General features: G+C 71.8%; 107 protein-coding genes, 3 pseudogenes and 1 riboswitch (2 of these 111 only partly in view). Of the genes and pseudogenes, 52 read left to right on the top strand and 58 right to left on the bottom strand.

Annotated features, from left to right (window positions below; genetic code table 11):
• A protein-coding gene (locus HHX37_RS24360; protein ID WP_182876811.1) for an iron-containing alcohol dehydrogenase crosses the window boundary here: on the bottom strand, positions 1 to 1,031 show its 5' portion. It extends 205 nt beyond the left edge of the window; only the first 1,031 of its 1,236 coding nucleotides appear in the window; its start codon is at positions 1,029 to 1,031; its stop codon lies off the left edge, out of view.
• Between HHX37_RS24360 and HHX37_RS24355 the strand changes: the two genes are divergently transcribed.
• Complete coding sequence (locus HHX37_RS24355; RefSeq protein WP_182886900.1) at positions 1,030 to 1,194, top strand: hypothetical protein; 165 nt, start codon at positions 1,030 to 1,032, stop codon at positions 1,192 to 1,194. The two genes, HHX37_RS24360 and HHX37_RS24355, sit on opposite strands and share 2 nt — an antisense overlap.
• Here the strand turns inward: HHX37_RS24355 and HHX37_RS24350 are convergent.
• The 6 genes from HHX37_RS24350 to HHX37_RS24325 form a co-directional block, all read right to left on the bottom strand.
• On the bottom strand, positions 1,170 to 2,630 hold the full coding sequence (locus HHX37_RS24350) for an NAD-dependent succinate-semialdehyde dehydrogenase (protein ID WP_182886899.1): 1,461 nt from the start codon (positions 2,628 to 2,630) through the stop codon (positions 1,170 to 1,172). The genes HHX37_RS24355 and HHX37_RS24350 overlap by 25 nt on opposite strands.
• Before the next feature lie 301 nt (positions 2,631 to 2,931).
• Positions 2,932 to 4,008 (bottom strand): ABC transporter ATP-binding protein, encoded by a 1,077-nt coding sequence (locus HHX37_RS24345; RefSeq protein WP_182886898.1) that lies wholly within the window; start codon positions 4,006 to 4,008, stop codon positions 2,932 to 2,934.
• Positions 4,008 to 5,075, bottom strand: a complete 1,068-nt coding sequence (locus HHX37_RS24340; RefSeq protein ID WP_111697793.1) for an ABC transporter ATP-binding protein — start codon at positions 5,073 to 5,075, stop codon at positions 4,008 to 4,010. The genes HHX37_RS24345 and HHX37_RS24340 overlap by 1 nt, the downstream gene beginning before the upstream one ends.
• Entirely contained in the window at positions 5,075 to 5,986 is a 912-nt protein-coding gene (locus HHX37_RS24335; protein ID WP_182886897.1) for a carbohydrate ABC transporter permease, read from the bottom strand. The genes HHX37_RS24340 and HHX37_RS24335 overlap by 1 nt, the downstream gene beginning before the upstream one ends.
• Positions 5,986 to 6,936, bottom strand: a complete 951-nt coding sequence (locus HHX37_RS24330) for a carbohydrate ABC transporter permease (RefSeq protein ID WP_111697791.1) — start codon at positions 6,934 to 6,936, stop codon at positions 5,986 to 5,988. Before HHX37_RS24330 ends, HHX37_RS24335 begins: the two co-directional genes overlap by 1 nt.
• Positions 6,933 to 8,330 (bottom strand): sugar ABC transporter substrate-binding protein, encoded by a 1,398-nt coding sequence (locus tag HHX37_RS24325; protein WP_208758935.1) that lies wholly within the window; start codon positions 8,328 to 8,330, stop codon positions 6,933 to 6,935. Before HHX37_RS24325 ends, HHX37_RS24330 begins: the two co-directional genes overlap by 4 nt.
• A 425-nt stretch (positions 8,331 to 8,755) precedes the next feature.
• Here HHX37_RS24325 and HHX37_RS24320 point away from each other — a divergent pair, with 425 nt between their 5' ends.
• The 7 genes from HHX37_RS24320 to HHX37_RS24290 all read left to right on the top strand — a co-directional run bounded on the left by HHX37_RS24320 (position 8,756) and on the right by HHX37_RS24290 (position 14,718).
• On the top strand, positions 8,756 to 9,502 hold the full coding sequence (locus HHX37_RS24320) for a GntR family transcriptional regulator (protein WP_182886896.1): 747 nt from the start codon (positions 8,756 to 8,758) through the stop codon (positions 9,500 to 9,502).
• 88 nt (positions 9,503 to 9,590) lie between these two features.
• On the top strand, positions 9,591 to 10,160 hold the full coding sequence (locus HHX37_RS24315; RefSeq protein ID WP_138460690.1) for a DJ-1/PfpI family protein: 570 nt from the start codon (positions 9,591 to 9,593) through the stop codon (positions 10,158 to 10,160).
• 19 nt (positions 10,161 to 10,179) lie between these two features.
• Entirely contained in the window at positions 10,180 to 11,001 is an 822-nt protein-coding gene (locus HHX37_RS24310) for an alpha/beta fold hydrolase (RefSeq protein WP_182886895.1), read from the top strand.
• Positions 11,002 to 11,147: 146 nt separating this feature from the next.
• Positions 11,148 to 11,279, top strand: a complete 132-nt coding sequence (locus HHX37_RS37075) for a hypothetical protein (protein ID WP_259406721.1) — start codon at positions 11,148 to 11,150, stop codon at positions 11,277 to 11,279.
• Entirely contained in the window at positions 11,276 to 12,037 is a 762-nt protein-coding gene (locus HHX37_RS24300) for an ABC transporter ATP-binding protein (RefSeq protein ID WP_182886894.1), read from the top strand. The genes HHX37_RS37075 and HHX37_RS24300 overlap by 4 nt, the downstream gene beginning before the upstream one ends.
• Positions 12,038 to 12,042: 5 nt before the next feature.
• Positions 12,043 to 13,869 carry an ABC transporter permease gene (locus HHX37_RS24295; protein ID WP_182886893.1) on the top strand — a complete coding sequence of 609 codons (1,827 nt, stop codon included), beginning with the start codon at positions 12,043 to 12,045 and terminating at the stop codon, positions 13,867 to 13,869.
• 93 nt (positions 13,870 to 13,962) lie between these two features.
• Positions 13,963 to 14,718: a phytanoyl-CoA dioxygenase family protein gene (locus tag HHX37_RS24290; RefSeq protein ID WP_182886892.1), complete on the top strand. Its 756-nt coding sequence runs from the start codon at positions 13,963 to 13,965 to the stop codon at positions 14,716 to 14,718.
• A gap of 116 nt (positions 14,719 to 14,834) precedes the next feature.
• On the opposite strand, the gene HHX37_RS24285 is transcribed toward HHX37_RS24290, so the two are convergent.
• Positions 14,835 to 15,290, bottom strand: coding sequence for a helix-turn-helix domain-containing protein (locus HHX37_RS24285; protein ID WP_182873347.1), 456 nt, complete (start codon positions 15,288 to 15,290; stop codon positions 14,835 to 14,837).
• A gap of 124 nt (positions 15,291 to 15,414) precedes the next feature.
• On the opposite strand from HHX37_RS24285, the gene HHX37_RS24280 reads away from it, so the two are divergent.
• Complete coding sequence (locus tag HHX37_RS24280) at positions 15,415 to 15,594, top strand: hypothetical protein (protein ID WP_111697786.1); 180 nt, start codon at positions 15,415 to 15,417, stop codon at positions 15,592 to 15,594.
• Between the two features lie 17 nt (positions 15,595 to 15,611).
• Here HHX37_RS24280 and HHX37_RS24275 read toward each other — a convergent pair whose 3' ends face one another.
• Complete coding sequence (locus HHX37_RS24275) at positions 15,612 to 16,835, bottom strand: L,D-transpeptidase (RefSeq protein ID WP_310738095.1); 1,224 nt, start codon at positions 16,833 to 16,835, stop codon at positions 15,612 to 15,614.
• 541 nt (positions 16,836 to 17,376) lie between these two features.
• Between HHX37_RS24275 and HHX37_RS24270 the strand changes: the two genes are divergently transcribed.
• Entirely contained in the window at positions 17,377 to 18,471 is a 1,095-nt protein-coding gene (locus HHX37_RS24270; RefSeq protein ID WP_182886891.1) for a hypothetical protein, read from the top strand.
• Between the two features lie 16 nt (positions 18,472 to 18,487).
• On the opposite strand, the gene HHX37_RS24265 is transcribed toward HHX37_RS24270, so the two are convergent.
• On the bottom strand, positions 18,488 to 20,734 hold the full coding sequence (locus HHX37_RS24265; protein ID WP_182886890.1) for an ATP-dependent RecD-like DNA helicase: 2,247 nt from the start codon (positions 20,732 to 20,734) through the stop codon (positions 18,488 to 18,490).
• Between the two features lie 2 nt (positions 20,735 to 20,736).
• Here HHX37_RS24265 and HHX37_RS24260 point away from each other — a divergent pair, with 2 nt between their 5' ends.
• The 6 genes from HHX37_RS24260 to HHX37_RS24235 all read left to right on the top strand — a co-directional run bounded on the left by HHX37_RS24260 (position 20,737) and on the right by HHX37_RS24235 (position 26,367).
• Complete coding sequence (locus tag HHX37_RS24260) at positions 20,737 to 21,036, top strand: hypothetical protein (RefSeq protein WP_182886889.1); 300 nt, start codon at positions 20,737 to 20,739, stop codon at positions 21,034 to 21,036.
• Positions 21,020 to 21,886, top strand: a complete 867-nt coding sequence (locus tag HHX37_RS24255) for an MEDS domain-containing protein (RefSeq protein WP_182886888.1) — start codon at positions 21,020 to 21,022, stop codon at positions 21,884 to 21,886. The genes HHX37_RS24260 and HHX37_RS24255 overlap by 17 nt, the downstream gene beginning before the upstream one ends.
• A complete protein-coding gene (locus HHX37_RS24250; protein ID WP_182880963.1) occupies positions 21,879 to 22,682 on the top strand; it encodes an STAS domain-containing protein in 804 nt (267 codons plus the stop codon). Before HHX37_RS24255 ends, HHX37_RS24250 begins: the two co-directional genes overlap by 8 nt.
• Positions 22,683 to 22,899: 217 nt before the next feature.
• Positions 22,900 to 23,598, top strand: coding sequence for an ArsR/SmtB family transcription factor (locus HHX37_RS24245; protein WP_182886887.1), 699 nt, complete (start codon positions 22,900 to 22,902; stop codon positions 23,596 to 23,598).
• Positions 23,595 to 24,980: an MFS transporter gene (locus tag HHX37_RS24240; RefSeq protein WP_182886886.1), complete on the top strand. Its 1,386-nt coding sequence runs from the start codon at positions 23,595 to 23,597 to the stop codon at positions 24,978 to 24,980. The genes HHX37_RS24245 and HHX37_RS24240 overlap by 4 nt, the downstream gene beginning before the upstream one ends.
• 34 nt (positions 24,981 to 25,014) lie before the next feature.
• A complete protein-coding gene (locus HHX37_RS24235; RefSeq protein WP_182886885.1) occupies positions 25,015 to 26,367 on the top strand; it encodes a serine hydrolase domain-containing protein in 1,353 nt (450 codons plus the stop codon).
• A gap of 25 nt (positions 26,368 to 26,392) precedes the next feature.
• Here HHX37_RS24235 and HHX37_RS24230 read toward each other — a convergent pair whose 3' ends face one another.
• The 4 genes from HHX37_RS24230 to HHX37_RS24215 are packed head-to-tail and all read right to left on the bottom strand — an operon-like array spanning position 26,393 to position 29,983.
• Positions 26,393 to 27,613, bottom strand: coding sequence for an ABC transporter permease (locus tag HHX37_RS24230; protein WP_182886884.1), 1,221 nt, complete (start codon positions 27,611 to 27,613; stop codon positions 26,393 to 26,395).
• On the bottom strand, positions 27,610 to 28,374 hold the full coding sequence (locus tag HHX37_RS24225; protein ID WP_182886883.1) for an ABC transporter ATP-binding protein: 765 nt from the start codon (positions 28,372 to 28,374) through the stop codon (positions 27,610 to 27,612). Before HHX37_RS24225 ends, HHX37_RS24230 begins: the two co-directional genes overlap by 4 nt.
• Positions 28,371 to 29,459, bottom strand: a complete 1,089-nt coding sequence (locus tag HHX37_RS24220; RefSeq protein WP_310740501.1) for an efflux RND transporter periplasmic adaptor subunit — start codon at positions 29,457 to 29,459, stop codon at positions 28,371 to 28,373. The genes HHX37_RS24225 and HHX37_RS24220 overlap by 4 nt, the downstream gene beginning before the upstream one ends.
• On the bottom strand, positions 29,456 to 29,983 hold the full coding sequence (locus HHX37_RS24215; RefSeq protein ID WP_182886882.1) for a hypothetical protein: 528 nt from the start codon (positions 29,981 to 29,983) through the stop codon (positions 29,456 to 29,458). Before HHX37_RS24215 ends, HHX37_RS24220 begins: the two co-directional genes overlap by 4 nt.
• 163 nt (positions 29,984 to 30,146) lie before the next feature.
• Between HHX37_RS24215 and HHX37_RS24210 the strand changes: the two genes are divergently transcribed.
• From HHX37_RS24210 to HHX37_RS24180, 7 genes are all read left to right on the top strand, one after another.
• Positions 30,147 to 30,800, top strand: coding sequence for a response regulator transcription factor (locus tag HHX37_RS24210; protein WP_111697778.1), 654 nt, complete (start codon positions 30,147 to 30,149; stop codon positions 30,798 to 30,800).
• Positions 30,797 to 32,029 carry a HAMP domain-containing sensor histidine kinase gene (locus HHX37_RS24205; protein WP_310738099.1) on the top strand — a complete coding sequence of 411 codons (1,233 nt, stop codon included), beginning with the start codon at positions 30,797 to 30,799 and terminating at the stop codon, positions 32,027 to 32,029. The genes HHX37_RS24210 and HHX37_RS24205 overlap by 4 nt, the downstream gene beginning before the upstream one ends.
• Before the next feature lie 541 nt (positions 32,030 to 32,570).
• A complete protein-coding gene (locus tag HHX37_RS24200; protein ID WP_182886881.1) occupies positions 32,571 to 33,779 on the top strand; it encodes a hypothetical protein in 1,209 nt (402 codons plus the stop codon).
• Positions 33,780 to 34,355: 576 nt separating this feature from the next.
• Positions 34,356 to 34,490: riboswitch (cyclic di-AMP (ydaO/yuaA leader) on the top strand.
• A 13-nt stretch (positions 34,491 to 34,503) separates the two neighbouring features.
• On the top strand, positions 34,504 to 35,178 hold the full coding sequence (locus HHX37_RS24195; RefSeq protein ID WP_182880968.1) for a CHAP domain-containing protein: 675 nt from the start codon (positions 34,504 to 34,506) through the stop codon (positions 35,176 to 35,178).
• Positions 35,179 to 35,529: 351 nt separating this feature from the next.
• The gene (locus HHX37_RS37070) at positions 35,530 to 35,808 is read left to right on the top strand and encodes a hypothetical protein (RefSeq protein WP_259406720.1); all 279 of its coding nucleotides are present in this window, start codon (positions 35,530 to 35,532) and stop codon (positions 35,806 to 35,808) included.
• A gap of 85 nt (positions 35,809 to 35,893) precedes the next feature.
• On the top strand, positions 35,894 to 36,733 hold the full coding sequence (locus tag HHX37_RS37885) for a helix-turn-helix domain-containing protein (protein ID WP_220503098.1): 840 nt from the start codon (positions 35,894 to 35,896) through the stop codon (positions 36,731 to 36,733).
• Positions 36,734 to 36,798: 65 nt separating this feature from the next.
• Positions 36,799 to 37,380 carry a dihydrofolate reductase family protein gene (locus HHX37_RS24180; protein ID WP_182880970.1) on the top strand — a complete coding sequence of 194 codons (582 nt, stop codon included), beginning with the start codon at positions 36,799 to 36,801 and terminating at the stop codon, positions 37,378 to 37,380.
• A gap of 109 nt (positions 37,381 to 37,489) precedes the next feature.
• Here the strand turns inward: HHX37_RS24180 and HHX37_RS24175 are convergent, their stop codons facing one another.
• The 3 genes from HHX37_RS24175 to HHX37_RS24165 all read right to left on the bottom strand — a co-directional run bounded on the left by HHX37_RS24175 (position 37,490) and on the right by HHX37_RS24165 (position 40,509).
• Complete coding sequence (locus HHX37_RS24175; RefSeq protein ID WP_220503097.1) at positions 37,490 to 38,236, bottom strand: class I SAM-dependent methyltransferase; 747 nt, start codon at positions 38,234 to 38,236, stop codon at positions 37,490 to 37,492.
• 19 nt (positions 38,237 to 38,255) lie between these two features.
• A complete protein-coding gene (locus tag HHX37_RS24170) occupies positions 38,256 to 38,831 on the bottom strand; it encodes a TetR/AcrR family transcriptional regulator (protein ID WP_259403588.1) in 576 nt (191 codons plus the stop codon).
• A gap of 262 nt (positions 38,832 to 39,093) precedes the next feature.
• A complete protein-coding gene (locus HHX37_RS24165; protein ID WP_182886880.1) occupies positions 39,094 to 40,509 on the bottom strand; it encodes an FAD-binding oxidoreductase in 1,416 nt (471 codons plus the stop codon).
• A gap of 136 nt (positions 40,510 to 40,645) precedes the next feature.
• Between HHX37_RS24165 and HHX37_RS24160 the strand changes: the two genes are divergently transcribed.
• A complete protein-coding gene (locus HHX37_RS24160) occupies positions 40,646 to 41,107 on the top strand; it encodes a MarR family winged helix-turn-helix transcriptional regulator (protein WP_182886879.1) in 462 nt (153 codons plus the stop codon).
• 210 nt (positions 41,108 to 41,317) lie between these two features.
• A complete protein-coding gene (locus tag HHX37_RS24155; protein WP_182886878.1) occupies positions 41,318 to 41,464 on the top strand; it encodes a hypothetical protein in 147 nt (48 codons plus the stop codon).
• A 23-nt stretch (positions 41,465 to 41,487) separates the two neighbouring features.
• Here HHX37_RS24155 and HHX37_RS37060 read toward each other — a convergent pair whose 3' ends face one another.
• A complete protein-coding gene (locus HHX37_RS37060; protein ID WP_182880974.1) occupies positions 41,488 to 42,585 on the bottom strand; it encodes an SRPBCC domain-containing protein in 1,098 nt (365 codons plus the stop codon).
• Positions 42,582 to 42,926, bottom strand: coding sequence for an ArsR/SmtB family transcription factor (locus tag HHX37_RS24145; protein WP_182886877.1), 345 nt, complete (start codon positions 42,924 to 42,926; stop codon positions 42,582 to 42,584). The genes HHX37_RS37060 and HHX37_RS24145 overlap by 4 nt, the downstream gene beginning before the upstream one ends.
• Before the next feature lie 187 nt (positions 42,927 to 43,113).
• On the opposite strand from HHX37_RS24145, the gene HHX37_RS24140 reads away from it, so the two are divergent.
• Positions 43,114 to 45,219, top strand: coding sequence for a HelD family protein (locus HHX37_RS24140; RefSeq protein ID WP_259406719.1), 2,106 nt, complete (start codon positions 43,114 to 43,116; stop codon positions 45,217 to 45,219).
• A gap of 1 nt (position 45,220) precedes the next feature.
• Here the strand turns inward: HHX37_RS24140 and helR are convergent, their stop codons facing one another.
• Together helR and HHX37_RS24130 are read right to left on the bottom strand one after the other, a co-directional pair.
• Positions 45,221 to 47,368, bottom strand: coding sequence for an RNA polymerase recycling motor ATPase HelR (gene helR / locus HHX37_RS24135; protein WP_182886876.1), 2,148 nt, complete (start codon positions 47,366 to 47,368; stop codon positions 45,221 to 45,223).
• A 231-nt stretch (positions 47,369 to 47,599) separates the two neighbouring features.
• On the bottom strand, positions 47,600 to 48,250 hold the full coding sequence (locus HHX37_RS24130) for a TetR/AcrR family transcriptional regulator (protein ID WP_310740500.1): 651 nt from the start codon (positions 48,248 to 48,250) through the stop codon (positions 47,600 to 47,602).
• Between the two features lie 210 nt (positions 48,251 to 48,460).
• Here HHX37_RS24130 and HHX37_RS24125 point away from each other — a divergent pair, with 210 nt between their 5' ends.
• Positions 48,461 to 50,140, top strand: coding sequence for an ABC-F family ATP-binding cassette domain-containing protein (locus HHX37_RS24125; protein ID WP_182886875.1), 1,680 nt, complete (start codon positions 48,461 to 48,463; stop codon positions 50,138 to 50,140).
• Positions 50,141 to 50,150: 10 nt separating this feature from the next.
• On the opposite strand, the gene HHX37_RS24120 is transcribed toward HHX37_RS24125, so the two are convergent.
• Together HHX37_RS24120 and HHX37_RS24115 are read right to left on the bottom strand one after the other, a co-directional pair.
• A complete protein-coding gene (locus HHX37_RS24120) occupies positions 50,151 to 51,350 on the bottom strand; it encodes a hypothetical protein (protein WP_182886874.1) in 1,200 nt (399 codons plus the stop codon).
• A 150-nt stretch (positions 51,351 to 51,500) separates the two neighbouring features.
• Positions 51,501 to 52,646: an FAD-dependent monooxygenase gene (locus tag HHX37_RS24115; protein ID WP_182886873.1), complete on the bottom strand. Its 1,146-nt coding sequence runs from the start codon at positions 52,644 to 52,646 to the stop codon at positions 51,501 to 51,503.
• An 86-nt stretch (positions 52,647 to 52,732) separates the two neighbouring features.
• Here HHX37_RS24115 and HHX37_RS24110 point away from each other — a divergent pair, with 86 nt between their 5' ends.
• From HHX37_RS24110 to HHX37_RS24105, 3 genes and pseudogenes are all read left to right on the top strand, one after another.
• Entirely contained in the window at positions 52,733 to 53,269 is a 537-nt protein-coding gene (locus HHX37_RS24110; protein WP_182886872.1) for a TetR family transcriptional regulator, read from the top strand.
• A 55-nt stretch (positions 53,270 to 53,324) separates the two neighbouring features.
• Positions 53,325 to 53,438: pseudogene (locus HHX37_RS37055) on the top strand (VOC family protein); the annotation flags it as partial.
• Positions 53,439 to 53,731: 293 nt separating this feature from the next.
• A complete protein-coding gene (locus HHX37_RS24105) occupies positions 53,732 to 54,271 on the top strand; it encodes a DUF1062 domain-containing protein (RefSeq protein ID WP_310738101.1) in 540 nt (179 codons plus the stop codon).
• Positions 54,272 to 54,310: 39 nt separating this feature from the next.
• On the opposite strand, the gene HHX37_RS24100 is transcribed toward HHX37_RS24105, so the two are convergent.
• Entirely contained in the window at positions 54,311 to 54,871 is a 561-nt protein-coding gene (locus tag HHX37_RS24100; protein ID WP_182886871.1) for a hypothetical protein, read from the bottom strand.
• Positions 54,872 to 55,048: 177 nt separating this feature from the next.
• Between HHX37_RS24100 and HHX37_RS24095 the strand changes: the two genes are divergently transcribed.
• Positions 55,049 to 55,657 (top strand): TetR/AcrR family transcriptional regulator, encoded by a 609-nt coding sequence (locus tag HHX37_RS24095; RefSeq protein ID WP_182886870.1) that lies wholly within the window; start codon positions 55,049 to 55,051, stop codon positions 55,655 to 55,657.
• A 315-nt stretch (positions 55,658 to 55,972) separates the two neighbouring features.
• On the top strand, positions 55,973 to 57,397 hold the full coding sequence (gene rox, locus HHX37_RS24090) for a rifampin monooxygenase (protein WP_220503126.1): 1,425 nt from the start codon (positions 55,973 to 55,975) through the stop codon (positions 57,395 to 57,397).
• Positions 57,398 to 57,443: 46 nt separating this feature from the next.
• On the opposite strand, the gene HHX37_RS37050 is transcribed toward rox, so the two are convergent.
• Positions 57,444 to 57,566, bottom strand: a complete 123-nt coding sequence (locus tag HHX37_RS37050; protein ID WP_259403591.1) for a hypothetical protein — start codon at positions 57,564 to 57,566, stop codon at positions 57,444 to 57,446.
• Between the two features lie 19 nt (positions 57,567 to 57,585).
• A complete protein-coding gene (locus HHX37_RS24080) occupies positions 57,586 to 58,008 on the bottom strand; it encodes a VOC family protein (RefSeq protein ID WP_182880983.1) in 423 nt (140 codons plus the stop codon).
• A gap of 102 nt (positions 58,009 to 58,110) precedes the next feature.
• On the opposite strand from HHX37_RS24080, the gene HHX37_RS24075 reads away from it, so the two are divergent.
• Complete coding sequence (locus HHX37_RS24075; RefSeq protein WP_182886868.1) at positions 58,111 to 59,064, top strand: helix-turn-helix transcriptional regulator; 954 nt, start codon at positions 58,111 to 58,113, stop codon at positions 59,062 to 59,064.
• Positions 59,065 to 59,115: 51 nt separating this feature from the next.
• Here the strand turns inward: HHX37_RS24075 and HHX37_RS24070 are convergent, their stop codons facing one another.
• Positions 59,116 to 60,042, bottom strand: a complete 927-nt coding sequence (locus HHX37_RS24070) for a quinone oxidoreductase family protein (protein ID WP_182886867.1) — start codon at positions 60,040 to 60,042, stop codon at positions 59,116 to 59,118.
• 165 nt (positions 60,043 to 60,207) lie between these two features.
• Between HHX37_RS24070 and HHX37_RS24065 the strand changes: the two genes are divergently transcribed.
• Positions 60,208 to 60,621, top strand: coding sequence for a MarR family winged helix-turn-helix transcriptional regulator (locus HHX37_RS24065; RefSeq protein WP_111699630.1), 414 nt, complete (start codon positions 60,208 to 60,210; stop codon positions 60,619 to 60,621).
• Between the two features lie 238 nt (positions 60,622 to 60,859).
• Complete coding sequence (locus tag HHX37_RS24060; protein ID WP_182886866.1) at positions 60,860 to 61,243, top strand: TIGR03618 family F420-dependent PPOX class oxidoreductase; 384 nt, start codon at positions 60,860 to 60,862, stop codon at positions 61,241 to 61,243.
• Here the strand turns inward: HHX37_RS24060 and HHX37_RS24055 are convergent.
• Positions 61,236 to 62,006 carry an alpha/beta fold hydrolase gene (locus HHX37_RS24055; RefSeq protein ID WP_182886865.1) on the bottom strand — a complete coding sequence of 257 codons (771 nt, stop codon included), beginning with the start codon at positions 62,004 to 62,006 and terminating at the stop codon, positions 61,236 to 61,238. The genes HHX37_RS24060 and HHX37_RS24055 overlap by 8 nt on opposite strands.
• A gap of 50 nt (positions 62,007 to 62,056) precedes the next feature.
• Between HHX37_RS24055 and HHX37_RS24050 the strand changes: the two genes are divergently transcribed.
• From HHX37_RS24050 to HHX37_RS24035, 4 genes are all read left to right on the top strand, one after another.
• Complete coding sequence (locus HHX37_RS24050; protein ID WP_182886864.1) at positions 62,057 to 62,434, top strand: winged helix-turn-helix transcriptional regulator; 378 nt, start codon at positions 62,057 to 62,059, stop codon at positions 62,432 to 62,434.
• Positions 62,435 to 62,659: 225 nt separating this feature from the next.
• Positions 62,660 to 63,865 carry a tryptophan synthase subunit beta gene (gene trpB / locus HHX37_RS24045; RefSeq protein ID WP_208758942.1) on the top strand — a complete coding sequence of 402 codons (1,206 nt, stop codon included), beginning with the start codon at positions 62,660 to 62,662 and terminating at the stop codon, positions 63,863 to 63,865.
• Positions 63,862 to 64,689, top strand: a complete 828-nt coding sequence (trpA, locus tag HHX37_RS24040; RefSeq protein ID WP_182886863.1) for a tryptophan synthase subunit alpha — start codon at positions 63,862 to 63,864, stop codon at positions 64,687 to 64,689. Before trpB ends, trpA begins: the two co-directional genes overlap by 4 nt.
• On the top strand, positions 64,686 to 65,453 hold the full coding sequence (locus HHX37_RS24035) for a GntR family transcriptional regulator (RefSeq protein ID WP_182886862.1): 768 nt from the start codon (positions 64,686 to 64,688) through the stop codon (positions 65,451 to 65,453). Before trpA ends, HHX37_RS24035 begins: the two co-directional genes overlap by 4 nt.
• A gap of 40 nt (positions 65,454 to 65,493) precedes the next feature.
• Here HHX37_RS24035 and HHX37_RS24030 read toward each other — a convergent pair whose 3' ends face one another.
• From HHX37_RS24030 to HHX37_RS24020, 3 genes and pseudogenes are all read right to left on the bottom strand, one after another.
• On the bottom strand, positions 65,494 to 66,579 hold the full coding sequence (locus tag HHX37_RS24030) for a hypothetical protein (RefSeq protein WP_182886861.1): 1,086 nt from the start codon (positions 66,577 to 66,579) through the stop codon (positions 65,494 to 65,496).
• Between the two features lie 64 nt (positions 66,580 to 66,643).
• Positions 66,644 to 66,787, bottom strand: a pseudogene (locus tag HHX37_RS24025) (LuxR C-terminal-related transcriptional regulator); the annotation flags it as partial.
• A gap of 1 nt (position 66,788) precedes the next feature.
• A pseudogene (locus HHX37_RS24020) lies at positions 66,789 to 67,016 on the bottom strand (histidine kinase); the annotation flags it as partial.
• 216 nt (positions 67,017 to 67,232) lie between these two features.
• On the opposite strand from HHX37_RS24020, the gene HHX37_RS24015 reads away from it, so the two are divergent.
• From HHX37_RS24015 to HHX37_RS24005, 3 genes are read left to right on the top strand one after another with little or no spacing between them, the layout of a single operon-like run.
• Positions 67,233 to 67,559, top strand: coding sequence for a PadR family transcriptional regulator (locus HHX37_RS24015; protein WP_111699650.1), 327 nt, complete (start codon positions 67,233 to 67,235; stop codon positions 67,557 to 67,559).
• Positions 67,556 to 67,912, top strand: a complete 357-nt coding sequence (locus tag HHX37_RS24010) for a DUF1048 domain-containing protein (protein WP_182880993.1) — start codon at positions 67,556 to 67,558, stop codon at positions 67,910 to 67,912. Before HHX37_RS24015 ends, HHX37_RS24010 begins: the two co-directional genes overlap by 4 nt.
• A 1-nt stretch (position 67,913) precedes the next feature.
• A complete protein-coding gene (locus tag HHX37_RS24005) occupies positions 67,914 to 68,240 on the top strand; it encodes a DUF1048 domain-containing protein (protein WP_138460728.1) in 327 nt (108 codons plus the stop codon).
• On the opposite strand, the gene HHX37_RS24000 is transcribed toward HHX37_RS24005, so the two are convergent.
• Positions 68,209 to 69,216 carry a hypothetical protein gene (locus tag HHX37_RS24000; protein ID WP_182886860.1) on the bottom strand — a complete coding sequence of 336 codons (1,008 nt, stop codon included), beginning with the start codon at positions 69,214 to 69,216 and terminating at the stop codon, positions 68,209 to 68,211. The two genes, HHX37_RS24005 and HHX37_RS24000, sit on opposite strands and share 32 nt — an antisense overlap.
• Positions 69,217 to 69,348: 132 nt before the next feature.
• Here HHX37_RS24000 and HHX37_RS37880 point away from each other — a divergent pair, with 132 nt between their 5' ends.
• From HHX37_RS37880 to HHX37_RS23985, 3 genes are all read left to right on the top strand, one after another.
• On the top strand, positions 69,349 to 70,503 hold the full coding sequence (locus tag HHX37_RS37880; protein ID WP_182886859.1) for a sensor histidine kinase: 1,155 nt from the start codon (positions 69,349 to 69,351) through the stop codon (positions 70,501 to 70,503).
• Positions 70,491 to 71,153, top strand: coding sequence for a response regulator transcription factor (locus tag HHX37_RS23990; protein WP_182880996.1), 663 nt, complete (start codon positions 70,491 to 70,493; stop codon positions 71,151 to 71,153). The genes HHX37_RS37880 and HHX37_RS23990 overlap by 13 nt, the downstream gene beginning before the upstream one ends.
• A gap of 82 nt (positions 71,154 to 71,235) precedes the next feature.
• The gene (locus HHX37_RS23985) at positions 71,236 to 72,054 is read left to right on the top strand and encodes an FCD domain-containing protein (RefSeq protein WP_182886858.1); all 819 of its coding nucleotides are present in this window, start codon (positions 71,236 to 71,238) and stop codon (positions 72,052 to 72,054) included.
• Here the strand turns inward: HHX37_RS23985 and HHX37_RS23980 are convergent.
• On the bottom strand, positions 72,038 to 72,730 hold the full coding sequence (locus HHX37_RS23980; protein ID WP_182886857.1) for an isochorismatase family protein: 693 nt from the start codon (positions 72,728 to 72,730) through the stop codon (positions 72,038 to 72,040). The genes HHX37_RS23985 and HHX37_RS23980 overlap by 17 nt on opposite strands.
• Before the next feature lie 140 nt (positions 72,731 to 72,870).
• On the opposite strand from HHX37_RS23980, the gene hydA reads away from it, so the two are divergent.
• A complete protein-coding gene (gene hydA / locus HHX37_RS23975; RefSeq protein WP_182886856.1) occupies positions 72,871 to 74,286 on the top strand; it encodes a dihydropyrimidinase in 1,416 nt (471 codons plus the stop codon).
• Positions 74,287 to 74,398: 112 nt separating this feature from the next.
• Here hydA and HHX37_RS23970 read toward each other — a convergent pair whose 3' ends face one another.
• From HHX37_RS23970 to HHX37_RS23960, 3 genes are all read right to left on the bottom strand, one after another.
• On the bottom strand, positions 74,399 to 75,829 hold the full coding sequence (locus HHX37_RS23970) for an amidohydrolase family protein (protein ID WP_182886855.1): 1,431 nt from the start codon (positions 75,827 to 75,829) through the stop codon (positions 74,399 to 74,401).
• A gap of 34 nt (positions 75,830 to 75,863) precedes the next feature.
• Positions 75,864 to 76,646 carry an FCD domain-containing protein gene (locus HHX37_RS23965; RefSeq protein WP_182881000.1) on the bottom strand — a complete coding sequence of 261 codons (783 nt, stop codon included), beginning with the start codon at positions 76,644 to 76,646 and terminating at the stop codon, positions 75,864 to 75,866.
• Positions 76,647 to 76,760: 114 nt separating this feature from the next.
• Positions 76,761 to 77,972 carry an MFS transporter gene (locus tag HHX37_RS23960; RefSeq protein ID WP_182886854.1) on the bottom strand — a complete coding sequence of 404 codons (1,212 nt, stop codon included), beginning with the start codon at positions 77,970 to 77,972 and terminating at the stop codon, positions 76,761 to 76,763.
• Between the two features lie 133 nt (positions 77,973 to 78,105).
• On the opposite strand from HHX37_RS23960, the gene HHX37_RS23955 reads away from it, so the two are divergent.
• Positions 78,106 to 79,047 (top strand): Lrp/AsnC family transcriptional regulator, encoded by a 942-nt coding sequence (locus tag HHX37_RS23955; protein ID WP_182886853.1) that lies wholly within the window; start codon positions 78,106 to 78,108, stop codon positions 79,045 to 79,047.
• Positions 79,048 to 79,094: 47 nt separating this feature from the next.
• On the opposite strand, the gene HHX37_RS23950 is transcribed toward HHX37_RS23955, so the two are convergent.
• The 11 genes from HHX37_RS23950 to HHX37_RS23900 form a co-directional block, all read right to left on the bottom strand.
• Positions 79,095 to 80,345: an MFS transporter gene (locus tag HHX37_RS23950; RefSeq protein ID WP_396776726.1), complete on the bottom strand. Its 1,251-nt coding sequence runs from the start codon at positions 80,343 to 80,345 to the stop codon at positions 79,095 to 79,097.
• Between the two features lie 12 nt (positions 80,346 to 80,357).
• Positions 80,358 to 81,953 (bottom strand): amidohydrolase, encoded by a 1,596-nt coding sequence (locus HHX37_RS23945; protein ID WP_182873400.1) that lies wholly within the window; start codon positions 81,951 to 81,953, stop codon positions 80,358 to 80,360.
• 121 nt (positions 81,954 to 82,074) lie between these two features.
• Positions 82,075 to 83,202: an ABC transporter ATP-binding protein gene (locus HHX37_RS23940; RefSeq protein WP_182873401.1), complete on the bottom strand. Its 1,128-nt coding sequence runs from the start codon at positions 83,200 to 83,202 to the stop codon at positions 82,075 to 82,077.
• Entirely contained in the window at positions 83,199 to 83,990 is a 792-nt protein-coding gene (locus HHX37_RS23935) for an ABC transporter permease (RefSeq protein ID WP_182873402.1), read from the bottom strand. The genes HHX37_RS23940 and HHX37_RS23935 overlap by 4 nt, the downstream gene beginning before the upstream one ends.
• Positions 83,987 to 84,958, bottom strand: coding sequence for an ABC transporter permease (locus HHX37_RS23930; protein WP_182886851.1), 972 nt, complete (start codon positions 84,956 to 84,958; stop codon positions 83,987 to 83,989). The genes HHX37_RS23935 and HHX37_RS23930 overlap by 4 nt, the downstream gene beginning before the upstream one ends.
• 91 nt (positions 84,959 to 85,049) lie before the next feature.
• Positions 85,050 to 86,102 carry an extracellular solute-binding protein gene (locus HHX37_RS23925; RefSeq protein WP_182873404.1) on the bottom strand — a complete coding sequence of 351 codons (1,053 nt, stop codon included), beginning with the start codon at positions 86,100 to 86,102 and terminating at the stop codon, positions 85,050 to 85,052.
• A gap of 48 nt (positions 86,103 to 86,150) precedes the next feature.
• Positions 86,151 to 87,560 (bottom strand): aminobutyraldehyde dehydrogenase, encoded by a 1,410-nt coding sequence (locus tag HHX37_RS23920; protein ID WP_182887042.1) that lies wholly within the window; start codon positions 87,558 to 87,560, stop codon positions 86,151 to 86,153.
• Positions 87,561 to 87,574: 14 nt separating this feature from the next.
• On the bottom strand, positions 87,575 to 89,176 hold the full coding sequence (locus HHX37_RS23915) for a 5-guanidino-2-oxopentanoate decarboxylase (RefSeq protein WP_182886850.1): 1,602 nt from the start codon (positions 89,174 to 89,176) through the stop codon (positions 87,575 to 87,577).
• 233 nt (positions 89,177 to 89,409) lie between these two features.
• Positions 89,410 to 90,444 (bottom strand): NAD-dependent epimerase/dehydratase family protein, encoded by a 1,035-nt coding sequence (locus HHX37_RS23910; protein ID WP_182886849.1) that lies wholly within the window; start codon positions 90,442 to 90,444, stop codon positions 89,410 to 89,412.
• 13 nt (positions 90,445 to 90,457) lie between these two features.
• Positions 90,458 to 91,366 carry an allantoinase PuuE gene (gene puuE, locus HHX37_RS23905; RefSeq protein WP_182886848.1) on the bottom strand — a complete coding sequence of 303 codons (909 nt, stop codon included), beginning with the start codon at positions 91,364 to 91,366 and terminating at the stop codon, positions 90,458 to 90,460.
• Positions 91,367 to 91,426: 60 nt separating this feature from the next.
• Positions 91,427 to 92,803, bottom strand: coding sequence for an amidohydrolase family protein (locus tag HHX37_RS23900; RefSeq protein WP_182886847.1), 1,377 nt, complete (start codon positions 92,801 to 92,803; stop codon positions 91,427 to 91,429).
• Positions 92,804 to 93,103: 300 nt separating this feature from the next.
• On the opposite strand from HHX37_RS23900, the gene HHX37_RS23895 reads away from it, so the two are divergent.
• Entirely contained in the window at positions 93,104 to 93,826 is a 723-nt protein-coding gene (locus HHX37_RS23895; protein WP_182886846.1) for an SDR family NAD(P)-dependent oxidoreductase, read from the top strand.
• A 15-nt stretch (positions 93,827 to 93,841) separates the two neighbouring features.
• On the opposite strand, the gene HHX37_RS23890 is transcribed toward HHX37_RS23895, so the two are convergent.
• Positions 93,842 to 94,525 (bottom strand): TioE family transcriptional regulator, encoded by a 684-nt coding sequence (locus tag HHX37_RS23890; RefSeq protein WP_182886845.1) that lies wholly within the window; start codon positions 94,523 to 94,525, stop codon positions 93,842 to 93,844.
• A gap of 91 nt (positions 94,526 to 94,616) precedes the next feature.
• Between HHX37_RS23890 and HHX37_RS23885 the strand changes: the two genes are divergently transcribed.
• Entirely contained in the window at positions 94,617 to 95,768 is a 1,152-nt protein-coding gene (locus HHX37_RS23885; protein ID WP_182886844.1) for an erythromycin esterase family protein, read from the top strand.
• Here HHX37_RS23885 and HHX37_RS23880 read toward each other — a convergent pair.
• Positions 95,749 to 99,000, bottom strand: a complete 3,252-nt coding sequence (locus HHX37_RS23880) for a BTAD domain-containing putative transcriptional regulator (protein WP_182886843.1) — start codon at positions 98,998 to 99,000, stop codon at positions 95,749 to 95,751. The genes HHX37_RS23885 and HHX37_RS23880 overlap by 20 nt on opposite strands.
• Positions 99,001 to 99,156: 156 nt before the next feature.
• Between HHX37_RS23880 and HHX37_RS23875 the strand changes: the two genes are divergently transcribed.
• Complete coding sequence (locus HHX37_RS23875; protein WP_182886842.1) at positions 99,157 to 100,353, top strand: SGNH/GDSL hydrolase family protein; 1,197 nt, start codon at positions 99,157 to 99,159, stop codon at positions 100,351 to 100,353.
• A gap of 22 nt (positions 100,354 to 100,375) precedes the next feature.
• On the opposite strand, the gene HHX37_RS23870 is transcribed toward HHX37_RS23875, so the two are convergent.
• From HHX37_RS23870 to HHX37_RS23855, 4 genes are all read right to left on the bottom strand, one after another.
• Complete coding sequence (locus HHX37_RS23870; protein ID WP_182886841.1) at positions 100,376 to 100,828, bottom strand: VOC family protein; 453 nt, start codon at positions 100,826 to 100,828, stop codon at positions 100,376 to 100,378.
• A gap of 104 nt (positions 100,829 to 100,932) precedes the next feature.
• Positions 100,933 to 101,415, bottom strand: a complete 483-nt coding sequence (locus HHX37_RS23865; protein ID WP_182886840.1) for a hypothetical protein — start codon at positions 101,413 to 101,415, stop codon at positions 100,933 to 100,935.
• Positions 101,412 to 101,948, bottom strand: a complete 537-nt coding sequence (locus HHX37_RS23860; protein WP_182886839.1) for an RNA polymerase sigma factor — start codon at positions 101,946 to 101,948, stop codon at positions 101,412 to 101,414. Before HHX37_RS23860 ends, HHX37_RS23865 begins: the two co-directional genes overlap by 4 nt.
• Positions 101,949 to 102,061: 113 nt before the next feature.
• Positions 102,062 to 104,992, bottom strand: coding sequence for a hypothetical protein (locus HHX37_RS23855; protein ID WP_182886838.1), 2,931 nt, complete (start codon positions 104,990 to 104,992; stop codon positions 102,062 to 102,064).
• 325 nt (positions 104,993 to 105,317) lie between these two features.
• On the opposite strand from HHX37_RS23855, the gene HHX37_RS23850 reads away from it, so the two are divergent.
• Complete coding sequence (locus tag HHX37_RS23850) at positions 105,318 to 107,078, top strand: AfsR/SARP family transcriptional regulator (RefSeq protein ID WP_182886837.1); 1,761 nt, start codon at positions 105,318 to 105,320, stop codon at positions 107,076 to 107,078.
• Between the two features lie 84 nt (positions 107,079 to 107,162).
• On the opposite strand, the gene HHX37_RS23845 is transcribed toward HHX37_RS23850, so the two are convergent.
• From HHX37_RS23845 to HHX37_RS23830, 4 genes are all read right to left on the bottom strand, one after another.
• Complete coding sequence (locus HHX37_RS23845; RefSeq protein ID WP_182886836.1) at positions 107,163 to 107,342, bottom strand: hypothetical protein; 180 nt, start codon at positions 107,340 to 107,342, stop codon at positions 107,163 to 107,165.
• Positions 107,343 to 107,449: 107 nt separating this feature from the next.
• A complete protein-coding gene (locus HHX37_RS23840) occupies positions 107,450 to 107,920 on the bottom strand; it encodes a S26 family signal peptidase (protein WP_182886835.1) in 471 nt (156 codons plus the stop codon).
• The gene (locus tag HHX37_RS23835) at positions 107,917 to 109,797 is read right to left on the bottom strand and encodes an ABC transporter ATP-binding protein (protein WP_310740498.1); all 1,881 of its coding nucleotides are present in this window, start codon (positions 109,795 to 109,797) and stop codon (positions 107,917 to 107,919) included. Before HHX37_RS23835 ends, HHX37_RS23840 begins: the two co-directional genes overlap by 4 nt.
• Positions 109,794 to 110,336, bottom strand: coding sequence for a TlpA family protein disulfide reductase (locus HHX37_RS23830; protein WP_182886834.1), 543 nt, complete (start codon positions 110,334 to 110,336; stop codon positions 109,794 to 109,796). The genes HHX37_RS23835 and HHX37_RS23830 overlap by 4 nt, the downstream gene beginning before the upstream one ends.
• Before the next feature lie 276 nt (positions 110,337 to 110,612).
• Here HHX37_RS23830 and HHX37_RS23825 point away from each other — a divergent pair, with 276 nt between their 5' ends.
• The gene (locus HHX37_RS23825; protein ID WP_182886833.1) at positions 110,613 to 111,197 is read left to right on the top strand and encodes a dihydrofolate reductase family protein; all 585 of its coding nucleotides are present in this window, start codon (positions 110,613 to 110,615) and stop codon (positions 111,195 to 111,197) included.
• A gap of 30 nt (positions 111,198 to 111,227) precedes the next feature.
• Here HHX37_RS23825 and HHX37_RS23820 read toward each other — a convergent pair whose 3' ends face one another.
• Positions 111,228 to 111,566, bottom strand: the 3' portion of a protein-coding gene (locus HHX37_RS23820) for an RNA polymerase subunit sigma-70 (protein ID WP_182886832.1). Its footprint extends 669 nt past the window's final position; 339 of the gene's 1,008 nt are visible here — the last part of the coding sequence; its start codon lies off the right edge, out of view; its stop codon occupies positions 111,228 to 111,230.

Below are 111,566 nucleotides of genomic sequence, written 5' to 3'. Positions count from 1 at the left end.
AGGAGCCCGTGGAGCCAGGTGAGGAACATGTCTGCGGCCTCGGCATCCGAGGCGTCGGTCACGTCGAGCCCGCACACCCTGGCGAGGACGGCCAACCGGTCGCTGATGGCATCCCTGGCCGCGTCCAGCGCGTAGGGCAGCAGCAGTCCGACGCCCAGGCCGTGCGGCGTGTGGGTGGCTGCGCCGATGGGGTACTGGAGGGCATGCGGAGCCGCGTTGCCCGCGTGGGAGAACGCGATCCCGGCGAGCATGGACGCATAGGACATGTCCGCGCGCGCGTCCTTGTCGCCTCCGTCTTTGACGGCACGGGGCAAGCTGCGGGCGATCCTCTCCGCGGCCAGGAGCGCGTAGTGATCGGTGATCGGGTTGCGGCCGAGGAAGACCTGTTCCACCGGGTCGCGCGGTCCGTGGGGCCGGGGTCGCGCGGTGTAGCTCTCCACCGCGTGGCAGAACGCGTCGATGCCGGAGTGGGCGGTGACGGTCGCAGGGCAGGTGTAGGTGAGCTCGGGGTCGACGATGGCGAAGTCGGGCACGATGTGGACGCTGGAGACCCCCACCTTCAGCTCGCGGTCCGGGTCGGTCAACACCGAGACGGGGGTGAGCTCGGAGCCGGTGCCTGATGTCGTCGGGACCGCGACGAGAGGAATCGTCGGCCCCGGCACCTTCGACTCGCCGTAGAAGTCGCGCGGAGTCCCACCGTGGCGCCGGATGACGCCGACGATTTTGGCGAGGTCGATCACCGTGCCACCCCCGATGGCGAGGATCACGTCGGCGTCCACCTCCGCGGCGGCCGAGACGCCCAGGGCGACGTCGGTGAGTGGCACGTCCGGAGTCGCGTCGGCGAACACCCCGACGACTGCGACCTTCTCCCGCACGGCGGCCACGATCTCGGCCACGCCCGGCTGCCCCAGAAGAACCCGGTCGGTCACGATGAGGACCCGCGAGCCACACTCGGCCACCACTCGTGGGATGTTCTGCGCGACCCCTTCGCCCACTATCAGCTGGCGTGGTCCGCGGACGGTCTCAAGCATGTCAGTGCCTCTCTGGAACGTCGGCGGTGATGTGCTGGGCGGACGTCCAGGTCACCTGCGAGACCGGGACGGCGTCGGCAAGGCTGGCTGCCGGGTGGCGCGGGCGCGCGCCGGGCTCCCGGGCTCGGACGGGGCCGGTCACGGCAGGTCGATCGCCGCGTAGGTGACGTCGAGGTACTCGAGGATGCCCTCGTGCGACCCCTCCTTGCCGATCCCCGACTGCTTCACGCCTCCGAACGGAGCTGACGGGTCCGAGATGAGGCCACGGTTGATGCCGATCATCCCCGTCTCCAGCCCCTCGGTGAACCGGAGCGCCCGCTGGAGGTCACGGGTGAAGACGTATCCGACCAGGCCGTGCTCGGTGTCGTTGGCCTTCGCGATCACTTCGTCGTCGGACGTGAACGAGATGATCGGCGCCACCGGGCCGAAGATCTCCTCCTCCAGTATCCGCGCGTCTTCGGGCACGTCGACGAGGACCGTGGGCGGGTAGAAGTGGCCCGGCCCGTCCGGACGCTCGCCGCCCAGCAGGACACGGGCGCCGCGATCGACCGCGTCGGCGACGAGCTCGTCGATCTTGGTGACCGAGGCGTCGTCGATCAACGCCCCAACGTCCACGCCGTCGTCGAGGCCATGGCCCACCGAGAGCGCGCCCATCCGCTGGGCGAAGCGCGCCGTGAACTCCTCGCGCACCGGCTCCTCGACGTAGATTCGGTTGGCCGCGATGCAGGACTCCCCGATGTTGCGCATCTTGGCCACCATGGCACCGTCGACCGCGACGTCCAGGTCGGCGTCGGCGCACACGATCAAGGCCGCGTTGCCGCCCAGTTCCATGGAGGTGCGCAGCACGTTGTCCGCCGCCTGTCGTAGCAGCACGCGCCCGACCTCGGTCGACCCGGTGAACGAAAGCTTGCGGGTCCGGCGGTCGGCCAGCAGTGCCGAGACCACAGCGCCGGAACGCTTGGTCGTCACGACGTTGACGACGCCCGGGGGAACGCCGACCTCCTCCATGATGCGGGCGAGGAACAGCATGGTGAGTGGCGTCTGGGCGGCCGGCTTGGTGATCGTCGTGCAGCCCGCCGCCAGCGCAGGAGCGATCTTGCGGGCGCCCATCGCCAACGGGAAGTTCCAGGGCGTCACGAAGACGCACGGTCCGACCGGCTTCGGGACGGTGAGGATGCGATATCCACCATTGGGAGCGGTGTTGTAGCGCCCCTCGACGCGCACCGCCTCCTCGGCGAACCAACGGAAGAACTCGGCGCCGTAGGCCACCTCTGCCCGAGCCTCGGCGAGCGGCTTGCCCATCTCGAGCGTTATCAGCCGGGCGACCTCCTCGGATCGCTCGGTCAGTGCCCGGTACGTCGCGGTCAGCAACTCTGACCGTTTTCGCGGCGGGGTCGCCGCCCACTCCGCCATTGCCTTGCTCGCCGCGTCCAGAGCGGCGAGCCCGTCGGCGACGCCGGCGTCCGCCACCTCGGCGATGGTCTTGCCGGTGGCCGGGTCTTCGACGGCAAAGGTGGCACCGCCGGCGGCGTCGCGCCAGGCGTCGCCGATCCGGAGCCGCCGGTGCTCGGGGGCCAGGACGTTCATCGGGTCACTCATTGCGTCGCCTCCTGTGATGTTCTTGGTGATGTCCGGTGTGACCTGGGCGATCGCGCCACGCGCGTTGACGATCGGGTCACCCGACCTCGTCGGGGCCGGGGCTGCCGGGCGGGTCGAACATGGCCCTGGCCCCGGCCGCAGGGCGACGCCCCGCGCCACCGATCGCCTTCTCGGGCCATGGCCGCTTCGGCGTCGTCAGGCCGTGCTCATCCGTGGCGCCGAGGCTCGATCGCCACGTGCGGGCGCATGGTGACGTCGCCGCCCTGTGCTGTTACCTCCCGGGCGGTTACCTCCCGGGCGGTTACCTCCCGGTCTCGGACAGCGCCAGCCCGGTGCCCGCGTCGAACAGGTGCGCACGGTCCAGGTCGACCGTGACATGCAGCCGCTCGCCCGGCGTGGCGGTGAAGGTCGGTCGTGCCTTGACCTTGAGCATCTCCGTCCCCACCTGGACGTCGACCACCGTTCGGTCACCGAGCGGCTCAAGGCCGTAGAGCTCACCCGGCAACGACGTGTCCCCACGCCGCTCGACGGACAGGTCCTCCGCGCGCAGGCCCAGCAGCAGCGGACGACGGTCCTCGGCCGTGGTCCAGCGGGGCCGCGGCAGCGTCCAGCCTTCCGCCCCGACCAGACGATCTCCCTCGGCGTGGCAGGCGAGCAGACTGATCGCCGGGCTCCCGACGAAGCCCGCGACCCACTGGTTGGCCGGGCGCTCGTACACCTCGGTCGGCGTTCCGACCTGTTGCACCTTCCCCTCCTTGAGGACCGCGACCTGGTCGGCCATGGACAGGGCCTCGACCTGGTCGTTGGTCACGTAGACGAAGGTTCCGCCGAGGCTCCGGTGGATGCGGGTGAGCTCGGTGCGCATCTCGACGCGGAGCTTGAGGTCGAGGTTCGTCAGCGGCTCGTCCATGAGGAACGCGCGCGGGCGACGGACCAGCGCCCGGGCCAGGGCGACACGCTGCATCTCACCGCCCGACATCTGCGCGGGACGACGCTGCAGCAGACGTTCGATGTGCAGCAGGCTCGACATCTGCTCGACGGCAGCGGCGATCTCGCTCGAAGAACAGCGGCGGGCCCGCAGCGGCGAAGCGATGTTCTCGTACGCCGTGCGTCGCGGGTAGAGGGCGTAGCTCTGGAAGACCATGGCCAGGTCGCGTGCGGCCGGGGTGTCACCGGTCGCGTCCCTCCCGTCCAGGTGCACCGACCCGGCGTCAAGCTTCTCAAGGCCGGCGATCGCTCGCAGGGTCGTCGTCTTGCCTGCCCCGGAGGGCCCGAGCACGACGAAGAACGAGCCGTCCGGCACATCCAGCGTCACCCCGTCCAGGGCCTGGACTTTGCCGAAGGACTTGCGCAGCCCGTGTACTGCCACGGTTCCCATCAGGCCACCAGCTCTTCCGTGTCCACGTCGTAGACCGGCGGGGGCCCGCCGGTGTGCCGCAGCCCGACCGGTGCGTCAGCAGCGAAACGGACGGTCGGCGCCATCCGAACTCGTACGTCGCGCTGGCCGCCGTGGTCGACCACGTAGATGATTTCGTCGCCCAGCCACTCCGCCGAGACCACGCGGGCCGGGACCGAACCTTCCGCCCCTGGTTCTGTGACTTCCAGCGCCTCCGGACGGACGCCTGCGACCAGGCGACGGTCGCGCGGCAGGCCTGGCGGTGGCGTGAGGACCAGTCCGCCCTGACTGCGCAGCTTCCCGTCGGCCACCTCCACCTCGATCAGGTTCATCGGAGGGGAGCCGATGAACGCGGCGCAGAAAAGACTCGCCGGACGGTCGTAGACCTCCAGCGGCGTGCCGATCTGCTCGACGCGGCCCTTGTTGAGGATGGCGATTCTGTGACCGAGCGACATCGCCTCGACCTGGTCGTGGGTGACGTAGACCATCGTCGTCCCCAGTTCCCCCTGCAGGTGCTTGATCTCCGTGCGCATGTCCGCCCTCAGCTCCGCGTCCAGATTGGTGAGGGGTTCGTCCATGAGGAACGCGCGCGGTCGTCGCACCAGGGCGCGAGCAAGCGCGACGCGCTGCTGCTCCCCGCCGGACAGCCGGTGCGGTCGCCGGTCCAGGAGCGGACCGAGCCGCATCAGCCGGGCGGCCTCGTCGACCCGCTCCTGCACCTCCGCCTTGGGCAGTCCCTCGGCCCGCAGGGGGAACGCCAGGTTGTCGCGGGTTCTCAGATGCGGGTAGAGAGCGTAGAACTGGAACACCATGGCGATGTCGCGCTCGGCGGGCGGCAGGTCGTTGACCAGCGTGTCGCCGATGCGGATGTCGCCCGACGTCTGCCTCTCCAGGCCGGCTATGGCCCGCAGCGTGGTCGTCTTGCCGCAACCCGAAGGGCCGAGCATCACGAACAGCTCGCCGTCGCCGATGGACAGGTCCACGTGCTCGACTGCGACCGTCCCATCCGGGTAGCGCTTGTGCAGGGTGGTCACCTCGATGCCCGCCATCAGCGTCGCACCGCCCCGAGCGTCACACCGGCGACGAGGTGCTTGCGCACCAGGTAGGCGAACACGAGCACCGGTAGCGCGAACACCACGGAGGCGGCGGCCACGAGACCCCAGTCCACGGTGGTTCCACCGATGAGGCCGGCGATGGCGGGTGGGGCCGTCCGCACGCTGTCGCTGGAGGTGAGGAAGATGGCGAACACGAACTCGTTCCACGAGAAGATGAGGGCGAAGACCGCCGTCGCGGCGATGCCGGGCAGGAGCAGGGGAAGGGTGAATTTCCAGAACGCCTGCAGGCGGGTGTAGCCGTCGAGCATGGCGGCATCCTCGTACTCTGCGGGCACCTCGTCGACGAACCCCTTCATCATCCAGATCGTGAACGGGACGTTGAACGCGGTGTAGATGAGGATCAGGCCGAGCTTGTTGTCGATGAGCCCGAGTTGGCGGTACATGAGGAAGATCGGGATCACGACCACGACGGGCGGCATGAAGCGGGTGGACAGGATGAAGAACAGTTGGTCCTTCTTGGCCTTCACGGAGAAGCGTGAGTAGGCCCAGGCCGCCGGGACGCCCAGCACGGTGGCCAGCGCCGTGGAGACCCCGGCGACCACGACGGAGTTGAGGAACGAGACGGACAAGGCCGAGCGACCGCCGCCGGAGCCGGCGAACACGTCCTTGAAATGGTCCAGAGTGACCTTGAAGTCGAAGAACTTGGCCGGGATGGCGTAGACGTCCCGGTTCTCCTTGATGGACGTCTCGATCATCCACAGCACCGGGAAGAGCATCACGACGGCCAGCACGGTCAGCAGCGCGACCTCCAGCACGGAGCGGCCCCGGCCGCCACGGCGCCGCGTGGGGGGCGTGTCATCCCGGCCAGGACCTGCGGACACGGCCTCGTCAACGGAGACGGCCATCAGTCCTCCTTGAGCTTGTTCAAGTAGCGCAGGTAGAGCTGCGTGAGGACGAGGACGATGAGGACCATGAGGATGCCGTACGCCGAGGCAGTTCCGGTGTTGAAGCCCAGGAACGCGACCTTGTAGACGTGGAACGACAACGTCTCGGTGGAAACCCCCGGACCTCCGCTGGTGAGGATGTAGACGAGGTCGAACAGCCGGAAGGCCTCGATGGCCCTGAACAACACGGCGATGAGGAGCAGCGGCCACACCAGCGGAAGAGTGATGGTGCGGAACCGGAACCACTCGGACGCCCGGTCGATCGAGGCGGCCTCGTACAGGTACTTGGGGACCGCGGTAAGGCCCGCAAGTGCGATGAGCATGATGAACGGCGTCCATTGCCAGGTGTCGACCACGATCAGGGAAAGCAGTGCCGTGCCCTGCTGGGTGAGCCACTCCACCTGCCCCAGGCCGAGCGAGCCGAGCATGCTGTTGATCACGCCGAACTGCGCGTCGAGCATGAATCGCCAGAACAGCCCGACCACGACCGGCGACAGCATCATCGGAACCAGGAACAGAGTGGTCAGCAGTCCCCGCCCGTGCGTGCGCCGCGAGATCAGGTAGGCGATGGTGAAACCGAGCGTGGTCTGCAGGGCGACCGCGCCGACCACGTAGATCAACGTCGTGAAGGCCCTCAGGTGGACCTGCGCCGACGTCAGGATGGCGGTGTAGTTCTCGAACCAGACGAAATGGGCGGGCCCCCCGCGGGTGGCCGAGTAGTCGGTGAAAGACAGGTACAACGCCCACAGCAACGGGAACACCGACATCGCGAGCAACAGCAGCAACGCGGGGGAGATGAAGGCCCCGGCGAGCCAGCGGTCGCTTAGGCGGCGGGACCGGCCCGGTGCAGGCGGCGTCGCGGACGCCGCCTGCCCGGGCTGGTCGATCGTCAGAGGAGCGGACTCACTCACAGTCCGCCGCCGCCCTTGCGGCCGCTGGAGTCGAGCACGGCCTGCTGCTCCTTGGCGATGTCGTCGAGCGCGTCCTTGGGCTTCTTCGCGCCGTTGAGAGCCGCGTTCACGTTGGTGTTCTCGATGTCGATGAGGCGCGCGTACTCGGGCACATTCCACATGTCCCGCATCCGCGAAACCGAGTCGGTGTACACCTTGTTGAACGGCCCGGCGTTGAGGAACTCGGGCGACTCCAGGGCGTCCGTACGCGACGGAACGCCGCCGGCGGCGGCCCACTTCTTCTGGATGTCAGCCCGCTCGAACCACTTCATGAAGTTCAGGGCCTCCGCCTGGTTCGCCTTCGGGGAGTAGGCCGACACGTGCATCCCCATGCCGCCGAGAGGCACCAGGTTCGTCTTCTGGCTCGGCAGGGGGGCGAAACCCAGCTTGTCGAGAATCTGCTCCCGCGTGGTGCCGAGCGTCGACTGCTTCGGGTCGAGCAGGCCGCCGCTCGCGGCGATCCAGTTGAACGCGATGCATGCCTTGCCCTGGGCGACCGCCGCGTTCACCTCGTCGATGAACCAGTTGCCGGAGCCCTTGGCGGTCAGCGGCTTCATCTTGTTGACCAGGACGTCCATCGCCTCCTGGCCCGCGGCGTCGTTGACGACGCCGTCGATCTTGCGCGACTTGGCGTCCCAGAGGTTGCCGCCGTAGACGCCGTTGACCGTGTTGTAGGTCACGGCCGCGGCGTCGGAGCCGTTGGCCTGGTGGAAAGCCAGCCCGCTGACGCCGGGGTTGTCCGCCTGGCACTTCTCGGCGACTGAGATCATCTCGTCCCAGGTCTGCGGCGGCTTGTCGCCGATCAGGTCCTTGCGGTAGATCATCGTCCAGGTGTCGCCGAGCAGCGGCAGTCCGTACAGGCTGGCGTTCTCGTCGCGCTTCCCGGTCTCCGCCTGGGGGTACTGACCGTAGGCCGCCAGGAGGTACGGGTTGTAGGCCTTGACATCGATGTTCTTCTTGACGAAGTCGGTGATGTCGAGGATGTTGCCGTTCGTCACGGCCTCGCCGATGTGCTGCGAGTCCAGGATCGGGATGTCGAAGTCGGTCTTGCGCGCGGCGAACTGGGTGAACATCGCGTCGTGCCAGTTCGCGTTCGGCACGGTCTTGACCTTGATGGTCACGTTCGACCGCTCCTTGGTGTACTCCGCGTTCGCGAAGTCCTCCAGCGCGTGGGCGGGGGGCCAGTCGAACCAGATGAAGCTGAGCGTCAGCGGGTCCTTGGTGAGCTCCGGGATGGTCGCCGGCGCCTTGGGGGCGCTCGCGTTCGCGCCGTCGTCCTCGCCGCCGCCGCAGGCCGCCATGGTCGTGACCACCAACATGGCCGCCGTCGCCAGCCGCGCCGTTCGACCGGGCACGGACAGTCGTCCTATTCGCCTTGGATACCGCATCTTCTTGCCTGCTTTCTGGGTGGGGAGGTTCTGGAGCCCTGCTGCGTGGTTCGCCGAGCAGTTGCTGGGGGGTGTTCAGGCGTGTTGCCGGCTGTCGCAGGGCTGACCCGCAGACCGGCGTCACGGGTACGCCGCGACGTAATGGGGCTTCAAGCAGTCGAGAAGTCCTCTGGTCCTTATCGGCCTGGGGGCGAACCGAGCAGGACGTCGAACATGCTCAATGGAGCTCCAACTGATCGAAGCGGAGCGATGACGGGGGGATTTCGTGAGGGTGAAGGATGGCTGGCATCCGCCACCTTTCCTATACGATCCGAGTGGGGGCGTCAACATCCCGCAGCGTTGCGACCGAATTCAACAGGTTTCCGAAAACGTAAGAAAGGCCTCACGTCACGATGGACGACGAAGTGATGACCGCGCGGCGCCGTGGGGCCATGACGGGCGGAACGCCGCCGCGAAGATCTCGCGGCCGGCTTGCCGACGAGGTGTACGACACGCTGCTCGGACAGCTGATGTCGCTACGGATCGAGCCTGGCTCCCGCGTCACGATCGACGTCCTGGCGCGAGAGCTGGGGGTCTCGCAGACGCCGATCCGAGACGCTCTGAACCGCATGGAGGCCGAGGGCCTGGTCGTGCGTGTGCCCCACGCCGGCTATCGCATTCCCCCCCAGATCACCCGTCAGCGATTCGAGGACATGCTTGAGGTCCGCCTGCTCCTCGAGCCGGCGGCGGCGCGCAGATCCGCCGAGCGCGCATCCTCCAAGCAGGTGGCCGGCCTGCGACGAATGCTGGAGGAGATGGCGGAGCTGGAGGGGGGTGGCGACGGGCTCATGGCCTATGGCGCCTTCGGGCTGCGCGACGCCGCTTTTCACGATCTCGTCGCCCTGAGCGCGGAGAACCAGGTCATCCGCGAGGCGCTCGCTCGCCTGCACACGCACGTGCACCTGTTCCGGCTTCTCCACGACACCCAGGTCACTCACCTGGCCATGGCCGAGCACGAAGAGGTTCTGGCCGCGATCGCCGCGCGTGACCCCGACGCCGCCGCCTACGCCATGCGCCGGCACATCCTGCTGTCCGGCGAGCGGTTCCGGCGGTTGTTCGACGAAGTCAAGGGTTCGGACGGAATGACGGTAAAGGCTTGACGGGCGGGCTTGGCCAGGGAATGCTGACTCCGGATCAGATCGGATCGGATCTGATCTCCTCACCCGCCTCAGATGCGAGGAGAAGCAGGTGCCTAGAGCACTGCTCCTTACCGGCGACGCCGCCGAGGAGCTCGACACCATGTATCCCTACTATCGCGTGCAGGAGGGCGGCTGGGACGTCGACGTCTCGTCACGGACGCTGCGTGACGTTCAGCTGGTCATCCACGAGTTCGACCCGAACTCCGACGCCTACGTGGAGAAGAACGGCCGGAAGCTGCCGGTCGACGTGCCCTGGGCCGAGGTCGACGTCGAGCGCTACGACGCCCTCATCATCCCCGGGGGGCGTGCCCCCGAGTGGATCCGGGTCGACGCCGACGTCCGGCGCATCACCGAGCACTTCTTCGCCCGCAACCTCCCGATCGCGCTGGTGTGCCACGGCGCACAGGTGCCGGCGGTGTACGGGCTGCTGAAGGGCCGGAAGACGGCGTGCTTCCCCCCCATCACCGGTGACATGGAGAACGCGGGCGCGACGGTCATCGACGCTCCCGACGTCGTGGACGGAAACCTCGTCTCCTGCCGCGGCTGGCCCGACATGCCGCAGTTCGGCCGGGTGATGATGGAGGTCTTCTCGAAGTCCGTCAACTCCGCATCGGCATGAGCACACCGGACGTGTCTCGGTGACGGCACTTCGGACCGTCACAGTCGACGGCTCACCCGTCCACGTCCTGGAGAGCGGCACCGGGCCCGCGGTGCTGATGCTGCACGGCTCCGGACCCGGTACGACCGGATCCGGAGCCTGGGCGGCGACGGCAGAGGCGCTGGCCACGTCCTTGCACCTGGTGGCTCCCGACCAGGCGGGGTTCGGCCGTACGCCGATCCCGGCGGGCTCCAGGGGCGGGCTCCGGCTGTGGACGGAGCAGGCCGCGGGCCTGATGGACGCTCTCGGTGCCGAGCGCTACGCCGTGGTGGGCCACTCCATGGGCGGTGCCGTGGCGCTGGCGTTGGCGGCCGCGCGTCCCCAGCAGGTCACCCGTGTCGTGGCGGTCTCGACGATGGGCGCCCCCGGGGCGCCGCTGTCCGCCGACCTCGACGCGCTCTGGGCCGCCCCCGCCGGCCCGCCCGGGGCACGGGACATGTTGAGTCGCCTCGTCTTCGACCAGGCGCTCGTGACCGAGTCGGCCGTCGCTGCCCGTGCGGCCGCGATGGAAGCGGGGGCGGCCGCGTACGCGTCGTTGTTCCCTCCACCCAGGGCACGTTGGGCCGACGACCTCACCCTCTCGGCGCAAACGCTGGTAGGGATCCGCGCGCCCGTGCTGCTCGTCCACGGCGCCCAGGACCGAGTGACCCCGCTCGGGACGGCGGCCCTGCCCCTGCTCGAACACCTGGCCGATGTCCGTCTGCACGTGTTCGGCCGATGCGGGCACGTGCCGGCGCTCGAGCACCCGCACGACTTCAGGCGACTCCTGTCGTGCTTCCTCGGCCGGGAACAAGGTCACTGATCGCTACGACAGGTCCGCAGCCCGTGCTCAGGCGGATCAGCACCGAGCAGGCGTGATCCGCGCACAAGCCGGCGCCCTCCCCCACCGCTGGTCGGGATTTCCGCCCGATTCCCGGCGAGTACTACGTCGGCCCGCTGGGCGAGTCGATGAACCACGGCCAGATCTACATGACGCCGGCCCGGCTGGAAAAAGCGGGGCTCGTGGTCTGCGAGCGGGCCTGGTCCACGGGCGGCGACGCGACGGCCGGTGACGAGGACGACGAAGTCGAGGGCGGATGAACGTGCCGGGTGTGCCCGATCCGGTGGCGGGTCCGGTGGCGGAGATCCGCGGCCTGGTGAAGGTGCACGGACAGGGGCAGGGCAGGGTCCGCGCGGTGGACGAGGTCGACCTGGAGGTGCCCCGGGGGCAGACGCTGGCGGTGATGGGGCCCAGCGGCTGCGGGAAGTCCACCCTGCTGCACCTGCTGGGCGGGCTGGAGCGGCCCACCCGTGGGGAGGTGTGGCTGGCCGGCCGGCGCGTCGACACCCTGAGCGAGCGGGCTCTGGCCCGGCTGCGACGCCGGTCGGTGGGATTCGTCTTCCAGGCCTTCCACCTCGTGGAGGAGCTGACGGCCGCCGAGAACGTGGAACTGCCCGTGCTGCTGGCCGGGCGCTCGCGGCGCGAGGCCAGGCGCCGCGCGAGCCTCCTGCTGGAACGGGTCGGGCTCGCCGCGCGGGCCCGGCATCTGCCGTCGCGGCTGTCGGGCGGGCAGCGTCAGCGGGTCGCCATCGCCCGCGCGCTCGCCAACGAGCCGCCGATCGTGCTGGCCGACGAGCCGACCGGCAACCTCGACACCGCGGCGACGCTCGACGTGCTGAGGATATTCGAGGACCTGCGTACGGCGGGGCAGACCCTTGTGATCGTCACCCACGACGAACGGGTCGCGGCCACCGCGGACCGGCTGGTGTCGATGCGCGACGGCATGTTCGTCGACGACACCCGGCTGGCGGGCTCCTCCCCGCATGGGCTCGACGGCCTGATCGAGTGGGAGGGCTGACCGGCGTGGGCTCCCTCGTGCTCGTCGTCCGCCTCGTCCTAGCCGACGTCCGCCGGCACCGGGCCCAGGCCTCGATGCTGCTGCTCGCGGTGACCGTGGCCACCGCCACGATGGCGCTGGGCCTGTCCCTGCGCGGCGCGAGCGAGGCGCTGTACGAGCAGACCCGCGCGGCCACCGCCGGGCCGGACGTGGTGGCGCTCTCCGGCGACACGGGCCCCGCCGTGACCTCGGCCCTGGCCTCGCTGGCGGACGATCCCGAGGTGATCGCCCACCACGGCCCCTACCGCATCGTCTACGCCGACCTCACCACGGGCGGTTCGGGCAGGTCTCCCGCGGGGCCGGCCCCGGTGTCGTCCGGAGTGGTGGTGCAGGGCTTCGCCGAGACGCCCGGCACGGTCAACCGGCCGCTGGTGACCTCGGGTCGCTGGGTACGGCCCGGCGGCGCGGTCGTCGAACGGGGCTTCGCCACCGCGCTGGGCGTCGGCGTCGGCGACCGCGTCACCATCGCCGGCCGGGAGTACCCCGTCGTCGGGATCGCGGTGACGGCGGCCACCTCCATCTATCCCTGGGCGGCGCAGATCGGCCCGTACGGCGGTCCCAGCGACTCCAGCGGCCTGGTCTGGCTCACCCGGTCGGACGCCCGGACCCTCGCGGGCCGGGATCTGCCGGTGACCACGGCCATGGACCTCAAGCTGCGCGACCCCGCCGCCACCGAGGCCTTCGCCGAGACCTTCAAGGAAGCCCACCAAGGCTCCACCGCCAGGATGAACCTGCACACCTGGCAGTTCATCGCGAGGCAGGACGCGGTCATCCTCAGCAACAGCCAGCCGATCCTGGTCGTCGGGAGCTGGCTGCTCGGCCTCCTGGCCATCACCGGGGCGGCGGCGCTGGCCGCGGGACGAGCGGTCGAACAGACCCGCCGGGCCGGGCTGCTCAAGGCCGTCGGCGCGACCCCGGGCCTGATCGCGGCCGTCCTGCTCACCGAGTACCTGGCGCTGGCGCTGATCGGCGACGCGCTGGGGCTGGTGATCGCCCGGCTGACCGTGCCCGGCATCGCCGGCCCCACCGCCAGCCGGATCGGCGACGCGGCCGGGCCCGGCGGCGCCGCCGTCGCCACGGCGACCGTCCTCGCCGTGGCGGTGGCGGTGCTGTCCACGCTGCGTCCCACGCTGCGGGCCATGCGTACGGCGACCGTAACGGCGCTGGCCGCCGCCGCGCACCAGCCCCGTCACCGGCCACTGCTCACCGGGCTGTCCGCGCTGCTGCCCACCCCGCTGCTGCTCGGGCTGCGGCTGACCGCCCGCCGGCCGGGCCGCGCATTGCTGCAGGCCTGGTCCACCGCCACCACGGTGATCGCGATCGTCGCCCTGCTGACCCTCGACTCCCAGGCGGAGAGGGGCTACGGCCTGAACGGCTCCTCCGCCCTGCCCAACCTGCGGGGCGAGCTCGACCGCCGGCTGATGCTCGCCGTCGTCGTCCTACTGATCACTCTCGCCGTCGTGAACACCCTCACGCTCACCTGGACCACGGCCATGGAGACCCGGGCGAGCATGGCCGTCGCCCGCACGCTCGGCGCCACCCCCGGGCAGATCTCCGCGGGCCTGTCGGCCGCCCAGGTCCTGCCCGCCCTGCCCGGCGCCCTGGCCGGCGTTCCCCTGGGCATCGGAGTCTGCGGGGTCTTCGGCGCCCGGAACATGATCACGCCGCCCGTCTCCTGGATGCTCGCCGCCGCACTCGTGACCCTGCTGCTGACGGCGGCCTTCACCGCCCTGCCGGCACGCATGGCGGCCCGGCGCCCGGTGGCGCGGGCCCTCAGCGCCGAGTCGGCCTGACCGGCCGGAGACGGCGCCCAACACAGGAAGCGGCGAAAGCGGGTGGCGGAAAATCGATCGACGCGTACGGTCGCGATCGCTACCGTCCACGGCATGGTCACCAACACCGACGCCGATCGTTTCGTCGCCGAGGGCTTCCTCAAGCTGGAGGAGGCCTTCCCCCGGGAGACCGGCGACCGGATCAGGGAAGTGCTGTGGCAGCAGGTCGGGCTGTCGCCCGACCGGCCCGGCGACTGGACGCAGCCGGTGGTGTGGGCCGCCCCCGACCCGATGGGACGCGGCCCGTTCGGAGAGGCGGTGCGCGGTCCCGCGCTGGCCGAGGCGCTCGACCTGCTCGCCGGGAAGGGCGGCTGGGAGCCTCGCGGAACCATCGGCAACACGCCGATCCGTTTCCCCCATCCCTCCGACGCCGGGGACACCGGCTGGCACATCGACCAGAACGACCCCGGGCCCGGCGGCGCGTGGGGAACCGTCACCGCCAGGTCCCGCACGCTGCTCGTGCTGATGCTGTTCTCGGAGGTCGGCCCCGACGACGCGCCGACCCGCATCAGGGTCGGCTCCCATCTCGACACCGCCCGCGTGCTCGAACCGCACGGCGAGAGGGGGCTGGACTTCTTCGCCGCCGCGCCGCTGATCGACGAGGCGAGCGCCCACCGGCCCGTGGCCCTGGCCACCGGGCTGCCGGGAGACGCCTACGTGTGCCACCCCTACCTGGTGCACGCAGCGCAGCCCCACCACGGCACCCGGCCGCGGTTCATGTCCCAGATGCCGTTCATGCTGACCGAGCCGCTCGTCCCGGGCGCCGCCACCCCCCTGGCCCGCGCGGCGGGGCTCGGCGTCGCCGGCTGACCCGGAAGCAGGCGGCCGGAGGAAGGCGGCGGCGTCAGACGGCCCGGCCGCGGCCAGGTAGGACGCGGACGCCTCCGGCGTGGCCGCGCCGCGCGTCCCGGGCTACCGGCCGGCGCTCACGCGGGGCCTCCGGCCGGCGTGGTCTCCTCGGTCAGCGTGGTGACGAACCGCAGCAGCTCCGCGGTGTCGGCCACGCCGCCCACGATGATGATCTTCAGGCTCGCCCGCTCCTCGTCGTAGATCGTCTCGACGCGCAGGGGCCGCCCGCCGGGGGTGCGCCCGTTGACGGCGGCGATCAGCGTGTTGCCCACGGTCATCGCCGCGTCGGGGGTGATCGCGTCCACCTGCACGATGCTGGACGCCTCGGCGTGGCGCCTCCGGCCGGTGGTCCCGGTGGCCGGAGCCGTCACGGGGTGTCCCAGGAAGGCGTCGAGGTCCTCGGGGGCGATGCGGTACTGCTTGCCGATGCGCACCGCCTTGAGGCGCCCGTCGCGCACGTAGGTGCGCACGGTCTTGACGTGCAGGCCCAGCAGTTCGGCCACCTGCTCGACCGAGTACGGCTGCCGCGGCATCGTGGCACCCCTCTCCCCGTGATTCCCTAACCTACCCTAACACTGGTGACCTCAGGGAAGTTTGGGGAGCGAGGCGGCCGCGCCCGGCTGGTGGGGCGGAGACAGGGGGCGATAGCCTGGAGGCATGTTCCACCGCAAACCCCTGGAAGAGCGCATCGCCGAGCGCGTCGCCAAGCGTCCCCCTCTCAAGGAGGGCAAGCACTTCGAGCACCGTCCCGCGCTGATCGTCTTCTGCGTGATCATGGTGCTCGTCGCGCTGAAGATCGTGGGCGCCTTCGTTCTCATGAAGTGGGGCATCACCTAGGAGCGACCCTCCGGGGGTCAGGACTCCAGGGCGCTGCCCTGCCTCCACTTGCCGAACGGCATCTGCCAGAAGCCCCAGCCGTTGTTCCACTCCAGCGCCCGGTTCGTGCCGACGATCTTCACGACGTCGCCGCGGTGGAAGTTGTCGTAGAACCACTTGGCCTGCGAGGGGCTGGCGTTGACGCAGCCGTGGCTGACGTTGGCGCGGCCCTGCGAGCCGACCGACCACGGCGCGCTGTGGACGTACTCGCCGCTGTTCGAGATGCGCACCGCGTGGTTCACGATCTCCTTGTAGTAGCCGGGGTCGCCCTCCTTCTTCCCCGGGGAGATCATGGTGACCGGGTTGCCGCGTTCCATGGTCAGGTGGACACCGCTGGTGGTGGTGTACTCGCGCGTGGTCGCCTTGCCCGCGCTGATCTTCATGGACTGCACGACCTTGCCGTCGCGCCGGACCACCATCATGTGGGTCCTGGTGTTGACCGTGCTGACCCAGGCGGCGCCGATCTTGATGGTCGTCGACTGGTCCTTCACACCGTAGGTGTCGCGTCCGGCCTTCACCCCGGTGAGGTGCGCGGTGAACTTCACCTTCTGGTGGGCGGGCCAGTACTTGGCCGGCCGGTAGATCGCGTACGTGTCGTCGATCCACCGCCAGGCGCCCTTGACCGGCTTCTGGGCCTCCACTTCGAGCGCCTGCTCGACGGCGGCCTTGTCCTGCACGGCCCGGTTGAACCTCACCATGATCGGCATGCCGACCCCGACGGTCTCCCCCTTGACGCCGGGGGTGACGTCGGCGATCTGCAGGGGGAACTTGGGCTTGAGGGTGGAGAAACTGCTGGACGCGTTGGCGGGGCCGCCCTCGCCGCCGGCGGTGGCCGAGACGGTGTACTTGCTGGAGGGCTTGAGCGGCTGCTTGGACGTCCACTTGGTGTGGGTGGGGTCGAACTCACCCTCGACCGTCGTGCCACCCGCCCTCACGGTGACCTCCTGCAACTGGCCGCCCGTGGCCGTGACGACCACGGTCTTGTCGGGGCGCACACCGGCACTGCCCGTGGCGGGGCTGATCTTGATCGTGGGAGCCGGAACGGCGGGTGCGCTGTTCCCGGATCCTCCGGACCCCCCGGACCCTCCGCCTCCGGTCGAGCCCGGTCCGCCCGAGCCACCGGAGCATGCCGACAGGGTCGCGGTCAGGACCACGGCGACACCGGCGATCGGCGCCATCGAACGACGTGCAGTGCTCAGCACAACTACTCCCCCATGAGCGCGAAGGGCACCATCAGACCTTATTCGGGGTTGCCTCTTATGTTGGCATTTTCTCTGGCCCTGAGGTCACATTTCGGTCGCTCTTCGCTGGTCTCACCTCTGTAAACGGTAAGGTGCAGGTCAAGACTGATCAAGTGCTCAGTCAGGCGTGTCCGGCCCGCAGGGCCCGCGCCGCCCCTCGTTCACCCCGCCGCCGTCGGCCGCCGCCGGCCGCCGGGCCGGGCCCGGCGATCAGGCCTCGGGGGAATTCGGCGCCGCCCGAACGCGCGCCGCGGGCGTGCCCTTTCGGCCAGGGGGCGAACGGCGCCCGCCGGACCGTCTTCCGGCAGGTGGATTGGGCCTTTTCAAAGATCGCCGCACGGGTTATCACAAAGCGGAAAGGTGAAAGTGAACCTTCCGCCTTCACCGTGATGGCCGCTTCACCCCCGATCACCGCTCCACCCGAAGCAGGGCACGACGCGCCGGGGCCGCCCGGCGTCGACATCTCGCACGCCCACTGGGCACCACCGCGATGGAGGACGGCATGCGCCTGTTACGTAACGTTGTCACTCGATTACTTCTTTTGTGCGCGATGGTCGCCGCGGGCGCCGCCGCCGGTGCGGGGGCCGCGAACGCGGCGGTTCCGGACGTATGGGGGTTCGCCTACGTCGACGTCACCTCCGGGGTGCCGAACCTGGCCTACCAGGCGGGCAGTTGGGCGCCCGGGCCGACGGTCAGCGTCACGCCCGGCGGCACCGGCGAGTACTTCGTGCGGTTCCCGAAGATCGGCATCCCGAAGGGCGGGATCGCGCACGTGACCGCGGTCTCGCAGTCGGCCGAGTGGTGCCAGATCGAGAAGTGGGGGCAGGCCGGCTCCGACGAGATCGTGGCGGTGCGGTGCTACCGGTTCGGCGGAGTCCCCGTCTGGGCGCGCTTCTCGATCGTCTTCGCCGGCAGCAGCGGGGCGCTGGCCTCGGCGACGCAGGCGTACGGCTACGTCTACTGGGACGGCTCGTCCATCGCCTCCGACTACAACTCCTCGCTCGGCGTGAACGCCGTCTTCCCCAACACGACCGGCGACTGGACCGTGTGGCTGCCCGGGCTCGGCTCCGCCGTGCAGGCGGGGAACATCCAGGTCACCGCGGTCGACTCGAGCAAGCCGGCGCGGTGCAAGGTGGGCGCCTGGAGCTGGGCGGCGTCGGGGCAGAAGATCCAGGTGCTGTGCCACGACGTCGCCGACAAGCCGTACAACACCGGCTGGACCCTCACCTACCAGCGTGAGCGGGCGATCACCGGGGCCTTCGCGCCGCCGAAGCTGTTCGCCTACACCTTCGACAACGTCCCGGCCAACCCCGGGCCGTACGCGCCGGTCCCCACCGGGATCAACTACAACTCCCAGAGCGGGGTCAACACGGTGCGGACGGCCGGGACCGGCATGCGCCTGGTGTACTTCCCCAGGGTCGGGTCGCCGCCCAACAACGTGCAGGTGACGGCGTACGGTCCAGGGCCGGAATACTGCAACCTGCTCACACTGTGGACGACCTCCGGCGCCGACGTCTACGTGCGTGACGTAGTCTGCTACAAGGGCACCACCCAGGTCGACCAGCCGTCGTTCGTGACCTACACCTCGAAGTACTGACAGAACCGGGGGCGGGTCACGGCACGCGGAGGCGGTGCGTGAGCCCCGTGTGCCGGCGGCCCGCCCCCCTCGTGCGGACGGCCTGGCCGAGGGCCCGCCGCGACCCCACGACGACCACGAGCTTCTTGGCCCGGGTGATGGCGGTGTAGAGCAGGTTGCGCTGCAGCATCATCCAGGCGCTGGTGGCCAGCGGGATTACCACGGCGGGATACTCGCTGCCCTGGGAACGGTGGATGCTGACCGCGTAGGCGTGCGCGAGCTCGTCCAGTTCGTCGAAGGAGTAGTCGACGCTCTCGTCCTCGTCGGTGAGCACGGTCAGCTTGCTCTCCTCGGGGGTGATGGCGGTGACCACGCCGACGGTGCCGTTGAACACCCCGGCCGCGCCCTTGTCGTAGTTGTTGCGCAGCTGGGTGACCTTGTCGCCGACGCGGAAGACCCGCCCGCCGTACCGGCGCTCGGGCATGCCCTCCCGGGCGGGGGTCAGCGCCTCCTGCAGGGCGATGTTGAGCGCGCCCGCGCCGGCCGCGCCGCGGTGCATCGGCGCCAGGACCTGCACGTCCCTGCGGGGGTTGAGCCCGAACTTCCGCGGGATGCGGCGGGCGACCACGTCCACGGTCAGCGCGGCGATCTCCTCGGGCTCCTCGCAGGGGAACAGGAAGAAGTCGGGGAACTCCCGCACGAGAGGGTGCTGGCCGGTGTTGACGCGGTGGGCGTTGACGACCACGCCGGACTCCTGCGCCTGGCGGAAGATCTGCGTCAGCCGCACCCGGGGGACGTCCGGGGCGGCGAGCAGGTCGCGCAGCACCTCGCCGGCGCCGACGGAGGGAAGCTGGTCGACGTCGCCGACGAACAGCAGGTGCGCGCCCGGGGCGACCGCCTTGGCCAGCTTGTTGGCCAGCAGCAGGTCGAGCATCGACGCCTCGTCCACCACGACCAGGTCGGCGTCGAGGGGGTTGTCGCGGTCGAAGGTGGCGTCCCCGCCGGGCCGCAACTGGAGCAGCCGGTGCACGGTGGTGGCCTCGTGCCCGGTCAGCTCCGCCAGCCGCTTGGCCGCCCGCCCCGTCGGGGCGGCGAGGATGACCTTGGCGCGTTTGGCCCGCGCGAGGGTCACCACCGAGCGGACGGTGAAGCTCTTGCCGCAGCCGGGGCCGCCGGTCAGCACCGCGACCTTCTCGGTCAGCGCGAGCCGTACGGCCTGGGCCTGCTCGGGGGCGAGGTCGGCGCCGGTGCGGCCGCGCAGCCAGTCGAGGGCGGCGGGCCAGTCGACGTCCGCGAACGCCTTGAGCCGGTCGTGGGACGAGGCCAGCAGGCCGCGCAGCGTGCCGGCCAGCGACAGCTCGGCCCGGTGGAAGGGCACGAGGTAGACCGCCGGGACGGTGACGTCACCGTCCTCGCCCGCCTCGCCGTTGCCTCGCGCCGGGATCTCCTCGCGGACCACCCCCTCCTCGGCGACCAGTTCCTCCAGGCAGGCGCCGGCCAGGGCGGCCGGCACCTCCAGGATCTTCACGGCGTCGGCGATGAGGTTGGGCGCGGGCAGGAAGCAGTGGCCGTCGTCGGCGCCCTGCGACAACGTGTAACGCAGCCCGGCCTTGACCCGCTCGGGGCTGTCGTGGGGGATGCCCACGGCCTGGGCGATCGTGTCGGCCGTCTTGAACCCGATGCCCCACACGTCGTCGGCGAGCCGGTAGGGCTCCTTGCGGACCACCTCGATGGAGTCCTCGCCGTACTGCTTGAAGATGCGCACCGCGATGGAGGTGGACACCCCGACGCCCTGCAAGAAGATCATCACCTCTTTGATGATCTTCTGTTCCTCCCAGGCGGCGGCGATCATCTTGGTGCGCTTGGGGCCGAGCCCGGGCACCTCGACCAGCCGCTTGGGCTCCTCCTCGATCACCCGCAGCGTGTCGGTGCCGAAGTGGTCCACGATCCGCTCGGCCATCTTCGGGCCGATGCCCTTGATCAGGCCCGAGCCCAGGTAGCGCTGGATGCCCTGGATGGTCGCCGGGAGCACCGTGGTGTACGACCAGACCTCGAACTGCCTGCCGTACTTGGGGTGGGAGCCCCATCGGCCGGTGAGCCGCAGCGACTCGCCCACCTGCGCCCCGAGCAGCGGCCCGACCACCGTCAGCAGCTCGGTGCCCGACCGCTCGGTGGCGACCCTGGCGATCGTGTACCCGGTCTCCTCGTTGGCATAGGTGATCCGCTCCAGCACGGCGTCGAGCTGGACGCCGGGCGGCCTGCCTTCGGGACCCGTGGTGGTCATGCGTGGCATTCTCCCCCACGCCCTGGGTGCCGTTGACCAACGTGTCCTGCCAGCCGCCGAATACGGATGACCCCTATGTGACCTCGTGTGACGTCGGCGGCTCCGGCGTATTGGCCGCCCTGCCCGTCGTCGCACTCGGCGCGGGCCCGCACCCCTTCGTGCTGGTCTCCTCCGGCACCCCCGGCATCGGCCCGCGGCTCGCGGAGGCGATGGTCGAGGCGGAGGTGGCCACCCTGCGGCTTCTGGCGGGCTTCGCACTAGGGTGGACGGTGAGGTGGTGGCGCGGTGACAGTCAGTGCTGAGGTGCAGATCACGGATCTGGCGATCGACGATCACGCGTGCCTGACCTTCGGCGAGCCGGAAGAGCTGCTCGACCTCACCGCCGCGTTCGTACGGGACGGGCTGGCGGGAGGGCTGCGCGTCGTCTGGCTCTGCGAGGAGCCGCAGGGAGCGCTGGCCGAGCTGAACCGCCGCGGGATCGCCGTGCAGTCCGCCACCGCGAGCGGCCGGATGGACGTCGTCGCCTCTCAGGAGGGCCTGCTGTCCGGGCAGGTCTTCACCGTGGATCACGCGATGGGGTGGCTCAGCTCCCAGATGGAGCGGACCGCCCACGAGGGCTACTCGGGACTGCGGGTGGCCCTCGACATGGGCTGGGCGCTGCGGCCGGTCCATGGTGTGGAGCAACTGCCCGCCTTCGAGGAGAAGATCGCGACGATCCTGGCGGACAGCAGCGTGTCGGTGTTGTGCCAGTACGACCGGGAACGCTTCGACCCGGTCACCCTCGCGTCGGTCTCCCCGTTCCACACGCGGGCGGTCGCCGCGGCCACCTACTACGACGACCCGCTGCTGCGGATTTGCCGCCAGTACGCGCCGCCCGGCATCCGGATGGCGGGACAGATCGACCGGGCGGCCGAGGACGCCCTGGCCCTGGCGCTGAGCGAGGCTATCAGGACGGACGGCCCCGTCACGATCAACATGGCTGAGCTGTCCTTCATCGACCTCTCCTGCACCCGGATGATCATCGACGTGGCACGGAGCCTGGTGCCGGCCCGCAGGGTCGTCCTGCGGTGCAATCCCGCCATCGTGCCGCGGTTCGTGCTGCTCGGCGCTCAGGGTATTGCCGGGGTCGGCCTGGTGACCGCGCATGAGTGATGCCAGAACCAACGATGCCGCCCACGTCGCCCCGGCCTCCGGCGGTGGGAAGCGGAGCGCCGCGACGCCGGTGCTGATCCTCGACCAGCCGTTCGACCGCGGCTCGCTCTACCCCCTGCGGGAGACGCTGGAAGCCCACGTCGTCCACGCCGGGCTCCCCCACGGGCGGTCGGTGGACCTGGTGCTCACCGTCCACGAACTCGCCACCAATGCGGTCTTCCACGGCTCGGGAACCGGACGGGCGAGGATCTGGCAGCTCGACGGCGTGCTGCGGTGTGAGGTCGCCGACCCCGACTCGCCGGGGCACGACGCCGCCGGATGGCCGGTCCAGTACGGACACGGGCTGTGGCTCGCCCACTACCTGTCGGACCGGTTCACGATCGACTCAGGCCCGGAGGGCACACTCGCCACGGCCCATTTCACCCTCCCCGGGCCCGGGTCGCGCCGGTCCGCCACGCCGCGGCTGCGCCGTCTCGAGTCGCACACCGTCCTCGAGCTGGACGGCGCCCTCGACGAGCAGGCGGCCCCCGCGATCATCGCGACGGTCGGCGAGCTCGTCTCCGGCACACCGGTGCCGGGGCTGGTGATCGACCTTTCCGCGGTGACCTACTGGGACAGCACCGGCATCACCGCCCTCATCGTGGCGCAGCAGCGCGTATCGGAAACGAAGGCGGGGATGCTGGTCCTCACCGGCCTCGCGGCCGAGTTCGCCGAGCGCCTAGACGCGCTCAGCCCGGTTCCGTTCACGACCCGCGAGACACCCGCCAAGGCGGTCCCCCTGTTTCCGCCCTCCTGAAGCGCTGTTCGTGTGCGACGTCGGCCTCCAGCCAGTCGGTCAGCCTGTCGGCGTCGGCCACCGAGCACTCCCGAAAACGCAGGTGCTTGCGGATCTCGCGGCGATGCATCCCTGACGGCGGACTCCATCACCCACCCCATGCGCGCCGAGCCGGACCGCAAAGAGGTGTTCGCGAAGAAGTCTTTGCGAAGAACTCTTTGCGGTTTAGGGTGGGGGCATGTCCGACTCACCGTCCTCGCCTTACACCCCGGGCAACCCCGATGTGATCGTCCTGGATGCCAAGGGCCTGCGTGCCCTGGCGCATCCCGTACGCGTGCAGCTGGTCGGCCTGCTGCGCAAGCACGGTCCGTCGACCGCCACCCGGCTCGCCGAGCGGCTGGGCGTCAACTCCGGCACCGCGAGCTACCACCTGCGGCAACTGGCCGCCGCGGGCTTCGTCGAGGAGGACACCGGCCGCGGCAACGCGCGCGAGCGCTGGTGGCGCTCGATCCACCGGTCGACGTATTTCGAGGGCATCGACCTGGTCGAGCGGGAACCCGAGGTCGCGCTGGCCTACCTGCAGTCGGTCGCCGCCGTTCACACCCTGCGCGTGCAGCGGGCGGTGAACGAGTTCCAGACGATGCCCCGGCCGTGGCGGAGCGCCGCCGACATGAGCGACTGGGCGCTGCGGCTCACCCCCGAGGAGACCGTGCGGCTGCGGGACGAACTGCACGACGTCCTCGCCCGATACCGCCGCGACGTGCCCGAGGAGGCGGCCGTCGCACCGGAGGGCGCCGAGCGGGTGGGGCTGATCACCTACATCCTGCCCGAACTGGACGCCCCCGTCCCCGGCGCGGACCCAGCCGGCGACCCAGCCGGCGACCCGGACGATGATCCGGACGGCGGCGGGGGCACGGCGGGGACGGGCCCGTCATGACGGCCGCGGCGAGCGGCCCCACGACCGGACCTGCGGCCAAATCTGTGGCCGACGCGGGCGGGTCCTCCCGGGAGCGGGGGGCGCGGGCGCTGACCGGGCTGCTCGCGGCCACGGCGGTGGCGCTCACCGGCACCCGGGTCTCGACCGTCGCGCTGCCGTGGTTCGTGCTCGTCACCACGGGCAGCGCCACCCAGACGGGCCTGGTGGCGTTCTGCGAGATGACCCCCTACGTGGTGGTCAAGGCACTGGCCGGGCCGCTGGTGGACCGGGCCGGGCCGCGAAGGATCTCCTCGAGCACCGACCTGGTCAGCGCGGCCGCCGTCGGCGCCGTACCCCTGCTGCACGCCCTCGGCCTGCTGTCCTTCCCGCTGCTGCTGGCCGTGGTCGCGGTGGTCGGCGCGGCGCGCGGCCCCGGCGACCTCGCCAAGCACGTGATGGTGCCGGAGGCGGCCGAGCGCGGCCGGGTGCCGCTGGAGCGGGCCACGGGACTGTCGGGGGTGACCGAGCGGCTGTCGTCGACCCTCGGCCTGCCGGCCGGCGGGATCCTGGTGGCGCTGCTGGGCCCCCTGACCGGTCTCGTCGTCAACGCGGCGTGTTTCGCGCTCGCCGCGCTGCTCGTCGCGCTGGCGCTGCCGCGCGGCATGGGACGGCCGGCCCCGCCCGAGAGCCCGGGACGTCCGCCGGTGGAGGCGTCGTCCGGCGCGGAGCCGGGTTACTGGCGGCGCCTCGGCGAGGGCTTCGTCTTCCTGCGCGGCGAACCGCTGCTGCTGGCCGTCATCGTCATGGTGGGCATCACCAACCTGCTCGACGCGGCGCTGAACACGGTGCTCCTGCCCGTGTGGGCCGACCGGTCCGGCAACGGTCCGGCCGCCATCGGCCTGAGCAACGGCGTGCTGGGCGCCGCGGCGATCGCGGGGAGCCTGCTCGCGGCGGGCGCCGCGCACCGGCTGCCGCGCCGCGCGGTGTTCTTCATCGGGTTCCTGCTGGTCGGGGCGCCGCGGTTTCTCGTCCTCGCCGCGGACGCGCCGATGTGGGCGGTGGTCGCGGTGTTCGCCGTGGGCGGCTTCGGGTCCGGGTTCCTCAATCCGATCCTGGGTGCGATCGCCTTCGAGCGGGTGCCGCGCGCCCTGCTGGGCCGGGTCAACGGGCTGGGCGACGCGCTGGCGTGGGCGGGCATCCCCATCGGCGGGCTGGTCGCCGGGGCCGCGGTGGCCGCCTTCGGCCTCGCCCCGGCGCTGGTGGCGGGCGGCGTCGCGTACTTCCTGACCACCAACCTGGCCGGGCTGCGCCCCGAGTGGCGCGAGATGGACCGCTCACGGAGGCCTGGTTTCCGGCCGGTGGCCTGCGCCGATGCGGAGGCCGCGCGGGCGGTGGAGCGCTAGCCTGGTGCCGATCACGGAGCGGGAGGGGTGGGGCATGGTTTCGGAGGGGACGGCCCGGGCGCTGCTGGCGAAGCTGGCGGCCGAGCAGGCGGAGTCACGGGTGCCGTCGCTGGTGGCGGCGATCGTGCGGGGCGGCGTGGTCGCCTGGTTCGGGGCGCGCGGCCGGGTCGGCGACGAGCCGCCCACTCCGGACACCCAGTATCGCATCGGCTCCATCACCAAGACGTTCGTCGCGACCGCCGTCATGCGGCTGCGCGACGAGGGCCGGCTCGACCTGCTGGACCCCCTCGGCAAGCATGTGCCGGGCACCCCGCTGGGCGACGTGACGGTCGCGCAACTGCTGTCGCACACCGGAGGGCTGACGGCCGAGTCGCCCGGCCAGTGGTGGGAGCGCACGCCGGGGACGCCGGCGGCCGACCTGCTCGCCGCGCTCGGCCCGGAGACCGCGCGGCACCGGCCCGGCCGCCGCTACCACTACTCCAACCTCGGGTACGCCCTGCTCGGCGAGCTGGTCGCGCGCAAGCGGTCGGCGCCTTGGGAGCAGGTGGTGCGTGAGGAGATCCTGCTGCCGCTCGGCATGCGCGACACCACCCCCCGGCCGAGGCCGCCGCACGCGACCGGGTACGCCGTGCATCCGTGGGCCGACGTGCTGCTGCCCGAGCCGGAGAACGACCACGGCGCCATGGCCCCCGCCGGGCAGATGTGGTCCACCCCCGCCGACCTGGCCCGCTGGGCGGCGTTCGTCGCCGGTGACACCGGCGAGGTGCTGCGCCCGGCCACGCTGGCGGAGATGCGCGAGCCGGCCACGGTGGAGGACGGCGACGCCTGGGCCCGCGGCTACGGCCTGGGCCTGCAGCTCGCCCGGCACACCGGGCCCGGCGGGCCGCGGCGGCTGGCCGGGCACACCGGGTCGATGCCCGGCTTCCTGGCCACGGTGTGGGCCGACCCCGCCGACGGCGTGGCGGTGCTGTGGATGGCCAACACCACCTCCGGGGTGCGCCCCCTCGACACCGCGCTGCTGGACATCCTGGCCGAGCACGAGCCGCCGCTGCCCACCGAGTGGCGGCCGTCGCCGGTGGACGAGGACCTGCTGGAGCTGACCGGGCCGTGGTACTGGGGGCCCGCGCCGTACGTGCTGCGGGTCCTGCCGCGGCGGGGCCTGTCGCTCGGCCCGGTCAACGGGCGGGGCCGGGCGTCCCGGTTCGCGCCCAACGCCGACGGCACCTGGGTCGGGCTCGACGGCTACTACGCCGGGGAGACCCTGCGGGTGGTCCGCTCCCCCGGCGGCGTCACGCATCTCGACCTCAACACCTTCGTCTTCACCCGTGAGCCGTACGACCCGGCGGCCCCGGTGCCGGGCGGGGTCGACCCCGACGGCTGGCGGTGACCCCACCCGGCCGGGTGGCCGGTCATCAGGTGGCCGACAGCGCGGCCGTCGGCGGCAGCCGGGCGGCCCGCATCGCCGGGTAGAGACCGGCGATCGTGCCGATGACCAGCGCGGCGCCGGCCGCCCCTGCGAACGCCCAGGGCGGCACCACCGGCGGCCAGCCCCGGGCCAGCGCGTAGGCGATGGTCGCCAGGCCGCCGAGCACCGTCCCCGCCAGCCCGCCGAGGGCCGACAGCAGCAGCGACTCGGTGAGGAACTGCAGGCGCACCTGCCCGCGGGTGGCGCCGAGCGAGCGGCGCAGGCCGATCTCCCTGCGCCGCTCCAGCACCGAGATCACCATGGTGTTGGCGACGCCGACCCCGCCGACGAGCAGGGCCACCGCGCCGAGGCCCAGCAGCAGGCCGGTGAAGGCGCTCGCGGCGGCCGCCCGGGCGGCGAGCGCGTCCGAGGGCCTGCTCACCGTCACCTCCTCCGGGTTCTCCGGGTTGACCGTGCGCGGCAGCACGGCCCGTACGGCCTCCACCGACTCCTCGGCCGACCGTTCGTAGATCGTCGTCGGGTGGCCGTCGAAGCCCAGGTAGTCGGCGGCGGCGGGGAAGCCGACCAGCGCCGAGCGTTCGATCTCGGGGGCGAGCGGCATCGGGCCGAGGATGCCGACGACCGTGAACCACCGCTCGCCCATCCAGACCCGTACGCCGGTCCGGGTGACGCCGAGGCGTTCGGCGGCCCTGGCGCCCAGCACGACGGCGGGCCGCGTCTCGGTGGCGGCGTTCAGCCAGGTGCCCGCGGTCACCCGGCCCTCCAGGGTGGCGAGCAGGCCGGACGTGGCGGCCTGGACGGCGATGCCGCCGGTCACCGCCTCGGGGATGTGGTTGGTGCGCCGGATCGTCGTGTCGACCACCCCGGTCGCCGACGCCGTGCGGACCGGTCCGATGCGCCGGACCATGCGCAGCGCCTCCTCCGGCAGCTTCGCCTGCTCGCCGAAGAGCGTGCGGCCCGGCGAGACGGTCAGCAGGTTGGTGCCGAGCCGGTCGAGGCGGCGCAGCAGTTCCTCCCGGGAGGAGGCCGACACGCCCAGCACGGCGATCATGGTCGCGATGCCGATGGCGATGCCGAGCGCGGACAGGATCACCCGGGCGGGGCGGGTGCGCAGCCCGGCCATACCGGTCCGCAGGACGTCGGAGGGCCCGAGCCGGGCGGGGACGAGCCGCCCGCCGGTCGTCTCGCCGGTCGTCTCGCCGGTCATCGTGCTGCTCCCTTCGCGGTCGCGGGGACGGGCCCGGGCGGGCGGCGGCCCGTTCCCGGGCCGTCGTCGTCGGCGATCCGCCCGTCGCGGACGCGCACCTGGCGCGGGCACCACGCCGCGATCTCCGCGTCGTGGGTGATGACCAGGATCGTGGTGCCGGAGGCGTGCAGGTCCCGCAGGACGGCCAGCACCTCGGCCCCGGCCGCCGAGTCGAGGTTGCCCGTCGGTTCGTCGGCGAGCAGCAGCGGCGGGTCGCCCGCCACCGCGCGGGCCACCGCCACACGCTGCTGCTCGCCGCCCGACAGCTGGTGGGGACGGTGGCCGAGGCGGTGGCCGAGGCCCACGCGTTCCAGCGCCGCGGCGGCCTTCTCGCGCCGGGCCCGCGGCGGGACGCCCATGTAGAGGAGCCCGTCGGCGACGTTGTCCAGCGCGGCGACCCCGGGGGCGAGGTGGAACTGCTGGAAGACGAACCCCAGGTGGCGGGCGCGCAGCGCGGACAGCTCCCGGTCCGACAGCCCCGGCACGTCGTGCCCGGCGATCCGCACGGTGCCGGTGGTGGGCCGGTCGAGCGTGCCGATCAGGTGGAGCATGGTCGACTTCCCCGACCCGGACGGCCCGGCGACGGCCACCAGCTCGCCCCGCTCGACGAGCAGGTCCACTCCGCGCAGCGCCCGCACGCCGCCGTAGGTCCGGGTCACCTCGCGCAGTTCCACGACGTACGGCCCGCCGGTGCGGGTGGGCTCGTTCGGTGGCCGGTTCACGGGGCGGGCACCCCGACCTTCATGCCCTCGGCGAGCCCGGCGCCGGTGATCTCGACCATGCCGCCGCCGAAGGCGCCGGTCTCCACCGGCACGATCCGGGTCGAGCCTCCCTCGGCCACCTCTACGCCGAAGCCGCCCTCGCGCAGCGCGAGCAGCGCCTCCACCGGCACGGCCAGCACGTCGCGGCGGCGTTCGCTGACCAGCTCCACCTGCACGGGCGCCCTGTCGAGCCGGGTTCTGGGGGTCTTGGCCAGCGTGATGTCCACGTCGACGGTGCTGTCCTCGTCCTGTCCCTCACCCTGCGAGGCCGCCTTGGCGACCGTGCCGACCGAGGTCACCCTGCCCCTGACGTGTTCACCGCCGGGCAGCTCCACGGTGACTTTGGCGCCCTTCCGCACCAGCGCCTGGTCGCTCGTGGACAGGTCGACGTGGACGAGGCGGCGCAGGCCCGACACGACCAGGGCCGGTTGCCCCGGGGCGGTCCTGGCGCCGACCTCGGCCCTGGCCTCGGTCACCCGGGCGGCGGCGGGCAGGAACACCACCTGGGTGGCGTCCACCTGCCCGGTCCGCGGCAGCCCGGCGTCGTCCTGCCATTGCCTGACGGCGAGGTAGGTGGCGTAGCTGAAGTGGTCGTCCACCGTCAGGTCGCCGCCGTAGCCGAGGACCTTGAGGTTGCGTTCGAGCTGCTCGACGTCCGGCCCGTCGGCGACGCCCTGCCGGAGCGTACGGTAGAGCGGCAGCGTGCCGTACATCAGCACGACCGGGCGGCGGGCGACCCGCAGCAGCGGGCGCCCCCGGCGGACGACCGCTCCCTCGGCGGGCACCCAGGTCACGACGCCCCGGGCGTCGGTGACGATCCGCCGCTCCCCGGAGTAGGTGAGCGATCCCTCCACGGTCTTGGTGTCCACCAGGTCCTGCCGGGTGATCGGGGTGGTGGCGGGGACGGCCGGCGTGGAGGGCCCGGCCGCGCCGGCTCCTCCACCCGGCCCTCCGGACGGGCCGCCGCCCGCCACGGCGACGGCCGTCCCCGCTGCGGCCAGTGCCAGGACGCCCGCCCCGGCGAGCACCAGGGCACGGCGCGTCACGGCCGCTCCCCCGGCGCGAACTCCTCGCACGCCTTCTGCGCCGCCTCCATCGTCTTCTCCTGGCCCGGCTTGACCTTGACGAGGAGTCCCTCGCCGGGCTTGGGGTCGGCCATGTCGATGCCGTGTTCGCGCATGCACTGGGCGAACTTGAGCATCCGGTCGCGTTCCTGGGGGTCGTCGGCGCCCGCCCGGTCGCCGACGGCGTTCTTCATGAAGTGCTCGCAGGCTCGCATGGCCTCGCGGGTCGTCGCCTCCTCCCCCTTCCGGGCGCGGATCTGGACGCGGCCCTGGGCGTCGGGATCGGGCATGTCGACGCCGTGCTCGCGCATGCACTGAGCGAACTTCAGCTGGGCCTCGCGCAGGTCCGTGCTCGCCGAGGCGGACGGCGCGGCCGTGGTCCCTGTCGCGCCGCCGCCGGCGGCGGCGATTCCGTCGCCGTCCGGGGCGTCGCCGCAGCCGGCCACCGTCACCAGAGTCGTCGCCAGGGCCAGGCACAGCCCCGCCCGTACGGGTCGTGAGCGCATGGTCGTTCCTCCTCCCCCGGGGCCTTCGCCCGGGACGGGGCCCAACTCCAGCGCAGCCGGTGCTAAACACGGATAAGGAGGAGCCCGCCGGGCGTCCGGGAGGCTTCGCTTATCCGCGCCTAACACCGCGTGCGTCACTGTCGGTGCCGAGCGGGAGGCGAGGATGCGGGTGCTGGTGGTCGAGGACGAGGAACAACTGGCCGACGCCGTCGCCCGGGGGCTGCGGCTGCACGCGATCGCGGTGGACGTGGCCTACGACGGCCGGGAGGCGCTGGAGCTGACCGCCTACGTGGACTACGACGTGGTGGTGCTCGACCGCGACCTGCCCGACGTGCACGGGGACGAGGTGTGCCGGGAGCTGGCCGCCGCGAGCGGCGCGAGCCGGATCCTCATGCTGACCGCGGCGGGGCGCGTGCGGGACCGGGTCGGCGGTCTGGCCCTGGGCGCCGACGACTATTTGGTCAAGCCGTTCGCGTTCGCCGAGCTGGTGGCGCGGGTCCGGGCACTGGCCAGGCGCTCGCCCCGGGCCGCGCCGCCGGTGCTGGAGCGGGCCGGGATCCGGCTCGACCCGGCCCGCCGTACGGTGACCCGGGACGGACGGCAGGTGGCGCTGGGCCGCCGCGAGTTCGACGTGCTGCGCGAGCTGATGCGCGCCGGCGGCGGACTGGTCAGCTCGGCGCGGCTGCGCGCGAGCGTGTGGGACGAGCACGCCGGCGCCGGGACGGGCGTGCTGCGCGTCACCCTCACCTCGCTGCGCAGGAAGCTGGGCGACCCCCCGGTCATCGAGAACGTCCCGGGCCGGGGGTACCGCCTGTGACCCGGCGTCTGCTGGTGTGGCGCAGGCTGGGGCTGCGGACACGGCTCACCCTGCTGTACGGCGGGCTGTTCTTCGTCGCGGGCTCGGTGCTGCTGTGGTTCACCCACCTGCTGACCGCCCGGGCGCTCAACCAGCGGTTCGTCGTGGCGGTGGACAAGGTGACCGGCGGCGCGCGCCCCACCCCCGCGGTGTCCGGCTCCGCCCTGCCCGGCTCCACCCTGCCCAGTGACACGCTGCCAGGTGACACCCTGCCCGGCGGCGTGCTCGGCACGGACGTGGTCGCGCGGCGCATCCGCACCGACGTCGAGCAGGGCGCGGCCGACGTGCTGGACGAGGTGCTCCGGTCGTCGCTGATCGTGATGATCCTCGTCGGGGTGGTCGCGGTGGTGCTGGGCTACCTGGTGGCCGACCGCGCGCTGCGCCCGCTCGACCGGGTGACCGAGACCGCGCAGCGGCTGTCGGAGAGCACGCTGCACGAGCGGATCGCCCTGCGCGGCCCGCAGGACGAGGTCAAGCGGCTGGCCGACACCTTCGACGCGATGCTCGACCGGCTGCACCGCGTCTTCGACGCCCAGCGCCGCTTCATCGCCAACGCCTCCCACGAGCTGCGCACCCCGCTGGCGGTCAACCGCACGGTGCTGGAGGTGTCGCTGGAGGAGCCCGCGGCGTCGGAGGACCTCAAGGCGCTGGCGCGGGCCCTGCTGGGCGCCACCGCCCGGTACGAGCGGCTGATCGACGGGCTGCTCATGCTGGCGCAGTCGGAGCAGGAGATCACCACCCGCAGGCCGGTGGACCTGCGGGAGGTCGTCCGTACGGCGATGGAGCAGATCGGCCCGCAGCCGCGCCGCGGGAAGGTAACCGTCCACGAGGACCTGTGCCCGGCCGTCGCGCACGGAGATCCGCTCTTCCTGGAACGCTGCCTGGTCAACCTGCTGGAGAACGCCGTCAAGTACAACGTGCGGGACGGGGAGGTCTGGGTCCGCCTGCGTGAGGACGACGCCGGGGCGTGCCTGACCGTGGAGAACACGGGGCCGCCGGTGCCGCCGTACGAGGTCGGTGACCTGTTCGAGCCGTTCCGGCGGCACGGCGGCGACCGGATCCGGTCCGCCCGCGGCGCCGGGCTCGGGCTGTCCATCGTCCGCGCCATCGCGGTCGCGCACGGCGGCACGGCCGACGCCCGCGCCCGCCCGGAGGGCGGCCTGGTGGTCACCGTACGTCTGCCCAGGTAGGGGCGACCGGAGTGCGAGCGAAACGTGTCACACGCCGGCGGCCGGTACGTCGCAGGCGCGAACCGGTGTCGTAGGCGGTACAGCACCCCTCACCCGTGACCGTCACGCGAATGCCGCGGGAACATGAGAAGGAATCCAGCGCGACGTGATTTCCCCTATGAGCTGGGCCGTCGCCGCTCAGCGTTGTTTTTTCGGCAAGAACCATTGGGACGCATGAGGATCGCGGGATTGGCCCGGTCTGTGACGATGTCCGGTTGCGGGCGTGCATATCAGGCCGGTAATGAGATGCCGGAAGACGTAATTTCGGGCCTCGGGTCGGTGCGGTATCCGCCGAAAATCCAGCGCATATCTCTGAGCAGCGGAAACGTCGAGGTCATGGAGTGGGGCGCCCGGTGGGATTTTGCGGAGGCTCGGCCGCCTGTCGCAGAACCCTTGTACAGGCGCATCACCGCTCATAAACTCGATGTAATGACAGCCGTGTGATTTGTCGTATCTCGCGCGCTGCCGAGCGCACGTCCGTGACGGTCCTGGAGGAGACGCCATGCCGCTTCCCGATCAACCTGTCGATGGAACGCTCGTGCACCGCCCGCGTCCTCGCAGGGCCGACACCGGGAATGCCGACATCAGCGGAGACGTCTACACCGAATTGGACGGCCTCCGCTACACCATTCACTTGAGCAAACAGGCGGTCATCTGGATCGACGGCATGGAGAAGCTCTTCGATCAGCTTCTGAACGCGTCCATGGAGGCGATCGAAGAACTCGCGCCGCTCTTCGAGGCGATAAGTATCTATATCGACGCCGAGGCGGAGTCGATCAAGGTGGTGTCGAACGGCGTATCAGACGGAAGGGTCAAACTGGTGGGATATATCCCCGATCCTACCGTGATGCCGGAGCCGGACGAGGGCTACGTCCCCCCGGGAGGATGGGACCCCCCGGCCACCGTGAACGGCCTGCGGTGGTGGACTGTCAACTCCATCAGCCTCTACAACAAGCGTTGGGCCTTCACCGCCACCAATTCGAATCCGGACGAGTCCTCGGTGTCGTCGATCTACTTCTCCACCGAGTACGACGGGAACTCCATGCACGTCAACCCCCGGGATTTCCGGAGTACCTACGGATGGCCCTGCCTCCAGGGCCATGCGGAGTTCGACAGCGGGCTGGACACGTGCACCTTCGTCCCCCGCACCGGAATGTGGTGGCTGTTCAACGGCCCGTACTGCGCGAGAACGAACGGCTACGGAGACTCTCTCACCTGGTCGCCGTCGAGACTGACGGAGACGTGGACCGGGCTCGGCCGGATCGACCGCGGAGACTTCGGTCAAGAAGAGAAAGACCACTGGGCCAACGGAATCTCCTGCGCCACGACCGACGGCAACGGCTACTACTGGCTCACCGCGGGAAACCGGGTCGCCGTCCTCGAACCGAACAGCGGAGATTTTCTGCCCATCGCCGGCTGGGACCGTCCCAGGGATCTGACTGAAATATGGCCGGCTCTCCAACACCTGGAGGAGGCCGGAATCATGGGCGACCAGACCCTGAAAGCCCTGTGCTGGGCACACAACGGCAACAGGGCGAAATGGTTTCTGGTCTTCCACAGCACGCTCTTCACCAATTACCCCGACGACGGCTCGGGCAGTTTCGGTTACAACTTCATCGCGTGCCAGTCCGACACGGAGGACTGGTACTACAGCTGGAACGCCATGTTCAACTACCTGAACGGCCCATGGCCGTACCCGTCCTGCGATTGACCGCACCGCCCGGGGTGACGCCATGAGGACGATGGTCGTCTCCGAGCCGGCGGCGCCGCGCCGCCTCGTCCCCGCGCGGGGACGGCGGCGTACACCGGCGTGAACAGCACTGCCCGGCGCGACTTGTAGTACTGCTCGCACAACGGCAGGTGGTTGTGCGGATCTTGGCCGCCATCCGGTCCGGCGTGGTGTAGCCGGGCGACTCCCGACTGGTGCGGTCGATCGATGCCAACGCGCACCTCGAAGGTCACGGGGCCGCGTTGCACTTCACCCCAGGCGCTCAGCCATGCCACCAGCACGTGGTTCGGCCTCCCCCCAGGTCAGCGAGGCGCGTTCGCTGTGAGCGAACAGAGGTGTGAGCAGAGGAGAAGAAGGGGAACGCGGCAACCCCGGCGGGGCGGGCGGACCCGTTCTTTGCCCCCGCCCGCCCGGCATCTCACCAGGTAAAACCCGACTTGTCATGACTTGACTGGTTTGGACGCGTCTATTACGTTTTGGGCAACTCGGGGCCCACTTGCTCATCTCAGTGGTCAAGAAAGCCCACCTCACACCGACGCGGCCGGCCGATCTCGGCCTGCCGTTCGGCTGCCTAATCCGCGCAAGCGGAGCCGGGGACCCAACCTCTTCCTGGGGTGAATCGGCATACCTGCCGTAGGGCGACTTCCAGCCCGAACCCGTCAGCTAACCCGGTCGGCAGCATGGAAGCAAAGGGAGTCCGCCCATCATGCACGCCCTCACGACCTGTCTGCGCACGGCCCTCGCCGGCGGAGTCCTCGCCTCGGCCGTGGCGATCGCCCCGCCCGCCGCGCAGGCGGCGGACAACCCGGCGGCCGGCAAGGGCACGGCCGCTGTAGCCGCGCCGTCCCTGACCGAGATCGCCGCCCGGCTGCCCAAGGTCGGCCCCCAGGACGTCATCAAGCTGGCCGCGAGCCAGGTCGGCATCAGCGAGGACGCCGACGGCGGCGGGACCAAGTTCCAGGAGTGGTACATGACCAGCCCGCGCGCCCGCGAGACCCTTGCGCGGGACGGCGGGGCGCTGGAAGAGTACGAGAACGCCCCCTGGTGCGACATGTTCGTCTCCTGGGTCGGCCAGCAGCTCGGCATCCAGCCGGTCATGGGTTCCGACGCCTACACCGTGGAGCACGCCCGCTGGTTCGCCGACCACGGCCGCTGGGGCCGTACGCCCAAGCCCGGGGCCGTGGTGTTCTTCAGCTGGAGCGGCAGCAAGAAGATCGGCGACATCCAGCACGTCGGCTTCGTCGTCAGGGACAACGGCAACGGCACCATCCGCACCGTCGAGGGCAACACCGGGAACGGAGCCGTCGAGGCCCGCACCCGCCCCACCTGGCAGGTCGCCGGGTACGGCTACCCGGTCTACCCCGCCGAACTCGCCTCCTGACGAGATCCCCGCAGGAATACTCGACCAAGAAGCCTCAGAGCCGCGGCGAACCCGGGCCCCTATGACCGGGGTCTCGTGTTCACGACCGCGGCTCTCGGCTTGTGGCCGGGTCAGTGATCAGCGGGTTCCCACCACGTCATGAACTCGCATTTCATGGCGCAGCGCGCCGCGATGCGTAGCATCGACGGTCGTGTACACGATCGGGGAACTGTTACGGCAGTGGCGGCATCGCCGGCCGCTCAGCCAGCTCGATCTCGCGATCGCCGCCGACGTCTCAGCCCGTCACGTCAGCCTGATGGAGACCGCGAGCCGTACCCGGCGCTGGTCATCGATCGTGGACGGAACATCGCGATGGCCAACCGAGCCATCGACCCGTTCCTCGCGAATGTCGCCCCCGACCTGCTGCGGCCGCCGATCGACATGGTGCGGCTGGGATTGGACCCGCGCGGGTTCGCTCCCCAGATCGTCAATCTGGCCGAGGTGCGCTCGCTGCTTCGTACCCGCATCGCGCGTCAGCTCGCCACCGCTCCCGACCCCGAACTCACGGCGGACGCGGAGAGCGCCGCCTACTTCACCATGTCCGACGTCGGTGCCGACGCGAGGAGTCGTACCGACCTGCCGACTGCGTAACGCCGGACGCTCACCCGTTCCGGCGGCAGCGCGGCTGGACCGTCTCGGCGCTCGATGCCGGCGGGGCGTCGGCGATACTGTCGACGTGGAGTACGTGTCCAGAGTGCCGCGACCGCCGCTGGACAGGCTGATCGACGACCTTTACTACCTGGAGGGTGCGCCGCCGTACGCCCGGCTGACGCTGCCGCCGATGCCGGCGGCGTTGCTCATCGTCAACCTCGGGGCGCCGTTCCGCATCCGCGCCGCCACCGACATCGAGACGGCCGAGTACGCCGACGGCTGCGTGGTCACCATGCCCACCCGCGCCTTGGAGTTCGGCTACCCACTCCGGACCCGGTCCGTCGGCGTGCACGTCAAGCCGTGGGGGCTGGCGCCGTTCCTGCCGATGCCCGCGGCCGAGCTGTGTGACCGGCCGGTGACGGTAGAGCAGGTTTGGGGCCGGCCCGCCGTCGCCGAGCTGCGAGACCGGCTGGCCACGGCGGGCGGACCGCACGAGATGCTGACGCTGCTCGAGGAGGAGCTGATGCGACGGCTGTGCGAGACCACCGGCCTGGGACTGGTCCGCCATACGAGCAGCGTCATCGCGGCGACCAGCGGGGCGGTGGCGATCGGCGACCTGCGCGTGGCAGCCGGTGTCAGCAGCACCCATCTGACGCAGCGGTTCAAGGAGCTCATCGGCGTCACGCCGAAGCGGCTGGCCCGCACCTACCGCTTCGCCGCCACCGTGTTCGCGATCGACCCCGCCGGACCGATCGACTGGGGCGACCTCGCCGGTGGCGCGGGCTACTTCGACCAGGCCCACTTCGGCCACGAGTTCCGGGCGTTCACCGGGCTCACGCCGACCCGGTACGTCGAAGTCCGGCGGCGGTTCCTGCGCGAACATCCCGGCCACGTGATGGACGGCTGGCCGCTGCCGGCCGATTGATTTCTTACAAGAGCGACAGCTCACGACACGCTAATTTGGGGCACCCCGAAGCAGAGGAGAGCCCCGTGGGCAAGGTGGTCATGTACAGCTCGGTGTCGGTGGACGGCTTCGTCGCGGACGAGAATGACCAGCCCGGGCCGCTGTTCGACTGGTTGTCCAGCGGTGACGTCCCATTGGACGAGAGCGGCGAGCTGAAGGTGTCGCAGACGTCCTACGACTACACCAGGGCGTACTGGGACCAGATCGGAGTCACGATCGTCGGCCGCCACGTCTTCGACCTGACGGACGGCTGGGACGGCAAGCCGCCGAGCGGCATCGACCACGTTGTCGTCGTGTCGCACCGGCCGATGCCCGAGGGCTGGGACCCCCAGGCGCCGTTTCACTTCGTCGACGGCGTCGAGGCAGCCGTGGCCAAGGCGCAGGAGCTCGCGGGTGACCGCTTGATCGAGGTCGCCGCCGGCGACGTCGGTGGCCAGGTGCTTGCCGCAGGCCTGATCGACGAGGTGCGCATGGACGTCGTACCCGTCGTGTTCGGGTCCGGCAAGCGCTACTTCGGGTCGATCCACGCGCAGCACCTGTTGGAGGATCCTGACGTGGTGATTCAGGGCAACCGGGTGCTTCACCTGCGCTATCGGGTGCGCCGTTGACCGATCTGAGCGGGTACGCGAAGAAGCTGCACGAGTCTTACCGACACCCCGACTCGCCGCGTCGCCGCCGGCGTGGTGGCTGTTCTCACGGGCTGGAGACTGCGGGGGTTCAAGCGACCAGCAGGCGAAGGCCAAGCTCGGCCGCCTCGAGATCGAGGAGTTCTCGGTTGCGCTCGGCCCACCGGCCGGATGCGAGGTCGTCACGGAGGCTGTGCACCGCACGCCGCTCGGCATCCGGCCCGACCCTGGCCCAGACCGATATCCCGCGACGGACGTTCTCGTCCAGGTACGCCTCCGGCCGGCGCCAGTACGCCTCGAAGAAGCCGTCGGCGCAGTCCCACGGAATGAGCACCGGCTCCATCCGGGCACCGATCGCACCGGCCAACTCGGTTACCGAAGGCCGGCCGGTGCGGAGGTCCGCGACCTCAGGCAGGTAGTCGCGGGTGAGCCAGAACCGGCGAAGCCATCCGGCGTCACTGGTGTCGTGCGTGAACACCACCACCCGGCGCGCGACCCGCCGCATCTCGCGCAGGCCGGCGATCGGGTCCTGCCAGTGATGAACGGAGGAGACAGCCATCGCGGCGTCGAAGGACCGGTCGGCGAACGGCAGGTTCTCGGCAGACCCGGCCAGGCACGGCGCCGCCTCCGGAGCGCGCTGCGAACGCATGAGCGCCGACGGTTCCACCGCGAGCACATGGCGGTCGGGGGGTTCGTAGGACCCGGTCCCCGCCCCGACGTTCAGGATGGTCCGGGCATCGCCGAGCGCGGCCCATATCCGCTCAGCGATGCGCGGTTCGGTGCGCCGTGTCACCGTGTAGGCGGCACCGATGGTGTCGTACAACTGCGCGCCGGACATCGGCACCGCCCTTCGGTCGTCACCCGTCGTCCCCGCCATGGTGCGCGGTGCCGCGGCCTCGCACCAGAGGCAGGTACACCTCGTCGACGATCTCGACGAGGACGTCGTCGGGCGCGGTGGGCACCCCGCGTACGACGAACTCGTTGCGCAGCAGGACGACGGCCACCGTGGCGACGCGGGGATGGAGCGCCTCGGGGGACGCCTCGCCGCGCGCGACCGCCCGCCCCAGGATCGTCAGCCAGGCGGCGGCCGCGGCGTCGCCGGACTGCTCCGGCAACTGCGTGAGGAACTCCTGCGCGCCGCCGGCGGCCGATATCAGCTCGCGCAGGATCGCGCCGAGGGGGGAGCTCCAGTGGCGGTTGGCCCGGCGCAGCATCTCCAGGACGTCGCCGCGCACGTCGCCGGTGTCGGGCGGTTGCACCGCCGTGACCAGTTGCCGGTAGGCGGCGATGCCGAGCGCGAGACGGCTGGGCCAGCGGCGGTAGATGGCGTTCTTGTTGGTGCCGGCGCGGGTGGCGACCTTGTCCATGGTCAGCCCGGCGTACCCCGATTCGAGCATCTCGTCCACCGCGGCGCGCAGGATCGCCTCCTCCAAGGAGGCGCCGCGCCGCCGTGTACGCCCCGCCCCCGGAGGTTTGACCGAGTCGTTCACCGCGAGCCTTCCGCTTACAACCGCGCGTACCTTACCTGTGGATCTGGTGGGAAGGTTAGCGAACCAGCAAGGTACCCGGCGTACCGCGAAGCGAGAAGACGGCTGATGGTGCGGGCGTTGCGGCGGGTGGAGGACATCGCCCGGTTTCGGTTGGGGCGGGTGCGGGTCTGGGTCTCGTCGCCAACGCGGTCGCGCTATGCGGGGTTCACGGCTTGGCAGGTGGGATGTTGTGATTGAGCCGGAAAGTGTTTTCAGGATCGTAGACGGCCTTGATTTCGGTGAGGCGCTGGTAGTCGTCGCGCTCGTAAGCTGAGCGCACCTCCTTGGCGGCGTCCTCGCCGTTCATGAAGTTCAGAAGGCGGCCGCCGGTGCTCCACGGGGTGAGCGCTTCGAGCATGCGTTTGTGCGCCGGCCGGATTTCGGTGATGTCGGCTCGTTCCAGCCGGGAGACCACGTTGAACAGGTAGCGCGCGTCTCGGTGGCCCACGGCGTTGGCGACGGTCGGCGGGAGGGCAAGTCGGCCGCCGAGGTGACGCAGTTCGAAGATGTGCGGCAGCGGCGCGTGGGGTGGGGCCAGATCGAGGATGGTGCGTACCGCCGTGGTGTCGAGCTCGCCGAGCAAGGTGGTGCCGGCCTCGATGAATCCGGGAAAGGGTGGATCGGCGTAGATGGACCCGGCTTCCGTGTAGGGCAGTACGCCGAGGGTGTCACTCATCGGGCCGAGTGCCCGCAACGGCTTGACCAGGTTCTCGGCGGCATCGAGTACGTCCGCGGCGTAGGCGATGCGGACGTGGACGGCCTGCCGGCCTCGCAAGGCCTCCGGGAACGCAGGGATGTCCGGGTAGGACATCTGCATGATCGACGAGCTCATCTCATCGGGCATGTTGGCCGTCCAGCGTAGGTAGGTGTCGAACACCTTGGCGGCCACTTCACCGGGGAACTGCAGTGATCCGCCGTAGAGGGTGGTGATCGGCACGAGACCGATCTCGATGCCGGTCACCACACCGAAGTTGTCCCGGCCGCCGCGCAGTCCCCAGAACAGGTCCGGGTAGGACTTCTCGGTGACATGCCGTAGTCGGCCGTCCGCTGTGACGACGTCGAGGCTGCGTACGTGATCGGCGGCGTAACCGTAGCGCCGGGAAAGCAGACTGAGCCCTCCTGCCAGGGTGTAGGCCACCACGGCGAGGCCCGGATAGGAGCCTGACAACGGCGCCAACCCGGCAGGCGCGGCCTCGTGGATCACTTCGTCCCATCGGGTTCCGGCTGCCACCCAGGCCGTGTTCGCCTCGAGGTTCAATCGGACACCCGTCATCCGAGTGGTGTTGATCAGCACTCCACCCTCACCGGCGATGCCGGCTGACGCATGTCCGGTGCCCTGCACGGCCACCGGGAGCGCGTGACTTCTCGCGAATTCCACCGCGGCCCGCACGTCCGCGGTTCCGGTCGCGCCGACCACGAGGTCGGGCCGATGCTGACGAGCGAGCTGATACCCGGCCCGTTCGGTGTCGTAGCCCTCGGCTTCGGGTGTGAGCACCGGACCTCTCACCCGCTCAGCCAGGGCCTTGACCTCGGCTGGGTCTATGTCGGCGGGCTGGAAGCGTTGGGGCCTTGAACTGCTCATGATCATTCCCTCTGGGTTGTCGCCATTGGCGCTCGATCAGCCGGAGCGGACGCAAATAGTAAGGCGACCGTACTATCATTCGGCGCGGTATTGTCAAGTCGCCTGACGAATCGCGGCGGAAGAAGGGGCACTCGGGATGATGACGCGCACCGGAAGGCAGGGCGACCAAGGTGCGAGCGAGATCCCACTTCCCGCCTTGTTCACGCAGGCCAAGGAAGTCACGCTCGCGGAGCTGCACCGGCGGCTCGATGCGGAGGGATTCGAGGGGATCCGTTACAGTCACGGCGCCGTTTTCCGGTTCATCGATGCCGAGGGCTCGCGGCTGACCGTGCTCGCTGAACGCTCGGGGCTCTCCAAGCAGGCACTCGGTGAGGTGGTTACCGAGCTCGAACGGCACGGCTACGTCGAGAGGACGATCGATCCCGACGACCACCGTGCCAAGATCATCCGACTGACCGAACGGGGAATGAAGGCGCGGGTTGCCGCCGCGCGGATCCTCGGGGACATCGAGCGGCGGTGGGCGCAGCACCTCGGCCGGGATCGGATCGCCGGCATGCGCATGGTGCTGGAAGAGGTCGTCCGCTTCGAAAAGGGCTAAGCAGGGGGCGGGGACAAGCAGCCCAAACCGCCCGAACCCGCCCCAGCACGGCCAGTCGATCGAAGACGCCGCCGTCCTCGCCGCAGGCGGTTCCGTGCCTGCGGCGCTGGACTCCTACGATGCCCGGCGCCGCCCCCGCACCCAGGCCGTCGCCTGCGCCGCCCCCGCACCCAGGCCGTCGCCTGCGCCGCCCGCCAGGCCGGTCATCAGATGATCAATGCTGGACCGGTCACCCATGCCCTGGCCGTTCTCGCCCTCCGGCTCACGCCCTCGACGCTGTGGGCGCGCCTCGCGCCCCGTACGCTCGGTGTCCTGTGGGACTGGACGCCCCCGGCCCTGCCTGAACCGCACAGCTGACCCGCCGAGTCATCCGCCTGTCCTCACTTGACCACACGGTAGGTCAGGTGCTCGGCGGCCGGGGTGGACACGGACTCGAGCGGCTCCAGGCGCAGGGACTCGGGCATGCCCTCGGGGAACAGCGACGTGCCGCCGCCGAGGATGATCGGGGCGAGGTGGATCCGGAGGACGTCCACCAGGCCGGCGCGCAGGAACGCGTCCGCGATCGTGCCGCCTCCCAGGATCACGATGTCCTTGCCGCCGGCGGCGGCACGCGCCTTCTCCACGGCACTGTCGAGGCCGTCGGTGACGAAGCGGAACCGTTCGCCCAGCCGCACCTTCTCGGGTCGCGAGTGGGTGACGACGAAGACGGGCGGGGCGGCGATCTGGTCCTGGTCGTGGCCGTAGCCCACCTCGTCGTTCCATCCCTTCGGCCCGTCGACGATGTCGAAGGTGCGCCGGCCCATGATGACCGCGCCGGTGTCGGTGAAGGACTTGTGGAGGATCTCCGCGTCGCGCGGCGTACGGTCGTCCGTCACCCAGGCGTGCAGCGGTTCGCCGCCCACCCCCAGTCCGTGTTCGAGGTCGACGCCCGGCGCGCTGACGTACCCGTCCAGCGACATCGAGATGTCGACGACGACCCGGCTCGCCTCCGGGCGGCCCTCGGCCGGGTCGTGTGCCAGCTCGCCGAGGCGGTCCATCGCGTCGCGGATGCCGCGCTCCATCCCGCTGGCGATCATGGCGTCACGGGCCTCGACGGTCGGGAACACGGACCGGGTCCACAGCCGGGTGCGTCCCCCGAGGTCCTCGAACGTCGCCGAGTCGAGGCTGACGACATCGGGCGTGCCCTCGTGCTCGAAGGTCTGGACGATCCGCTCGCCAGGGGTGACGGTGTGGAAGACGCCGCGGAAGACGTGCTCGTTGCCCTCGACGTCGCGGTGCACGTAGCGGTACGCCCCGCCCGGGCGCGCGTCGAACTCGATGAGGCGCATCTCGATGTCACGCGGGCCGAGCCAGCGGGTGACCAGCTCGGGGTCGGTGTACGCGCGGAAGAGCCGCGCGGGCGGCGCGTCGAACTCGCGGACGACCTCGATGAACGGGCTGCCGGGCTGGGCCGTGATGGTGGTCGGGTTCTCGATCATGGTTCCTGCTCCCTTATCTCGCCGAGTACGTCGTCGAGGCGCCGGAACTGCCCCTCGCGGGTCAGCCGGTAGGTGTCGATCCAGCTTGTCAGCTCCTCGAGCGCCGCCGGGTTCAGACGGCACGGACGGCGCTGGCCGTTACGGCTCCGCGTGATCAGCCCGGCCGCCTCCAGCACCTGGATGTGCCGCGACACGGCCTGCTTGGTGATCGGGAACGGCTCCGCGAGCTCGTTCACGGTCGCCTCGCCCCGCGACAGCCGGGCGATCAGCGCGCGCCGGACGGGGTCGCCCAGTGCGGCGAACGCCCGGTCCAGGCGATCCTCCGCCTCGTCAATCGACATCTTTATCAACCAACCTCTTTATCAACCGATGTGTTGATAATAGGCACGGAGCCGTGGCCGGGACAAGGGGTGGCGGCGTGAAAATCGCGAGCAGTGGCGGGCGGTCGGCTCGGATAAGTAAGTCAAGCCTTACTTTCGCGGGAATCGGGCCGCATAGTGGAGGGCCGAGCCGAGAGGAGGGCTGCTGTTGCCGCAGTTCGACGAGGATGCCGCAGGACAGGTCGAGGTGGAGCAGGCCCACGTGGCCGCCATGTACGGGCTGCTCGACGAGCAGCTGGCGGATGCACGTGCCCGGCTGGCTGACGTGTTGAGGTCGTCGGCCGGCAGCGCGGGCGAGGCGTACGCGCGCGATGTCGAAGCGGAGCGTCTGGCGCGCCGGCTTCGCCGGCTGGAGGGGGCCGAGGAGGGGCTGGCGTTCGGCCGGATCGACGGCGCGGACGGAACCGTCCTGCACGTCGGACGGCTCGGTCTGCACACCGGCGATCGGGAGCTGCCGCTGCTCGTCGACTGGCGAGCGGAGGCGGCGCGGCCCTTCTACGCGGCGACGGCCGTCCACCCGATGGGCCTGCGGCGGCGCCGTCATCTGCGGGTCGAGGGCCGTACGGTCCGTGCGGTGAGCGACGAGCTGCTGGACGGATCCGCGCCCGCGGTCGGCGACGTCGTCGGCGACGGTCCGTTGACGGAGGCACTCGAGGCACGGCGGACGGGGCGGATGCGGGCCGCCGTGGCGACGCTGCAGGCGGAGCAGGACGAGATCGTCCGGTCCCCGCACCGGGGCGTGACGGTGGTGCAGGGCGGCCCCGGCACGGGCAAGACCGTCGTCGCGCTGCACCGGGCGGCGTACGTGCTGTACGCGTTCCCGGGCGCCGCCGCACGCGGGGTGCTGGTGCTCGGGCCGAACGCGCGGTTCCTCGACTACGTCTCCCGGGTGCTGCCCTCGCTCGGTGAGAACGACGTGCTCCTGGCGACCTGCGCGGAGCTGGCCGGGGTGGTGCCCGCCGCCACGGAGCCGTTCGATGTCGCGCGCCTCAAGGGGGATTCGGCGCTGGCCGGGGCGCTCGCGGACCTGGTGCGCTCCCGGCAGGCACCGGGCGGCGGGTTCGCGGTGCGTGCGGGGCAGGAGTGGGTCCGCCTGACGAGCGTGGACGTCGCGGCGGCACGGCGGGCCGCGGTGGCGAGCGGCCTGGCGCACAACCGCGCGCGGGAGGTGTTCAAGGAGCACCTGGTCGACATGGTCACGGACGCCCTGGAGCGCGGCGCCGTCGAGGCCCTCGAACTCATCGACGCCGAGGTCGCCGAGAGCACGGGCATGGATCTCGACGCCGCGGCCGCGGCCGATCTGCGGGCTCTCGGCTTCGACGACGCGCCGGCCGCGGATCCGGCCGAGGTGTTCGACGCGGATGCCGTCCGCGCGGACCTCGCGGGCGACGCCGGCGTCGACCGTGCGGTGGAGGCCCTCTGGCCGCGGCTGGCACCCGAGACGGTCGTACGGGCGCTGCTGGCGGACGCTCCCACGATGGAAAGGCATCTGCCGTCGCTCTCCGGTGACGAACACTCCCGGCTGGCGCGCTCCCCCGACGCCCCGTGGACCGATGCCGACGCACCGCTGCTGGATGAGGCGGCGGCCCTGGTGGACGGGCCGCCGGAGCGGACGTTCGGGCACGTCGTGGTCGACGAGGCTCAGGAGCTGACCGCGATGCAGTGGCGGATGGTGATGCGCCGGTGCCCGGCCAGGTCGATGACGCTGGTGGGCGACTTCGCCCAGGCGGGCCCCGCGACCGCCGCGGGCGACTGGTCCCAGGCGCTGGGCCCGCACCTGGGCAGCCGGTTCGCCCTGCACACCCTGACCGTCGGTTACCGCACGACCCAGGAGATCCTGGCGACCACCCACGGCCTGCTCGCCCGGATCGCCCCCGGCCAGACGCCGAGCCGGTCGATCCGCAACGGCGAGCCTCCCCGCGGCCTCGCCGCATGTCCGCACACACTCGCCGGCACGGTGGCCGAGGAACTCCGGGCGCAGGCCGCGGCACACCCGGGCGAACTGCTGGCCGTGATCTGCGCGGATGACCGGGTCGAGGAGATGGCGTCCGCGGGTGTCGCACAGTGGGCGCGTCTCGTGCCGGCTTCCGAGGCCCGCGGCCTGGAGTTCGACGCGATCGTCGTCGTCGGCCCGGAGGAGATCGTCGCGGCCCGTCCCAGCGGGGAGCGTGACCTGTACGTCGCCCTCACCCGTGCCACCAGGAGACTGTGCACGATCGCCGTACACCGACGCGGGGCACCCGGCGACGGCTGAATCAGGGGCTGGTGAGGATGACGAGCTGCCGGGTCGCCCGGGTCATCGCGACATAGCGGTCGACCGCTCCTTCGACGCCGTCGCCGAACGCGCCGGGGTCGACGAGCACGACCAGGTCGAACTCCAGCCCCTTCGACAGCTCCGGGGTCAGCGACCGGACGCGTGGCGTCTCCTCGAACGTGGGGTCGCCGATGACGCAGGCGATCCCCTCGGCGTGCTCGGCGAGCCACGTGCCGAGCACCGTGCCCAGCTCCGACACCGGGCCGTACACGACGGGGACGCCGCCGCTGCGGATCGAGACCGGCACGTTCGCGTCGGGGAGCACGGCCCGGATGACCGGCTCGGCCTCCGCCATGACCTCCTCCGGCGTCCGGTAGTTGATGCTCAGGGAGGCCAGGGTGATCCGGTCGAACCCGATCCGTTCCAGCCGTTCCCGCCACGACTCGGTGAACCCGTGCCTCGCCTGGGCGCGGTCCCCCACGACGGTGAAGCTCCGGGACGGGCAGCGCCGCAGCAGCATCCGCCACTCCGCGTCGGTCAGTTCCTGAGCCTCGTCCACGACGATGTGCGCGAACGGGCCGGCGAGCTGGTCCGGATCGCCGGTGGCCAGCCCGGCCTCGTCGACCAGGGCGTCGCGCATGTCCTGCCCGCGGAGCATCGACATCACGAGCATCTCGGAGTCGTCGGCCTCGATCAGGTCCTCGACGACCCGGGTCATGTGCTCGCGCTGGGCGGCGACGGCGGCATCGTTCCGGCGCCTGCGGCGGGACGCCTCCGGGTCGCCGAGCCGCTGCCGCGCCGCGTCGAGGAGCGGCAGGTCGGACACCGTCCAGGCCTGCGCGTCCGCGCGCTGCAGGACGCGGATCTCCGCCACGCTCAGCCAGGGCGCGCACATCCGCAGGTAGGCGGGCACCGACCACAGGTCTCCGACGAGGTCGGCCGCCTCGATCAGGGGCCAGGCCCGGTTGAAGACCGTGAGCAGCTCCCTGTCGCGCAGCAGCGACCGGCGGACCAGGTCGGGCGGGGCGTCGCCGTCGTGCCGGTCCACCAGGATCGTGACCAGCTCCTCCCAGATGAGGTCGCGGGCGTCGTTGTGCGGGGTGCCGGGTTCGGCCGCCTCGAACGCCTCGGCCCAGTCGTCGGGGCTCAGCCACACCTCCGACCAGGGGGTCGTGACCGTCATCCCCGTGGCCGGCGGGTTCTCGTAGAACCTGACGGCCGGCTCGATCGCCTCCACCAGGCGGGCGGACGACTTCAGGCGGGCCGCCTCGGGGTCGGTCTCGGTCCCGGCCGAGGCTCCCTCGGTGACCAGGTCCCGCAGGGTGCAGGTCCGTACGCCGTCCTCCCCGAGGCTGGGCAGGACGTCGGAGACGTAGGCGAGGTAGGGCTGGTGCGGGCCGACGAACAGCACGCCGCCCCGGCGCCGGCCCAGGCGGGGATCGGCGTACAGCAGGTAGGCCGCGCGGTGCAGGGCGACGACGGTCTTGCCCGTGCCGGGACCGCCGTCGACGACGAGAGCGCCGCGCGATCCCGCGCGGATCACGGCGTCCTGGTCGGCCTGGATGGTGCCGAGCACGTCCCGCATCCGCGACGACCGGCTGCCGCCCAGGCTGGCGATGAACGCGGACTGGTCGTCCAGCGCGGCGTTCCCCTCCAGCCCGTCCGGGGTGAACACCTCGTCCCAGTAGTCGCTGACGCGGCCCCCGGACCAGCGGTACCGGCGGCGGCTCGCCAGGCCCATCGGGTTGGCGTGGGTGGCGCCGAAGAACGGCTCGGCCGCCGGGGAGCGCCAGTCGAGCAGCAGCCGGCGGCCCGCGCTGTCGGTGAGGCCGAGCCGCCCGACGTACACGGGCTCGGAACCGTCCGCGCCGACCATGCGCCCGAGGCACAGGTCCAGGCCGAAGCGGCGCAGCGTACGCAGGCGGGCGGTCAGCCGGTGGATCTCCAGGTCGCGGTCCAGCGCCTCGCGGCCCTCGCCGCCGGGCGCCCTGAGCTCGGCGTCGAGACGGCCGGACAGCTCGGCGACCGACTGATGCAGGCTCTCCGCGATGGCCGCGAAGTGCCGCTCGTCCTCGGCGATCAGCTCCGGGCCGGTCTTGTGGGACAGGTGGTCGGGAAGGTCGAACGCGCTGGTGGTCAAGGGGTTCACGGCATCAGCTCCGATCCGGTCCGGTGGTGCGCCGGCGTCCCCCGTGGGCGCAGGCCCGGCCTCGGCCGACGATTGTGCGGCACGACCGGGGTCTTGTGGCAAGCCCCCCGGTGCGCTATAGGTTGAGAGTGGAAAGGTGCGGACAAACCCCTTTCCGCCCGATCGCCGACCACCTGGATCGCATCTGTGTGCGCCCACCGGGTCGGCACATACTCCTCGTGGGCGGCTCCCTCACTCTCCGGAAGACCCGCGGCCACGACGGGCGTGGCGTGCGGCGCCGATAGATGCCTCGACGGTGGCGTGGATACCGTCAAGGAGCCAGGTGAGGCCGAGGGCGAAGCTGGAGTCCCAATCGCTGTCCGCGGCGAGAGGGCCATGGGCGGCGAGGACGGGGTACCGCTCACGGTCGGCGCGGAAGCGATCCTGAGCGGCGGCTCGCGTGGCCTGCTCTCCCCCGGCCGTCCAGGTCGCCTGCATGAGCGCGGAACCGATGACGTAGTTGGACAGGCCGTACGCGGCGGCGGTCAGGTGCGGCCCGGTCACCCCGGCGTCCAGGAGGGTGGCGTACAGGAACTCGCTGCGGGCGAGCACGTTGGGGCCGAGCATCGGACGGCCGAGCAGCGCCGCCGACCAGGGATGTTCCAGCAGGACGGCACGCCACCCGCTGACCAGCGCGGTGATGCCGGCACGCCAGTCCTGGCCGTCCGCGCGCGGGATCTCGACCGCTGCGAAGATCGCGTCGAGGGCGAGGTCGAGGACGTCGTTCTTGGTCTTGACGTGCCAGTACAACGTCGTGGAGCCGGTCCCGAGGCGCTCGGCGAGCCGTCGCATGGTCAGCCGGTCGGCGCCTTCCTCATCCAGGAGGGTTATGGCCTCGGCCACGATCCGGTCGCGACTCAGCGGCGGAGCTTCGCGCGCCGCCCGTGCAGGCGGTCGCAGCCACACGTCCCCTGGCGAACCCGAGTGCTTCGTTCCCAACTCGTCCCTCCTCGTCCTTGCGCGGGCCAGTCTAGTATCGTGGTCGAGGACCGGATCAATGATCCGGTGGTCGAACGTCGTTCCAGAGGGAGTCGTACAGCAGGGAGGAACACGGTGGCGGGACATGTCGAGGTGGACCGGCTCACCTACGTCCTGCCGGACGGGCGACTGCTTCTTCACGAGGCGTCGTTCCGCATCGGCGCCGGCGTCAGGGCCGGGCTGGTGGGACCGAACGGTGCGGGGAAGACCACTCTGCTGCGGCTGATCGCCGGAGACCTGCGACCGGACGACGGCCGGGTGGCCTGCTCGGGTGGGCTGGGGGTGATGCGGCAGTTCATCGGCAGCGTCCGCGACGACCGGACCCTGCATGATCTGCTGCTGTCAGTGGCCCCCGACCGGGTCCGCACCACCGCCGTGGCAGTGCGACGGGCGGAATCGGCGCTGGCGGAACGCGGCGACGAGACGACGCAACTGGCCTACGCGCAGGCGATCAGCGACTACGCCGACGCGGGCGGCTACGACATGGAGGTGGTGTGGGACACCTGTGCGACAGCGGCCCTGGGTCTGCCCTACGACGAGGTCCGGGAACGCCCGGTAGGCACCCTGTCGGGCGGTGAGCAGAAGCGCGTCGTCCTGGAGGCGCTGCTGCGCGGACCGGATCAGGTCCTGCTTCTGGACGAGCCGGACAACTACCTCGACGTGCCCGCCAAGGTATGGCTGGAAGACCAGCTGCGCGGCACATCCAAGACCGTGCTGCTGGTCTCCCACGACCGGCAGTTGCTGGCCAACGCGACAGACCGCATCGTGACCGTGGAGTCGCGCGGCGTCTGGGTCCACGGCGCGGGCTTCGCCACCTACGCCGAGGGCCGCCGGAACCGCATCGACCGGCTGGAGGAACGGCGCCGCCGCTGGGATGAGGAGCACACCAGACTCAGGCGCCTGGTGCAGACCCTCCGGCAGACGGCGGCCAACAACGACGCCCTCTCCTCCGCCTACCGGGCCGCCCGTACCCGGCTGTCGAGGTTCGAGGAGGCGGGCCCGCCCGAGCGCCCGCCCAAGCGGCAGAACGTGCGGATGCGGCTGCGCGGCGGCCGGACCGGCAAACGCGCTGTCGTCTGCGAATCCCTGGAACTCACCGGACTGATGCGGCCGTTCGACGTCGAGATCTGGTACGGCGAACGCGTGGGCGTCCTCGGGTCGAACGGTTCGGGCAAGTCTCATTTCCTGCGATTGCTGGCCGAGTCGGCCGACGGCGGGGTCCCCTCGGTGCGCCACAGCGGCTCCGTACAGCTGGGCGCCCGGGTCGTGCCCGGCCACTTCGTGCAGACCCACGCCAGGCCCGACCTGCACGGCCGTACCCCCGCCGGGCTGGTCACGGCCGGGCATGCCCTCACGCTGAACGAAGCCATGGCCGCACTGGCCCGCTACGAACTCGCGCCGGCGGCCAATCAGCGGTTCGAGACCCTGTCCGGCGGTCAGCAGGCCCGGCTGCAGATCCTGCTGCTGGAACTGTCGGGAGCGACGCTGCTGCTGCTCGACGAGCCGACCGACAACCTCGACCTGGCCAGCGCCGAGGCCCTGCAACAGGGGCTCGGGTCCTTCGCCGGCACCGTGCTGGCCGTCACCCATGACCGCTGGTTCGCCGCCGACTTCGACCGCTTCCTCGTCTTCGGCGCCGACGGAACCGTCTACGAGAGCGGCGAGCCGGTCTGGGACGAAGCTCGTGTCACGCGTGCCCGCCCGGCCCGTCCGTCGGCTTCGGCCGAGGAGCCGATCCGGCGCGCCCGGACCTGATCGCCGTACGTCACCGGTCCGGCGGCGGGGCCTCCCCCGCGGCCCGCAGCTCCGCGGCGACCGCCCGCTCACGCAGCTGGGCGGCCTCGGACCTGGCCACGTCGAGCTGCGAACGCAGGTCCGCCAGCCGCGCCCGTTCCAGTGACAGCTCCAGCGACAGCTCGGCCTGGACCCGATCCCGCTCGGCCGCCGCCGACCGGGACTCCCCCGCGGCGCGCTCCGCCTCCGCGCCCGCGGCCCGGGCACGCGCCTCGGCCTGCGCCGCCTCGGCGCGCAGGCGGGCGGCCTCCGCTACCACCTCCTCGCGGGCCGACTCGGCGGCCTGCGCCCGTGACAGCGCCCGGTCGCGTTCGTCCTGGGCCTGGGCGACGGCCCGGTCGCGCTCGGCCTCCGCCCGCGCCACCGCGCGGTCACGCTCGGCCTCGGCCGACTGGGCCCGGGCCAGCGCGGCGGCGCTCGCCTGCTCCGACTCCCGGTGCGCGCGGCGGGCCAGCTCGGCCTCCGCCCGCGCCTCGCGCGCCTCGGCCTGCGCCTGGTCGCGTTCCGCACCGGCCCGCGCCGCCCGTTCCCGCACCTGCCGCACCTCGGCCGTGGCCTTGTCCACCCGGTCGGCGAGCTCGCGGACGGCCTGCTCGCGGGCGGCCTCGGCGGCCTCGGCCCGCCGGCCGGCCTGGTCGGCCTCCTGCCTGATCCGCCGTTCGGTGGCGGCCGCCTCGCGCAGCGCGGCCAGGGCCTGCTCGCGGGCGGTCTCCGCGTCGGCGAAGGCGGTGTCCCGCTCCGTGTAGGCCTCGTCCATCCGGCGGCGGGCCTCCTCCGCGTCCCGCCGCGCCTCCTCGGCGGCCTCCCGGGCGAGCCGCACCTGCTCCAGGGCCTGCTCCCGCTCGGCCCGGGCGATGGCGACGCTGGTGTGCGCCTCCGCCTGGACCGCGCTCAGCTTGGCCTCCACCCCCGCCGGGCTCAGCTCCTGCTCCAGCACCCGCGCCAGCGGGTCGATCGCCGCGGCGAGGCCCTTCTCCATCCGCTCGTACAGGTCCTCCACCCGCGCCAGCGCGCCCTCCAGGCCCGGGGTCGCGCGGCGCAGCTCCCGCTCCCGCTTGGCCGCCGCCTGGCAGTCGCCGTCCGGGCAGTACTCCCGCGGCCTGCCCCGCCGTACGGGCTGGTCGATGGGCGCCCCGCAGTGCTTGCACGCGGTCGTCACGGAGATCGTCACGACGGGCAGCCTAGCGATTTTCTGAATTTCTGGAAACAGAAAACAGAAAGACTCGATCCGTTGCGTGGCGTCCGCGCCCGGATAACTTTGGAGATGGGTAATTCTCGCAAGTTATCTTCTGGCGGCTCCGCCTGAAGGCCGGGCGAGGGTTCACGCGGTTTCCCGTCTGTTCAGACCGGACAACTGCCAGGCCAGCCGGGTGCGGACGGCGGGGACGCGGCCGGCCAGGGCGAGGACGAGGTTGCGTAACACGCGGCGGCCGTCGGCGGCGGTGGCCAGCCTGGTGAGCCGCCCGGCGAGGGCGATCACCTGCTCGGCCTGCGGGCGGCGGGTGGCGGCGTAGGAGTCGAGCAGGCTGTCCGGTTCGCCCTTGAGCACCCGTGCCAGCGTCTCGCCCAGGTGTACGGCGTCGTCGACGCCCAGGTTCATGCCCTGGCCGCCGGCGGGCGAGTGCACGTGGGCGGCATCGCCGGCCAGCAGGAGGCGGCCCCGCCGGTAGGTGTCGGCGATGCGGTGGTGGACGCGGAAGCGCGAGCTCCAGATCAGCTCCCGCACCCGCGCGGGCTCGGCCTCGGGGCCACGGGTGTCGAGCAGGTGCTGTACGAAGGGGATGCCGGGTTCCTTGGGGGCCTCGTCCACGGTGGCGACGATGCGGTGCAGGCCGCCGGGCAGCGGGGCGACGACGACCAGTCCCGCGGGCGAGAAGTACAGGGTGACCTCGTTCTGCGGCACGCCGCCGGACAGGCGGACGTCGGCCAGGACGAACGACTCGGCGTAGGTGCCGCCGGTGAAGCCGATCCCGGCGCTCTGGCGGACCGTGCTGTTCAGGCCGTCGGCGCCGATCAGGTAGGCGGCGCGGATCCGCCGCCCGTCGTCGAGGGTGGCGGTGACGCCGTCGGCGTCCTGCTCGACGCTGCTCACCCGGGCGGGCCTGATCACCTTGCCGCCGAGTTCGTGCAGGCGGGCCAGCAGGTGGGCCTCGGTGTCGGCCTGGGAGATCATCAAGGTGTAGGGGTAGGCGGTGGGCAGGCCGCCGAAGGGCACCGGCACCAGCATCTTGTCGCGGTCGCGGATGGCGAAGACCGGAGTGTGGAGGCCGTGCGCGGCCAGCCGGTCCGCCACGCCGTACGGCTCCAGGACTTCCAGGGTGCGGGGATGCACGACGGCGGCGCGGGAGGTGTTGGCGCCCTCCCCCAGCGCGTCCACGATCATGACCTGCCGGCCGTGCTGGGCCAGGACGATCGCGGCGGTGAGCCCGGCGGGTCCGGCTCCGACGACGAGCACTTCGGCGTTCATTGCGCCTCCTTGGTCAACGGTTGTTGGCATGAACGTAAGCCCGCCGCGAGTGGAATGTCAACGGCCGTTGGCCTACAATTGTTGACATGAGGAGATCCTCCGCCGAGACCAAGGCCGTGATCCTGGCCGCGGCCCGCGAACGCTTCGCCGCCGACGGCTACGACAAGGCCACCATCAGGGCCATCGCCGCCGACGCGCGGATCGACCCGGCCATGGTGATGCGCTACTTCGGCACCAAGGAGAAGCTGTTCGCCGCCGCGGCAGAATTCGACCTGGAACTGCCCGAGCTGGCGGCGGACCAGGCCGGCGCCGGGCTGGTCCGGCACTTCCTGCGTAAGTGGGAGGCCGACGAAGGGCTGCAGGTCCTGCTCCGCACCGGCGTGACGAACGAGACCGCCGCCGAGCGCATGCGGACGATCTTCGGCGGCCAGGTCATGCCGCTCGTGATCGGCCTGACCGGCGATCCGGAGCGCGCTCCCCTGCGGGCTTCCCTGGTCGCGTCGCAACTACTGGGCCTGGCCCTGTCCCGCTACATCCTGAAATTTCCGCCGATGGTGGCGGCAACGGAGGAAGAGCTCATCGCCTGGCTGAGTCCCACGGTCCAGCGCTATCTCACCGAGTGACACCACGGGGTCTCCGCGCTCCTCTCCGCCCGGAGCCGCCGGCCGGTGCCCGGACAAGGCTCGGGACGACTCGGCCCTCGGCCGGTTCTGGGCGGAGGCGCTCGGCTGGGGCGTCTCCAGCGAGGGGCCCGGCGTGACCAACGTCGAACCGGTGGGCTTCGCCTGGCCGCCCGGAGGGCAACGAGTTCTGCGTCCTCGCCCCGGGCTGAGGCGGAAAACCGGTTGAGCCGTCCTTCCGTGTTCCCGTAGTTTGCCTGCGGCCCGTAGCAGTGAGGACCGAGGACAGAACCGCGTGACCCCGCCTGCTCTTCAGACCTGACACCTTCTTCCGCTCACCCGTAGCCGACGCTCCCGTCGGTCTCGCCGGGCTGCCCTCGCGCGCCCGGTCGCACGGCGTCCGAGGCCGCGCCTAATCGGCCTCGTGTCAGGTCTAGAGAGATCATGTCTTCACAACCTCATATCGTGCTGCCCTGGGTCGTCCGCCGGACCAGGCTGCCTCTGCTGACGGTGCGTTGCGTGGGCTGCCCGTCGGAGTCGGCCACCACCGGCGAGGGCAGGTTCCGCGTCAACGCCAACGGCAAGCTGCTGGACGTGTGGCTGCTGGTCCGCTGCGTGTCCTGCGATCGGACGAGCAAGCTCACCGTGCACGAGCGGGTGCCGGTGAGATCCCTCGATCCGGCCGAACTCCACGGCTACCGCGTCAACGATCCGGAACTGGTGGCGTCCAGGCTGTTGGATCCGCTGCTCGCCCGGCGCAACCGCTTCACCCTGGACTGGACGGGGGCCTGGCGGCTGGACACCCCGGCGGCACGGGTCGACGGGGCGTGGCCGGTCCAGGTCGAGGTCGTCTTCGAGGACCCGGTGCCGGTGCGCCCCGACCGGCTCATCGCCCAGGGACTCGGCCTCAGCAGGAACGAGGTGCTCCGCCGGATCAAGTGCGACACTCCGCTGCGCCGTACGACGAGCAGCGGATTCGCGTTCGTCGTGATGGCCGGAGACTAGGGAATGCCGCCGTGGCGGGCCACCCGGCCCGCCACGGCTTCAGTCTCCCTTCGCGGCGCGGCCGAGACGGAGGGCCGAGATGAGGAAGAAGACGCCGCCGGGGATGGCGTAGCCGGCCGCGTTGATCAGCGTCGGGCCGGCCGAGGCGGCACCGACGATGAAGGACGCACCGGCGAGTACGGAGAGCCCGCCGCTGATGATCATCGGCCACTGACCGCTCATCCTGCGGCGAGTGACACCCACGAGCAACTGGACCAGCCCGGCCACGACCGCCCATACGCCCCACACGCGCAGCACCGCCGGGATGCCGGACGCGCAGGCGATGGCCACGCCGATGGCGGTGACCAGGCTGACGGCGATGTTCACGTACAGCAGGGCAGATGATCCGGTGTTGCGCGACGCACGGGCGTCGACGATGGCGGCGGCCACGTCGAACAGCGGGTAGAGCACGAGCAGGGTGACCGCGAGCGGACCCAGGTTCGAGGCGGTCGTGAACATCGCGAGGGCCCAGACGACGGCGAACGCGAACCGGACGAAGTACAGCCGCCGCAGTGCGGACGCGGTCCCGGAAATACCCGGCGAAGCGGCGATGGTGCTCATGGTGATCCTTCCAGCGGATGAGCGACGAGGAGAGCGGTTCGACGCGTCCGGCCTCTGCGATCAGGGGGCGACCGGCAAGGGCCGCGCTTGGTAGACCGAACGTTCTATCGCGGCTCAGCATGGCAATCGGCGACGCAGGCTGTCAAGACCGAACGTTCTACCCACTAGGATGGCGGTATGTCCCGCCAATCCGAAGGCCGGCCGTCCGAAGCGCGGTCCCGGCTGCTCAGCACGGCCACCCGGCTCTTCTACGCGGAGGGCATCCACGCCGTCGGCATCGATCGCATCGTCGCCGAAGCGCAGGTGACACGGGCCACCCTCTACCGGCACTTCCCCGGCAAGGAAGACCTCGTTCTCGCCTATCTGAACGAGGTCGACCGAGCCATACGGGGCCAGGCGGACGAGGCCATGGCCGCCGGACTACCGGCCGCCGGCACCATCCGGGCCCTCAGTGAGTCCATCGTCCAGGGCATCCAGTCCCCCGGCTTCCGGGGATGCGCCTTCCTCAACGCCGCCGCCGAGTATCCCGACCCCGAGTCCCCGGTCCACAGGGCCGTGCTCGCCCACCGCCAATGGTTCCTGGAGACCGTCACGGAACTGCTGGCCAAGATCCAGGAGACCGGCGCCGAGCCCGCCGCCCGCCACTTCGTGATGATGCGCGACGGCGCCATGGCCGCCGGCTGCCTGTTCGACCCCGTGCTGATCAGCGAAACCTTCCTCCGCGGAGTCGAGAGGCTCCTGGAGGTCTACGCCGTCACCGACTACAGCGGACCGGCGGGCGCCTGAAGCCGCGGGCCTGACGCGGTCAGGCCCCTGATCACGGATGCTCCGCACAGCCGTCCCGGCTCGGAAAAGGATTGGACGGGATGATGCTCGGGCTTGTAGCTTGCGGTCGACCGTGACACCGCCCGAGGAGGTGAGACCCATGAACGCTGTATCGACGTGGGTGCTCCCCCTTCCCGTCACGGCCGGCCGATCGACGTAGGTGTCGCCGGGAGCGCCTCGCCAACAAGGCACTCCCGAAAGGCAACACCTATGGACTTTCCGTTCGCCTCCGAGCCGTCGTCGGACGATGTGACCGAGCGCGACCGCGCGCCGTTCATGTTCGATGTGATCATCGCCGGGTGCGGTCCGACCGGTGCGATGCTGGCCGCCGAACTGCGGCTGCACGACGTACGGGTCCTCGTCCTGGAGAAGGAGACCGAGCCCGCGTCGTTCATCCGCATAGTCGGTCTGCATATTCGCAGTCTCGAACTGATGGCGATGCGCGGACTGCTCGAGCGCGTTCTCCCGCATGGAAGACAGCGTCCGGCCGGCGGTTTCTTCGCCGCCATCCCCAAACCCGTGCCCCAGGGCCTGGACTCCGCGTACGCCTATCTGCTGGGCATCCCGCAGCCGGTCATCGTACAACTGCTCGAAGAACACGCGATCGAACTGGGTGCGCAGGTCCGGCGCGGTTGCGCGGTCACCGGTTTCGAGCAGGACGACGAGGGTGTGACCGTCGAGCTGACCGACGGGCGACAGCTGCGTTCGCGCTACCTCGTCGGCTGTGACGGCGCGCGCAGCACGGTGCGGAAACTGCTCGGCGTCGGCTTCCCGGGCGAGCCCTCACGCAACGACACGCTGATGGGCGAGATGCACGTGAGCGCGTCGCGGGAGGAGATCGCCGCCAAGACGGCCGAACTCCGCGAGACCCAGCGGCCATTCTGGCTCCGGCCCTTCGGCGAAGGGGTCTACAGCATCGTCGTCCCGGCCGCGGAAGTCGGCGACCGGGCGAAGCCGCCCACGCTGGAGGACTTCCAGCAGCAGTTGCGCGCCGTCGCCGGAACCGATTTCGGGGTGCACTCCCCGCGCTGGATGTCCCGCTTCGGGGATGCCACGCGGCTGGCCGAGCGCTACCGGGTCGGGCGGGTGCTGCTGGCCGGCGACGCGGCACACATCCACCCGCCCATCGGCGGACAGGGCCTCAACCTGGGCGTTCAGGACGCGTTCAACCTCGGCTGGAAACTGGCCGCACAGATCCGCGGCTGGGCGCCGGACACACTGCTGGACACCTACCAGGCCGAACGTCATCCGGTCGCCGAGGAGGTGCTGGACAACACCCGCGCCCAGATGGAACTGCTGTCCGCCGAACCGGGCGCGCAGGCCGTGCGCAGGCTGCTCACCGAACTGATGGACTTCGACGAGGTGAACCGCCACCTGATCGAGAAGATCACCGCGATCGGCATCCGCTACGACTTCGGCGAAGGCCCCGACCTGCTCGGCCGCCGCCTGCGCGACATCGACGTGAAACAGGGCCACCTCTACGGGCTGCTGCATCGCGGCCGCGGCCTGCTGCTGGACCGCACCGAACGCCTGACCGCCGGCGGCTGGTCGGACCGGGTCGACCACCTCGCGGATCCCACCGCGGCACTGGATGTTCCCTGCGTCCTGCTACGTCCCGACGGCCACGTCGCCTGGATCGGCGACGACCAAGGGGACCTGGACGACCACCTCTCCCGCTGGTTCGGTAAGCCCACCGGCTGATCGTGCCTGGTGCGGGCCGGCGCGGCCGGCGCCCTCGCGAGCCCGCTCATCGAGCGCGGCTCGCCGTCGGCGATGACCGCCCGGCCCGCCGCGCGAGCTCGTCGAGGTTCACCCCGGCGAGCTCGCGGCGGTGTTTCGGGTCGAGCGCGCGGGTGCCGAGTACGGTCACCGGGTCACGCCCCCGCTGCTCAGCCCGTGTATTCGACGGCGACGTCCACGACCCAGACGACGCCGAAACGGTCGGTCAGCATGCCGTAGAGCGGAGCCCACTGCGCGGGTTCCAGGGGCTGCGCGATGACGGCCCCGTCGGAGAGCTTCTCCCAGTACGCGGTGATCTCCTCGGTGGTCTCGCCGCGGAGCGAGAGGAAGAACGAGTTCTCGCCCCGGTCCCACGGCTGCCGCGAGGGCACGTCGTAGGCCATCACGTGGAAGCCGTTGCCGGCGACCACCTGGCCCCACATCACCTGGTCCGCCTCGGCCGGGTCCTGCACGTTCCCGGCGTCCTTGTAGGTGACGACGGCGAGATGACCGCCGAAGACGGACTGGTAGAACTCCAGCGCCGCGCGGGCGTCGCCCCGGAAGTTGAGATGAGTGACGGACTTGACGGACATGCCGCTCCTATCGGTTATGGACGCCGTGCAGCGCCTGATGTGGGATAACCGTCGCAGGAGTAGCGGTCAGGATGTGGCCACTACCTACGGCACACTGAATCCATGCCGAAGACCTCAGCGCGACTGCTGGCGTTGCTCTCGCTGCTCCAGACACGCCGGGACTGGCCGGGAGCGCTGCTGGCCGAGCGGCTGGAGGTCAGCCCGCGTACCGTGCGCCGTGACATCGACCGGCTGCGCGAGCTCGGCTATCCCATCACGACCTTTAAGGGACCCGACGGCGGGTACCGGCTGGACGCCGGCACGGAGCTGCCCCCGCTGCTGTTCGACGACGAGCAGGCCGTCGCCCTGGCCATCGCGCTCCAGACCGCCGTCACCAGCAGCGCCGGCATCGAGGAGGCTTCGGCCCGGGCGCTGAACACCGTACGGCAGGTCATGCCCGCACGGCTGCGCCACCGGATCGACGCCCTCCAGGTCACCGCGGTCGGGCGCGCCGCGCCGAGCCCGGCCCCACAGGTCGGCACCGAGGTGATCATGGCCATCAGCGCCGCCGTCCACAGTCGTGAGGTGCTGCGCTTCGACTATGCGCCGGGGCCTGCGCCGCGGCGGGTGGAGCCCCACCACCTCGTGACGTGGGGCGGGCGCTGGTACCTCGTCGCCTGGGACCTCGACCGGGAGGAGTGGCGCACCTTCCGCGCCGACCGGATCACCCCGCGCATCCCGGCCGGGCCCCGCTTCACCCCGCGTGAGCTGCCCGGAGGAACGGTGGCGGCATTCCTGTCCGCCAGGTTCCGGGGCTCCGACGGCTCCGGCGACTGGCCCTGCCGCGGCGAGGTGATCCTCGGCGTGGGCGCGGCCGAGGTGTCCCCCTATGTCCGCGACGGGGTCGTCGAGGAGCTCGGCCCGGACCGCTGCCGGCTGGTCCTGGGCTCGTGGTCGTGGACCGGGCTGGCCGCCGCCGTCGGCAGGTTCGACGCCGACATCGAGGTCGTCGGCCCGGCCGAGCTCAAGGACGCCTTCGCCCACCTGACCCGCCGATACGCCAACGCCTCCGCATAGGCCGTACCGGACCGAACAGGACCGGCCGGAGGGCGATCTCGGGCGTGGGGGCTACGGGACGAAGACGATGCGGTCGTCGGTCTCGGCGGTCCACGCCTGCGCGACCTGGGCGAGGGGCACGGCGCGGGCCCGTACGTCGATCGCGCCCGCGGCCACGGCCGAGGCCAGCTCCGGCAGTTCGGCGAGGATGTCCCGGGCGGGGACCGAGCCGATGCCGCTGCCGACGATCTGCAGGCGGGCGGAGCGCAGCGCCACGGAGGGGATCGGCGCGGTCTGGCCGGCGACGGACCCGATCTGGATCCAGGCCAGCGGGGCGGTGCGGTCGGCGCGGGCGGTGAGCATCGGAATCATCGCGCCGGCGGCGGGTTCACCCCATACGTAGTCGATGACCACGTCGACGTCGGCCGCGCGGCCGATCTGGTCGTAGGTGATCGTCTCGTCGGCGCCGAGCGCGGTCAGCGCCCTCAGACGGGCGGTGTCGCGGCCGGCGGCGATGACCTGGGCGGCGCCGAACAGCTTGGCGATCTGGACCGCCATCCGTCCGGCGTTGCCGGTGGCGCCGAGGACGAGGACGCGCTGACCGGCGTGGAACTCGACGCGCCGCCGCAGCGCGATCCAGGACGACATGGCCGGATTCATCGCGGCGGCGATCCGTACGGGGTCGATGCCGTCGGGCAGGATCACGCTGCGACGGGGGTCGATGAGGGTGCGGTCGGCGAACGTCCCCAGAGCCGTGTCGTCCAGGACCACGTAGCGCAGGTTGCCCTCCGTGTCGCGCACCACGCCGTCGACGCCGGGGACGAGCGGGTGCACGCCCTTGCTGGAGTAGTGCGAACCGTTCGCCTTCGCCCTGGTCAGATGGTGCAGGCCGGCGGCGAGGACCTCGACGACCATCTCGTCGCCGTGGCGCTCGGCCGGGTCGGGGTGGTCGCGGTAGACCGGCGGGGCGTCGGCGGTCTGGATGACGGCGGCGTGCATGGTGGTCTCCCTAGAAGTGGTTTGCATTACCAACCATCGCCATAATGGTTGGTAATACAAACCATGTCAACGGGGCGGCGTGATCCAGGTGGAGCCAGTCGCCGTACGTGCGGGCCGGCTCCGGCTGGTTGGGATTGCCAACCATGTCGGAGCTACCATGACGGCATGACCGCCGCCGACGATGCCCTGGACGCCCTCGTCCGGACCACCTTCGAGGTGGCAGGCGTGCTGACCCGCGTCGGCGGCGAGAACGACCTGTCGCTCACCCAGCTGCGGGTGCTCGGCATCCTCCGCGATCGCCGCGCCCGCGTCACCGAACTGGCCGCCTATCTCGGCCTGGACAAGTCCACGATGTCCGGCCTCATCGACCGAGCCCAGCGCAGGGGGCTGCTGATGCGCGGCAAGAACCCCGATGACGGCCGGGTCGTCGATGTCTACATGACCCCGGCCGGGCTCGAACTGGTCGAGCGAGTGCACGACGAAGTCCGGCGTGCCCTGGCACCCAGGACCGGCCGCCTGGACCCGGACCAGCTCGATCAGCTCGTCAACCTGCTCGAAATCGTCTCGACCCGCCCGTAGCGAACCCACCGCCTCGGTCGGGCGGCGCCCGGGCCCGGCAGTGGGTCGACATCGCCGGCGTGCGTCGACTGGCCGCAGTGCGCAATTTGGGGTTCCCTGAAGGAACTCCACGTGTTACGGTCATGGAGTCTCTTCAAGGAACCAATAAGCACCGGCGTTGAGAACGCGGTCGCGGCGGTGCGCGAGGGCCGCCGGCCCTGCCGTATCACCCACCGACAAACCCCGCAGGGAGAAGAAGATGCTCAACCCCGACGTACGCCGCGCCTTCGACGGCACCTCGCTGGCCCACCTCGCCACCGTCCTGCCGGACGGCTCGCCCCACAGCGTCCCCCTCTGGGCCGGCACCCACGGCGACCACATCGTCTTCCTGACCGGCCCGCACTCGCGTAAGGCCCGCAACCTGCGCCGAGACCCCCGGGTGGCGCTCTCCCTGACGGCCGCCGACAACCCGTTCGAGCCCGTCATCGTCCGCGGCCGGGTCGTCCGATGGCTCGAGGGCGACGCGGCCTGGGAGATCATCGACCAGATCTCGGCGAAGTACATCGGTCGGCCCTACTCCCGGACGGAAGAGCGCGTCGTCGCCGTCGTCGAACCCGAACGGCAGACCGTCGGCGTCAGCTGAACGATCGATCGCGACCGACGACCAGGGTCGTGTCCAGCAACAACTCGGCGAGCTCGCCCGGCACGGTGACCATGCAGTCATGGCCGCTTCGCAACTCCCACACCCGCGACGGAGTGCCGTTGGGCTGTACGGGGGGCACGGGACGGCGGGTGACGCCCTTCGGTGCGCCGCCGACGCAGTGGATGTGCGTCCGGGGAATCGCGTCCATGGCCGGGTTGCGCAGCCGGACGGGCTGCTGGAAGCAGCGGACCGACTCGTCGCCGAGCATCGTGCGCAGCCACGCCGTGTCCGCCGGATCGGTCACCCCGAACAGGCCCATGGGCGCCGGCCCCTCCGGCATGGGCGGGATGCGCCAGGGCGCGTCGGAGGCGGCGGCCGCGTCGATCAGGTGCTGGGTCAGGGGCATGACGTCGAGCACGGTCTCGCCGTCGGCCGGGACCATCGCGTCGAGGTAGACCAGCCCCGCGATCCGGTCCGGGACCTGGTCGGCCACGGCGGATATGACCATCCCGGCGTAGCTGTGCCCGACCAGTATCACGCCGGTGAGTTCTTCCCCGACGAGGACGGCGACGATGTCGGCGACATGGGTGTCGAGGCCGACGCCGGGACCGAGCAGGTGCTCCTTCTCGCCGTGGCCGGTGAGCGAGGGGGCGAACACCCGATGCCCGGCCCGCGTCAGCAAGGGGACGACCCGGTCCCAGACGCGCCCGCTGTGCCAGGCGCCGTGGACGAGAACGAAGGTTTTCGTGTGTGGCGTACTCATGGAAAAGGACGCTAATGAGCCGTGAGGTACCTCTTGGTAACCTTCGGCTCATGCGCGACTCAGCAGGAAGCGTCTTCCTCGCCGACTGCCCCGCTCGGCTGGCCATCGAGATCATCACCGACAAGTGGGCGGTCGTCGTCCTGTTCGCGCTGAGTCGCAGGCCGTGCCGGCACGGCGAACTCGTCGATCTCGTCGGCGGCATCTCGCGCAAGGTGCTCACCCACACGCTGCGCAGGCTGCAGGGTTACGGCCTGGTCGAGCGCCACTCCTACGCCGAAGCGCCCCCGAGGGTCGAGTACAGCCTCACCGACCTCGGCCTGACCCTCGTCGAGCCCATCGCGGTCCTGACGGACTGGGCGAGGACGTACGGCGACGCTGTGGTCAGCTTCCAGGAGGCGGCGGAAGAGCAGTCCGCGGCCGGCGGCTGACCTGCGGACCTTCCTTCGGCTCCACCCCAGGCTCCCCACCGGCCTCTCGTGAAGCGACCGGCGACGACCGGCCTGGAGACGCGGCGGCCGGGCCGCCGCTCAGTGCCGCACACCGACTGACGCAGCCGTACGAGAACGGAACCGTGGTGGCGTGCCCGCGCTGCCCCATGTCACACTCACTGTTATAGAACTCATCGAGGAGTTATAGAACGACAGGAGCGTGGCATGCGAGACGTGTCGCTGTGGCGGGAGCCGGTCCCGCCGGACGGGACGATGGGCGAGCCCCGGGCGCGGGGCCGGTTCGGCGAGTACGGCGGACGGTACGCGCCGGAGTCCCTGGTGGAGGCGTGCCGCGAGGTGGCCGAGGCGTTCCGGGAGGCCTGGGCGGATCCGGGGTTCCGCGGCGCCCTGGCGCGGCTCCTCGCCGTGCACGCCGGGCGGCCGACCCCGCTCACCCCGGCCGGCCGGCTGTCGGAGGCGCTGGGGGTGCGGCTGTACCTCAAGCGCGAGGATCTCACCCACACCGGATCCCACAAGATCAACAACGTGCTGGGCCAGGCCCTGCTGGCCGCCCGGATGGGACGGCGCAGGCTGATCGCCGAGACGGGAGCGGGCCAGCACGGGGTGGCCACCGCGACCGCCGCCGCGCTGCTCGGGCTGGAGGCCACGGTGTTCATGGGCGAGCGCGACATCGAGCGGCAGGCGCTGAACGTCTTCCGGATGCGCATGCTGGGCGCCGAGGTGGTCCCGGTCACCACGGGCAGCCGCACCCTCAAGGACGCGACCAGCGAGGCCATGCGGCACTGGGTGGGCGCGACCGGGGACTCCCACTACTGCATCGGCTCGGTCGTCGGGCCGGATCCGTACCCCTGGATGGTCAGGGAGCTGCAGCGGGTCATCGGCGACGAGGCCCGCGGGCAGTGCGCCGCCGAGCTGCGGACCGGCGTCCCCGACTACGTGGTCGCGTGCGTCGGCGGAGGCTCCAACGCGGCCGGCACGTTCGCCGGGTTCGCCGACACTCCGGCGCGCCTGGTCGGTGTCGAGGCGGAGGGCGGCGCCGGGGCGGCCCGCGGCCGGCTCGGCGTCCTGCACGGCTGCCGCTCGCTGTTCCTGCAGGACGACGACGGGCAGATCACCCAGCCGCACTCCATCGCCGCCGGGCTCGACTACCCGGGAGTCGGCCCGGAGCACGCCCACCTGCGCGACCTGGGCCGGGCCCGCTACGTCACCGTGACCGACGACGAGGCGGTCGGCGCGGCGGTACGGCTGGCGCGCACCGAGGGCATCGTCCCGGCGCTCGAATCGGCGCACGCCCTCGCCTGGGTGATCCGCGCGGCCGGCGACGGCGACCTGCCCGCGGGATCGACGGTGCTGATGACGTTGTCCGGCCGCGGTGACAAGGACGTCTCCACCCTGAAGGAGCTGCTGTGACGAACCACAGGACGAACCCCACCCTGACCGCGGGCGCGGTCGAACGCCATCTGCGGGCCCGCCGGGACACCGGCCGCGGCCTGCTCATGCCGTACGTCACCGGGGGGATCACGCCCGGCTGGACGGAGTACCTGCGGGCGTTCGCCGACGCCGGGGCGGACGCGATCGAGGTCGGCCTGCCCTTCTCCGATCCGACGCTGGACGGCGTCACCATCCAGCGGGCGAGCGACACGGCACTGGCCCGGGGGGCGAGCACCCGCCGGATCCTCGCCGACCTGTCCGGCCTGCCGGACCCGGGCGTGCCGCTGGTCGCCAGCACCTACTACAACCTGGTGCTGCACGACGGCCCCGAGGCGTTCTGCGACGCGTTGCGGCGGGCCGGCGTCGGCGGCCTGATCGTGCCCGACCTGCCGGTGCACGAGGCGGACGAGCTGGCGGACGTGGCCGCCGCAGCCGGGATCGAACTTGTCCTGCTGGCGTCGCCGGCGACGCCGCAGCCACGGCTGGCGGAGATCTCGCGCCGAAGCCGCGGATTCGTCTACGCGGTGTCGCTGATGGGCACCACCGGTGAGCGGGCCGCCCTCGCCGCCTCGGCGGCGGAGCTCACCGGGCGGATCAGGCGCGTCACCGACCGGCCGGTCTTGCTAGGATTTGGCATTTCCACCCCGGACCAGGCCCGCGAAGCCCGCCGGCACGCCGACGGCGTGGTGGTCGGCGCCGCGGTCATGCGGCGGGTGCTCGACGGGGCCGGGCCGGACGACCTGCGGGACTTCCTCGCGCCCCTGCGGCAGGCCCTCGACCAGGAGTGTGACCGACCACGATGACCTCCGACGGGACCCCCGACGCCGGGCACGAGGCGAGATACCGCGTCATCGCCGCCGACCTCGCCGCGAAGATCCGGTCGGGGCACTACGCCCCCGGTGAGGCCCTGCCGCCGCAACGGGAGCTGAGCGCCTCCTACGGGGTGACCCTCATGACGCTGCGCCAGGCGTTGCGGGAGCTCAGCGACGAGCGGCTGATCGTGCAGCGGCCCGGCAAGGGCACGTTCGTCGCCCCGCCGCATCTGGCGTACCAGCTCGACTCGCTCCGCAGCCTGGCCGACGACCTGCGTAAGCAGGGCCACGACGTGCGGACCGTGGTGACCGGGCGGGCCGTGCGCCGGGCCCCCGCCCGGATCGCCGCCGAGCTGCGGCTACGGCCCGGCGACACCGCCCTCCGGCTGGAGCGGGTCCGCGAGTTCGCGGGGCGTCCCGCGGTGCACCAGGTGTCCTGGGTCCGCCGGCCGGTCGCCGACCGGATCCGCGACCGCGACTTCACCGCTGTCTCTCTCTACACGGCCCTGGCCGACGCGGGGGTCGCGGTCGCCCGGGCGTCCGAGGTGGTCCGGCCGGGACTGCTCGACCCCGCCGCCGCCCGCCACCTCCAGGAGCCGCAGGGCAGCCCGGTGCTCGTCAGCACCCGGATCACCTACACGCTCGACGCCACGCCCGTGGTGTCCGACCACGCCACCATCCTCGGCAGCATGATGGAGATCCGTACCGAACGCGCCGCCACCGGCCTCTCGCTCACCTGGGGCGCCATCAGCTGAGCACCTGTGTGCGGTCTGGCCGTCTTCGTGGCTGAGGCCATCAGCGCCGTCGCGGCGTGTAGGGATCCAGAGCAGCGATGTCCACATCCGCGTCGGGCCAGCGAGAACGCAGCGTCTCGGCCAGGCGCCGGCACAAGCCCGTCAGCTGCGGCAGGGCACGGTGCGCCCGAGCGGTGTCGGCGGCGGCTTCCAAGGTCGTCACGAGTTGGGCGCGGCTGTCCTCCCCCGCCGGACGCCCGTCCAGTGCCGGCAGACGCGAGAGACGGGTCAGCGCGAATGCCACGCATGCCGCCGCCAGGGCGACACCGTAGAGCCGATCGTCCTCAGCCTGCGGCACCCCGGTCGCCAGAGCCCGCCGATAGGTCTCGGCGACTTGCGGCGGCGGCGCCGAGCCGCCGGGCTGTGCGGGCATGCTCACCCACATCCAGGCCGGACCGGGCACATGCAGGCAGACGGCATCGTGCAGCGCATGGGTGAATCCGGCGAACTCGAAGTCGATCAGGCGTGCATCGGTCGGCCCATCCGCGCGGACCAGAACGTTGTTGGTTTCCGGATCGCCGTTGCTCAGCGCCAGAAAGGGCCCCGGATCGGCCAGTTCCGAAAGGGCAAGGGCAAACTCCCGTTCCACCGCTCCGCTGATCGTTACTCCCAGGGTCTCGGCCTGCGACAAACCCTCTTCGCGCAGCCCGGCCACACGCCCAAGCCGGTCAGCGTCCGGATCGACCTGCCCCAGGTTCGCTCGCCGCCGGTAGTACAGCCCCGCCTGTCCGGCGGTCAACGCGCCGAGTTCGCCACGGGCACGAGCGAAGGCCTCCAGGCGTACGGCATGCGCGGCGATGCCATCGCTGCGCAACAGTCCGTCCAGTGCGACCCGTGGCGCGAGATCCTGCAGAATGACGCGTCCCGCAGAGATGTCCGCCGCCAGCACGCGTGGTGCCAGATCGACGCGGAGGTCCTCCGTCAGAAACCGCAGTGCGGCTACTTCCGTGCACAACCGCCACGCCTCGGCGTGCCTGCCATCGGCATGAGGTCCCATCCACTTGACGATCACTGTCTCACCGCGGTCGGTCCGAGCACGGGCCACCCGCCAGGGCTCCAACCTCGTCCACTCCACCAGCTTGATCACTGGCATCAGCCTAGTGCGGCGGGCTTGCCGGCCTCGGCGGTCGGCGTTTCCGATGGCACGACGTTCACGGGGGCTCGGGAGCACCGAGCAGGCCGCGGTCGTAACCCTCCGCGACCGCGGCCGCACGGTCGTTGACGTCGAGCTTCGCATAGATGTTGAGCAGGTGCGTCTTGACCGTGGCCTCGGTGATGAACAGCCGGCCGGCCGCCTAGCGGCTCCGGGCGCAACTCGTTCACCGAGCGCCGCGCCTCGGTCAGGCTCTCCCGGGCCAGCGCGGTCGCCGCGGCGTGGTGCCGCCGCCACGCGGCCGGGTCGTCGGCCGCGTGCTCGGCCGCCTGCAACTGGGTGACGATGCCGGTCAGGCCCTGGGCCGGTGTGTCGTGGATCTCCCGAGCCATCCGGGCCCGCTCGTCGAGGACGCCGGCCGCGCGGGCCTCTTCGTTCCTGACGGGATTCAGCGTCGCGACGGAGGCACCCCATGCGGATCGCCCGATCTCACGAGCGGGCGGTGGAATCGGTCGCTCGCCCACGCGGTGGAGCGGCTCCACCGATCGGTGGATTCAGGGGTGTGGAGGCAGGGCGGGGCTACTCGGTGATACCGTATAGTGGTACTCGGTAGCACGTAGTACCGAAAGGGCTGAGGAGCACCTGCGATGGACGACCTGACGGAGATGTTGAAGGGCACCCTCGAAGGGTGCGTGCTCCAGATCATCGGCAGCGAGGAAACCTACGGGTACGCCATCACCCGTCAGCTGAACGAACTCGGCTTCACCGACGTCATCGAGGGGACCGTGTACACCATCCTGCTGCGGCTGGAGAGGAACGGGCTCGTCCAGGTGACGAAACGACCGTCCGGGGTCGGTCCGCCGCGCAAGTTCTACGCCCTCAACGACGCCGGACGCGAGGAACTCACGAAGTTCTGGGCGAAGTGGCAGTACCTCTCATCACGCATCGACAGGCTCAAGAAGGGCGGGACATGAACTTCTGGGAGAAGGTCACAGGCAGCGATCTCACCAGGGAATGGAAGGCGTTCGAAGCCCGGGCCGAGGCCCTGCCGGACGACTACCGGGCGGCGTGGGGACAGATCATCGCCCACCTCCTCCCCTACGGGGACTTCACCGGCCGCAACCTGATGCCGATCCTCGACGCCGCCCTGGGGCTGCTCGAAGTAGCGGCGGCGGACGGGCAGAGCGCCCATGACGTGCTCGGCGAGGACATCCGTGGCTTCTGCACCGCGCTTGCCGGTGGAGAAGGGGCGCGAACCTATCGCGACCGGTGGCGCGAGCAGTTGAACAGGAACGTCGCGAGGAAACTGAGCCGGCTGGGAGGCTGACGTGAGCATCCACGACATCGTCGAGGGCAAGAAACAGTGGCGGGCGCACGTGGCGCGGGTCAAGGCTCTCCCGCCGGACTACCAGATCGTCTACAAGGAGATGCAGAAGTACCTGTTCAAGGTCGGACCGATCGACCTGCCTGACGGGCCCCTGCTCCCCGGGATCGTCGACTTCTTCGAGGAGGGTGTCGCCGCAGGCAAGGGAGTCGTGGAACTCATCGGCACCGACGTCGCCGCGTTCTGCGACGACCTGGTCAAGGACTCCCCTACCTACGCCGACGTCTACCAGGAATCGATCAGCGCGAAACCCGGCGCGGACGAGAAGTGACGCCCGCGACCCGGCGGCCCAGTACGGCCAGCAGGCCCGCCATGACCACGCCGACGGCCGCGAGGCCGGCCCGGTCGGCCGCCGTGTCGGTGTTGGAGACCAGGCCGAAGGCGGTGTGGGCGACCAAGGCGCCGGAGGCCAGGGCGAGACCGTGCCGGTCGGTCCACCGGTCACCGGCCGTCCACCGGCGCATTGACCACGCGGCGGCCACCGCCACGACGGCGGCGGCCGACATGGGCACGACCACCCACCCGCCGTGCGTGAAGGCGGGCCGGGTCGCGCCGCCGAAGGGGAACAGCAGAGCCAGGAATCCGAAGACGGCCACCGCACCGGCCGTTCCTGCCACCGCGGGGGCGGGCGGCCTGATGGAGGGCGCGCCGGGCCGGGACCTCAGCCGCAGCCCGGCCGCCACCAGCAGGGCCACGGCGACGGCGCAGCCCACCAGGATCGCCGGCGGCGCCTGGTATCCGGGGTCGATGGAGGTCACGACCGTCACCCGCAGCAGCAGCGCGCCGAGGACGAAGACCGCCCCGGCCACCCACGTGCCGAGTCCGCCCAGGTAGGGCCGGTCGCGCAGGGACGGGACGATCAGGTCGGTCAGGAGGATCGGGATCGCGGCGCTGAAGACCGCGTGGTAGGGGATCTGCAGCTCGGCGTAGGCGCTGTTCAGGCCCAGGATTCGTGGCGCCCATCCGGCGGCGCCGTACATCGTGGGGCTGCTCAGCGCCTGTAGCGCCAGGCCCTCCTCGACGATGCCGTACGCGGCGCCGAGCAGCAGCACCCCGGTCCAGCCCGTCCCGGCCCGGCGTACGAGTTCGCGTACCAGGACGACGCCCGCGCCGTAGATCGGGATCCACAGAAGCAGGAGCCAGGCCATGCGCAGCGGCGGGTTGCCGAGGGTGAACTCGGCCACGAGCGGTGTGATCACCGCGAGGAGCAGTGCGGCCAGGCGGCCGCGCGTCTTGTTCGCCGTCATGCGGCCAGCGTGTGCGGCGCGCACCGCCCGCGTCTGCCGCCCCGGGTCCCGTCCGTGGCAACCCAGGTGACAACCCGGCGTCGACTTCGGTTGCTGCCGCCGCCCGGCCCGCCGTCACTACGCTGGGCGTCCGTGACGGCAGACGTACGGCCCGGCCCCGCGCGGACCCGGCGGGACCGGGCGATCCGGGCGGGGAGCGTCGCCTGCGCGCTGGCCGCGGCGGCGGTCGTCGTGCGAGGCGACCTCGGCGCGGCTCCCGGATGGCACCTGATCGCCGACACGGCCGGCGGTGCGGTGGCGTGCGGGGCGCTGTGGCTGTCGCGCCGGTGGCCGGCGACCACGGCGCTGGTCGCCGTGGCGCTGGCGGTGCCCGCGGCCTCTGCGTCGGTCGCGGCGGGCATCGCCACGCTGATGACCGCCCTGTACCGGCGTTCGGCCGTCGCGATCGGGATGGGCGCCGCGTGGGTGGCGGCGACGCTGGCCCGGTTCTGGCTGCGGCCGCCGGGGCTGGCGCCGTACCCGGTGTGGGCGCTGGTCGCGGTGCTGTCCGGGGTGGCGTTGACCGGGTGGGGGATGCTGGCGCGGGCCCGCCGTCAGCTGGTGCTGTCACTGGAGGAGCGGCTCCGCGGGGCCGGGGAGGAGCAGCGGCGGCGCGTCGAGCAGGCCCGCCACACCGAGCGCCTGGCCATCGCCCGCGAGATGCACGACGTGCTGGCGCACCGGCTGTCGCTGCTGGCGCTGCACGCCGGGGCGCTGGAGTTCAACGCGCGGGCCGACCCCGCAGAGGTGGTCGAGGCGGCCGCGGTGATGCGCTCCAGCGCGCATCAGGCGCTGCAGGAGCTGCGCCAGGTCATCTCGGTCCTGCGCGAGGCGCCCGTCCTGGCCGTCCTCGACCTGCCGGCCCTGGTGGAGGAGGTACGGCGGGCGGGCGTGCGGGTCGAGATGCACGACGGCGGCCTGCGCCTGCCCGACCTGCCGGGCGCGACGGCGCGGGCCGCCTACCGGATCGTCCAGGAGGGCCTCACCAACGCCCGCAGACACGCCCCGGGCCGGCCGGTGACCGTACGCCTCGACGGAGGCCCCGGCCGGGGGCTGACCATCGAGGTGCGCAACCCCGTCGCGACGTCCGTCCCCGGTTCCGTTCTCGTGCCCGGCTCCCCCGCGGGTGAGGGCGCCGGTCTGGCCGGGATGCGGGAGCGGGCCGAGCTGGCGGGCGGCCGGGTGGAGCGGGCCGGTGTGGTGGAAGGCGAGTTCCGGCTGGCGGTCTGGCTACCATGGCCGGTGTGAGCGCCATCCGCGTGCTGGTCGTGGACGACGACCCGCTCGTCAGGGCGGGCCTGACGCTGATGCTCAGGGGCGCCGACGAACTGGTCGTGGTGGGCGGTGTGGCCGACGGCGCCGACGTCCCGGCCGCGGTCGACGCGCACGCGCCCGATGTGGTGCTCATGGACATCCGGATGCCGGGCCTGGACGGGATCGACGCCACCCGCCTGCTGCGGCGGCGGCCCAGCCCTCCCCACGTCATCATCCTGACCACCTTCGACGCCGATGAGCACGTCTTCGGCGCGCTGCGCGCCGGGGCCGGCGGGTTCCTGCTCAAGGACACCCCGCCGGAGGGCATCGTGGACGCGGTCCTGCGGGTCGTGGCGGGCGAGCCGATCCTGTCCCCCGACGTCACCCGGCGCCTGATCGCCCACCTGGCGCCGGAGGCGGAGGACCGCCGCCGCGACGACGCGCGCAGGCTCCTGTCCAGGCTCAGCGGCCGGGAGCGCGAGGTCGCCGCCGCGGTCGGCCGGGGCATGTCCAACGCGGACATCGCGGCCGAGCTCCACATGAGCGTCGGCACGGTCAAGAGCTACGTCTCCCGCATCCTCGCCAAGACCACCCTGGACAACCGCGTCCAGCTCGCCCTCGTCGCCCACGACAACCCGCTCTGATCAACGGCGTTCCGGGCGCTGGGCGGACCGATATCATGGGCGCTTCGTAGTGGGGTCCTTCGAGGATGGGGAGGCTCGCAAAGTGGCGAGGCGAGCGCGACCATCGGCTTCCGACGTCCCCGCGGTGAACGGCGCCGCTCCTGAGCTGAACCCTGAAGAGGAGCGGCTGCTCGGCATCGTGTGGCGGGCCGACGGTCCCGTGGGCGCCCGGCTCGCGGGCCGCCAGCTGCGCGAGAGCGGGCTGGAGATCAGCGAGGCGACCGTCTCACGGATCTTCAAGCGCCTGGACGACTTCGGCCTCACCATGCCGTCGGGGCGCAAGGGCCGCACGCTGACCGAGCACGGGCGGCGCTGCGCCGAGGCGATGTCCGCGCGGCAGCGCCATGAGGAGGAGTTCACCCGGGCCTTCGACATCCGCACGGTGGAGCAGCTTCTCGACCTGCTGCACGCCAGGCGGGGCGTCGAGCGGGAGATCGCCGGCCGGGCGGCGGCCAAGGCGACCGACGACGACGTCGCGGGGCTCGAGGAGATCCTGCGCCGTCACGAGATGAGCCTGGACGACGACGAACACGCCCGCCAGGTCGGCATGAACTTCCACCGGACGATCGCCCGCATCGCGGGCAGCGACCTGCTGGGGGCGCTGGCGGGCGCGGTGCTCAACGAGTCGCTCCTCCCGCTGGAGAAGGTGCTCGACGTGATCACCGGAGGTCACGGCACCGTGAGCCAGTCGGTGCCCGAGCACGTGGAGATCGTCGCCGCGATCCGCCGCCGGGATCCGGCGGCCGCGGAGGAGGCGATGGCCCGTCACCTCACCCGGCTGATCGACGAGGTCACCGACTTCTCCCGCAGCGACCAGGTCCGGATCTTCGACCGGTTGCTGATGTTCACCCGTCAGTCGTGACGGTGGCGGCCGCCCGCGGGCGCCGCCTGATGTGGTCGACGACCTCCTCGATGGGCAGCACGTCGGCGTAGCGGGCGTTGATGTCGAAGAGGGCGGCCTCGTGGGCCGAGGCGGAGCGGTCCCCCACGGCCTCGGCCGGGACGATGGCACGGAAGCCGTGGTCGAGGGCGCTCTCGCAGGTGGAGCGGATGCATCCGCTGGTGCTGCAGCCGACGACGACGACCGTGTCGATTCGCTGGGCGACGAGGATGCTCGGCAGGTTGGTGTTGAAGAACGCGCTGGCCCGCGGCTTCTCGATGAGCGCCTCGTGCGGGCGGCGGTCCAGCTCGGGCACCAGCCGGACGCGCTCGGACCCCCGGATCATGCGCTCCAGGTGCGGGGTCTTGAGCCGGCTCGCGAGGGGAAGGTCGGAGTAGGTCTCGTCGTAGGCCATGGTGGTGAACACCACCGGAATGTCGTCACGCTCGCGCACGACCTCCAGAAGCCGCCGGATGCTGTCCAGCACACCGCCGAGGTCGGTGCCGATCATCTCGTCCTGGCTCGTCCAGGCTCCGGCCATGTCGATGACCAGGAGGGCCACGCGCTCCCCCCATCCGACGCGTCCGGCGAACCCCGCCGCGAGGTACTGGTCGAGCAGGTCCCGGTTGCCGAGGCCATGGGTCTGCGCAGCGGTCATGTCGGCGTCACCTTTCACCACGGAGATTTACGATCGTCATAATACAAGTATCTTCCTCAAATTTGATAGAACTAGACATCCAAGAGGTTGCTGAGATAGACATCGATCTGTATTGATGGATCACTGTCGGGAGATGTCTGGTGCGTGATGACTTCGACCTCGTTGTGAGTGGCGCTCTCGTCGTGGGCGAACACGACATCGAGGCGGCCGACCTCGGCGTCAGCGGCGAGAAGATCGCGGCGCTCGCCGCGCCCGGCACCCTGCGAGGGACGCGGATCATCGAGGCCTCTCCGGGCGCGGTCCTGGTGCCCGGGGGGATCGACACCCACACCCACATCGCCTGGCCGATCGCCGAAGGCGTCCGCAGCCTCGACGACTTCGGCTCGGCGACCCGGGCGGCGGCCGTCAGCGGCACCACCACGGTGATCGACTTCGTGCCGGCGTCCGGCGGGTCGCTCGTGGCCGCGGCCCGCGAGCGCATGGCCGAGGCGGCGCCGTCGGTGATCGACTACACCTTCCACCCGGTGATCGCCCGCATCACCCCGGAGCGGCTGCGCGAGATCCCCGCCCTGGTGGCCGAGGGCCTGGCCTCCTTCAAGATCTACACGACGTACGACGACCGGCTCGACGACGGGGAGATCAGGGCGGTGATGACCGCCGTGGCGGAGGCGGGCGGGCTCGCCGGTTTCCACGCGGAGAACCACGCCATCCTCGAACACGCCAGGTCCGCGGTGCTGGCCGACTCCGCCGCGGCCATCGACCGCTTCCCCCGCAGCCGGCCCGGCAGCGCGGAGAGCGCCGCGATCGGCCTGGTGACGCACTTCGCCCGGGAACTCGGCGCGCCGGTGTACGTCTACCACGTCTCCGGCGGCGAGGCGTTGTCCGCCATCGAGGCGGCCGGCGAGACGGGCGTCCTGGTGCAGGCGGAGACCTGCACCCACTACCTGGTGCTGGACGACTCCGTGTACCGGCGTCCCGACGGGTGGAAGTATGTGATCACGCCGCCCGTCAGGGACGCCGCCGCACAGGACCGCCTCTGGGACGCGCTGCGCACCGGAGTCCTGGGCAGCGTGGCCTCCGACCACTGCGCTTACGGCCTGGAGCACAAGTTGCCGGGTGCCGCCGACTTCACCGCGCTGCCGCCGGGAGCGCCCGGCCTGGACGCGCGGGTCCCCCTGCTGTGGGACCACGCGGTCACCCGTGGCCGGCTCGGCCTGCGGGGGTTCGTCGAGGTGTCGGCCACCGGCCCGGCCCGGACGTTCGGCATGTATCCCCGCAAGGGGGTGATCCGGGTGGGCGCGGACGCCGACCTGGTGTTGTGGAACCCCGGACGGGAGTGGACCTGGCCGGCCTTCGAGGCGGGCTGGGGCAGCGACTACGAGCCGTACGAGGGCATGACCGGTGCGGGCCTGCCGGAGCTCACGATCTCCCGAGGCCGGGTGGTGGCCCGCGACGGCCGGTTCACGGGCTCGGACGGCGCCGGCCGCTTCGTTCCGCAGCGGATCGACGTCCGGCAGTGGCCCCGGATCGCTCCGGCGCCCCGGGAAAGGGCGTAGGCGAGGGCGCGGAGACAGGCGGCGAGCGGAGTGCGGTACGGCTCGCCGCCCATCGACGCGGTCGTGCTCCGACGACGTTGCCGGAGAATCCTCCGGCGTGCCGGCAGGGCGGTCAGCGGAACGGGCGGAGGGAGGACGGCGCGACCTCTTCGAGGGTGCGGCCGAGCCGGTCGTGGTCCGGCACCCGGGCCCAGGAGCGCTCACCGGCCCGCTGCAGGCGCTCGGTCATCCCCTCCTCGTCCACGGTGAGCAGGGCGCCGTCCCGCATCACCCACGCGCCGTCGATCATCACCGACGCCAGATCCTCGCGCGTGGCGTAGTAGACGAGGTTCCTGATGGGATCGCGGACCGGTGACATGACCGGGGTGCCGAGCCGCCACAGCAGCAGGTCGGCCTTGGCTCCCGGCGCGATCCGGCCGAGGTCGTCGCGGCCCAGCAGCCGGGCCGCGTCGACCGTCGCGGCGTCGAGCAGATGGGTGGCGAGCCAGGAGTCGGCGCGCCGGTCGGCCACCTTGCCCAGGATCGCCGACCAGCGGATCGACTCGATCATGGACTGCGGCGTGGTGTCCGTTCCGAGCGTGATGTTGACGCCGGCTCTCCGGTAGGCGGGGAGGGATTCGACCATGATGCCGCGCCGGGCGAACGTCCAGGCGTTGTAGGAGATCGAGGCGCCGGAGTCCGCGATGCGCCGCAGGTCGTCCCCGGGCAGGTTCACCCACGAGGTGCCGGTGGTGAAGATCGCGTGACCCAGCACGACCCGGGGGCCGAGGAAACCGGCCGACTCCAGATACTCGATCGGCGTCATGCCGTGCGCCGCCATGAGGTCCATCACCTCGAACATCGCCTGGGCGGCGTGGATCGTGAGCGGCACCTCCAGTTCGTCGGACAGCCGCCGCGACTCCTTCAGCAGGTCCGGCGTGCAGGTGTTGGCCTGCCACGGGGACAGGAAGCCCCGCACGCGCCCGGAGCCGCGGCCGCGCAGGTCCTCGATCAGCCCCACGGCCCGTTCCAGGCCGGCGAACCCGCCGTCCTCGTCCCACTCGTACGCGACGCGGTTCCCGTCGGGGGTGAACCAGCGGCCCGACCTGTACCCGTCCGCGATGTAGGCGCGCAGACCGGCCCGTTCGCAGGCCTCGGCCACCCGCCGGCCCCGCAGCCCCTGGTGCATCACCGTCGTGGTGCCCGTACGGATGAGCTCGGACATCGAGACCTCGATGCAGGTGTCGACGCCCTCCTCGTCGATGGAGTTCTCCTGCATCGGCAGGGTCTCGACCAGGCCGGTGGAGAAGAACTGCCGTTTCCCGACGTCCTCCTGGAAGGACTTGTCCAGCGGGGCGGTCTCCAGGTGGGCGTGCGTGTTGATGAACCCCGGCGTGACCAGCGTGTCCCCGGCGTCCACGCAATCGTCGGCCGGTCCTTGGTAGTCGCGGCCGGTGAAGACGACGCGGTCGCCGTCCACGACGACGGTGCCGTTCTCCAGCAGCCGGTGCTCCCCCTCCTGGAAGGCCACCACGTAGCGGGCGTCTAGGCGCAGGATCGGCATCCGCCTCTCCCCTTTCTTCTTCGTGCTTCTCGGGTCAGAGCGTGAGCTCGATCAGACGTTTGACGACGTCGGCGCCACGGTCCGTCGCGGCGCGCTCGGCCTCCTCGATCAGCCGGTCCACGTGGGCGAGCATCGTCTGCTCCGCCTCGTCGGGGTCGCGCGCGCGGATGGCCGCCAGGACGTCGACGTGCTCGGGCGCGGACTGGGCGAGCGTCCCGTGGCCGCCGGTGATGACGTCCAGCACCAGTTCCAGCGGCTCCAGCGACTCGTCGAGCACGACGTCGCCGATCGCCTGGAGCAGGCCGTTGCGGGAGATGCGGAAGATCTCCCGGTGGAAGCGCATGCCGCACAGCCGGGCGTCGCCGCCGGCGTCGAGCGCCTCGCGGTGCCCGTCGACCAGTGCTTCGAGCCGTTCGATGTCGTCCGGGGTGGCCCGTGTCGCGGCCCACCGGGCGGCCTCCCGCTCCACTCCGCGCCGGGCGTAGAGCAGGTCGAGCAACTGGCGCGCGTTCTGGATGTCCAGCGCCTGGTGCAGCCCCTTCGCCTGTCGCCGGGTACGCCGGGTGACCTGGGCGACGCGGCGGCCCGCGTCCGTGACCGTGCGGCCCTTGCGTCCCGAGGAGACGGTCAGTCCCAGGTCGTCCAGCCGGGCCAGCAGCCGGGACGTACTCGCCTCGCTGAGCGCGATGCCGCAGTCGCCCAGGCGGCGCGTCGCGATGCGCGCACCGACGGGGTCGGCCGACTCGGCGACGATGTCGAGCAGCAGCAACTCCTGGTGGGACAGGTGGGAGGAGATCGGGTTGGGGACGTCGCTCACTGGTCAGGGATCCATTCGAACGGGCTCGGCTCGGAAAGCATTGATCACGAAAAGGGTATGTTCGTCAAATATGACAGAAGATACTCGATTGCGTCGAGCTGTGATTGACATCGCTCATCCGGCCCAGCGGGTGCGCCGCAGCAGCAGCACGGCGGCGAGGACCAGCGCGAGCAGCAGGAACGCCGCGGACGACAGCAGGCCCACGGCGGCCGGCTCCAGGCGGCCGTCCAGTGCCCCGGCGAGGAAGTAGCCTCCGGAGCCACCGGCGACCGCGGCCGACCCGAAATAGGAGAACGCCTCCGCCCGGCGGCGCAGGCCCATCCGTCCCTCGATCTCGGTCGCCATCAGGCCGTTGAGCGGCACCATGAACAGCCCGGCGGCGAACAGCCCCGCGGCGTACCCGAGGGAGCCGCCGGCGAGCCCGGGCGGCACGGCCAGGGCGGCGGAGGCGAGCAGCATGCCCAGTGTGGTGAGCAGGGCGCGGTTGCGGCCCAGCGGCCAGGCGCTGACCACGATCCCCCCGAGGCAGGCCCCGGCGGGCAGCGCCGCGGTGAACCACCCGGAGGCGCCGGAGCCGAGGCCGTACTGCGCCATGCGCTGGGGGACGTTGGCCATGAGCAGCCCGTACGCCAGGCCGATCCACAGCACCAGGGCCGAGACGAGCTGGGTGTCGCGCGGCGGGAGGAGGGCGTCCGGGCGCCGGGGCGCCGGAGGCAGCGGCGGCACCGCCCGCATGAGCCAGGCGCCCAGCAGCGACAGGGCCGCCATCCCGGCGAGCGCGGCGACGGTCCCGCCCGTCACCACGAGCAGGCTGACCATGACCGGGCCGACCACCGAGCACAGCTCGACGAGCAGGGACTCGGCGAAGTGGGCGCGGCGGAGCTGGACGGCGGGAACCGTCACCACGAGCAGGGCCCGCATGCCGCCCCACATCCCCGCCGTCGCCAGCCCCAGGACGACGGACAGGACATACAGCACCCAGACCGGCGCCCGCACCTCGGCGGCCACGACCAGGCCCAGCGTGACCAGCCCCGAGAGGGCCACCGTCACCCTCATCGCGCGGCGCAGTTCCAGCCGGTCGAGCAGCCGGCCGAAGAACGGGCCGGGCGGCCCGGAGCAGAGGTTGAGCACCCCGGCCAGCAGCGCGCCCTCCGCCAGCGAGCCGGTCACCCGCTCGCCCACGAGCATCAGCACCAGCCCCGCCATGGCCGTCGGCAGCCGGGCCAGCAGGGAGCCGAGGATCCAGAGCCGCCAGGGACGGTGTGCCACCAGCCCGAGGGGCCCCGGATGGGCCTCCGGTGACGACGGAGGATTGTCAGTTCGCATTGTTCATCGTTTCCGCGGAATTGATCGTGGATATTTGTCGTTCGGCTCCCGTACGCACGCGTTCATGGCTGTGCCACACTGTCCGGGGCGGGAGTGCCGTCGCGGGCGGGTGACGGGAACGGGAAGCGGATCCTTGACGCAGCGATACGAACTTGACGCGCAGGACCAGGCGATCGTCGGCCTGCTGCGGGAGGACGGCAGGGCTCCGCTGGCCCGGATCGGAGAGCAGGTCGGCCTGTCCGCCGACGCGGTCCGCGCCCGCATGGCGCGGCTGTCCGGTGACGGCGTCCTGCGCGTGATCGGGCTGGTGGACCCCGCCGTCCTCGGATATGACGTTCTCGGCATCGTCGGCCTGCGCTACCGCGGCCCGGTCGAACGGCTGCGCGGCGCGCTCAACGCCGATCCCCAGGTCACCTTCGCCGCCCAGACGATCGGCGCGTACGACGTCATGTGCGAGGTCGCCGCCCGCGACGACGCCGATCTCGCCGACGTCGTGCAGCGGATCGCCGGCACGGTCGAAGGCGTGGGGGACCACGAGGTCTGGCGCCAGCTCGACGTGGCCAAGTGGGAGAGCCAGGGCAGGCCGCGGCGGTCCGGGCCGCCCGCGCCGCGGCGGCCGGAGCTCGACGACCTCGACGTGGCGCTGCTGCGCCTGCTCGTCGACAACCCGAGGGCCAGCTTCCGGGAGATGGAGGACGAGCTCGGCGTCCCCTACTGGGTGGTGCGCAAGCGGGCGCAGACGCTGTTCCGGGACGGCACGATCCAGGCGACGGCGATGGTGGACCGGGTGTCCACCGATCCCGTCATCATGATGGCCTCCGTCGGGATCACCCTGGGCGGCTCCCCGGAGGCCGCCCTGGACGCCCTGGTCGCGCTGCCCGAGCTGCCGATCGTCACGCTGACGGCGGGCCGGTTCCACGTCGTGGCCGAGGCGGCCTGCGGCTCGGCGAGGGACCTGGCCGCGCTGATGCGCCGCATCGTCGCCCTGGACGGCGTGCGTGACCTGACCGTGCTGCCCTACGCGCGCGTCCTGGTGCTGCCCCGCCCGTGGCGGTTCGAGACCGCCGCCGGCTGACGCGTCCGCCCGGCGCCGACCGGCGAAGGCCCCGCTCATCCGGCCTGTCACCGGGCCCGCGCCGGGGACGCGGCCGGGGTGAGCGCCAGGACGCCGGCCAGCATCGCGGCGGAGACGCAGGCGCCCGCCAGGAACACGCCGCCGGGCCCGGAGACGTCGAGCAGCGCTCCGAACACCACCGGCAGGACCAGCATGCCCACTCCGTTGAGATAGTTCGTCGCGGCCAGCCGCAGGCCGGTGCCGCCGGCGGAACTCCCCGCGGTCGCCAGCAGGTTGGTGGCCCCGATGCCGGTGGCCCCGGCCAGCCCGTGCAGCACGGCGCCCGCCGCGACCCCGGCGAAGCCGTTCCCGGCCAGCCCCACCGCGGCGAGCCCGGCCACCGCGCACACGCCGGACACCGTCACCGCGCCGCGCAGCCCGATGCGGGAGACCACCCGCCCGAAGAAGGGACCGGCGGCCACCGAGGTCAGGTCGCGGCACAGCAGCAGCGTCAGCACCAGCCCGGGCAGCCGTTCGGCGGGCACGTCGAGCGCGATCGGGTAGAAGGAGTTGCCGAGCAGGACCACGGTGTTCAGGTTGAGGTTGATCAGCGACGACGCCTGCAGGGCGGGCTCGCGGCGCAGCATGCGCAACGACGCCGCGTAGCCGCCGCGGGCGCCGGACGTGCCGGACAGGTCGGCGGGATCGTCCCGGTCGGCCCGGCCCCGCACCCGCCGCGCGAGCAGCGCGAAGGTCAGGGCCGACAGGACGACCAGCCAGAGCCCGGGCCCGGCGGCGCCCCGGGTGCCGAGGTGCGCCAGCAGGACGACCGACAGCGTCGCCGCCACCGCGGCCGACAGGCGCTGCGCCGCGCCGTTCAGGCCCTGGGTCCGGTACCGGTCGCCGGACCGGGCGACCACCGCCAGCGTGGTGGTCACGACGGAACCCCTGGCCAGGCCGTACCCGAGCAGCGGCAGCACCCAGATCCACGCCGAGGAGAACGACGTGGCGGCGGCGAGCCCGGCCGCGCAGCCCGCGAGGACGAGGCCGCCGGCGAACAGCACGCCGCCGCGCCCGTGCCGGTCGGCGCGCAGGGCCGCCGGCGGGGACATGACCACGCCGGCGCCCTGGGCGAGCGCGAGCAGCACGCCGATCAGCAGCCCGGACCCGGCGCCGCTCGCCTCCAGGCCGACCGGCAGCAGGATCTGCACCAGCGACTCGGTGAGGAACAGCGCGACGACCATCGCCACCGCGAGCGCGGTCCCGCTCGCCCCCGCCGGCTCACCCAGGGAAGGGTCGCGGCGGGGGCGCGAGAGCATGCCCACGGACGGCTAGAGCTTCTCGCCGAAGTCCGTCGTGGTCGGCAGTTGCCACTCGAAGCCGCGGGCGGTGGTCACGTACTCGGGCCAGGGCAGCTCGACGGGCGGCGCGAAGTCGCGGGGCAGCAGCGGGTCGCGCAACGCCTCGGGCGCGGCCTCGCGGTTGCGCTCGAACTCCTCGGTGGCGGCGCGCAGCAGCCCGCCGTCGTCGATGAGCCGCAGCGCGGTCGCGGCGATGACCTCGCCGGCGTAGCCCCACACCGGGTCGATCGCCGGGGCGAGGCCGTTCATGGCGTTGTTGGCCCAGTGGTTGAGGTCCTCCCCCACGACCCGCAGCAGCGGCTTGGCGGTGTAGAAGCGCACGGTGGGGGCGTGCCAGGTGTACTCGGTGCAGTCGTCGGCGCCGGTGCAGTCCTGCCACGGCGGGAGGGTGGCCCGGGTGGCCGCGTCGTGGTCGCGCGGGTCGGTGACCTGGTGCAGCATCGGCCGGAAGGGGTCGTCGGAGGGCTCGTGCCCGAGGGTGCGCTCCAGCTCGCGGGCGAACTCGTACGCCTCGGGCGCGAACCGGCGCGGCCCCAGCTCCAGCAGGTTCTCGTACGTCGCCTGCGCCATGACGTGGTTCTTCAGGCCCGGCCGGGTGCGGGTCACCCAGCGCATCGAGACCTCGCAGTTGGCCAGCCCGGCGACGTGCCTGGCGTTGCGCCTGAGCACCTCCAGGATCTGCTCCTGGACCCCGATCAGCGGAGAGCGCCAGCTGAACTGGATCTGGGTGATCCTCGGCGGCAGGTTGTCGGCCGTCGCGTTGGCCGCGCCCAGGATCGCCTCGTTGAGCGACCACAGGCCGGTCCGGGGGAACATGTTCTCCTTGGCGTACTTGGTCGCCGTGATCATCAGTCCCAGCGCGTCCAGCGCCCCCGGAGAGCGGACGCTGTTGTGCGCGCCCATGCCCGATCCCGCCAGCGGGTCGCCGTCGATCCACGGCGGGGCGTCGTCACGCTGCGCCTCGAAGCACTGGAAGGTGAAGACCGCCGACCAGTACAGGCAGTTGTGGATGTCCCACACCGCGGTGTTCTCGAACAGCGGGTGGTAGCTGATCACCGCGTCGAGTTCGTCGTAGTAGCCCTTGGCGGCGTGCACGGGCTTGGAACCGCACACCTTCTCGGCGGGCTCGCCGAACAGGTGGACGACCCCCCGGCCGCCGGTGCGCTCGATCGCCCGCTTGGTCGCGAGCGCCCCGGCGAGGGCGCCGACGCCCAGGGCCGAGTGCGCGTCGGTGAAGCCCGGCGCCCACGGGTGGAGGCCGGGGCGCGGCTGCCGGTAGGGCACGGTGTCCTGGGAGTAGCCGGGCGAGGCGTCGTACTCGGAGTACATCCCGATGGCGGGGCCGTCGTCGCCCCACCGGGCGTGGAAGGCGGTCGGCATGTCGCCCGACCCCTCCTCCACCTCGAAGCCCTCCGCCTTCAGCAGGTCGACGTACGCCTGCGCCGACCGGTACTCCCGCCAGGCGGGCTCGGCGTACGACCAGATGAGGCGGTGGAACTCCGAGAGTTCCTTGCCGAGTTCCTCCACCGCGGCGACTCCGGCGCGCTGGCGCTCGGTCAGTCCCATGTCGTTCCTCGTTCCTTGTTCTCGAGCGTTGATCTCAGGCTTTGCGGGGGTTTCCGGGCATGCCGGAGGCGTGGACGCCGCCGGGCGACGCCCCTCGTCGTCGGACAGGGGGGAAGCGCGGTCAGGCCGCGCCGGGGATGATGTGGCAGGAGCCGGGGTCCCACTCGAGGACGACCTCGTCGCCCACGGAGCACGGCAGCGGGGCGCCGGACTCGCACCTGACCACCAGTTCGGCGCCGTCGGCGCCCTCCACCAGGACCTTGCGCGAGTCGCCGGCGTAGATGTCGGCGCTCACCACTCCGGGCATGCGGGAGACGGCCGCCGTGGACGGCTCCGCCCCGGCGGGCCGGATGCGGATGGCCGACGGCCGCACCACGACGACCGCCTCCCGCTCTCCCGGCGTGTCGCCGGGGACGAGCACCCGCCCGTACGGCAGGGCCAGCACGGACTGCGTGCCCTCCCGCCGGACCCGGCCGCGGAACAGGTTGGACTCGCCCAGGAAGCGGGCGGCGACCTCGCTCTCGGGCAGGCCGTACAGCTCCTCGGGCGTGCCGTGCTGGACCAGGCGGCCGCCGGCGAGCAGCGCGATGCGGTCGCTCATCGTCAGCGCCTCCTCCTGGTCGTGGGTGACGTTGATGACGGTGAGCCCGAGTTCGCGGCTGAGCCTGCGGATCTCGATCTGCATGGCCTCACGCAGCCTGCGGTCGAGGGCGCCGAGCGGCTCGTCCATCAGCAGCAGCGGCGGCCGGGCCACGATGGCCCTGGCCAGCGCCACCCGCTGCTGCTGCCCGCCGGACAGTTCCTTCGGGGAGCGCCGGCCGTACCCGCCGAGGTGCACCGCCTCCAGCGCCCGCTCGACCAGGGCCGCCCGGTCGCGGCGGCGCACCCCCCGCATCTCCAGCGGGAAGGCGACGTTGGCGGCGACCGACAGGTGCGGGAACAACGCGTAGTTCTGGAAGACCATGCCGATCCCGCGCTGGTGCACCGGGACCTGGGAGATGTCGCGGCCGTTCACCACGATCCGGCCCTCGTCGGCGTCCACGAAGCCCGCGATGATCCGCAGGAGCGTGGTCTTGCCCGACCCGGAGGCGCCCAGCAGCGTGAGGAACTGACCGGGCTCGACGGTCAGCGACACGTCGTCGACGGCCCGCGTGTCCCCGTACACCTTCACGATGCCGGTCAGCTCGACCCTCGCCCCCGGCGAGCCCTCCTGGCCGGTCGGGCCGGCCTGGGTTGCCGTCTCGGTCACGTCCTTCTCCTTACCTTCTTCACCACGGCCGGCCCCACCAGGACGAGGGCGGCCATGAGCAGCGAGACGAGGGTGATCAGCGTCGCGACCGCCGAGATGGACGGCTCGACTCCGGAGCGCACCTGGCTCCACATGACGACGGGCAGGGTGCGGAACTGCGGCGTGTTCAGGAACAGGGCGACGACCACCTCGTCCCAGGAGGAGACGAACGCCAGCACGCCGCCGACCAGCGCGGCCGGGGCCACCAGGGGCAGCGTGATCCGCAGGAGCGTGACCGCCTCGGTCGCGCCGGACACGCGCGCCGCCTCCTCGACGCGGCGGTCCACGCCGGTGAGCGCGGCCAGGACGTTCACGAACACGAACGGCAGGCCGAGCACCGCGTGGGCGATGCCCAGGCTGAGCACGTTCCCCGACAGGCCGACCCGGATGTAGACCAGGTAGAAGCCGATGCCGGCGACGACGAGCGGCACGGTCATCGGCAGCACGGCCAGGCCGGTGACGAGGGCGGGCGGCAGGAAGCGGCTGCGCGCCGCGGCGAAGGCGAGCGAGGTGCCCGCCGCCATCGCCAGGGCGGCGGCGAGCAGGCCCACCTGCACGCTGTTGCCGAGCGCGGTGAGCCACTCGGGATCGGTGAGGACCTCCTGGAACCAGCGCAGGGAGAAGCCCTTGGGCGGGAAGGTCACCATCGAGCCGGAGGTCACCGAGGTCGCCGCGACGATCAGGGTGGGCGCGACGAACAGCAGCGCGATCAGGCAGGCGAACAGGCGGACGCCGATCCCGGCCCTCATCGCCGCCTCCCCATGCCGACGCCGAGGATCTTGCCCAGGCCGACGAACCGGGCGGCGAGCCCGAGCACGGCCAGCACCGCGACGAACAGCAGCACCGCCATCGCCGCGCCGACGCCCGGCTTGAGGAACTGCTCGATCTGCTGCATGATCGCCTGCCCCACGTACACCTGGCGGGCGCCGCCGAGAAGCTGCGGCGTGATGTAGAAGCCCAGGGCGAGGACGAACACCAGGACGCCTCCGGCCACCGCGCCGGGCAGCGACAGGGGCAGGGTGACCCGCGCGAACACGCGCCACGGCCGCGCCCCCATCACCTGCGCGGCCCGCTCGACGTCCGGGTCGATCGAGCGGAGCTGGGCGAACAACGCCAGCACGGCGTACGGCAGGAGGACGTGCACCATGCCGACGTAGACCGCGAAGGGCGTCCTGATCATGTGGATCGGCGCGGACGTGAGGCCGAGCCAGTCGCGCAGCGCGGTGTTCACGATGCCGGTGTCGTTCAGCACGATCTGCCAGGCGTAGGTGCGCACCAGCAGGCTCGTCCAGAAGGCCAGCATCAGCGCGACCATCAGGAAGGTGCGCATGGCCGTCCCGGACCTGGCCATCGTGTAGGCGTACGGGTATCCGACCAGCAGGCACAGCACGGTGACCACCAGCGCCATCTCCAGGGTGTCCACGACGGAACGCTGGTAGACCGAACTGGTGAAGATCGCGCTGTAGTTCGCCGGTGAGGGGTCGGTCAGGCTCTTGACCACCACCACGGCCATCGGGACGACGAACGCGGCGACGACGAAGACCAGGCCGGGCAGGCCGGCGCCGCTCCAGAAGTCGGGCCGGGGGAAGCGCCGGGCGCGGGCGGCGCCTCCGCCGGGCCCGGCGCCGTGACCGGCGCGGCCGTCCGAGCCGGTCACCGGACTCGCCTGCGGGCCGGGGGACGACGCGCGGGAGGGGATCTGGGAAAGTGCGCTCACTGTGCTCCTCGTTTCGCTTCGCGGTCCGCTTCCGCGTTCCGCGTGCGAGCACGTTTCGCTCTCGGGCACGGCCTGGCCGCCGTCACGGTGGTCAGCCCGCCAGCCAGGCGGTGGTCTTCTCGATCGCCTTCTCCATGTTGGCGTTCCACCAGGCGGAGTCCATGACGATCGGGGCGTCCTCGCCCTCCAGCTGGTGGGCGGTCGGGGCGTCCGCGGCGTACTTGCCGGAGGCCGTGGCCTTGGGGTTGGCCGGGCCGTACGGGATGAACTCGGTGATCTTCCCGTTGTTGGCCGCCTTGGCGATGTAGGCGATGAGCTTCATCGCGTTCGCCTTGTCCTTGGCGCCCTTCGGCACGAAGAGGTAGTCGCAGAGGTAGATCTGCTGGCCCCAGGTGTTGTCGATCGGCTGGCCCTCGTCCTTGGCCAGCTTGACGCGCCCGTTGTAGCAGTTGCCCATGACGGCCTCGCCGGAGGAGACCAGGTTGATGCACTCCGCGGCGTCCTTGAAGACGATCAGGTCGTCCTTGATCGGCTCCAGGAGCTTCAGCGCGGCGTCGACGTCGAGCGGGTAGAGCTGGTCGCGGGGCGTGCCGTTCGCCATCAGCGCCGCCTCCAGGATCCCCTGGAAGCCGGCGGTGCCGTCGATGGCCCGCTTGCCGGGATACTTCGCGGTGTCGAAGAAGGCGGCGTAGTTCTTGGGCGGGTTGCTGCCGAACTTGTCGGTGTTGTAGGCGAGCACGATCGAGAAGACGAACAGCGGCACGCCCTGCTTGTAGACCTTGAACGGCCCGTCCGCGTAGTCGCCGCAGGAGACGACCGAGCAGTCGATGTCCTCCAGGCGCGGGTTGCCCTCCAGCCCGAAGTCGGCTCCGCCCTGGGCGATGTCCCAGGTCACGTTCTTGGCGTCGACCATCTGGTGGATCTTGGCGTACGTCACGGGGTTGTCCTGGACCACGCCGACGCCGCTCTCCTTGCCGAACGGGTCGAGCCACGCCTTGGCGATGGCCTCCTGGCCGGTCCCTCCGAAGCCCGCGTAGGTGACGGAACCGGAGTCGCCGGACGCGCCGGCGTCACCGCTCCCGCTCCCTCCGCCGCAGGCGGCGGTGAGGGTGAGGGACAGCGCCAGCGAAGTGACGGCCCACAAATTGCGTGAAACCTTCACGTTCTCACTTACCTTTCCTTATTTCTTCGCTCACCGCTCCCCGGTGAAGCTCATGACGTGCTTGACGCGCGTGTAGTCGTCGAACCCGTAGGCCGACATGTCCTTGCCGTAGCCCGAGTGCTTGAAGCCGCCGTGCGGCATCTCGGAGACCATGGTCATGTGGGTGTTGAGCCAGACCGCCCCGAAGTCGAGGCGGGCGGCGACGCGCAGCGCGCGGGCGTTGTCCCGCGTCCACACGCTGGAGGCCAGGCCGTACGCCGTGTCGTTGGCGAGGGCCACCGCCTCCTCCTCGGCGGCGAAGGGCTGCACGGTCACCACCGGCCCGAAGACCTCCTCGCGCACCACCTCGTCGGCCTGCCGCACGCCGGCGACGACGGTGGGGGCGAAGAAGTACCCCTGGCCGGGAGCACGGGCCCCGCCGGTCGTCACGGCGGCGTGCGCCGGCAGCCGTTCCACGAACCCGGACACCCGCCGGAGCTGGGCCGCGTTGTTGAGCGGGCCGATCGCCGCCGCCGGGTCGTCCGGCGGTCCGACGCGGACGGCCGCCGCGGCGGCGGTCAGCTCCGCCAGGAACTCGTCGTGCACGCTCTCGTGCACCAGCACCCGGGTGGCCGCGGTGCAGTCCTGGCCCGTGTTCGCGTACCCGGCCTCGGCGACCGTGCGGACGGCGACGTCCAGCTCGGCGTCGGGGAAGACCAGCACCGGCGCCTTGCCGCCTAGCTCCAGGTGGAGGCGCTTGAGCGACGCCGACGCCGCGACGGCCACCTCCGTCCCGGCCCTGACCGAGCCGGTGATGGAGACCATCTGCGGGATCTCGTGGGACACCAGGGCGCGCCCGGCATCACGGTCGCCGCACACCACGTTGACGACGCCGGGCGGCAGGATCCCGGCCGCGATCCCGGCGAGCAGCACGGTGGTGAGCGGTGTGGTGTCGCCGGGTTTCAGCACCACGGTGTTGCCCGCCGCCACCGCCGGGGCGATCTTCCAGACCGCCATCATCAGCGGGTAGTTCCACGGCGTCACCTGGGCGCACACCCCTACGGGCTCGCGCCGGATCATCGAGGTGTGGTCGTCGAGGTACTCCCCCGCCGACCTGCCCTCCAGCAGGCGCGCCGCCCCGGCGAAGAACCGCAGCACGTCCACGCACTCGGCCACCTCGGCCGCCGCCGCGGCGGCCGGCTTGCCGGTGTTCGCCGACTCGGCCTCGGCCAGCTCCCCCGCCTGGGCGGTCACCGCGTCGGCCAGCCGCAGCAGCAGGTCCTGCCGGACGCGCGGCGTGGTCCGCCGCCACCCGGCGAAGGCACGCTCGGCCGCGCGGCAGGCGGCGTCCACGTCGACCGCGCCGGACAGCGGCGCGGTCGCGATCACCTTCTCGGTGCTCGGGTCCACCACCTCGGCGGCCCGCCCGTCCGCGGCGTCCCGCCACTGCCCGTCGATCATGTTGAGTACTGCTCTCACGAGCCCACCTCCCAGACGATCACGGTCGGCCGTGCGGCCGTCAGCGCGGTGGCGGCCTGCTTGGCCGCCTCGGCGGCGTCCGTCACGCGGACGCCGTGACAGCCCATGGCCCGGGCGAGCGCCGCGAAGTCGGGACGGGCCAGGTCCACCGCGTACGGCGCGATGTCGCGGTCGAGCATGTTCTGCCGGATCTCGCCGAAGCCGTGGTTGTCGAGGATCACCACCGGCAGCGGCAGTCCCAGCTCGGCGCCGGTGACCAGCTCCTGGACGCTGAACATGAACGCCCCGTCGCCGAGCAGGGCCACCACCGGGCGCGTGGGCTCCGCGAGCCGCGCCCCGATCGCCGCCGGCAGGCCGTACCCGAGGGTGGAGTATCCGACCGGCGCCAGGTAGCGGCGCGGCTCGGAGAACGGCCAGAACGGCGCGGTGCCCAGATAGGAGACCTGCGAGCTGTCGCCCACCACGACGACGTCGGCGGGCAGCTCGGCCCGCAGCGCGTCCTGCGCCTCGCGCCACCGGCCGCCGCGCTCGGCGGCCTGCTCAAGGCATCCGGCCCGGGCCTCGGCCGCCCGCCGTTCCCCCTCCCCTGCCTGTTTCCCGGGCCGTTCCGTTCCGCCGAGTCCGGCCGCCAGCGCGGCCAGGGCCTCCCGGGCGTCGGCGTGGACCGGCAGTGTGGCGCGGAGGTTCTTGTGCAGCTGGGCCGGGTCGAGGTCGATCCGGATGACGGCGCCGCGCGGCGCCAGGCGGTCCGGCAGCTCGGCGTCGCCGAGCTCGCTGCCCACCACGAGCAGGACGTCGCCGTCCTCCATCAGACTCCGGGCGGCGGTGAAACCGAGGAACGGGCCGACGGCCAGTGGATGGTCCTCGTCGAGCACCCCCTTGCCCGCAGTGGTGGTGACCACGGGCGCGCCGAGCGCCTCGGCGACCGCCCGCAGCGGCGCGGCGGCGCCCAGCGCGCCTCCCCCGGCGACGATCACCGGGGTCGCGGCCCGCGAGAGCAGGCCGAGGGCCTCCGTCACCGCCGCCGGGGACGGCGCCGGCGGGTGCGGCGCGCGCCAGGGGCCCGGAACGTCGCCGTCCCAGGGCGCCTCCAGCACGTCCAGCGGCACCTCGATGTGCACCGGACGCGGCCGTTCGGCCGCCCAGCGGGCGAAGGTCTCGTGGACGGCGTCGACGGCCTGCGCCGGAGTGCCGGGCCGCACGCTGCGCGCCACCGCGGCGTCGGCGGCGGCCCGCTGGTCCTTCATCTCGTGCAGCCACCCGTAGTCGGCGCGCTCCAGGCCAGTGGGCACGCCGGGTGAGAGCACTAGGAGCGGTACGGAGTCGGCGTAGGCGGTGCCCATCGCGGCCATGGCGTTCATCAGGCCGGGCCCGCTGGTGGTGACGACGAGTCCCGGGCGGCCGGTGACACGGGCGTACCCGTCCGCCGCGTACCCCGCGCCCTGCTCGTGCCGGGTCACCACGTGGCGGATCCCGCTCGCCGCCATGCCGCGGTACAGCTCCAGGTTGTGCGTGCCGGGGATGCCGAAGGCGAGGGCCGCCCCGTTGGCGGCGAGCGCCTCGGCCATGGCGGTCCCGGTCGTGCGCCGCGTGCTCATACTGCCCGCTCCGTGAGGTCGCGGCCGAAGCCGTGGCGGGCCGAGGGGGAGGTGTTCACGTGCCATCGGCCTCTCCGGACGGGGTGCGGCGGGCGACACGACCAGAACACTCCTCGCCGATTTCGGTTGGGCATCATCTCGGGTTTCCAAACGGTAAATTTAGCGATTTGAGGATCTTGGTGAGCGTTTTTGAATCAGTGAGCTGCATCGAGCGCGTGAATGTGAAACCGCCTTCACGTCGCCACGCCGGGGCTCCCCAAGGGGACGGGGTCCTCAGGGGTCCAGTGCGCGAGGGCCCACTCCCGGTACTCGCCGACCTGCCGCGGCAGGTCGCGCGGTCGCCACCCCAGCCGCCGCGCCGCCCTCAGCACGCTGTAGGTCCCGTCCTTGCCCGAACGCAGCGCGGGGTCGGCGTCGACGACCGCCCGCTCCGGGTCCGCGGCCGGGCCGGCGGCCAGTTCGACGCCGAACAGCTCGGCCAGGCGCGGCACCGGAACGGCGGCCCCGCCGGCCAGGTTGAACGCCGCGCTGCCCACGTCCGGCCTGGTGCACAACAGGCCGAGCGCGGCGGCGACGTCGACCGCGCTGATCCAGTCGCCGGCCGCCCGGAGCGTCCGCGGGGTCACCGCCAGCGGCGTCCCGGCGACGAGGGCCCGCGCCAGGTGGTACGGCAAGGACATCAGGGTCCGTGCGGAGGTGGGCCGCTCCATCGGGCCGAACACCTTGGTGCACCGCACGATCGGCACGCTCATGCCGTAGAGGGCGGCGAACCGCCTGGCCACCAGTTCGGCGGCCACCTTGCTGACGCCGTACATCTCGTCCGGCTCCAGGGGCGTGTCCTCGTCCTGCGGCTCCGTCCGCCCGGGGTCCCCGGCGCCGTACACGGCCGCGCTGCTGACGTGGACGACCCGGCCGACGGAACCGGCGCGGCGGGCGGCGTCCAGGACGGCGGCGGTGCCCATGACGTTGACGTCGAGGAACCGCACAGGGTCCTCCCGCTCCCACTCGGGCACGAGGGTCACGGTGGCGCCGTGCACCACCGTCTCGGGCCGATGGCGGGCGAACAACGTCGCGAGTCGGGCGCGGTCGCGCACGTCGCAGCGCACGAAGTCCACCCGGCCTGCGACGTCCGCCAGATGGCCCGACCAGGCCTCGTCCGGTTCGCCCACGTCGAGGGCCAGCACCCGCGCCTCCTCGTGGTCCTGGAGGAAGCACCGGATGAACACGCTCATCACGAAGCCGCAGGCTCCGGTCACCAGGACACGCATCGCCCGCTCCCCCTCACGACGCGGACGCCGGGACGGCGGGATGCGCCGCGTGCCAGTGCCGGGCGACGTCCACGCGGCGGGTGACCCACACGTCGCCCGCTCCGGCGGCGTAGTCGAGGAAGCGCACCAGGTCGGCGGCCCGGCCGGGGCGGCCGGCGATGCGGGTGTGCAGCCCGACGCTCATCATCTTCGGCCGGTCGTCCCCCTCCTCGCGCAGCAGGTCGAGCGCCCGGCGCAGATAGGCGGAGAAGCTCTCCGACTGGAAGCCGTAGGTGTTGAGGTAGCGGCCGTCGTTGTTGTCCAGGGTGTACGGGACGACCAGGTGCGCCCGGCCGGCGACGTGCTCCCAGTAGGGCAGGTCGTCGGCGAAGGAGTCCGAGTCGTACAGGAACCCTCCCTCCTCCACCACCAGGCGGCGGGTGTGCGGGCTCATCCGGCCGGTGTACCAGCCCTCGGGCCTGCTGCCGGTGACCCTGGTGTGCAGGTCGACCGCCCGGCGGATGTGCTCCCGCTCCAGCTCGACCGGCATCTCGGCGTAGTCGATCCAGCGCAGACCGTGGCAGGCGATCTCCCATCCCGCCTCGCGCATCGCGGCGACCGCCTCGGGACCGCGCTCCAGGGCCTCGGCGATGCCGAACACCGTGACCGGCAGCCCCCGTTCGGTGAACAGCCGGTGCAGCCGCCAGAACCCGGCGCGGCTGCCGTACTCGTACTGCGACTCGACGTTGAGGTTGCGGATGTTGGGGAACTCCCGGGTCGGCTCCTCGGTCAGGAACGCCTCCGAGCACCGATCGCCGTGCAGGACCGAACGCTCGCCGCCCTCCTCGTAGTTGACGACGAACTGCAGGGCGACCTTCGCGCCGCCCGGCCAGCGGGCGTGCGGCGGGCGCCTGCCATATCCCTTGAGGTCGCGTGGGTACATGGGGTTGTGCTCACCTCTCGGCGGGGGGTCGTTCGGGGCTGGTTCAGGAGTCGTCAGGTCTCAGCAGTCGGGGACGGCGGCGGCGGGCCGGACCGGCAGGAGGGGGACCACGCCGGTGTCCGCGCCCGAGTCGGCGACCAGCGGGGCGACCAGCCGTCCGCTCTGGTAGACGGCCCGCACGTCCCACAGCCGGGAGACGTCACTGGTGGCGTCGCCGCCGACCACGAGCAGGTCGGCGAGGCGGCCGGGCGCGAGGGTGCCGACCTGGTCGGCGATGCCGCAGGCCTCGGCGGCCACGGCGGTGGCCGCGCGGATGGCCGCGAGCGGTGTCAGGCCGGCCGCCACGGCGAGTTCGATGCCGTGCTGGAGCCCGCCGAAGGCGACGTCGTACGGACCGGCGTCGCTGCTGATCGCGATGCGCGGGCCCAGGCCGTCGGCCAGCATCGACGACAGGATGCCGAGCTTCATGTCGAAGTACGCCTCGATGGCGGAGGCCCGGCCCTTCTCCACGTCGCCGAGCGGGCCGTGCTCGGCCCGCCGGCGCAGGTCGACCAGCGTCTCCCAGCCGCCGGTCTGGGCGGTGAAGCTGATGAAGGTGCCCGCGTCGTGCACCGTCTGGGCGACCGCCGGGTCGTAGACCATGCGGCCGCTGGAGGCGACGCCGCCGCCGAACTCCATCATCTCGCCCGGCACGAGGAACTCGCCGTGCTCGATGCAGTCGAGGCCGGCCTCGACCGCGTTGAGCATCGAGGACGTGGCCCGGCAGTGAGCGGTGGTCAACCGGCCGAGGCCGTGCGCCGTCTCGACGGCGACGCGCATCTCGGCGGCGGTGTAGGAGGAGTAGTAGGGGATGTTCCCGGCCGTCGCCCCGCCGGAGGCCATGATCTTGATGTGGTCGGCGCCCTCGGCCACCAGGCGGCGTACGGCCGCGCGGATCTGGTCGGCGCCGTCCGCGACCCCGTTGCACCAGTAGAAGTGCCCGTACGAATGAGTGATGGGGCGGCCGGCCAGCAGCATCCGGGGTCCTCTGACATAGCCCCGCTCGACGGCCTCCCGCACCTCGAACACGATGCGGTTGCGTCCGCCGTTGTCCCGGATCGTGGTGACTCCGGAGGCGAGATGCCGCTGCAGGTTGCTGACGGCGATGAGCGCCATCATCTCGTCCGAGTCGAGAACCTGCTGCTCGTAGGGGGTGCCGTCTCCGGTCAGCGTGATGTGACAGTGCGCGTCGACGAGACCGGGGACGACGGTGGCGTCCCCGTAGTCGATCACGCGGGTGCCCGGACGGGCGAGGTCGGCGGCGGCGTCCGCCGCGGTGCAGACCCGCACGACGCGGTCACCCCGCATCTCGACGACCGCGTCGTGCAGGACGTCGTCACCGAGGGCGGGATACACCCGCGCCGCCCGTAGAAAGCGCTGGTCCGAACTGGGGTCCACTGGTGTCCTTTCCTGCCGGGCGGCTCACGTTCCTCAAATGTGACAGAGCTCTTCCAGAGTTGTCTAGGGGTCGCCGGTCGTTCACATCGATTTCACACGGGCCGTCGGCGCCACCGCAGGGCGGCCTCGCAAGATGACACAGGGTGGGGCTGTGTTATCAAACTTTGACGCCTCGAAGCCTGGACATCCGGCAGTGGCGGCGGCATATTGTCACCCCCGAAGCTCGGTCAAAGTTGACGTACATTTACACGATCTGACAGATGCTCGAAGATGCCGGGGATCCGGGAGAGAGGAAGCACGATGCCTGGAACCGTCCTGGTGACCGGAGCCGCGTCGGGAATCGGCGCCGCGACCGCGAGACGGCTGCACGAACGCGGCTGGCGGGTGTGGGCGGCCGATCTCGACGAACAGGGCCTGGGCAGGCTCGGTCCCGAGGTCGTCAGCCGGGTGATGGACGTGACCGACGAGGTCGCCGTTGAGTCACTGCTCCACGATGTGGAGGAGGCCGAAGGACGCCTCGACGGGGTCGCGGCCTGCGCGGGGATCAGCTATACCGCTCCGGCCCCCGAGACTCCCCCGCGGACGTTCGACGAGGTGCTCAACGTCAACCTGCGCGCCGTCTTCGTGCTGGCCCGGGCGGCCCTGCCGCTGCTCGCCCGCTCCTCCGGCCCTTCGTTCGTGGCGGTCGCGTCCGAACTCGGCACGGTCGGCGCTCCCGGGTTGAGCGCGTACAGCTCGTCGAAGGCGGCGGTCATCAACCTCATGCGCGTCCTCGCGCTGGAGAACGCCGCGCAGGGCATCCGCTTCAACGCCGTGGCGCCGGGCGGCACGAGGACACCCATGCTGGAGCGGGAGCAGGCGCGCCTCGGCAGGACGCTCGCGGACTCGGCGGCGAACATCCCGCTCGGCCGGCTGGCGGAGCCCGCCGAGATCGCATCGGTCGTCGAGTTCGTGCTCTCGGCCGACTCCTCGTTCATGACGGGCAGCGTTCTGGTCGCCGACGGCGGCTACACGGCCAGGTGAGCCGGGTGACCCGGTTCAGGGTTCGCGGGTGCGGAGGTAGGCGTCCAGGCCGGCGGCGCCCCTGAGCATGGCGCGGCCCCGGGCCGACAGCCGGGCCTGCCAGTCCCGCAGGGCCGACTCCAGCGGGGCGACGCCCCCGGCGGAGCGGACCTGGGCGATCAGCGGGGCGATCTGCTCCAGCAGGTAGCCACCCCGCCTGAGCTGGTGGGCCAGCCGGGCGTCCCGTACGTCGTCGGCGCCGTAGACCCGGTAGCCCGTCCCCGGGTCGCGGCGCGGCCGGACCAGCCCGGCGTTCTCCCATTTGCGCAGGGTGGCCGGGCGGAGGCCGAGCCTGCGCGCCAGCGGGCCGATGAACGTGTCGCCGCGCTCCTGCGGCACGGGCGCGAGATCGCGGAGCGCGGCCTCGACGGCCTCCAGGGTGCGGCGGTCGTCGAGGAGCCGGGCGTGGCTCTCGTCGATGATCCGCAGCGCGTCCTCGGTGGCGCCCCGGTTGACCGCCTGCATGATCGACGTGGCTGTCTGGTGACCGTGCCCGGGCACGAGTGCGAGGAACGCGCGCAGCGCCTGCGCGTGCAGCGTCGTGTAGACGCGGTAGCCGGAGGCGGTGCGTCCGGCGGCGGGCAGGATGCCGGCGTCCTCGTAGTTCCTGATCGCCTGCGTGGACAGGCCGTGCTCACGCGCCAGGTCCACCGGCCTCATGGATACATCACCGATTGAAGGTCCATCATGAAGAGAGCGGGGTGCGATCGGGCAAAGTTTACATCGAGAGTTCAACGATACCGTCGAAGGCATGGATATCAAGGACACGGCCTGGCCGCTCGACGGCGCGGGCGTCTCGGCGTTCCTCCGGTCGCTGCCGACGGAACCCCTGCTGCTCGGACTCGGCGAGGCCAGGCATCTCGTGGACGAGCTGGGCGAGGTGCGCAACGAGGTCTTCCGGCATCTGGCCGAGCACGAGGGCTACCGGTCGTTCGCCATCGAGAGCGACTGTCTCATGGGCCTGGTGGTGGACGACTACGTCAGGACGGGCGCGGGCAGCCTCGACGAGGTCATGGAACGCGGCTTCAGCCACGGCTTCGGCGCGTCACCGGCCAACCGCGAGCTCGTCCGCTGGATGCGGGCCTACAACGAGGAGCACGACGAGAAGCTCCGGTTCTTCGGGTTCGACGGCCCGCTCGAGTACTGGGCGGCGAGCCCGCGCCAGGCGCTCACCGCCCTCCACGCCCTCCTCGACGGCCCGCTCCCCTGCTCCCCCGAAACCCTGGACGAGCTTCTCGGCCCGGACGACCGGTGGTCGGACGAGGCCACGGCCAGGGATCCGGCCCGGTCGATCGGCCGGTCCGCCGAGGCCCGGCGGCTGCGGCTGATCGCCGACGACATGGTGGCGCTGCTCGCCACGCAGGTTCCGCGGCTGAGCGCGGAGGACAGGGAGCGGGCGGCACTGTACGGGCGCACCGCCGTCGGCCTGCTCCGCTACCACCACTGGATGGCCGACGCGTCCCCGGCTCGGTGGACCCGGCTGTCGGCCCAGCGGGACGCGATGATGGCCGCGAACCTGCGGGCCGTCGCCGGGCACGGCCCGGCCCTGGTCTTCGGCCACAACCTCCACCTGCAGCGGAACAAGAGCGCCATGCCGTTCGGCGACCAGACGCTGGAGTGGTGGAGCGCCGGAGCGATCACCGGAGCGCACCTCGGCGACCGGTACGCCTTTCTCGCCTCGGCCCTCGGCACGACCGGTGACGACGCCCCGCCCCCGGACACCGTCGAGGGCGTCCTGTCCACGCTCCCGTGGGACCGCGCCCTGGTCGACGCCCGCCGCCTGGCCCAGGCCGTCACCGAACCCACCCCGCGCGTCTCGGAGGATTTCCGCTACTTCCCGCTCGACCCGGCCCGGCTCGACACGATCGACGGGGTCGTCTTCCTCAAGCGGGCCCTGATGTGAGCGTGCGCCGTACATGAAGTGACGCCGAGTTCACGTCCAGCTCCCAGCCTTTCGCGTAGGCCGCCGCGAACTCCTCCCCGCCCAGCGTGGCCCGGCTCCGGCGGCTGAGCTCACGGACCTGCGGATCGGTGTGGTCGTGCGCTCCCCGCAGCCGGGCGGCGGCCCCGAGCAGTACGGCCGACTCGTGGTGCCGCCCGCGCGCCCCGGCGAGGGCGGCCGCGTTCACCGTCACCAGCGACAGGATCGGCAGTTCCCGGGTCGCCAGCGCGGCCGCGTACGCCTCCCGCAGCGCCTTCTCCACGCCGGACAGGTCGCCGAGCGCGAGGCAGAGCGCGGCCCGCGCGCTGCCGGCCAGCGTCCGGGCGTGGCCGGAGGGGAACGCGGAATCGTCGAGCAGGCGCCGCTCGGCGTCGTCGAGCAGGTCGGCCGCCCCGGACAGGTCGCCGAGCCGCACCCGCACGTCCGCCTCCCGCGCGTCGACCAGGACCAGCATCTCCGCCGACGACGCGTGCAGCGCACGCTCGCGGGCGGAGCCGATCAACGCCATCGCCCGGTCGGTGTCGCCGCGCCGGATGTGCACGTCGATCCAGCGCAGGTCGCTGTAGAGCTGGTCGCCGAGGCTGAGCGAGCCGAACTCGCCCGCCAGCACCCGGGCCTCGCGCAGGTCGGCCAGCGCGCCGTCGAGGTCGTCGTATCGCCGCAGCCAAGCGCGCATCGGCAAGGTGGCGGCCTGGCCCCACCGGTCACCGGCCTGCCGGAAGCGGGCCAGGGCGGCCGTCACGTGGACACGCGTCCGGTCGAGCGCGCCCGCGTTCTCGGCGATCTCGGCCAGGAACATGTGGGCCAGCCCGGACAGCCACACGTCGTCGCCGTCCGCCAGACGCTGGAAGATCGTTAGCGCGGCCTGCTCCTCCCGCAGGAAGAGCAGGATCGGGCCGAACACGCGGTAGTGGCTCGGCAGCTCCGGATGCGCGAGCAGCCGTTCTGCCAGCTCGCGCATCTCCGCCCGGTCGTCGGCGGCCTCCTGGGCGGTGATCCCCGACAGGATGTCCGCCCGGTTGAGCAGGTGGACGGCTCGGGCGCAGTCGCGCTCGGGCGCCGGCCCGCCGCCGGGCACCGCCAGGACCTCGTCCAGCCAGTAGGCGGCGTCGGAGTGGCGGCCGGACATCTGCCAGTACCAGATCAGGGTCAGGGCGAGGGTGGTCGCGCCGGGAGAGTCGCCGGCGGCGCACAGGTGGCGCAGCGCGGCGAGCGCGTTGTCGTACTCTGCGCCGATGGCCCGCATGGCGGTCAGCTGGCCGGGCCCGCGCAGCCGGGAGTCGTGGCGGGCCATCAGCTCGGTGAAGTGGGCGGCGGCCAGGCCGCGGGCCGTGCCGAGGTCGCCGGTGCCGGCCAGGCGGTCGGCGCCGTACTCGCGGATGGTCTCGAGCATCCGGTAGCGCCCGGCGCCGGGCGCGAGCTGCAGCAGCGACCGGTCGACGAGGGCGGCGAGCAGTTCGGGCATCTCCCCGGTGGGCACGGTGGTGCCGGAGCAGACGGCGGTGGCGGAGGCGAGCGTGACGCCGCCGGGCAGGACGGAGATCCGTTCCGCCACGGTGCGTTCGTGCTCGTCGAGCAGCTCCCAGCTCCAGGCGATGACCGCGCGCAGGGTGCGGTGGCGGGGTGGTGCGGTACGGCTGCCGGTGGTGAGCAGCCGGAACCGGTCGGAGAGCCCGTCGGCCAGGTCGGGCAGTGACAGCGTCCGCAGCCGGGCGGCGGCCAGTTCGAGGGCCAGCGGCATGCCGTCCAGGCCGTGCACCACGCGCACTATGTCGGGCAGCGTGATCTCGTCGACGTCGAAACCGGGCCGCACGGCGGCGGCCCGCTCGGTGAACAGGCGCACCGAGGCCGCGCTTCTGGCCGCTTCGACGCCGTCGTCCGGGCCGGGCAGCGCGAGCGGGGCCAGCGGCACGAGCGCCTCGCCGTCGACCGCGAGCGGTTCCCGGCTGGTGGCGAGCACGCGCAGCCCGGGGCAGCGGGGCAGCAGCGCCGCGACCAGGTGGGCCACGGCGCCGATCAGGTGCTCGCAGTTGTCGGCCAGCAGCAGGATCTCCCGGCCGCCGAGCTCGCCGGCGAGGACGTCCAGCTCGTCTCCCTCCACCCGCTTGCGGTCGGCGAGCATCGCGCCGCCCCGCGACCCGATCCCGGCGAGCACGGCCGCGGCGAGCTCCGCCGGCTCGGTGACGGACGCGAGGTCGATGAGCCAGGCGCCGTCGCGGTACTCGTGGCGGTGGCGGCGGGCGGCCTCCAGAGCGAGCCGGGTCTTCCCCACGCCACCGGGGCCGAGGACGGTGACCAGGCGCCCGGTGGTGAGCAGGCCCCGGATACGCGTGAGGTCGTCGTCGCGGCCGACGAAGCTGGTCAGCGGCTCGGGCAGGGCGGCCGGCCGGATCCGGCCGGGCTCCGTCACCCCCTGGCTGGGGCGCAGCAGGCGCAGATGGCGTTCCCGCAGGGCGGTGCCCGGGTCGGCGCCGAGTACGTCGGCCAGGTCCCGGCGGATCCGCTCGTAGACGGCCAGCGCCTCGGCCTGACGCCCCTGCGCGGCGAGCGCGTCCATCAGCAGCGCGGCCGCCCGCTCGTGGACGGTGTGCTCGTGGACTGTGTGCTCGGCCAGCAGCCTGGTCAGCCGCGCGGCGGCCACGTCGGCCCGCCCCAGCGACAACTCGGCGTCGGCGAGGTCGGCGACCGCCTCGATCGACACCTGTGCCAGCCGTGTCGCGACGGTGGGCGCGACCGCGGCGACGACCGCGGGTTCGGCACCCGGGTGATCGCCCCACAACGCCAGGGCCTCGGCGAGCGCGGCGATCGCCGCCTCCGGGTCACCTGCCCGCAGCCTCTCCCGACCGGCGGCGGTGAGCTGCTCGAAGCGCAGCGCGTCCACGTCGGCCGCGTCCACCGCCAGCCGGTAACCGCCCGCGCCCTGAATCACCACGTCACGGGCAGCGCCGGTCGGGCTGAGGGCGCGGCGCAGCCGGGAGACGAGAGTCTGCAGGGCGGGGCCGGGGCCGGACGGCGGCTCCTCGGCCCAGATCGCGTCGACCAGCACGCCCGGCTCGACCCCGCGGCCTCCGGCGAGCGCCAGCCGGACGAGCAGGCCGCGCAACCGCGCGCCGGGAACGGGCAGGACGGCGTCACCACGAGACACCTGGAACGCGCCGAGCAGTGTGATGCGAAGCCTCGCAACTCCGTCCATTCCTCAATCTTCCTGCGCTCCCCCGCGAGACGCCAAAAGAAGGACAGCCGTGTCAGCGTGACGTCAGCTCGATGCCGGCGCGTGTCAGCGCCGTATTCGCCCCGTGTCAGCGACCCGCCTCAGTCTTCGGATCCCGACGAACAACGGAGACGACACATGACCGAGACGACCAACGCCGGCAGCTGGGTCAGGAGCTGGGGCGCCTCGCCCCAGGCGGCACACGACGGGCTCGGCTCGCTGGATGGCCACCTGCCCCTCGCGGACGTGACCCTGCGCCAGGTGGTGCGCATCAGCGGCGGCGGGAGCCGGGTGCGCGTCCGCTTCACCAACGAGTTCGGGACCGCGCCCCTCGACATCGGCGCGGCGCGGGTGGGCCTCGCAGTGCCCGGCGGCGGGGTTCGGCCGGGCAGCGAGCGCGTGCTGACCTTCTCCGGCGCGCCGCGCGTCACCGTCCCCGCGGGCGCGCCGGTCCTCAGCGATCCGGTCGACATCTCCCTGCCCGCCCTGGCCAAGCTGTCCATCAGCCTCCATCTGCCGGGGCGTGTGGAGACCTGCACCTGCCATGACCCCGCCCTGGAGACCGGCTGGACGATCCCGGGCGACGCCGTCGCCGCCCTCACGCTGCCGGAGAACGCCGAGGTTCTGCCGGTGCGGGCGCTGATCTCCGCCGTCGAGCTGTTCCCTGACGGCCCGGCCAAGACCATCGTCGTGGTGGGCGACTCCCGCACCGACGGCGCCGGTTCGACACCGGACACCAACCACAGCTGGCCGGAGCTGCTGGCCGTGCGGCTCATCGAGGGGGGCGTGGCCGCCGGCTACGTCTCCAACCAGGGCATCAGCGGAAACCGGATGCTCAACGACGGCATCGGCGCCGCCGCACTGGCCCGCTTCGACCGTGACGCGCTGACGACGCCCGGCCTCGGCTACGTGGTGCTCTCCGTCGGCGCCAACGACATCGCCATCTCCTTCGCCCCCCGGGACGACGGACCCCTGGCCGGTTTCCTGAAGATGTTCCCCGGCGCGCCGGTGACGACGGACGACGTCATCGCGGGTTACCGCCGGCTGGTCGCCAGGGCGCGCGAACGCGGCGTGCGGGTCTACGCCACCACCATCGCGCCCTACGAGGGCGCGGAGGTCTTCACACCGGAGGGCGAGAGCGCACGCCGGACGGTCAACGACTGGATCCGGACCGGCGGCGCCTTCGACGCCGTGCTGGACTTCGACGCCGTCTGGCGTGATCCGGACCACCCCGGCCGTATCCGTGAGGACTTCCACTGCGGCGACCATGTGCACGGCAGCGACGCGGGCTACCAGGCCTTGGCCGACTCCGTGGACCTGTCGCTGTTCGACTAAGCAGGCGGCGGGCAGGCGCGGCCTACGTGGCGCAGAACTCGTTGCCCTCCGGGTCGAGCATGATCCACCAGTGACCGGCGGGTCCCTTGTCCACCTCGCGGACGCGGGTCGCGCCGAGGCCTTCCAGGCGCGCCACCAGGGCGTCGAGGCCACCGGGCTCGCCGTGCACGTCGATGTGCAGGCGGTTCTTGCCGGTCTTCCCCTCGGGCACGTCCTGGAAGAGCAGGCGCCGCCCGAGGCCGACGCCGCTGGTGGCGTCGAAGGGGTCGTCGGGGTGGCGGATCGCGGCGTAGCCGCGGAAGATCGTGCGGCCGTCGTGCTCGGCGACCGCCTCCGCCGGGAGGTGACCGGCGGCCAGCAGCCGCCCGACGAGCACGCTGGGATCCTCCACCTCGTAGCCCAGCGCCGCGGCCCAGAAGTCCGCGAGCACGGGCGCGTTCGCACTGTCGACGACCAGCTTCCAGCTCAATACCATGTAACTGGTTATAGTGGTTACACCGGCGCGGGCGCAACTCGCGATCCGGGGTCCCTGTAGTCCGGGGAAAAATCCGGTCGGATTCCATCACCTCCAATCGGCCGTCACCGCTCCTCCCCGCCGGTCAGCTCGTGCTTGCGGCGCAGCAGCGCCGCCCGCCGGGCCTGTGCGCGCACCACCAGCGCCAGGGCGACCGCGACGAACACACCCCCGGCTGCCAACGGAAGTCCCACGCCGGCGCCGCGCTGCACGGCCACAACGGTCACGACCGCCGTGGTGGTCAGCGAGGCGACCAGGCCGATCCAGGCGGCGATCACCTGGTCGGTGGCGAACAACGGAATCCGGCGTGTCAGCAGCCATCCGCCGTAGGCGGCCCAGACCAGGCAGAACACGGTGAGCAACGCGAACGCCAGATGTGTGCGGCCGGGCAGCGGGCCGGGCTCCGTCCACCACAAGGTGACCATGAACACCGCGCCGGCGACGCCGGCCAGCAGTGCCGCCACCGCCCGGATCCGGGTTCTCAGCGACAGCACCGGCGACAGCCGGTCGATCACGTCCTGCGCCGACAGGCGTGGCTCTTCGGTCATGGCCTGTATCCCTTCTCCTTCAGGTGCCCACGCAGCAGACGACGGGCCCGGCTGAGCCGGGACTTCACCGTTCCGGCCGGGATCTGGCAGATGTCCGCGCATTCCTCCACCGGCAGGTCCTCCAGGTAGAACAGGACGAGAATCTCCCGCTCCAGCAGCGGCAGATCTGCCAGTACGCTCACCAGCGCTGCGCGGTCCACCAGGGCCTCAGCCGGGTCTTCGGCGCCCGCTTCGCCCACCAGGTCGCCGAATGCAGACGTTTCCTCGGCCAGGGCGTACTCGCCGCGCAGCCGGTCGGTGACCGACCGCCGGGCGATCGTGAACAGCCACGGCGCGAACCGGCCCGGCTCCCTGAGGCGGGGCAGGCCGCGGACCACGGCCAGCCAGACCTCCTGCGCCACGTCGTCGGCCCGCTCGGCATCCAGCATGCGCCGTACGTACGTCCATACCGGCATCCGCCATCGAGCCACCAGCTGGGCCAGCGCCGCGCGCTCGCCCAGCTGAGCGCGAGTCACCAGCAGCTCATCGGTCATCTCGTCCTCCCGTCATCTTGCACAGTCGGGCGAGAAGCCGAGAAGGTTCACGATCCCCGGATCTCTCCGGGCGCCACTGCGGTCTGTTCGTGGCGCCCGGATCGCGACGGCCCTCAGACCTTGTTCTTCCGGGCCACGATCGCGCGGAGCTGCTTCGCCTCCTCCGACTCGCCGATCGTGTCGAGCCTGAGGACCGGGGTGAGGGACTTGATCCGCGACGCGGGCAGGACCACCGCCGCTCGGCACAACGACGCGAGGGCGACGGGGTTGGTGCCGAGGTCCTTCGCCTTGAAGGTGAGCAGTGCGTCGGCGAGATAACGCTGGGTCTCGATCGTCACGCGGCTCACGGGACGCACGAAGAACTCGAGGAGCAGCGGCATGACGGCGCCCTTCCCCGGGACGTTCTGCAGGGCGAAGGCGCAGTAGGACGCCACGATGTTGTCCCGGTACTCCGCGATGCCGGGGTCCTGGTCGTTCCTGACGCCGCCCAGCACCTCCAGATGCTCCTTCACCACGTCGATCGTGAGCGCGTCGAGATCGACCTTCGTGCCGCCCGGCTTCTTCGCACCGGGGGGCGTGCTGCGCGCCAGATGGCCGAACGCGTAGAAGTACTCGACCATCGTCGCCTTCGACTCGTGGCCGGTGTTGATGCGCACGTACTTGCCCTCGACGCCGCCGGCGCTCGGGATCCCACCGACGTAGGAGGTCCGCAGGAAGGAGAAGCTGTCGCGCCTGTCGATCTGGAGCTTGTTGAACAGCTTGTCGACGTCGCCGGTGGGAGTCGTGCGCAGGATCAGGGGGATGCCGTCCACGTACGTGGTTCCCTGGGTGAGGTCCCCACTGTCGATGGGCCAGCAGAACTCGTCCACGAACTTGGCGTTCCTGGCGGCGCTGCGCACCAGCGCCAGCTCGTCGCGGTGCCCGTGTTTGAGCATGTGCACCACGAGCTGCCCCTCGTCGTGCCGGACGAGATCGAGGTCGATGTCCTGCAGCAGCGCCTCGGCCCGCGCGTACGCGGACCCGGAGTTGCCCTTCGCCGACAGCATCGTGAGATTGCCGGCGGCCACCTTGCCGGTGCCCATCGAGGCGTACTTCTGGAAGCTCTTGCACAGGAAGATCTCCAGCTTGCCGGCGGCGACGGCGTCCTTCAGGCCGTCGAGCAGGATGTCGATCTGGGTCTTCCCGGCCGTCTCGGGCGCGATCTCGATGGTGGTGTCGATGATCAGCGCGAACGGCGCGTCGCCCTTCTTGTGCGTCTCCAGGCTTCGCCGCACGTCGTCCACGAGCTTGGCCGGCGACGGCGCGAAGGCGGGCGTGCTCGGGTTCAGCGCCGCCACCAGGACGTCCTTGTGCGGAGTCGCCTTCTCGCCCTTCTTGAGCTTGCCGAGCAGGAACGCGGTCTCGTAGTAGTCGATCGCCTCGGTGGACCGCGAGACCTCCTCGTGGTCCCGCCACGACAGCGCGATGTACAGCGCGGTCGCGAGCGCGTCCATGCCGCTTGTCATGAGGTAGCTGTCGATCTTGATGTCCCCGGCCGCCTTCGCGAAGTCCTTGGCCCGCTCCAGCAGGATGTCCCGCATCGTCGTCCGGTAGTCGGTGCTCGTGTAGTACTGGGCCACGGCGACGACGATGGCGATCTCGTCCATCATCAGGTCGGCCGCCCGCATCGCCACCGTGGGGTTCGCCTCGTTCTCCACGACGATGTCGATGAGCCGGCTCAGCGAGCCGAGGGCGTTGGCGGTCAGCGTGTCGAAGCGCTTCGGGCCGAGCGCGTCGGTGAGGCCCAGCACGAGGTGCTCGACCATCGCGCACACCGGCGCGATCTCGCTCTTCCCCCGCGCGATCTCCTGCAGCCGGGAGAACCGGCTGGAGGTGATGAGCCTGACGAGATCGGCCCGCGTGTCGACCTCGAAGTTCGAGGTGGGCGGGGTCTTTCCCGTGTCCATGAGCTCGTAGAGCTGGTAGGCCGACGGCGTCGCGCCGAGCTCGTAAAGGATCTTGTCCCACTCGATCTTGGTGTACGCGCCGGTGCCGCTCAGCACGCTGACGCCCGTCCTTCCGACGAGCGGTGTGACCGTGAGATTCTCCAGCACCTCGGGGCCGAGCACGATCTGCAGCTTGTTGAGCACGCGGGGGCTGTTGACCAGGACGTCACTGCCCGACTTCCCGACCTTCGTGAGCTTCTGGACGAGTTCGTCGAGGGCGCCGCCCTTGCCCGACTCCCCGCTTCCCCGCAGCTTCTTCAGGAACTCGTCCAGGGTGTCGCGGAAGTTCGTGCGCCAGTAGCTGGCCGCGAGCTCGTTCTGGGTGGACAGGCCCGTGAGCGAGCTGCGCTGGCTCTTCGCCGCGCGGAACCCGATCTGCTCGACGAGGTGCTGCTGCGTCGTCCCCTTCGTGATGTCTTCGAGCTCGCCACGGCGCTCCTTCGAGTACGCCGCCTTGCCGCTGATGGAGTCGACGAGCCTCGCCACCGCCCGGAGGTGTCCCATCGACGAGGCGTCGCTCTCGTCCTCGACACGCTGGGCGAGCTCGACCAGGTCGACGGTGACCTTGTCCTTGCCCTTGCCCCCCGCGGCCAGGTCGAGCGCGTCGAGCATCTCCAGGTGGAGGGTCTTCGAGATCTCCTCGGGGGTCTTCGAGGTCTTCTCGGCGAGTTTCTCGGTGAGGGTCTTGGGTGTCTCCGGCTTCAGGAGGTCGAGGCTGTGGCGCACGTCGGCGTGCTGCGGCGTGGGCTTCTCCTTCGGCTTCTCCAGCGCCGGGTGGGCGAGCCGGACCGCGGCGGTCGCCTTCAGGAAGCCCCGGGCGAGGTCGCCGGTGAGCCGCCTGACGATGAACTCGGACATCGTGCTGCGCTCCTGCGCCGAACGCTGGGCCAGCGTCTCGGCGATGAGCGTCACGGACGCGAGCGCGTTGTCCGGGCTGGGGTCCTTCTCCAGCTCCTGGGCGACCGCCCTGGCCGTGGTGTCGTCGGGCAGCGCGACGAACGCCTTCCAGCTCTTGGGTAACGCCGCATCTGCCGAAGACTCGCTCGACATGATCGACATGGTTTCCTCCTGGTGATCCCCGTACGCGGGGACGGGCGGACGACGGCGGCGGCGACGCCCCCGATGCTGGCCCTTGGAACGGTCCGAGTCAATGGGTGATCCACCGCGCCCGGCGCCGCCCGGACGACCGTCCCGAGCGGGCTGTCCGGATCGTTGTCCGGAACTGTTCCGTACACCCGCGGCCCTTGTGAGCGGCCGGTCAGGGCGGTGATCTTGTTGAGGTTCTCCTCACCCATTCCTCGCGAAACGCCACGGGAGGTCTCCTCGTGCACCGATCACGCCGTTCGACCCGCACGTGCGCCCCATCCGGCCGCGGGAGGGCGGGGTGAACCTCCGCTTCGGGTTGCTCGGCCCGGTTGAGCTGCACCGGAACGGCAGGCCGGTCCCGCTCGGCACGCCCAAACAGCGGGCCCTGCTGACCGCGCTGCTGCTGGAACCCAACCGGGTCGTGTCGATCGACCGGCTCGTCACGGCCGTGTGGGACGCCGAGCCGCCCCGCTTCGCGGTCGCCAACGTCCGCACGTACGTCAACCGCCTGCGCGGCACGATCGGCGACGGCGACCGGCTGACGGCGCGCCAGCCCGGCTACGTCCTCGCCGTGCGGGACGGCGAACTGGACGTGACCGAGTTCGCCGACGCCCTGCGGCAGGGCAGGCGGTCGCTGTCCGCGGGCCGGCCGGACGCGGCGCTGCGGCAGCTGTCCACGGCCCTCACGCGGTGGCGGGGCGCCCCCGCCGAGGACGTGCCCCGTTCGGCGGCGCTCGGCCCGCGCCTGGACGCCCTCACCGAGCAGCGCTGCCTCGCCCTGGAGGCGATGGCCGAAGCCCGCCTCATGCTGGGCGAGCACGCCGACGCGGTGGCGGAGCTGCGGGAGACGGTGGCCGCCCATCCCACCAGGGAACGGCTGTGGGGCGCCCTCATGCTCGCGTTGTACCGCACCGGCGACGCCGCCGCCGCGATCGCCGCCTACGGGCAGGCCCGGGCGTTCCTGGCGGAGGAACTGGGCGTCGATCCCGGTCCCGAACTGGCCGGGCTGCACCGGGGCATACTCAACCGCGACCCCGCGCTCCGCGCCGATCCACAGGCACCCACCCCGGCGGCGGTCACGGCGGTGATCCCGGCGCCGGGACGCCTGGTGGGCCGGGAGCGGGAGCTCAAGGAGGTCGTGGCCGCGATCGGCGCAGGCCCTCCGCGGCCCGTCGCCGTACACGGCCCGGCGGGGGTCGGCAAGTCGGCCCTGGCCCGGCACGCCGTCCGCACGGCGGCGCCCGGCTTCCCGGGCGGCGTGCACCACGTCGATCTGCGCGCCCTCCCCCGGCCCGGCCCGTACGAGACGCTCGCGCGGCTGCTGGGACGGCTGGGCCTGGCCGACGACGAGATCGCCGCGGACCTCGACGACGCGCTGCACCAGCTCAGGACCGCCACCGCCGCGAGGCACGCGCTGATCCTCCTCGACAACGTGACCGGCGAGGAGCAGGTGCGCCCGCTGCTCGCCGGCTGCCCGGACTGCCGGTTCGTCGTCACCAGCAGGAGGATGCTCGCGGCGCTCGACGACGTCGAGCACCTGCCGCTCGCGCCCCTGGCCGACGACGCGGCGTACGACCTGCTGACCCGGCTGTGCGGCCGGGACCGGGTCGACCGTGCGCAGGCGGGAAGGGTGGCCCGGCTCTGCGACCACCTGCCGCTCGCGCTGGAGATCGCGGGCAAGCGCCTCGCCGCCAGGCGGGAGTGGACACCGGAGGCGTTCGCCGACATGCTCGCCGGCGAGGAGCACCGGCTCGACCTGCTGACCTGCGGCGACCTTTCCGTACGGGCCGCCATCGACCTCGACTACCAGGCCCTGCGGCGCTCCGGGGGGACGGCCGGCGACGGAGCGCTGGCCCTGTTCCACCGCCTCGGCGAGCGCGGCCTGGCCGACTGCGGGCCGGCGGCCGCGGCCGGGCTCCTCGGGAGCGATCGGCGTACGGCGTCGGCGGCGCTCGGCAGGCTGGCCGATCTCCGTCTGATGGAGCCGCTGGCCCCCGGCCACTACCGGATGAACGGCCTCACCCGCCTGTACGCCAGGGAGATCGCCCCGACCACGTGACAACGGCGGCGGAGCACCCCCGCCCCCGCATTCGAGGGGCGCTCCACCGTGGTCGTCCGGACGTGCTCGGTCAGATGCGTTCGGTCAGCAGGTGTACTGCCAGGTGGTGCAGGAACGGCCGCCGGGAATCTCCGACCCGCTGCAGCAGTACCTGCGGACGCAGGTCCCCGAGTACTCGTACCAGCAGTTGATCGCCTCGGCGCGGGTGACCGGGACCAGCCGGGCGACCATCCGGTCGGCCAGCCGCTGAACAGTCCGCGTCATCTCGTCTCCTCCTTGCGAAAGGACCTCTTGTCCACCGACGTTAGGAGCGGCCTCGATCACGGAGATACCACTCCGATACACGCGCGCTTGTACGACCGGCACACGACTCACGCGTTCAGCCGCCGGAGCACGACACCCGTGATCCTGCTCTCGGGGAGGAGGCCCCACTGCCGGGAGTCGGTGCTCCGCGCCGGGTTGTCTCCGAGGACGAGCAGCCGCCCCGGCGGCACACACGCCTCTCCCGGCGTCTCTCGCAGGGCCTCCAGCCCCGGAGGGATCGGGTCCCCCGCCACGGCCGCGGCCCGTTTGATCACCAGATTGGTGCCGCCGTCGAGCGTGACGCCCTTCCCCGGGCCCACGCGGGCGATGACGACGACGTCCCCCCGCCGGACGCGCGGCCCGGCCCGGCCGGGCCGCAGGTTCCGTACGAGGACCCGGTCGCCGGGCCGCAGGCCGGGCCGCATGCTCTCCCCGTGGACCTCGACGACGCGCAGGGTCCGGCTGAGCGCCAGCACCGCCCCGGCTGTGAGCACGGCCGCGAACGCCGCCGCGGACAGGATGAGCGGGACCGGTGTCATCTGGCCTCCGAGAGCCGCCGGCGCGGGATGTCGGCGTCCGGGTCGTCCCGCTGCCGGTATCCCTCCGCCTGCAGGGCGAACAGCTGGGCGTAGATCCCGCGGCCCGCCAGCAGCGTGGCGTGTGTGCCCCGCTCGGCGACCTGACCGCCGTCGAGGACCACGATGTGGTCCGCGTCGCGTACGGCGCCGAGCCGATGGCTGATCAGCACGCTGGTGCGGCCCCGGCGGTGTTCCCGCAGTCCCTGGTGGATCTCGTGCTCCGCCTCCGCGTCGAGCCCCGAGCTGGGCTCGTCCAGGATCAGCAGATCGCGCTCACCCCGCAGGTAGGCGCGGGCCAGGGCGAGCCGCTGCCACTGCCCGCCCGACAGGTGGACGCCCACCGCCCCGCCGTCCTCGGCGGAGCCGGGGGGATCGGCGGGATCGGCGGGATCGGCGAAGATGCGCGACAGCATCGTGTCGTACCCCCGGGGCAGGCCGCTCACGGTGCCGTGCGCGCCTGCCCGCCGCGCCGCCGCCTCGATCCTTCCCCGGTCACCCATCGCGGCGAGATCGCCCAGGCCGATGTTCTCGGCCGCGGTCATGTCGTACTCCATGTAGTCCTGGAACACCGCCCCGATGCGGGCGCGCAGCTCCGCCGGGTCGATTTCCCTGAGGTCCACGCCGTCCCACAGGACCGCGCCGCGTTCGGGGTCGTACATCCGGCACAGGAGCTTGACCATCGTGCTCTTGCCCGCGCCGTTCCTGCCGACGAGCGCCACCGAGGCGCCGTACGGGATGGTCAGGCTGACGCCGCGCAGGGCCCAGGGGTGGCCGGGCGAGTAGCGGAACCACACGTCGCGCAGTTCGATCCCGCGGCGCGGCGGCCCCGCCCGCCGGGGACGGTCCGGGACCGGGAGGTCCGGCCCGGCGTCGAGGACGGCGAGATAGTGGCCGAACAGCAGCACCTGCTGATGCGCCGAGACCAGTTCGAGGACGAGGCCGCCGACCGCCGCCTGCACCCCGGCGACGGCGGCGACGAACAGCGCCACGTCGCCGGCCCCGCCCGTGCCGTTCACCGCGTCGAGCAGAACCCACAGCAGGCCGCCTCCGGCCGCCAGCGCGGCGATGGTCCCGGTGGCGGCCTGGACGCGCAGCTCCCGCCGGTCGGTACGGCTCCGCTCGGCGTTCGCGGCCCGCCGCTGGGCGTGCAGCAGCCCGCGCAGGTGCCCCCCGACGCCGAAGAGCCTGAGCTCCTTGGCGGCCCGGACGTCGACGAGGAGCTGTCCGAAGAAGAACTCGCGGCGCTCGGCCGGGCCGATGCCCCACAGCATGGCGGCGCGCCGTCGCGACAGCCACAGCTCCGCGGCCAGGGACGGCGCCGCCGCCGCGATCACGAGAACCGCCGTCCACGGGTTGATCGTCACGAGGGAGACGAGGAAGGCGGTGCCGGTCAGGACCGTCCTGGCCGCGCCCAGCGCGGCGGAGACCAGCATGCCGGGGGTCGCCCCGCCGTACTGCTGAGCCATCCGGATCCGGTCGAGGAAGGCGGGGTCCTCGAACCTGGCCAGGCCGGTGAACCGCTCGACGGCCCGGAAGAGACGGTCCTGGGCGACGAGGCCGACCCTGCGCCCGCTCTCGTCCCTGACGTACTGGACGACCTGCGGCCCGAGCGCGGCCAGCAGCCCGCACCCGGCGAGCGCGGCGCCCAGCGCCGCCGTCACCCCGGGCCGGGGGTGGCCGCCGCCGATCTCGTCGAGGACCAGCTTGGTGCACCAGGCGATCGTCACCGGCAGGGCGGCCATGAGCGCGGTGAGGGCGGCGAAGGCGAGGGTCAGGCCCCTGCTCGCCCGCCAGGCCAGACCGGCGGCGGCGACCACCGCCCGAGTCGGCGCCGTCACGCGGATGCGGGAAGCGCGTCGAGGTCGGCCAGCGTGCTCCCGCTGGCGAGGACCCTGCCGTGCCCGTCGAGCAGGGCGAGCGACGGGAAGCCCTGGACCCGCAGCGCCTTCGTCACGCCGGTGCCGTACTCCTCGACCAGCACCAGGGCGACGGGCTCCAGCGCCCGCCGCTGGGCCGCCACCTCCTCCTCCGTCCCGACGAGCACGGCCAGCACGCTGCCGCGCCCTCCGGGGAAGGACCGCGCGCGTTCGGCGAACTGCGGCAGGCGGTCCCCGCAGGCGGGGCAGTCGGGTGAGAAGACGCCGACGAGGGCCGGCTCGGTCAGCGTCTCGGCGGAGACGTGCACGCCGTCGGTGCTCACGGCGGAGAAGGCGCCGATCGTCGCTCCAGGCGGGAGCACGATCGGCGGGGACACCCCCGGCCGCGCCGCGAGCATCTCCTCGTGCGTACGCAGCCTGCGGATCACCCCGACCGTCAGCACCAGGTCGATCAGGCACAGGACGCCGACGCCGAGGACGAGCGCGCTGAGGAACGGCATGGGGACTACCTCCGTGAGGGCCTGTTCGTGAAGAGGTGGGCGATCTCGCCGATCGCCGGCAGAAGGCGAAGAGAAGGGCCACGGGCGTCCTCACCCCCGGTCGGGCGGGCGGGTCGCCACCACGCTAGGAACGGCCCCGGCCGGCGGGGTACACGACGGCTACACGCGGCGGTGTATCCGGTCGGTGCTGCTCGAATGACGCGGATCCCGCACCGATCAGTTTTCCGCGCCGCGTCCGTCTGTACGTGTGAGATCGACTCACGAGAGGCTGGCACGATGCGGAAACTGATCTTCGGCATGAACGTGACCCTGGACGGCTACATCGCCGCGACCGGCGACGACATCGGCTGGGGTGGCGGGGAGGGACCGGACTCGTCGCCGAGCGACGAGCTGTTCCATTGGTGGTACGAGCAGATGCGGGCGAGCGACCTGTCGCTGTACGGGCGCAAGCTGTGGGAGACGATGAGCTCCCACTGGCCGACCGGCGACCAGCAGCCCGACGCCACCCCGGCGGAGATCGAGTTCGCGCGGCTCTGGCGGGATATGCCGAAGGTGGTGTTCTCATCGACGATCGACAAGGTCGACTGGAACACCCGCCTGGTCACCGGCGACGCGGTCGCCGAGATCGCCCGGCTCAGGGCCGAGGACGGCGGCCCGATGGACATCGGCGGCGCGACGCTCGCCGGGGCGGCCATGCGGGCCGGGCTGATCGACGAGTACACGCTGGTCACCGTGCCGGTCCTGGTGGGCGGCGGCACGCCGTTCTTCACCGCGCTGGACAGCTGGGTGAACCTGAAGCTGGTCGAGACGCGGACATTTCCCGGCGGCGTGGTGCTGACCCGATACGAGACGAGGCGATGAGCACGGGCCAGACGACGGGGACTTGTCTGATCACAGCGTCGCGGGCAGGCCCAGCCATGGTTTGTCGGTGGCGTCGAATCCGGTGAGTTCGGCGATCCTGCCGTCGACGATGTGCAGGACCGCGATGGTGAACAAACGGTATTCCGGGTGGCCGGGGGTGCGGAGGTACAGCGCGGCGGCGGGCATGCGGTTGACCGTGGTGGCGGTGCAGCGCCAGTCGTCGTAGCCGCGCTGGAAGAGCCCATTGGAGACCCAGCCGTCCACCGCCTCCTTGGCCGTGACGGTCACGGTGCCCGGGTCGGGCAGCATCGTGAAGCGCAGGTCGTCGCGCAGCAGGGCCGTCAGCCCGTCGATGTCGTTGCGCTCATG

Source organism: Microbispora sp. H10885, from assembly GCF_014161415.1.
Classification (GTDB): domain Bacteria; phylum Actinomycetota; class Actinomycetes; order Streptosporangiales; family Streptosporangiaceae; genus Microbispora; species Microbispora triticiradicis.
Note: the sequence above shows the minus strand (reverse complement) of the source record. Positions and strands in the feature narration are given on the sequence as shown.

What these genes read in the sequence shown, in the direction of transcription:
- HHX37_RS24355 (WP_182886900.1), top strand. Translation starts at nt 1,030, where the DNA reads ATGTCAGTGCCTCTCTGGAACGTCGGCGGTGATGTGCTGGGCGGACGT.
- HHX37_RS24350 (WP_182886899.1), bottom strand. Translation starts at nt 2,630, where the DNA reads ATGAGTGACCCGATGAACGTCCTGGCCCCCGAGCACCGGCGGCTCCGG.
- HHX37_RS24345 (WP_182886898.1), bottom strand. Translation starts at nt 4,008, where the DNA reads ATGGGAACCGTGGCAGTACACGGGCTGCGCAAGTCCTTCGGCAAAGTC.
- HHX37_RS24340 (WP_111697793.1), bottom strand. Translation starts at nt 5,075, where the DNA reads ATGGCGGGCATCGAGGTGACCACCCTGCACAAGCGCTACCCGGATGGG.
- HHX37_RS24335 (WP_182886897.1), bottom strand. Translation starts at nt 5,986, where the DNA reads ATGGCCGTCTCCGTTGACGAGGCCGTGTCCGCAGGTCCTGGCCGGGAT.
- HHX37_RS24320 (WP_182886896.1), top strand. Translation starts at nt 8,756, where the DNA reads ATGGACGACGAAGTGATGACCGCGCGGCGCCGTGGGGCCATGACGGGC.
- HHX37_RS37075 (WP_259406721.1), top strand. Translation starts at nt 11,148, where the DNA reads ATGAACCACGGCCAGATCTACATGACGCCGGCCCGGCTGGAAAAAGCG.
- HHX37_RS24300 (WP_182886894.1), top strand. Translation starts at nt 11,276, where the DNA reads ATGAACGTGCCGGGTGTGCCCGATCCGGTGGCGGGTCCGGTGGCGGAG.
- HHX37_RS24290 (WP_182886892.1), top strand. Translation starts at nt 13,963, where the DNA reads ATGGTCACCAACACCGACGCCGATCGTTTCGTCGCCGAGGGCTTCCTC.
- HHX37_RS24285 (WP_182873347.1), bottom strand. Translation starts at nt 15,290, where the DNA reads ATGCCGCGGCAGCCGTACTCGGTCGAGCAGGTGGCCGAACTGCTGGGC.
- HHX37_RS24280 (WP_111697786.1), top strand. Translation starts at nt 15,415, where the DNA reads ATGTTCCACCGCAAACCCCTGGAAGAGCGCATCGCCGAGCGCGTCGCC.
- HHX37_RS24270 (WP_182886891.1), top strand. Translation starts at nt 17,377, where the DNA reads ATGCGCCTGTTACGTAACGTTGTCACTCGATTACTTCTTTTGTGCGCG.
- HHX37_RS24265 (WP_182886890.1), bottom strand. Translation starts at nt 20,734, where the DNA reads ATGACCACCACGGGTCCCGAAGGCAGGCCGCCCGGCGTCCAGCTCGAC.
- HHX37_RS24250 (WP_182880963.1), top strand. Translation starts at nt 21,879, where the DNA reads ATGAGTGATGCCAGAACCAACGATGCCGCCCACGTCGCCCCGGCCTCC.
- HHX37_RS24245 (WP_182886887.1), top strand. Translation starts at nt 22,900, where the DNA reads ATGTCCGACTCACCGTCCTCGCCTTACACCCCGGGCAACCCCGATGTG.
- HHX37_RS24240 (WP_182886886.1), top strand. Translation starts at nt 23,595, where the DNA reads ATGACGGCCGCGGCGAGCGGCCCCACGACCGGACCTGCGGCCAAATCT.
- HHX37_RS24235 (WP_182886885.1), top strand. Translation starts at nt 25,015, where the DNA reads ATGGTTTCGGAGGGGACGGCCCGGGCGCTGCTGGCGAAGCTGGCGGCC.
- HHX37_RS24230 (WP_182886884.1), bottom strand. Translation starts at nt 27,613, where the DNA reads ATGACCGGCGAGACGACCGGCGAGACGACCGGCGGGCGGCTCGTCCCC.
- HHX37_RS24215 (WP_182886882.1), bottom strand. Translation starts at nt 29,983, where the DNA reads ATGCGCTCACGACCCGTACGGGCGGGGCTGTGCCTGGCCCTGGCGACG.
- HHX37_RS24210 (WP_111697778.1), top strand. Translation starts at nt 30,147, where the DNA reads ATGCGGGTGCTGGTGGTCGAGGACGAGGAACAACTGGCCGACGCCGTC.
- HHX37_RS24200 (WP_182886881.1), top strand. Translation starts at nt 32,571, where the DNA reads ATGCCGCTTCCCGATCAACCTGTCGATGGAACGCTCGTGCACCGCCCG.
- HHX37_RS24195 (WP_182880968.1), top strand. Translation starts at nt 34,504, where the DNA reads ATGCACGCCCTCACGACCTGTCTGCGCACGGCCCTCGCCGGCGGAGTC.
- HHX37_RS37070 (WP_259406720.1), top strand. Translation starts at nt 35,530, where the DNA reads ATGGCCAACCGAGCCATCGACCCGTTCCTCGCGAATGTCGCCCCCGAC.
- HHX37_RS24175 (WP_220503097.1), bottom strand. Translation starts at nt 38,236, where the DNA reads ATGTCCGGCGCGCAGTTGTACGACACCATCGGTGCCGCCTACACGGTG.
- HHX37_RS24165 (WP_182886880.1), bottom strand. Translation starts at nt 40,509, where the DNA reads ATGAGCAGTTCAAGGCCCCAACGCTTCCAGCCCGCCGACATAGACCCA.
- HHX37_RS24160 (WP_182886879.1), top strand. Translation starts at nt 40,646, where the DNA reads ATGATGACGCGCACCGGAAGGCAGGGCGACCAAGGTGCGAGCGAGATC.
- HHX37_RS24155 (WP_182886878.1), top strand. Translation starts at nt 41,318, where the DNA reads ATGATCAATGCTGGACCGGTCACCCATGCCCTGGCCGTTCTCGCCCTC.
- HHX37_RS37060 (WP_182880974.1), bottom strand. Translation starts at nt 42,585, where the DNA reads ATGATCGAGAACCCGACCACCATCACGGCCCAGCCCGGCAGCCCGTTC.
- HHX37_RS24145 (WP_182886877.1), bottom strand. Translation starts at nt 42,926, where the DNA reads ATGTCGATTGACGAGGCGGAGGATCGCCTGGACCGGGCGTTCGCCGCA.
- HHX37_RS24115 (WP_182886873.1), bottom strand. Translation starts at nt 52,646, where the DNA reads ATGAACGCCGAAGTGCTCGTCGTCGGAGCCGGACCCGCCGGGCTCACC.
- HHX37_RS24110 (WP_182886872.1), top strand. Translation starts at nt 52,733, where the DNA reads ATGAGGAGATCCTCCGCCGAGACCAAGGCCGTGATCCTGGCCGCGGCC.
- HHX37_RS24100 (WP_182886871.1), bottom strand. Translation starts at nt 54,871, where the DNA reads ATGAGCACCATCGCCGCTTCGCCGGGTATTTCCGGGACCGCGTCCGCA.
- HHX37_RS24095 (WP_182886870.1), top strand. Translation starts at nt 55,049, where the DNA reads ATGTCCCGCCAATCCGAAGGCCGGCCGTCCGAAGCGCGGTCCCGGCTG.
- rox (WP_220503126.1), top strand. Translation starts at nt 55,973, where the DNA reads ATGTTCGATGTGATCATCGCCGGGTGCGGTCCGACCGGTGCGATGCTG.
- HHX37_RS24080 (WP_182880983.1), bottom strand. Translation starts at nt 58,008, where the DNA reads ATGTCCGTCAAGTCCGTCACTCATCTCAACTTCCGGGGCGACGCCCGC.
- HHX37_RS24075 (WP_182886868.1), top strand. Translation starts at nt 58,111, where the DNA reads ATGCCGAAGACCTCAGCGCGACTGCTGGCGTTGCTCTCGCTGCTCCAG.
- HHX37_RS24070 (WP_182886867.1), bottom strand. Translation starts at nt 60,042, where the DNA reads ATGCACGCCGCCGTCATCCAGACCGCCGACGCCCCGCCGGTCTACCGC.
- HHX37_RS24065 (WP_111699630.1), top strand. Translation starts at nt 60,208, where the DNA reads ATGACCGCCGCCGACGATGCCCTGGACGCCCTCGTCCGGACCACCTTC.
- HHX37_RS24060 (WP_182886866.1), top strand. Translation starts at nt 60,860, where the DNA reads ATGCTCAACCCCGACGTACGCCGCGCCTTCGACGGCACCTCGCTGGCC.
- HHX37_RS24055 (WP_182886865.1), bottom strand. Translation starts at nt 62,006, where the DNA reads ATGAGTACGCCACACACGAAAACCTTCGTTCTCGTCCACGGCGCCTGG.
- HHX37_RS24050 (WP_182886864.1), top strand. Translation starts at nt 62,057, where the DNA reads ATGCGCGACTCAGCAGGAAGCGTCTTCCTCGCCGACTGCCCCGCTCGG.
- trpB (WP_208758942.1), top strand. Translation starts at nt 62,660, where the DNA reads ATGCGAGACGTGTCGCTGTGGCGGGAGCCGGTCCCGCCGGACGGGACG.
- HHX37_RS24035 (WP_182886862.1), top strand. Translation starts at nt 64,686, where the DNA reads ATGACCTCCGACGGGACCCCCGACGCCGGGCACGAGGCGAGATACCGC.
- HHX37_RS24015 (WP_111699650.1), top strand. Translation starts at nt 67,233, where the DNA reads ATGGACGACCTGACGGAGATGTTGAAGGGCACCCTCGAAGGGTGCGTG.
- HHX37_RS24010 (WP_182880993.1), top strand. Translation starts at nt 67,556, where the DNA reads ATGAACTTCTGGGAGAAGGTCACAGGCAGCGATCTCACCAGGGAATGG.
- HHX37_RS24000 (WP_182886860.1), bottom strand. Translation starts at nt 69,216, where the DNA reads ATGACGGCGAACAAGACGCGCGGCCGCCTGGCCGCACTGCTCCTCGCG.
- HHX37_RS23990 (WP_182880996.1), top strand. Translation starts at nt 70,491, where the DNA reads ATGGCCGGTGTGAGCGCCATCCGCGTGCTGGTCGTGGACGACGACCCG.
- HHX37_RS23980 (WP_182886857.1), bottom strand. Translation starts at nt 72,730, where the DNA reads ATGACCGCTGCGCAGACCCATGGCCTCGGCAACCGGGACCTGCTCGAC.
- HHX37_RS23970 (WP_182886855.1), bottom strand. Translation starts at nt 75,829, where the DNA reads ATGCCGATCCTGCGCCTAGACGCCCGCTACGTGGTGGCCTTCCAGGAG.
- HHX37_RS23960 (WP_182886854.1), bottom strand. Translation starts at nt 77,972, where the DNA reads ATGCGAACTGACAATCCTCCGTCGTCACCGGAGGCCCATCCGGGGCCC.
- HHX37_RS23950 (WP_396776726.1), bottom strand. Translation starts at nt 80,345, where the DNA reads ATGCTCTCGCGCCCCCGCCGCGACCCTTCCCTGGGTGAGCCGGCGGGG.
- HHX37_RS23945 (WP_182873400.1), bottom strand. Translation starts at nt 81,953, where the DNA reads ATGGGACTGACCGAGCGCCAGCGCGCCGGAGTCGCCGCGGTGGAGGAA.
- HHX37_RS23935 (WP_182873402.1), bottom strand. Translation starts at nt 83,990, where the DNA reads ATGAGGGCCGGGATCGGCGTCCGCCTGTTCGCCTGCCTGATCGCGCTG.
- HHX37_RS23920 (WP_182887042.1), bottom strand. Translation starts at nt 87,560, where the DNA reads ATGATCGACGGGCAGTGGCGGGACGCCGCGGACGGGCGGGCCGCCGAG.
- HHX37_RS23915 (WP_182886850.1), bottom strand. Translation starts at nt 89,176, where the DNA reads ATGAGCACGCGGCGCACGACCGGGACCGCCATGGCCGAGGCGCTCGCC.
- HHX37_RS23910 (WP_182886849.1), bottom strand. Translation starts at nt 90,444, where the DNA reads ATGCGTGTCCTGGTGACCGGAGCCTGCGGCTTCGTGATGAGCGTGTTC.
- puuE (WP_182886848.1), bottom strand. Translation starts at nt 91,366, where the DNA reads ATGTACCCACGCGACCTCAAGGGATATGGCAGGCGCCCGCCGCACGCC.
- HHX37_RS23895 (WP_182886846.1), top strand. Translation starts at nt 93,104, where the DNA reads ATGCCTGGAACCGTCCTGGTGACCGGAGCCGCGTCGGGAATCGGCGCC.
- HHX37_RS23890 (WP_182886845.1), bottom strand. Translation starts at nt 94,525, where the DNA reads ATGAGGCCGGTGGACCTGGCGCGTGAGCACGGCCTGTCCACGCAGGCG.
- HHX37_RS23885 (WP_182886844.1), top strand. Translation starts at nt 94,617, where the DNA reads ATGGATATCAAGGACACGGCCTGGCCGCTCGACGGCGCGGGCGTCTCG.
- HHX37_RS23880 (WP_182886843.1), bottom strand. Translation starts at nt 99,000, where the DNA reads ATGGACGGAGTTGCGAGGCTTCGCATCACACTGCTCGGCGCGTTCCAG.
- HHX37_RS23875 (WP_182886842.1), top strand. Translation starts at nt 99,157, where the DNA reads ATGACCGAGACGACCAACGCCGGCAGCTGGGTCAGGAGCTGGGGCGCC.
- HHX37_RS23870 (WP_182886841.1), bottom strand. Translation starts at nt 100,828, where the DNA reads ATGGTATTGAGCTGGAAGCTGGTCGTCGACAGTGCGAACGCGCCCGTG.
- HHX37_RS23865 (WP_182886840.1), bottom strand. Translation starts at nt 101,415, where the DNA reads ATGACCGAAGAGCCACGCCTGTCGGCGCAGGACGTGATCGACCGGCTG.
- HHX37_RS23860 (WP_182886839.1), bottom strand. Translation starts at nt 101,948, where the DNA reads ATGACCGATGAGCTGCTGGTGACTCGCGCTCAGCTGGGCGAGCGCGCG.
- HHX37_RS23855 (WP_182886838.1), bottom strand. Translation starts at nt 104,992, where the DNA reads ATGTCGATCATGTCGAGCGAGTCTTCGGCAGATGCGGCGTTACCCAAG.
- HHX37_RS23845 (WP_182886836.1), bottom strand. Translation starts at nt 107,342, where the DNA reads ATGACGCGGACTGTTCAGCGGCTGGCCGACCGGATGGTCGCCCGGCTG.
- HHX37_RS23840 (WP_182886835.1), bottom strand. Translation starts at nt 107,920, where the DNA reads ATGACACCGGTCCCGCTCATCCTGTCCGCGGCGGCGTTCGCGGCCGTG.
- HHX37_RS23830 (WP_182886834.1), bottom strand. Translation starts at nt 110,336, where the DNA reads ATGCCGTTCCTCAGCGCGCTCGTCCTCGGCGTCGGCGTCCTGTGCCTG.
- HHX37_RS23825 (WP_182886833.1), top strand. Translation starts at nt 110,613, where the DNA reads ATGCGGAAACTGATCTTCGGCATGAACGTGACCCTGGACGGCTACATC.